We start from the raw sequence: 115,343 nt of genomic DNA, 5'->3' as shown, positions 1-115,343 counted from the left end.
AAATTCTTGAAGCGATTTTAAAAGCACAGAGAAAAGTGGAAAAAGAACATGACAAGAAATGTTCTCCATGCGATGAATCGTTTGAAGAACGTTTGGAAGAGAAAGAGCCTAAGAAATTCAGTAAAAATACGATCCCGTTTATTCTGTATTGTGGGTGTGAACCATTTAAAGGTGAAGGCGTCACTGTTTGTCCGGCGGGATTCAAAGATAAAAAATTTATCTGCATTACCAGCTATATTTTTAAAATAAAAGATTTAAAAGGGGATTGTGCTGAATTAGAACTTTTAACATTTAAACCAAAAAGGGATAAATGCGATAAGTTCAGAAGCCCTTGTGAACAAATCAACCATCAATATGTTGGTGATTTAATGAAAACGGGAATTTGCATAACAGTTGATTTATCCTGTTTCTGTGGTGTTTCTACTTTGCCGGCAGTACGGCTATAGAGCTCATAACAATTTAATAGGTGAACTTTCTCCCACAAGTTCACCTATATACTTTATCCTCCGAAAACATCCAGAATATCATCGACTTCTTTTAGGTCTACATCAGTTGATTTCAGCTGGACTTTTTTCTTGGGAATGCTTACATATGTGCTGTTTATTTGATGTCCCTGCAACATCTGTTTGATTTCGCTTAATTCTATTAAAATATCGTCATTTAGCTGCCTTTTTTTCACTGGATGGAAATATTCGGTAAGTGCTGATAACAGCAAATGGTTGAGTGTCTGGTTTTCGGCATGGTATTCAATTTGTTTAAAGATTTCTGCTGAAACTCCCACTGACTCCCCACTTTTAACATCGATAAAATGTGACGGGACTGTTAATGCTGTCTGATTCGAGTAATCTGTATATAATTTAGACATATCCATCACCCTTTAATTTCTCGAGGAGATGAGATTTTCATTTTCTTGTTCTGTTTTGAGTTGTTTCATTTTCGCAAGAATCATCAGGCCGTGTACATTTAACTTCTCCATATGTTCGGGGAATGTCAATTGAATTGGCCGTCCTCTATCAGCCCATCGAACCGCTACCTCCTGTATTTGCTTCTGTGCTAGTTTGGCAGCTCCTCCAACTGCGATGTATCGTGTTGCTCCCTTAATTTCATTAGAACTGCTTCTCACTCGGTCAAAATATTCCAAGTACTTGATGGCCAGTGACTTTAATTGTGGAATAATGTATTTACTTATATCTTTTTTGACACCTGCAAAAGGCTCCACATACCATTCTGATTGTCCGGCAGCAAGTTTTTCTTCCAATTCCGCACGAGAATCAAATTTATATAATTCATTTTTACTAACCTTTTGAATAATATTGTCGAGGAATTGATTGATGCCAAATGTTTCGCCTTCTACTGAAGCAACTGGTTTATTATTTTTGATTCCGACAAAATCAACGGAATCTCCTCCTAAATCACCGATAATAATCCCTTTCTGCGAATCCTTTACCAGCTCATCATCTTTGATTCCCAGTGTCTCCTGATCTCTTGTTAATCCAAGGTAGGCACAAGCACCTTCCGCTCCGATAATGACATCTTCTACATATAATTTAACTGTTATTTCTTTCGGTTCTGCAACACCAGGTACCTTATGAAAAATCACGGTATGTGTGCCTGACAACCGTTGTCTGAACTTATCTTTCATTTCTTTATATTGAGTAGTTGGCAGTGATACCGCTAATTGATCAATATGATAATGAATTTCGGTGTCTTCAGGATTTTTGCAAATGGCATGAAAAGCCGCTAAACCAAATAAAAGAATATAAGTGCGATCTTCGTCAGCCTTTTGATTATTGAATCCGGTTAAACTTACATCACGTTTTTTTGTGGCTGCCTTCCCGATATAGAATATTTCTCTTTTATCTAATATAGCGTGACTTTTGAGTTCAACAATCAGATTTTCTTCAAATTTGATATCTCCCTCATCATAAGGCTTTTCATGGAACTCCTCATCATATAAAGAGATTGCATTTGGAATTTGATAATCCTGATAATAGCCATCATCAGATGATAAAGCTTTATACCAGCTATTCCCGCAATCTACCGCAAGAAGGTTTTTCCCTTCCATAGCTCACTCACCTCTCATTTTTAATTGTATGCAGAACAATAGCCCACACGTGCCTGTACTTATTAATTTCATGCTTAATTTAACTTTAGGTATTCGCCCAGAGGGTGGGCATTTAGCCCGCATATGATGCACTAATTGATATTTAGGAGGGGCAAGATGTACGAAGATAAAAAAAACGATGTATGTAAATTCCCGTCAAATTTTAATGAATGTGACAATACACCTCATAAACCTCATGTAAGTATTGGAAAAATATATACAAAAGTTCCGGTAGTTTTAGCTGAATTGACAGTACAAGTAAATTTAGATGCCTGTATTAAATTTCCTAAGCCAGTCTTGGAAATTAAAGATGTTAAGAAACAGATTAAGTTAGTTCAATGCAGATTGCTTCTGCCAACGAATAAATTATTCATAAAGGGTTTCGTGCGAAAAAACATTCAATATGCGAGTCCTATAACAGAACCGGAATGTGATATTAAAACGATCTCTTCCAGTATAAATTCCTTAACAGTAGATGTTCCTTTCAGCTGCGTAACGGAAATTAAACATTACTTGAGAAAACCTGTCCAGCCTGCCATTAACAAGCGAAGTGAGTTTGACTTCTTGATCTCGGAGTCATTACCGAGCGGATTTCCGGAAAAGGATGAATTTCTATCGAATGACCTTTCTCAATTCCATCAAAATTCCACTCAGTATTACAATGAATTACCATTTTGCGAGCTGATTTCAAGTCATATTATCGAATGGGATGAGGCGATTGATCGATCTCATCTGTCAAAAGATGCTCCAATTGGTGAAGGGGTTTTTACTCAAATCGAAGAAAAAATGGTTGTTGATATTACGTTAAAAGTACTTCAAAATCAGCAAATTCGTGTATCATCAACGACAAATGATGATTGTGACGACTTTTGTTAAGGATTAAATATTTAGAGTGAATAGGAATCTTTAGCTTTTCGTAAGGAGGGGAAAGGAGGGGATGTTTGTAGGCATTCCCTCCGAGAAACGATGAATAATTTCCGGAATCCATATGTAGACCCCGACTCATTTCAAGGTAAAGTTTATGATTATTATAGAAATCCAGTAAACCCGATTCACTTTTCTATAGATAATCAGATAGGATTCGAACAGAATGAAAATCCACAAAGCAGAAAAAACAGTGAATATGACAATGCGAAAAAACAATCCCTCTATATAAATAATCAATCTGGAAAAATGAAAAATTCAAAACCAGTTATGTTTTCACCACCAAAGGTTGATTCGATAGAAAAGCCACTGAATGAAGATAAATCAGAAGAGTTGCCATTAAATACGGCTTCAGAAAAACACATACCTATAGAGAAAAAGGGCAGGGAAGAAGTGGTTACAAATTTAGTGAAGGAATTCTCGCTAATGCTTGAGGATACTGCGCCTTCTATAAAGGAAGAAGTTACGACACTTCCAGAAAACCAATTTGATAGCGAATTCTTATTAAATTCGAGTGAAAGCACATCCGCAACTGAAAATAACCTGGATGAAGAATACATCAATGATCTGAATGATAAAGGTATTTCCCCAACATACGTTCACGAAAAATATAAAAACCTCACTGATGAAGAAAGTAGTAAATTTGCAAACAAAACTACCGGTACTTTGGAAGATAAATTCCTGGATCTGTTTTTAGCAAGTGATGAATCGCAAAACATGAATACAGAAGATGAGGAATTCTTTGCCTTGTTTTCAGAAAGCAGTGAGTTGCAGGAGGAAAAGCAAGACAGTGACAAGGCAGAAAGTGAACTTGATACATTAAATGAAAATATCGACACTATGGAAGACAAATTTACGACTATATCCTTAGAAAACGACGATTTACAAGAAGTTAACCAAGATAAGAATACGAACAATGAAGAAAAGGATACGTTTGATGATCCTGTCGACACAATGGTGGATAAATTTTTGACGGTGCTTTCGGAAGATGATGATTCGGATGAAGAAAAGCAAGACGGAAACTTGGACAGAGAAAATGATGATGCTTTTGAGGAAAGTACTGATTTAATGGTAGAAAAATTCATTAGGCTGCTTTCGGAAACCGATGAATCGGAGGCAGGGAAGCCATACAGTAATACAAATGATGCGGAAACAGCCGGTAATAAGGAAGTTGAAGACGAGCAGCATTTCCGGAAGAACATTTGTTTTACCGATATTACCGAAAAGGAAAAAACAGTAACTGTCAAAATGCCAGTACTCTTGACTGAACTGGAAACAGAGGTTGATATTATTGAAACAATTGATCTGTTGAAGCCGCTTAATAATATATTAAAAATAGAATGGTCTATCCAATCGCTTGATTGTCAAGTTGTATTACCTTCGAAAACTGCTTTTCTAAAAGGAGAATTTATCGCAACATGTGAGTTTAATAACAAAGAATCGGTGAATAAAATTCAAGCATTAAAATTCTTCATTCCATGGTCTAAAACGGTAAATATTAATTGGGTAACAGCACCTGATTTTCCTTTTAGCAATGAAAAAGAATTTACATTCCAAGCCCAACATCAACATAATGCCAATAACCACTACGAATTTCACCAAAAATTTTCAGAACCCATTCAAAGTCAATTGAAAAAAGTCCACTTTGTATGGCATCAAGAATTAAATTCAACAGAAAAACAATTGCAAGTCAATGGTGTCGCGCAATTGTCTATTCATTTTATGCAGGACCAATATATTGAACTGGATTGCTACTCGAAATAATCAGAGAGTAGCATTTTTTTAAGGAAATAAGAGGACAAGCTTTTTAGAAAAGTTTTCTTATTCTAAGATTTGGAGACTGGAAATTGCAATTTGATGTAACAAAAAAATGTTTTTTAAAATTGAATCATATGACTATTTTGCTAGCCTATGGCATAAAAACATCAGTTCATATGTTAGGAGTGTAGAGTGCAACTTTGCCTCTAACAAAAAAGAAAGAGGGTATTAAATAATGGATCAAAATTATTCAAAGAATGATGGCCATTCAATGAACGATGGCTATTCAAAGCAAGCAAAAAATTGTAAACCGGGGGAGGACACAGGGGTCAAATCAAATCAGCAGATTCCGGTAACGGATTCTGATGTTACTTTAGTTCCGTCTCCACTTACTACTCCTACATTTAAGATTCCGGTAGTACTTGCAGAAAGAACGCTGCAAATCGTAGTAGAATCAGATATTTCCCTATATCCGCCAGCTACTGAGATTAAGCGGGTTAAAAAACATGTATTTTTAGATCAAGTAAAATTAGTTCCGGTAGCATTTGCACCAATTACTGACGCTACTACTGGTCTTCCTACAGGCTATTTCACAGTAACAAGAGCGAAATTATTTGTAGGAGGACATATCCGCAAAAATATTGAATATGCTTCTGCAGATTACAATGCACCACTTCAAGATCGTATCGCAAATGTTCGATTCACAGGTTTTGCAGAATTAACAGCAGATGATTTCTTCAATCTACCAATTTTCGGCTTCTCAGCAAATAGCGAAGCTAACTTCCTAAATGAAAAGACTGAAATGGATGCTCGTTTGGACAAATACTTCTTCCAAAATCTTGTAAGATATAATGAGCAGCCATACGGTGAGTTAGTTGCTGCTAACTTCTATGAACTTGATTTTTCACCAAACGGCACATACCATGACGGATCTTTCCACATGTTACGTGAAAAAATCGTGCTTGACCTTACTTTAAAAGTATTACAAATTCAACAAGTCAATGTAGGTGCTGGCGGTGCGTTAACATCAGTTGTACCTAACAACCTTGGTATTACTCCTGAAGGATAAAAGCAAGCTGTTAGTACATTTGAAATTAGAGGCATCCAAAGTCGTCCATACGATTTTGGATGCCTCTTTGTATTAAGGTTAAATTTATACTTTCAACAAATTTTGCATTTTACTGTTTCAAGAAACTTCATAAATAAAGATTATTAAAAATTTAGTACATAGTATAATAAACTGTATAAATAACATAAGAGTAGGAGCATGATACGATGAAAGATTACGGAACACTACATGAATTGAACGGCCGCCATATTTTAAAATTTGAACGATTTTTTCCCGTAAGTCAGGAAGAGGTTTTCTCTATTTTGACAAGTCCCGAACACTTTATGCAGTGGTATCCTTTCGCAACAGGGGAAATGGATATCAAAATTGATGGCCAGATTGTTTTTGATGATGGTGAAGGGACAACGTACACAGCAACAATCACAGAATTAAAAAAGCCATATTTGTTTAGTTTCCGTGAAGTTGATGATTTGATAAATATTTCATTGGAAGAAGAGAACAGCGGATGCAAAATGAATTTTACCCATACTTTTGATGATGCTTCATGGGCGGTGAATACAGCGGCAGGATGGCATCGCTGTCTTGATGTATTTAGCCAAATCATTAAAGGGGAAGCGACAAATTGGCAAGATAACTCAGCCGAATTGCGTGAAATTTACAGCAAAGCTTTTAGTTGAACAATGGGATAGAAAATTACTTTCCACACACACTGTTAGTGGAGGTGAGTTGGAATGGGTAACAATAAACATAAAAACAATAAAACGCAGGATAACAAAAAACAGCAAAACCAAAATCAGAATGCTAACAGACCAAGAGCAAACCGTGAAGAATTTGCTCAGGAAGTAAACTTTAACCAAAATCAAAATCGTAATCAAAACCAAAAGCAGAATAAGCAGGATTGTTAAGTTTCAATAAGGAAAACCCCAATACACGTTAAATTGTGTATTGGGGTTCTCTAATTTCTTATAGTTTAAATTTCGAAACAGACTCAGTTAATTTTTCAACTTGTTTATTTAAGTGAGTAGCATGCATCGTTACTTCAGAAGTAGCGGATGTCTGCTCTTCGATCGAACTCGCAATTTCCTGCGTCTCTGCTGTAACCTCTGTTGTCATTTCATTAACAACTGCTATTGAAGATACAACGACATTTTTTTGCTGCTGCATTGTTGATACATTTTCCATTGTGTTCGAAATCGACACTTTCATATTTTCCAATGTATCGGAAAGCTGTTTAATTGCATTATCTACAGTATTAACCGCCAACTTCTGATCTTCGCTAATCTCATTTGTGTGCTTCATCACTTGGACGAGTTGCTGAGTATCTTCTAAAATACTTAGAATAATCTGCTGAATATTAGTTGTTGCCGCTTTTGAACTTTCTGCCAAGCTCCTTACTTCATCTGCTACAACCGCAAACCCTTTCCCGTGTTCACCTGCTCGAGCAGCTTCAATGGAAGCATTAAGTGCAAGTAAATTTGTTTGTTCAGTAATTTGGGCAATTACATCTGTTACTTTCGAAATCGATTTCGTTTTCCCGTCCAGCTGTCCGGTTACGGCTGTAACTTCATTGAATGCCCGTTCTAAATTCGCATAGGATGTTTCCAATTGCTGAACTTTATCGATACTTGTGTGCACTTCTGCCAATGCTTCGTCAGCCTCATTTACCATTTGCTGAGTTTTCAGTTCGATAGATTCTATACCATCGGCCAATACATGAATAGCTGTAGAACCATCATGCATTTTTTCTGCCTGTGTGCTCGTATTCATAGCAATTTCTTCGATGCTGTTTGAGACATTGTTTAACGCTTGCTCGTTTTCCTTGGCGATAATAGATAAACTGTTGGAAGAATGCTTGATCTCCATTGAGTTTTCATTTACTTGGTTAATTAAATTGCGAACTTCATCGAGCATATAATTGTATTCATTTGCCAAGTCTGCAATTTCATCATTTGACTTTGTTTCGAAACGTGAAATAAAGTCACCGCTTGCTGTTTTTTCAAATACATCTTTAAAGCTATTTAAAATATCCACTAATTTTCGTGCCATGAAATAGGCGAATAAACAACCTATTATTAGGCCGATTGCTATTGAAATCCAGCCTGCAACCGTTAGTCTTTCTAACTGTTGAGCATAACTATCCTCATCTACCAAAGAAACAATTTGCCAGTTATTTTTCTCGATTACTTGAATTTCACCGGTGTAATTCACGTCATTCCATTCAAACTGTTTAATTTGGCTGTTGCTACCTTTAGCATCTGCCAGCCAGTTAAATTTTTTCTCTAATTCGGAAGTATCCAATAGATCGGTAACGCCAGCAATCTTGCCGGAATTATCGGCAATGATATTCTTTCCGTCTCCATCTCCGATAAATGAAGATACAATCAATCCATTAGGATCGACAATCATTAATTTTGAAGACGATTTTGCTTCGATACCTTCGCGAATCTCACCAATTGTAGAGAAATCAATATCATAGCCGACCGCACCGACAAGTTCGTCATCTTTAAATACCGGGGCAATAACAGAGGTCATCAGCTTGTTTATACCAGTATCCAAATAGACATCCATCCATTGTATGTTAGGGTTTGCATTCAATTTTGCAAATGTTTGAGAATCACGTACATCCCACTCATAATCGATTCCAGGCGTGGCATGGAGTTTGCCGGATTTAAAATCCATGAAGTAGACGGATAAGTAGTTTTCATTGTTGTCTTTTAAAGTGCTTGTAATTTCATCGATATGTAAATAATCCACTTGGTCTTTTTGTAAAATCGTTTCGATAACCTGACCGAATTGCAGAAGATTTGTTTCGTACGTTTCCAAACCTAAGGACACCTGATCAACAGCATTTTTGGCATTGTTGGAAGAAGTCTGTTCGTTTTCTTCTGTTAAAATATTTCGGACAGTCCACTGGCTAAATAATACCGTGATTACGACCGCTGCAATGACCGCGAGTGAAATTAACACCATCCACTTATTTTTTATCTTTAAATTTTTAAGTATCTTCATTTTCATCTACCTTTTACCTATGTATTGACTTTCATTCCCAAAACGAGGGTTTGATAGACGAATAATAGAATATATTATTGTAGGACTTTTGTCTATCTAAATTTTGGTAAATTACTATTTATAATAAGAAGTTATAATTTTTTGACTTATTTTATTATTTGATTTGTTTTTAAGGAAAGTTTTTATATGAAAATTGGTGGCTAAAGGATACTTCTGGATTTTTGGTTCAAAATATCCAAGATAGGGCATAAAGAATTATTGATGTTTTTTCTATATAGATACTGGGAATTTATGAAAACAGAAACAAATGAGTGGGTGATAAAAATGGATGTACTCGATTGCATTGTAATCGGCGGAGGCCCTGCTGGATTAAGTGCCAGTTTAGTTTTAGGGAGGGCTAGAAGAAAGATTGTATTAATCGATGATAAAACGAATCGAAATCGCGTGACGGAAGAGGCGCGCGGATTTATTACACGGGATCGGACCAACCCTCAGGAGTTCAGAGAAATAGGATTGAAAGAATTGGAGAACTATCCATCAGTATCCTATGCCAACGCAACAGTTACGGAGATAACCAAGGATAATGAAAAGTATATTGTCAAGGCTTCTAATGACAAGGAGTATATGACGGAAAAGATAATATTGGCTACAGGTATTCAGGAGGTTTTTTTCATACCGAGCATAAGAAACTATTACGGAAAAAGTTTATTCAGCTGTCCATACTGCGATGGTTGGGAGCAGCGGGATAAGCCCTTAGTGGTTATCGCGGAAAAAGAAGAGCATGTGTTGCATTTGACTAAATTAATATATAACTGGTCAGAGGATTTAGTTGTTCTGACAAATGGCCTTGAACTTTCGAAAGAGGCGTCGGCGCAGCTGGAAAAACGAAATATCGAAATAATTGAGGATCGGATAAAAACCTTAATAGGTAATGACGGGTTTTTAGAAAAAGTAGAATTTGAATCAGGAGAAACACTTCAACGATCTTTTGGTTTTGTAGCGCCAACATATTACCGTCCGAATAAGCTTGTGGAAATGTTAGGTTGTGAAGTACATGAAAATGGAAAAGTCATAACGGATGGTGTCGGCAGAACATCTGAAAAAAATGTCTATATAGCAGGAGAAACCGAAACAGCCCGACCTTCATCGTTAATGATATCGGCTGCCAGAGGGAATAAAGCGGCAGTTTCAGTAAATGTGGACCTTACCGAGGAACGTTTTTAAATAGGAAGAAAAAGATGTAGATCGATAAATATAAAAAACGAATTTTTGAAAAAGAATTCGTTTTTTTCTATTGAACATATCTAAACAGGTTATGCCAAACTAACTCTTACATATAAATATAGTAGTAGTTCAATTAAAATATAAGTAAGTTTCTATTACAGGAAAATATAAGTACGCAGAAATGGCTGCGTTAATTGGAAGGTGTATTCGATGAGAAAGATTATTTTATCAACTGACAGTGGGGCTGATTTACCGAAAGAACTGGTTGAGAAATATCAAATTCAAGTAGCTCCAATGCATATCATTATGGGTGGGAAAGATTATTTGGACGGGGAACTCTCTGTAGAAGAAGTTTTTGATTATTACAGTCGGACTAAGAAAATCCCATCTACTGCAGCTACTAATGTACAGGAGTATCATAATTTATTTTCTAAAATCAGAACTGATTTTCCGGATAGTATTATTATTCACATTGGTTGTACATCAAAAGCATCCGTTACTTTTCAAAGCGCGGTCATTGCAGCAAAAGAATTTGATGATCTTTATCTGATAGATTCTTTAAATATAACGGGGGGATTAGCTGCAATCGTCATGTATGCAGCCGTACTGCTTGAAAATGAACCTTCCATCGACCATATCCGTTTAATAAAGGAAATAGAATCCTTTGTTCCGAAAACAAGGCTTGCAATTCTTCCCGGCAGTCTCGATTTTTTGAAAGCTGGAGGAAGAGTAAGCAACCTTGTGTATATTGGCGGAGCATTGTTGAAAATAAAACCTTGCATTGAATTAAAAGAAGGAAAACTTGTTTCAACAAGAAACTATCGCGGGAAAATGAGTATTGTAGCAGAAAAGTTTATGCGTGATTATTTAAATGAATTTAATATTGATAGAAAACTGCTATTTTTAATTTATTCGATCGGACTTGATGAAAGTATTAAAACACGGATGGTTGAAATTGCCAGGGGAAAAGGATTCGAAAATGTGAAATGGATGCAGGCGGGAGCTGGAATATCGACGCATGCTGGTCCGGGAGGCGTTGGTATTGCCGGACTGGAATGTTAGCTGTTTATCGGGTGTAACGTTTCGTTAACTGAGGGGTAGGTACAGTATGGATAAAATTGTATGGATATCGGCACTGACTTATGTTGTATTAATTGCATTATTAATTGTCATCTTTTATGTTAGTAAAGGACTATCCAGAATGATCATGAGCCTCATCGGTATTACAGCGCTCGCTTTATTGACATGGGTATTGATCGATAATAAAATAATGGATTATCAGGACGCGAATATCGGATTAGGATTAGTATTCTATTTAGTGTGGATTATTAGTATTTTCCTATTTTTATTTGCGCTTATTCAATCGTTTCGTTTGAAAAGAAAGCGTTAGCCTGGAAATAATGAAAAAGAACGAATCTCATAGTGGATTCGTTCTTTTGTTTAACAGAAATATAAACTCATAGCAATGATTTATGCTGGAAAGGGCATTTTCCTTGAATCGGGACAATATCGTCGCCGATAAAAGATTGTTTCCATTCGTTATGTGTCGGGTCTCCAAAGTGACCGATATCAGGATGCTTCGGAAGCTGATCCCAAACCTCTACACGTTTGCGCACTTTTTCTCTGGACATAATACCGCCTTTTTCGGTACCCTCTAAACCTTGGAATATTTTACGCGGCTGAAAACCGAGCACCATCGCATTTCCTAAATGGCGGGTTTTGCGCCTCTTATAGGCAGGAGCATTTCCGAATACAAAGATTGGTTCTCCAGCAAAATGAAAATCCCACAAATAATGATCCGGATCACGAGGGCTGTTTTCCGGCCATTCTACTTTATCGGCTGTATGTAGATACTGGAGGATATCCCAAAATTGCTGACGGTAGTCATCAAGCGCACCCTCTTGTTCAAAAGGTTCAACAAATACAAATAGACCGTGCCTTTTATAATTGGGCTGGTTAAATAAATCTAAAAAACCTTCAACAGCATGGGGTAAATTACTCCAGTCGTCCTGTGTAATATATGCATAGCGAAGTTCGCCTTTTAGTTCGCCGCTCATCCCAAAAAAGCAAGGGAATGTTTTATCTGTTACAGTGTTATGAAAAGTTTCGTATTCTTTATAGAGCCAATTCGGCAAGTCTGTTCGATTGCGGAAATCTTCTTTAGTTAATAGTGCCTGCCCTTTCGTAATCATAAAATCTCCTCCGTTACTGTTCTTCTTCATAGTCTTATTGCAGTTCCATACCCTTTTGAAAATTTCTTAAAACAACCGTATTCATCCCTCTTAATAATCACAAATGGTTTATGAAATCGGAAAAATAGGGAAAGGTATAAAGGTGAATCAAGAACCTGGAGGATGACTTATGGTAAAAATATTTTCAAAACAATCCCAAATAGTATGTAAAAGTGAATATGGAACTTTAAAAAAGGTTGTTTTATGTGAACCTGAATATATGGAAATTAAAGAAGTGATTAATGATGTTCAAAAAAAATATAAGCATGATAATATCGATCAGGATCTTGCGTTAGCCCAGCATCAAAACTTTGAACAAACGCTAATTAATGCTGGTGTGGAAGTAATTAAGCTACCACCAAGTAAAGACCATCCGGAACAAGTATTTACAAGAGATATTGGTTTTACGATCGGAAATCAGTTATTTGTTTCAGAGATGGCCAATCCTATCCGACAAGGTGAAGAGAAAATACTGGCACAATGGTTGAATGACAATGAAATTTCCTACAATAATCTTTCTGTACACTCTATTGAAGGGGGCGATGTGATTATTGACGGCAATCGGGTCTTTGTCGGAATCAGTGATCGCACATGCAAAAAGGCCATTCAAAATTTACAAAAAGAACTGCCTGATTATGAAATTTTCCCAATACGGTTTAACCCGAAATATTTACATTTAGACTGTGTATTCAATATTCTATCATCCAAAGATGGACTTATTTTTCCGGAAGCCTTCGAACCGGAAACAGTCAAACTTTTATCGAGTATGTATCACTTAATCGAAGTAGGTGAAAGAGAGCAATTTTCAATGGGGACAAATGTACTTTCCATTGGACAAAATCGCGTGCTGAGCTTGCCGGTTAACCGGGATGTGAATTATCAAATGAGACAGCACGGCTATGAAGTGCTGGAAGTCGACTTTTCAGAAATCATTAAATCGGGCGGCTCGTTCAGATGCTGTTCAATGCCAATTGTACGGCAGTAAAATTTAATGTCGTTATTAACGGTGTGACTTTTTAATTAGCATTCGATTTTACTATATGTATTTTATACAACGCTCATTCTAAAAGATGTGCTTCCCGCCTTTCCTTTTTAGTGTATATTTAAGGTGAATACGCAAAAATAGATTGCAGCAGTGACTGCATTTTTGAAAGGAAGGTACAATGAAAAGAATTATTTTATCGACTGAGAGTGGTGCGGATTTACCGATTGACCTGGTTGAAAAACATCAAATTCAAGTAGTACCGATGCACGTTATTATGGATGGAAAAGATTATTTGGATGGTGAGTTGTCTGTAGAAGAAGTTTTTGATTTTTATGATCGAATGAAAACAATACCGTCTACAGCTGCGACGAATGTCCATGAATATGAAGAGTTGTTCACAAATATTCGATTGAAGTTTCCTGAGAGCATCATTATTCACATTGGCTATACATCTAAAGCATCTGCTTCCTTTCAAAGTGCGGTAATTGCAGCAGAAGGTTTTGACGATCTTTTTCTTATTGATGCATTAAATGTAACGGGTGGATTAGGTGCAGTGGTGATGTATGCAGCTCAATTACTTGAAGAAGAGCCTGAGATTAGCCACGAGCACTTAATTGAAAAAATAGAATCGATCGTACCTAAAACAAGACTGGCTTTCCTGCCCGGAAGTTTAGACTTTTTAAAGGCAGGGGGACGGGTGAGTAATATTGCATATATCGGTGGTGCATTGCTTAAAATAAAGCCCTGCATTGAGTTAAAAGAAGGAAAGCTTGTTTCAACTAGAAAATACCGTGGCAAGATGGAAGTTGTTGCAGAGAAGCTTATGAAGGATTATTTAAATGAATACAATATTGATCGAAAACAATTGTATTTAATCTACTCGATCGGACTGGATGAAAAAATTAAAAAACGTCTGGAAGAAATCGCGAACGAAACCGGCTTCAAAAATGTAAGATGGATGCAGGCAGGCGCGATGATTTCAACTCATGCAGGTCCTGGTGGATTTGGGATTGCCGGGATAGAAGCATATAAAATCCAATAAAAAAGAGAAAGAACCTGGAGTTTTAATTCCAGGTTCTTATTTGATTATCACTTTTGCTCCTCCATGACACACTGCCTCGCTTTCAGATTAAATTTTAGATTACTCCAAAAATATTCTGTTTAAGCTCATTCAGTTTTTGTTGGTCCTTTTGAGATTGATCTTTCGCACTCATCGGGTTAACCCTCCAGTCACTTTGATTTGAAGTGAAATCTTTAATAGTATAGGCTGTATTTAATTTTTTAAACATTAATTAAAAAATTTTTTTAAAAATATTTTAAATTGTACCAGTTAATAATTCCAACATTAAAAAGAACCTGGATTTTTTAATTCCAGGTTCTTTTTTTGATTATCACTTATGATCCTCCATGACACACTGCCTCGCTTTCAGATTAATTTTAGATTGCTCCAAAAATACTCTGTGTAAGCTTATTCAGTTTTTGGTGGTCCTTTTGAGATTGATCATTCGCACTCATCGGGTTAACCCTCCAGTCAATTAGATTTGAAGTGAAATCTTTAATAGTATAGGTCGTAAATTATTTTTTATACAAAAAGTTTAAAAATTTCTACGGAAAATTAAAACGTTAAAAAATGTCTTCAGATAAATAAATTGGTGACCAGTTGATGACAGCATACAATCTTCATTTTTACGCAAAATAAATATGAATCGAATTCAGTTTCGGAGGTGAAATAAGTTGGCGAAAAAAAGTAAAACAAGCTTTACTAAGAACAAAAAGGAAAAAAAGGATACGAATCGCCGTGAAGAGTATTCAAAAGAGTTTAATCAGGTAATTCATAATAACCCGCCGCAAGAAGTTACAAAGCATAGAGGAACATAAGGATGCCATGCACCGGGATGTCTTTTGATACCCGGTGCATGTGATTTTGCGCAACTTATTGTTATAATATGTGTAAGAAATATGAATACATAAAGGAAGATGAATATGACATTTGAAGAAATTTTGCCTCGTTTAAAAAAGGGAGAAAAAATAATCCGTAAAGGCTGGGGCGGTGCTGAACTATATGTAAAATATGTGCCGGCGACTACATTGGATGGATTGGACATGAACCCGTACTTTGTTATCAATGTAACAGGTGAAGGGTATACGATGTTTACACCGACAGTTTGTGATATTTTAGCGGATGACTGGGAAATCGTACTATAAGTAATTTAGGCTGGCTTGTTTTTATGCAAGTCAGTTATTTTTTTTGGAGGGAATACAATGGGAAAACAATTTGAAAATAAAGTCGTTGTCATAACGGGTGCCGCATCCGGAATCGGACGAGCGCAGGCTGTTGCCTTTTTGAATGAAGGGGCCACTGTTATTGGAATCGATGTTCAAAAAACAGGTATATCAGACGACAAGTATCATCACTATGCAGGAAGTGTAACAGACCAGCAGTTTATTGAAGAAACGATTGGACAATTAGAATCAATCGATATTTTATGCAATACTGCCGGTATTCTTGATGGATATGTCCCATCACTTGAAACAGAAGAAGCGCTATGGGATAAAATTTTTAATGTGAATGTAAAAGGGATGTTCTTAGTAACGAATGCAGTATTAAAGAAAATGCTGAACGAAAAGCGCGGTGTTATCGTGAACATGGCATCGATTGCCGGAATGATTGCAGGTGGCGGGGGTGCGGCATATACTGCTTCCAAACATGCTGTAATCGGTTATACAAAGCAGCTTTCCTATGATTATTGTAAGAAAGGTATACGTGTTAATGGAATTGCACCGGGTGCGATTGAAACACCGATGAACGCGGCCGATTTTGAAGGGGCAGGCGAAATGGCGAAGTTAGTGGCTGAGCAGACACCTGCTGGCAGATGGGCGAAGCCGGAAGAGGTTGCAAATGTGACGCTATTTTTAGCGAGTGAAGCGAGCGATTATATGCATGCGACAATTTTACCGGTCGATGGTGGATGGATGAATAAATAAAGTATTGCCATTATTTAATATTTACTCCATAATGAATTGGTGCAAAATCACACTATGGCACTTTGGCAGGGTACTAGCACCCATGCTCCTTTGGTCATAGTTATCAGTAAAATAGCAACTACAAGCTATTTTATAAAGGAGGAAATTAAATAATGGAAAATTCTGTTTCATCATCACGTGTCAACGTGCATGAAACAGCTAAAGTTGCGATCGTTGCTTCTCTTTATGTAGCAGTGACGCTTGTTTTGGCTGTCATTAGTTTCGGAGCCGTACAATTAAGGCTGTCGGAAATGTTTAACTATTTAGTGCTGTTCCATAAACGTTACATAGTAGGAGTAACATTAGGTGTAGTCATTGCAAACCTCTTTTCACCGATGTGGTGGATTGATGTACCAGTAGGCGGGATCGCTACACTGATTGTATTGGTTATTTGCCGAATCGTTACAAAAAAAATGAAAAACTTATTGTTAAAAATTGTTGTAACCGGTATTATTTTTACGGCATCCATGTTTACAGTTGCAGCCCAGCTGATGATCGTTTTTGATCTGCCATTTTGGCCAACGTACGGAATGGTAGCAGTGGGAGAAGCCTTTTCAATGCTAGTAGGCGGCGTCACTATTTATCTATTGCAAAAGAAAATTGATTTTACAAAATAAAAATTAATTCATTAAATATAAAAAGCAGACAGTTCAAAGTTGAACGTGTCTGCTTTTGCTTTTCTTCGTATTATTTACGTGAAATACTCAACTTTCGCATTTGGAAAGAACTTTTCCATATAGCTGTAGAGCTTTTCTTTCATTTCATCCTCTTCGTTCTTTTGATAAATATATTTACTAATCCCGTATTTTCCCCACTTCACGCGTCTTACAGATTCGTCCAATTTCAGCTTCGTCTTCGGATAGTTTTTATTAATCACATTTTTAGCAGCCTTTGTAAAACGGTGCTGAATAAATTCGAATGTAATATCTTCCCTAACGTCTTGCGGGAGTTCGGCGTCAAGTCGTTCAAACATATGGTAGTAGCCATCCTGCCATCCATCATGAAGGTAAATCGGTGCTACGATAAACCCAAGAGGATAACCCGCTCTTGCTACTTTGCCGGCTGCTTCGATACGCTGGGCGAGCGAAGAAGTTCCGGGTTCGAAGTTTTTTATGACATAATCCGCATTTATACTAAAACGGAATCTTGTATGACCATTATGTTTTGCATCGAGTAAATGATCAACATGATGAAATTTTGTAACAAACCTTAACCTGCCCAATTTGGTTTGACCGAAATGTTCTATCGCTTTCTTTAATGAATGCGTTAAATGGTCCAATCCTACAATATCCGAAGTACATGCCGCTTCAAACCGTGTAATTTCAGGGGCGCGTTCTTCGATGTATTGATCCGCAGCTTCAAATATTTCCTCGACATTCACATATGTGCGAATGTACGGTTTGCTTCCCATTGTTGTTTGTAAATAGCAATAATGACAGTGACCCATACATCCTGTAGCAAGCGGGATAGCATATTCAGCAGATGGCTTGGAAGTGTCGAATTTCAATGTTTTGCGAATACCCACAACAAGGGTAGATTTTGCAATTCGATACTTTTGCAGATCAGTGTCTCCGGGGAGATTTCTTATTTGGTTATGTGAGGTTGTATATCGTATCTCGATGTCTAACGCTTCAAATTTTTGTTTTAGCTCTTTGCCGAGCGGATAGTCCAATGCTTTCGGTTCAAAATAAACAAGCTGAGGCATGAAAGGTTTATTCATAAAATTTTCACAACACCTTCTTTTGTATTTGACATTAGTTTGCCTATATACAGAGGCATTTATGAAGTGGTAATTATTGTACAGGCCATATTGAGGTCGTTTTTTTAGGGACCGAAAATTAAAAACACCGCTTATTTCGTTGGAAATAAAACAGTGATTTTATCTTATTTTATATTTGAATTTCTAATTACGAATTAGAATCACATGATGAATCAAGGGGTCTGCCACCCTCGTTTTCCCAACGGATCAAATCGCCGCTTTCTTCATCAAACGGATGGGGATTTGTACATGTCACAATTGAACCCACTATTTTCAGCGATACCATTTCAATATCATCCTTTTTGATTATTGTTCTATTCTAGTATATGCGTGAGTGAGAGATTTAGTTCGATTCCCGGCAAGGGGAAAGACGTCAAGGGACTTACTTTTTCCGGTTGATGAAATTATGGACTTTCTCTACATATTCTTTTTTAGGATAAGTAAAATATAATTCGCTTGCTAACCGAACTGTATCACCGAAGAAGAAACGCTCATATTGTGTTTGCCTAGTTCCGAATGAACTCATCGTTAAATCCCAGGCTAACCGGAATATTTCAACTCTTTCTTCAGCAGGTTTAGTTGCCGCTTGAAGATATTGATCCAAATCGCTTCTTATTGGGGAGTGAAATGCTTGTTCTGTTGGTAATGTAATCATTCCGCTTGCACCGATAAGCTGAATAATTTCAGTGAGTCGTGGATAAATCTTCGAAAACGTATAACCGGCAACTTTCAATGGGAAAATTGCAGGTCGTAAATAGCCAAATTCATCAAGTGCTGCATCATTCTCCGATTTTTCCAACAGTGCTTTCATCGTTTCCAGTCCCACAATAATTTCCGACATCTTTTCGTGGATGTGCTGATATTCATAAACTTTGATCGTTTGGATAAGGAGTTCGGCAATACCTAAAATAAATTCTGTTTTTACAATTTGTCTAATTAACACTTGCGACTTGGCAAAATTATGGAAAGCACTTTGGATAAGAAATTTTTCAGCAACCTCAACATTGTTGTAAAAAAAGACACGTTCCCAAGGTACTAATACATTGTCAAATACGACGATGGAATCCATTTCTTCATACTTTGAACTTAAAGGATGATCAAATGCAGATTCTCCGCCTATAAAGGAATCTCTGCAAATAAATTTTAATCCCTTCGTATTTGATGGGACGGCAAAAGAAAAAGTTTCATCCTCTCCGAATACAAGTTTACCTACATTAAACACAAACACTTCATCGGTTAAACCGCCTTGAGTCGCTAATAGACGTGCGCCTTTTATAATGAGACCATCCTCAGTCTCCGCGATTACCTTTGCAGAAATGGGTTCATTCGCATTTTCAATATAACTTTGAGAACGGTTAACTTGTGGAGTAATAAATGTATGTGTAAGAGATAAATCATTTTCTCTCACCAATTCAAAAAATGCCCGGAGATTCTCCGGATAACAGTTTTCCTGGCCTTCAAGCAGTGCTGCAGATGAGGTGAAGCCCATTAAAACAGAATTCAGATAGTCGGGACTTCTTCCTAAAATCCCATGCGTATGTTTGGCCCAATGTTCCATCATTTTTCGCCTTTTTATTAAATCCTCTTTCGTTTTGGGCATCAAATAAGAAAGACCGACACGTTTTCCTGAAAGGGGGGATGTGAAAGTCATTTCATCTATTATTTTAGGGTCATGCTGTAAATCATAGAGGGAAGCTTTCGTCTGAATAAGCCCTTTGAAAACGGGGTGTTCAGATAAAGGGCCTTCCACTTTTTCCCCGTCCAGCCAAATTTCATTATTTAACGCATTCAACCGGTTAATATAACTTTCCCCAGTAATTGCTGCCATTCATCCACTCCTTAAATTTCATATTCATCGTCCAGCCATTTACTTACTTATATGCAAATATAGGCTTGAACTAAAACAAGGCATGTTTATATACGCAACATATGTAAATACCGCCAGTAAAGTGATTCGTTTTTATGAAGAAACATAAAAACATCCAGATCGAACGTGTATTTACACATTCAAAATGGATGTCTACTATAATTTTAAAGGATAAATGTTTTAGTTGACTTAGAGCAAAATTTCATTTTAACCTAACGTAAAATAAAATGTCAATAAAATTTTTGTATTTTTTTATAAAAAATGTTATAATAGTCTTACAAGCATTTTCGGTGCGTATTATGTATTCTTTGTACTTTTTTTATTCACTAAAAAGGATACGTTTATATGTACTTTTTTTATTCACGAAAGCAAAAATATTAACAGTTGTCTAAGCTCTAAACGGTGTTAATTTTGACCGGCGATCGAACGTAACTGTGTTTTTATTTTACAAGGAGGATTTAAATTATGAATCTAATCAATAAAAAAGTTACACATAAGCATTTTGGAACGGGTAGTATCGTTAAACAGAATGAATCAAGTATTGAAATACATTTCGCATCAGAAAGTAAAAAATTCGTTTTCCCGGATGTTTTTGGAAAGCACTTAGTACTTCACGACAAAGATGATGTGCAGACATTGGAAAAAATCATTCAGAAAAAAGAACTTGAGCGAAGAGAAGAAGAATGGCAAAAAGAAGAGAATTTAAAACTCCAGCGTAAAAATCAGGAAACTCGTTTAATTCATGAAAAACATATGAAAAACTTCAAACTTCATCCTGAATCACAATTAGTTTTTTGGTGTGATACTGAAGAACAGAAAACGGCTTTTTCAGATTGGAAAGTTTTCTCGGGATTAACGAAAAGCGGTGCCAATAAAGGGAAACCTGTAAAACCGATTCGTCTGCACCTTAACAGTGCTGTTTTGTTAACAGCAGTAGATGAAAACTCGTCCGAAAAAGACCGTCGAATTCTAGGTGTGTATATGGTGGAGGAGAATTTCATCGGGAAACTGAGTGAAGATGGATATATTCCGGCGCATTCAAAATACCGAATTGAACTGACAGAAGAGGAAGCAGAGCAGATGCTGTTCTGGAACTATTATGTAAACGAGAAGTTCACTCACAAAATGACATGGAATACTGGGAAACATCGTTATTTCAACAATTTATGGATGGCTCAAATTTTACGTGATATCGTTTCCTTGAAAACAGATCCTCAGGAAAAAGAGCTTGCTCAGCAATTCTTTACACATTTCTGTAAAATGAATGAAATAACAGCGCAGGAATTGCCACAGCCTAATGGTGCTTTGAAGCGTATTTAATTAAATAGTTTAAAAAAAAGAACGAATTCCAAGGAGTTCGTTCTTTTTGCCGTATTTCAACTGCTGTACTAAGTATTTTAATCAAATATATAACGGATTACTTCAACTGCCTGATCTACAGTTTCCACTGTTACATTTGCTTTATTTGAAAGCTCTTTTAAAGGGTGAATTAATGATTCTGGACGGATGATGATTGTCGGTTTATTCATTGCAATCGCTGTACTTACATCCATTGCGGTATTCCATTGTTTATACTTTTCACCGAATAGGGCAATGACAATATCCGCTTTCTGCATTAATACCTGTGTACGGAAGTTGTTAATATCAGAAGCCGCATTGTCCTTGTAATATGGTGATGGCTGAATGCCTAAAATTTCTTCGCCGATATTATCCGACCGGTCATGGTCTGTCTGTGGTGCCACAAAGTGAAGCGGAAGATTTTTTTCCTTCGCCTTTTCTGCAACTTCTTCCCGCCAATTATCATGAATCTGTCCTGCCAAATAAACTGTCAGTTCCATATGAATGCCTCCTTTTAATTCTAGCTCCATATTCATACTAACGAATTTATTTGTATATTTGAAGTAAACCCTCCGTTAAAGGATAGAAGTAGGCATTGCTGAAATTATGATATGGTTGTAGAAGGGTAAGGATACAAATGAAAATAAAGAACGGTTTAAAGGAGGTACACAATGAAAATCGGTTTAATTGGTGCGGGTGCAATTGCTCATTTTCTGCTGGAAGAAATTAATGGGAAGCAGCAAGAAAACTTGCGTATTACAAGTGTGTTTGTGAGGGATAGGGAAAAATATCAATTGCTCGAATCCACTTATGGTGTAAAGCTATACACGGAAATAGATGCATTTTTAGATTCAGAAATTGATATCGTTGTGGAGGCCGCAAATATTGAAGCGGTTCATACATTGCTTCCGGCAGCAATCAGGAAGAAAGATGTTGTCGTGATTAGTATTGGAGCACTAGTGAATGAGGAGTTGCTGACAGAGCTGAACAACTTGGCGGATGAATACAACCGGAGACTTTACTTGCCATCAGGTGCAGTCGGCGGATTGGATTTACTGCAAAATGCACATGCGCTTGGTACAGTTAAAACTGTTGAGCTCACAACACGCAAGCCGGCAAGCTCGTTAGTTGAGGAAACGCTCGATGAAGCGAAAGTAATATTTGAAGGGAATGCGACAGAAGCGATTAGACGTTACCCGAAAAATATGAATGTCTCGGTTGTATTGGCGTTGGCAAGTATCGGGTTTTCCAAAACGAAAGTAACATTAGTAGCAGACCCGAATATCGATAAAAATATTCATCAGGTCGAAGTAACCGGGGACTTTGGAGAAGCAACATTTACTATTATGAATAATCCGCTTCCCGCAAATCCGAAAACAAGTTATTTAGCAGCGATGAGTATTTTAGGGACACTGAAAAGGATTAACCGAAAGCTGCTTATTGGTTAATGACAAAAAATTGTTCTTTTATTAAAAGACTGCTTTTTAAATCATCTGCTTTTACTTTTCTGCACTATTTACGCTAATATTGTTAGAGGAAATTTAAAAGTAATAGATGATTGTTTGTAATGAGAGGAATTGAACTTAACATATGAAAGAGAATTTTTGGCAGGAGCTACCAAAACCATTTTTTGTACTTGCGCCGATGGAAGATGTAACGGATTTAGTATTTCGGCATGTAGTGGCTGAAGCAGGAAGACCGGATGTATTTTTTACGGAATTTACTAACTCGGAAAGTTACTGTCATCCTGATGGGATCAAAAGTGTCCGAGGTCGCTTAACATTTACAGAAGATGAACAGCCGATTGTTGCACATATTTGGGGAGACAACCCCGAGAATTTCCGCAAGATGAGTATTGGCATGGCGGAATTGGGCTTTAAGGGAATAGATATTAATATGGGTTGCCCGGTACCGAATGTTGCAGGCAGAGGGAAAGGCAGTGGTCTGATTTTACGTCCGGATGTAGCAGCAGAGTTAATCGAAGCTGCTAAAGCAGGAGGTTTGCCAGTCAGCGTGAAAACACGACTTGGTTATAAAGAAATTGATGAGTGGGAAGAGTGGCTTACACATATTTTAAAACAGGATATTGCTAACCTGTCCATTCATTTACGTACAAGAAAAGAAATGAGCGCTGTTGATGCACATTGGGAGCTTATCCCGGAAATTAAAGCGTTGCGTGATGAGATCGCCCCAAATACAATGTTAACAATTAATGGTGATATTCCGGACCGTCAAGTAGGTTTAGAGCTCGCAGAAAAGTATGGAATTGACGGAGTAATGATTGGGCGCGGTATTTTCAAAAATCCGTTCGCTTTTGAAAAGGAACCACGGGAGCATAGTCCTGAGGAGTATCTTGACCTTCTGAAACTACAGCTTGATCTGCAGGACAAGTATGCCGAAGAACTTCCCCGTTCTATGTCAGGGCTTCACCGCTTTTTCAAAATTTATGTAAAAGGGTTCCGAGGTGCCGGCGAACTGAGAAACCAGCTGATGAATACAAAATCTACCGACGAAGTCCGTGCATTGTTGAATGGCTTCGGATTAAATAAAGAAGAATAAAAAAAGGCATGATTCCGATAAATGGAATCATGCCTTTTTAAGTGCAGGTTTTCTAATTTTGACAAAAATAAATATTTTTTAAATAAAATTATTTATCTGATTTACTGACGTATTTTATTTTTTTAGAATAATAATAAAGTGTTATATAACAACCTTTCTTATAAAAAAATACTATTTATATGCAAAAATTATGGGATTTATTGTATGTTTTTCTTGCTATCTTTTCTTCTGTATTAGAATCGGAATATTTTAAATACTATTGCATTTTTTCTTAACCTAAGTAAAAATGTAAAAGGAATAGCAATTTAGCTTCATAAAAAGTTAGCTTAAACCTATTTAAAATCGAAGTTTAAGGGGGTAAAGTATTGATTTCAGCAACATGGAATCGGTTATGGGAAATGCATGATCAAGTAAAGGACATGTTTACTTTTTTCATAAAACCAAATTCTTCAAAAGTCGTATCAAAAGGAGTTACCGGTGATCACGGAAAAAGTGAAAAATCGGGTAATGGTGGTGGGTATACACCACGCAGTTATACAACAGCTCAGGTGATTGGCCTGTTTTTAGGTCCGCTACTCTTTATTTTAACTTTAATATTCTTTCAGCCAGAAGGTCTCTCGACAGAGGCAAGGGGAGTATTGGCGAGTACAATTTGGATTGCAACATGGTGGATTACCGAAGCGATACCGATTCCGGCAACCTCGTTATTGCCGCTCGTCTTGTTCCCGTTAACAAATGGCCTGGACATGAAAGCAACAGCATCTTCATACGGGGATGAAACGATTTTCCTGTTCATGGGTGGATTTATCATTGCTCTTGCAATGGAAAAATGGAACTTACATAGACGTATTGCTATTTCGATTATTTCAATGGTCGGTACAAATATGGACCGAATTGTTCTCGGTTTTATGATTGCAACAGGATTTTTATCGATGTGGATTTCCAATACAGCAACTGCGATGATGATGATCCCTATTGGACTAGCCATCATCAATCAGGTGGCGGATGGATTAAAAAATGACCCGTCGATCGATACATCTCCGCAGCGTTTTGCGTTTGGTAAAGCGTTGATGCTCGGGATTGCATATTCTGCCTCACTTGGAGGAATCGCTACATTAATCGGTACACCACCTAATACACTGCTTGCTGGTGCGATTAATAAAATGTACGGCATTGAACTGTCATTTGCAGGATGGATGCTGTTTGGAGTTCCATTTGCATGGATTTTTATTTTTGTAACATGGATTTACCTTGTAAAAATTGCGTTCCCGTCGAAATTAAAAACAATGCCTGGTGGACGTGCTGTAATTGATAAACAGAAAAAGGATCTAGGTGCAGCCTCAATTGAAGAGAAACTTGTATTCGTTGTCTTTGCATTAGCAGCATTTTCTTGGATTACCCGCACATTTTTACTTAGTAAATTTGTCGATGGATTAACAGATGGCATGATTGCCGTTATTTTTGCGATTGTGCTATTTGCGATTCCTTCTGTAAACCGTAAAGGCGATCGATTGATGGACTGGCAAACAGCGGTGAAATTACCATGGGGCATTCTGCTTCTGTTCGGTGGAGGTCTTGCCATTGCTTCCGGTTTCGTAAACACAGGCTTGTCCGAGTGGATTGGTACGCAACTTATGGGGCTTGAAGGAGTAAGTGTAATCGTATTAATCTTCCTGGTAGCAGCTCTTGTTCTTGCTTTAACGGAGATTACTTCGAATACTGCAACAGCTTCTATGATGTATCCGATTATGGCATCTCTTGCTGTAGCGTTAGGGGTACATCCATATGCATTGATGATTGCTGCCGGAGTAGCTGCATCTTGTGCGTTCATGCTTCCGGTAGCCACACCGCCAAACGCGGCAGTTTTCGGATCCGGTTATATTAGAATTACGGATATGATGAGAGCTGGATTTGCGCTGAATGTTTTCGGTGTTATTTTCATAACGCTGTCTATTTATTTCCTGCTTCCAATTATGTGGGATATCGATTTAAACTCAGTACCGGAAATGTTTAAAGTAATGAATAAGTAGGATGAAAAGGGTGGAATCGTAATATACGATTTCATCTTTTTTTAGTGCAAGAATGATCTACATATATTATTCCAATTCAAACCATACTGATGTTAAATAATTTGGTTGCAGGTGACACGATGAAAAGAAAAGTAGTAGTAGCAGCGATTTTAATTGTTGTTATCTGTGCAAGTTTTTTATTAGCACTTTCAATTTCCCCATTAAAAAAACTGGAAGGTCGAATAATGAATAACATGAAGAAGCCTGTAGTACTCATTGTCGTAGATTCGTTAATGAATGAACCAATGCAGAAAGTGATAAAAGAAGGTAATGCCCCAGCTTTAGCATATTTAATGAAAAACGGACAGCTTCATCAGGAAATGATTAGCTCTTATCCGACGATGTCTGTCACAATTGATAGTACATTACTAACCGGTACATATCCAGATCAGCATAAAGTACCGGGATTGATTTGGTTTAAAGAAGAGGAGAATCGCATAATTAGTTATGGAAGCGGAATCAGCGAAATATGGAATAACGGAATTAAAAATGTTGCTCTTGATAGTATTGTCCATCTAAATGACAGCCATTTAAGTAAAGATGTGCAAACACTGCACGAAGAACTCGCGAATCGGAATCTTTCTTCAGCTTCGATAAATGGTCTGCTATATCGTGGAAGTTTTCAGCATCGTCTTAATGTCCCGCGACTAATTACTATGGCTGATCTTTTACCGAAAGATATTCCGATTAATGGACCTGCATACTTTTCTCTTGGCACATTAGCACAATATAGTAAAGAAAATAATCACCATAATTTTGTATGGCAACGTTTAGGAGTCAATAATCAGTTTACTGCAAATGAGTTGAAATATTTAATAAAACAAAAGCAGCTGCCTTCTTTTACGCTTGCTTATTTACCGGATGCGGATGCTTCCATACACAAATACGGGCCCGAACATATAAAGGGCATAAAAAAAGTGGATCAGGCTGTTCGGAGCATTTTAGATGGCTTTCCATCATGGGAAGAAGCGATTGAGGAAGTCACATGGATCATATTGGGCGATAGTGGCCAATCATACGTACTTGATGATAAAAAGACGTCGCTAATTGATTTGAATCAAGTACTGAAAAATTATACTTTTTGGGAGAGGAAAAATCCGATTGCCCAACTCGCAGTTGCTGTTAATGAGCGAATGGCCTACATTTATGTAATTGATCAGCAAATTGAGCTATCCGAAATCGTAAATGTTTTAAAAGAGGATGAGCGAATTGGCTTTATCGCATGGAAGAGTGGACAAACAAACTATGTTGTTAGCCCACAAAGTGAAGGGAGTTTAGAATTTTCACCAAAAGGTAATTATGTCGATGACTATAATCAGTCATGGCGAGTTGCAGGAGATGCTTCAATTCTGGATTTAAATATATCCAAAGAACAGCATATTGATTATCAGGATTATCCGGATGCACTTGCAAGGCTGCACGGAGCGCTTCATTCACAGGAAGGGCGTGTTATTATCGTGGATGCTAAACCATCCTATGAGTTTATTGAAAAGCACAGCCATGACCATGCGGGTGGTGGAGCACATGGCTCTCTTCATAAAGTAGATTCGGTTGTTCCGATTATCGTGACAGGAACAAGTGAATTACCTGAATCTAATCGTCTAGTTGATTTGAAAAAATGGATACTTCAATTACTGGGTGGTTCGTAACAGAAAGCACCCAGTTTTTTTATTGCAGATTTTCACCAAACTGGAGACCACGTTTTTAAAAATTGAGCTGTTCGTTCTTTTCCGATGCCCATCAACTTATTTTTAGTCGCCTCATCTAAATCGAATTGAGTTGCACTATATTCTTCAACCGGTATAAAGATAATATCTTTCTCATGTCTACGGGAAATATAACGATTATCATGTGCATTTTGCATTGTAGAGAATAATGCCTCAAAAAGTTGAATCCCATTATTAATATCATGGGGTTTCATATCTTCGCTGGAACTGCTAAGTTTCATGCCGAGAACTGGCCGCTCTTTATTTCCGTTATCGTAAATCCACATTGGAAAGTTACTCAAAACACCGCCATCCACAATAACAGACTCGCTTTTCCCGTTTTTTAAATATACTGGTTCAAAGAAGAAAGGAAGACCACAGCTCATCCGTAATGCGCGTGACACCGGGAAATTATTCGGATCGATATTATATTGGTGCAAATCATCGGGGAGTACTAAAATCTTGCCGTTCGTTAAATCGGAAGCAACCAGTTTTAAAATCCCTTTTGGTAAATCCCCGAATGTGCAGATCCCTTTTGAAGCCAGCTTTTCGAGAAACCAGTTTTCCAAGGATTTACCGCGATACAATCCCAACCTTTTATATAAATTAAGCCATTTTAAAAATGGAAGCTCGATTATGAATTTCGGAGGATCGAGTAAAACCTTTAAATTCAGTTCATCAAAAATCTCCTCAAGTTCTTTCGTGTTAAATCCTGCAGCGATAAAAGTGGCTAATATGGCACCGGCACTTGTACCGGCTACACGTTCGAATTTGACGCCTTTTTCTTCAAGCGCCTGAATGGCACCGACATATGCAAAACCTTTAATACCGCCGCCTGAAAAAACCCCGTCTACAATCATTCGTTCTCTCCTTTCTTATTTTATAAGTCCATTAAATGGAACAGACAGGTAGGATTTGGAATTTCATCATACTGAAACGATATTTAAATTTGTCGTCAAAACAGTATATGTTGGTAAAAGTAAAATGGGTTTATTAATGATGAATAAAGTAAGGATATTTTAAGTTGCTATCTACATAATTCTTTTTTTGAAAAAGAAAATTACACTCTGAAAAAGCGTATTAATACCTTATATGACAGCATTTAGTACTGACGAAAAACATTTTACTTTTAAAATATTCTAAAATTTACTATTGAATTGAAAGCACTTTCAATGTAAAATTTGAATAATTCAATTTACTAAACCGGTTTAGTAAAAAATAATAGAAATATTTAGCTTAAGTTTTCTCAAGGAGGAATAATTTTGACTACAAATCCAACTGTTTTTACATTAGGAGATGCATTAGTTACGTTTAACCCAACCGAAACGGGACCGCTTCGTTATGTGCAAGGCTTTGCTAAGAAAGCGGGAGGGGCAGAGTTAAACTTTGCTATTGGTTGTGCCCGACTTGGATTGCAGTCGAAATGGATGAGTCGCCTAGGTAATGATGAATTCGGTAAGGGGATATACAAATTTGCTCGCGGAGAAGGCATTGACGTATCGGAAGTTCAGTTTGTAGATGGATATCCGACCTCACTGAATTTTAAAGAAATACGTGAAGACGGATCGGGAAAAACCTTTTACTACCGTCACCAGTCTCCTGTATTAACAATCGAACCGGAACATATTACGGACGAATTATTGGATGGTGTGGCGATCGTCCATTTAACAGGTGTATTTTTGGCAATCGCTCCAAAAAATCTCCAAATTGTACTAGCTGTATTGGAAAAAGCGAAAGAAAAAAATATAAAGGTTTCATTCGATCCGAATATTCGACTAAAACTATGGACGATTGAAGAAGCTCGTAAGGCGTATGAGCAAATTTTCCCTTATGTAGATATTTTACTGGCGGGGATGGAGGAGATGGAGCTTATTCAACATGATGTAAGCAAACCTGCACTCGAAGCTTTCGCCAAGCAATATGGGATCAAACAGCTTGTTATTAAAGACGGTGCAAACGGTGCAAAGCTTTATGCAGAAAATGTCTGGCATGAAAAGGAAGCTTTCAAGATTACACCGGTTGATACGGTAGGTGCCGGAGATGGGTTTGATGCAGGATATATATATGCGACACTTCATAACTATTCACCGGTAGAGAGTCTTACTTTTTCGAATGCGGTAGGCGCGCTGGTAACGACTGTAAAAGGTGATAATGAGGGGTTGCCGGAACTACACGAAGTACTCGACTTTATGAACAATGTAAAAACAATTGAACGCTAGTCAAATTAAAGGGAGATGAACATATGGTAAAGGCAGAAACATTAGCAGCGATTAAAAGTTCGAAAGTAGTAGCAGTCATTCGGGGGAATTCAGCAGAAGAAGCAATTGCTCTATCGAATGCAGCGATTGAAGGAGGAATCCATCTAATCGAGCTTACTTACACAACACCAAATACACAGCAAGTATTGGAAGCGTTCCGAAACTCTGATGCAGTAGTAGGTGCCGGTACTGTACTTGATGCAGAAACAGCACGTCATGCAATTTTGAATGGTGCAAAATTTGTTGTTGGCCCACAGTTCAGCAAAGAAGTCGCAAAAGTATGCAATCGTTATGCTATTCCATATTTCCCGGGTTGTATGACGATTCAGGAAATGGTATCGGCCCTTGAATATGGCTGTGATGTGGTTAAATTATTCCCGGCTAATAACTTTAAACCTTCGTTCATCAAATCGGTTAAAGGTCCATTACCGCACATCCAGATTATGCCGACTGGTGGTATAAATACTGACAATATTGGTGAATGGCTTGATGCGGGAGCAGTCGCAGTAGGAATCGGCAGTGATTTGAATAAAGCGTATGAAACAGGCGGACATGCAGCAGTAGTAGAAGCGAGCAGAAAATATGTAGAAGCAGCAAAAAAAGGAGAGGTGTAAAAGATGAATATTACATTTCGCTGGTACGGAAGAGATAACGATACAGTAACACTCGACCATATACGCCAGATCCCGAATGTTAAAGGAATTGTTTGGGCATTACATCAAAAAGCGGCAGGCGAGCTTTGGACAAAAGAAGAGATTAAAGAAGAAGCGGATTATATCCAATCAAAAGGTTTCCATATCGATGTAGTTGAAAGTGTCAATGTTCATGAAGATATTAAGCTTGGAGTTGGTAACCGCGATTTATATATCGACAATTATAAACAAACAATACGTAACTTAGCCGAAATTGGTGTAAAAGTAATCTGCTATAATTTCATGCCGATTTTCGACTGGACGCGTACAGATATGTTCCATCCGCTTGAAGATGGATCAACTGCACTATATTTCGATAAAGAAAAAGTACAAAATCTTGATCCGCAGCAGCTTGTAAAAACGGTTAGTGAAGCTTCTGATTTAACATTGCCGGGGTGGGAGCCTGAACGTATGGCCCGTATCGCGGAACTTTTCGAAGCGTATAAAGAAGTGGATGAACAAAAACTATGGGACAACTTACGCTACTTTTTAGATGCTATTATCCCGGTTGCTGAAGAGGCAGGGATCCGCATGGCGATTCATCCGGATGATCCACCGTACTCGATTTTTGGCTTACCGCGTATCATTACAGGAGCCGAAAGCTATGAAAAATTAATCGAGATCAATGATTCTTTAGCGAACAGTTTTACATTCTGCTCTGGATCGATGGGTGCATCACCGGAAAATGATATGGTTGCGATTGCTGAAAAATATGCATACCGTTCACCGTTTGCCCATATTCGTAACGTTAAAATCGATGAAAACGGCAGCTTTGCAGAAACATCTCATTTTACATCAGATGGTTCAATAAATATTAAAGGTATTGTAAAAGCTTTGCATGATCAGGAATATACAGGCTATGTACGACCAGACCATGGCCGTCACTTATGGGGAGAAGTTTGTCGCCCTGGCTACGGTTTATATGATCGTGCACTCGGGATTATGTATTTAAATGGTTTATGGGATGCTTACAGCGAACAAACAGGAGGCAAATAATGATTCCAATACACGAAAATTTAGCGAATAAAGTAGCGGTAATTACAGGCGGCAGCGGTGTTCTATGTTCAAAAATGGCACAAGAAATTGCACGCCATCATGTAAAGGTAGCAATTGTCGGCCGTACTGAGTCAAAGGTTGAAGCAGTTAAAGAAGAGATCGTTGCAGCAGGTGGTATTGCTGTGGCAATTACTGCTGATGTACTTAACAAAGATTCTTTGCTTGCAGCAAAAGAGCAAATTCTCGAGCAGTTTGGACGTATTGATTTTTTAATTAATGGTGCAGGCGGAAACCATCCGGATGCGATTACAGAAAAAGAGTATTATGAGGCAAACTCTCCAGGTCTTTCGTTTTTTGACCTTCAGGAAAATGGATTTTCAGATGTATTCTCATTAAATTTCACTGGGACATTCTTGGCGTGCCAAGTGTTTGGAGATGCTCTTTTACAAGCTGAAAATCCAGCCATCATCAATATTTCATCGATGAGCGCATACACACCGTTAACGAAAATTCCTGCGTACAGTGCAGCAAAAGCGGCGATTAACAACTTTACGAGCTGGATGGCGGTTCACTTTGCTGAAACAGGCTTACGTGTAAATGCAATTGCACCAGGATTTTTCATTACACAGCAAAATAAAGATCTGCTCGTTGACGCAGAAGGAGAGTATACAGCACGTTCAAAAAAAATAATTGAAGCAACCCCGATGAAAAAATTTGGTGAGCCGGATCAGTTATTAGGGACACTCCTATTTTTAATGGACTCTTCTTATTCATCATTTATTACAGGAACAACAATTGCAGTAGATGGTGGATTTAACGCATATTCGGGGGTGTGATATTTGAAAAATATCACCATTTCCGATGTCGCAAAGCATGCAGGGGTTTCCAAAAGTACAGTTTCGCAATACTTGAATGGCCGCTATGAATATATGAGCGAGCATACCCGAAAAAAAGTGGAATATTCCATTCGCGAGCTTAATTACCGACCAAATATTATTGCTCGTAGTTTGTCGCAAAAGTCTACATTTACTGTAGGAATTATCGTGGCAAATATTCTACATTCATTCTCTACTCATATTATTCGGGCAGTTGAACTGAACTTTAATAAACATGGCTTTCATACAATTGTATGCAATGCGGATGATGAACCTGAGAAAGAACGGCAGTACATCGAGATGCTCATGGCAAAGCAGGTTGATGGGATGATTATTTTCCCGACTGGCGATAATCTGGATTTGTATGAGCAAATGAAAAAGAAAAAATATCCGATTGTTTTCATAGACCGTAAGATAGAGGGTTTGGGAATTCCTTCTGTTTTACTGGAAAATGAACAAGCGGCAGAAATGGCAGTAAAGGCTTTGACCGATAACGGGCACAGCAGGATTGCCATGCTGACCGCACCGGTAACACGTAACATTACACCACGGCTGGAGCGAATAGAAGGTTATAAAAAAGCTTTAGTGAGTAGAGGCATACAAGTAATAGATGAATATATACATAGTGTCGAAGTCGAAGAAATGAAAGTATCTCTTCGTAATATGTTTAAACAGGATCAACGACCCGAAGCGATCATCGCAGGCAGTGACCGTGTATTAGTCGAAATCTTAAATTTTGCAAAAGAGAATCAACTTGTCATTCCGAAAGATTTGGCGGTTGTTGGAATTGATGATGTTTCTTTTGCGAACTTGTTTACACCCCAACTTACAACCATTTCACAGCCGACAACACAAATGGCAAATAAAGCCGTGGAGTTGTTATTGCAGCAAATCAAAGGGGATCAAAAGCTGTCTGACTACAAAACTATCCGCTTTGGTGGCCAACTTAATATGCGTGAAAGTCATTAATACTAAAGCTGTGCCGATTATTGCACGGATGTACAGCTATTAACCTAGGGGGAAAACATGGATTTCATAGTAGACTATTTACCGATCATCTGGGTCGCGCTTGGTGTCGGTTTATTATTATATTTAAACATCGTTGTAAAATTAAATAGTGTATTAGCTTTACTTATTGTTGCAATTCTTGTTGGGGTTCTAAATGGTTTATCGTTAACGGATGTTGTAACATCTGTTAAAACAGGCTTTGGAAGCACACTTGGAAGCTTAGCGATTATTATCGGTATGGGTGCAGTTCTCGGGAAGTTAATGGTTGACTCAGGGGCTGCCCAACGAGTTGCCTCGACATTACTCAAAAAATTCGGACCAAAAAATGTAGAATGGGCGATTTTGATTGTCGGTGCAATTTTCGGTATTTCAGTATTCTATGAAGTGGCGTTTATTATTTTGGCACCATTAGTAATTTCGATTGCAATCGAAGCGAAAATGCCTTACTTGCGTTTAGGGATTACAATGGTTGCAGCTGCTACAATGGCACATAGTATATTTCCGCCACAACCTGGTCCGACTGCACTTGTAGAAGCATATGGTGCAGATATGGGTATGGTCTATCTGCTGGGTATTGTTGTAGCGGTACCGGCAATTATTGCTGCGGGAATTATTCTTCCGCGCGTTTTAAAAAATTTGGATTTGCCAATACCTCCATTATTGAAAAAGTCTGAAGAAGTAAGTCTGGATAATGCACCGGGGTTTGGAATTAGTTTACTAATTCCGTTATTGCCGGCGCTTATTATTACAGGTGCTACGATTTACAATATGATTTTCGATAAAGACTCGGCTGTCGGCCAATTTATTAACTTTTTAGGTAGTGCTGAAATTAGTATGATTCTGGCGGTACTAATTGCGATTTATGTATTCGGTATCCGTCTTGGCCGTACGATGAAGGAAGTAATGAATTCGTTCTCGGGTGCGATAGAAGGTATTGCAATGATTATCTTTATCGTCGGTTCCGGTGGTGCATTTAAACAGATTATTTTAGATACAGGCATCGGTGATCTGATTGCGGGTGTGATGCAAAATACATCCATTAACCCGTTGATTATGGCATGGCTGATTACAGCGGTTATCCGTATTGCTACGGGTACAGGCGTTGTGTCGGCGATTACGGCTGCAGGTATTGTAGGACCGTTAATCCATACATTTGATGTCAATCCGGTATTGATGGTTTTAGCAACAGCGGCGGGCAGTAATACAATTACACATGTTAATGATGCATCGTTCTGGCTGTTTAAAGAGTACTTTAACTTATCAATCAAAGATACATTTAAAACATGGGGACTTCTACTATTCACAACATCGATTGTCGGTCTTGGCGTAGTATTAATTCTGGATATATTTATTTGATAATTTTGATTATGGCATGTCCGAAACTTTATTTCGGACATGCTTTTTATTGTTCCTGTATAAACAGGACCTTCTCAAAGCTGCAATCTTTGCAAACGAATAAATGCGGGCAAATCTCGTCTTTAGCGGTATTTGGATAGCCGTCAAAAAGTTTAACAGTATTTTCATCATTATAATGACCGTATGGATCTGAGTAATCGGCCATCTTTCCTCCATCCTGCATCGGACTGTTACATGTCGGACAATCCATACTGACTTTTTCTAATGCATTGCATAACGGGCAAATCGCCATAAGTACACCTCTATTTTTTATCGTTTATATGTAATATGTCTCTTTACCGCCAATAAATAAACACAAATCATCAATGAAGTTATTTTAGGAATGGCCTTACTAACATTGGGCTATGATTTATAGAATCTAGGCGAATAACATAAAAACTAAAAAAATATATATTGTTACTAGGCGCTCACAACCTTTCTTTTCTCTCCATATGCTAAGGAAAAAGGAAAAGAGGTAGAGTATGGGGATTGAAATAACAGCTCTCCACTGGATCTATGTTGTTTTCATCATGCTGATCATTATCTTTATGGTAAGGCGCCTGGATACAACATTGATAAGTATTGTGGGGATTTTCGTTATTGCTTTCGTCGCGACAGGGGATTTTGTTTCGTCAGTTGGCGGGGTTTTTAATAGCTTTATTTATGCAATAACCGAACTTTTATCTACTATATTGATTATTTCAATTATCGTTGCGATGAGCCGGGTGCTAACTAAAACGGGGATTAATGAAGTAATGATTGCCCCTTTTACAAAGATTATTAAAAACCCGACATTAGGGTTTTGGACAATCGGGATATTAATGATGATCATTTCCTGGTTTTTCTGGCCATCACCTGCAGTAGCGCTGCTCGGAGCTGTTTTATTACCTGTAGCTATAAGGGCAGGGCTGCCGGCATTAGGTGTGGCTATGGCAATGAACTTATTCGGTCACGGGATTGCGTTATCCAGTGATTTTATTATTCAAGGTGCACCGAAGTTAACGGCTGATGCGGCAGGCCTTCCTGTGGGAGATGTCATATCGGCAAGTATTCCTCTTGTCATAACGATGGGGGTTGTGACGACAGCTGTAGCCTTTTACTTTTTGAAACGCGATATGAAGCGCGGCACTATTCCTTTAGTCGGTACGTATGATAATAGTACAGAACAAGAGCTGGAACAATCGGAAGATCTTTTATCGATGACCCAGAAAAAATTCTTCGCTCTTTTAATTCCAGTTGCTTTTGTACTGGATGTTGTTGCAATGGCTATTTTCGATCTTCAAGGGGGAGACGCCACAGCACTGGTGGGAGGCACTTCCGTATTTATCCTGCTGATTCTTTGCGTGATTGCTTATAAAAAGAAAGGGCTTGATGAAACGACAAGCTATTTTATTAAAGGGTTCCAGTTTGGTTTTAAAGTATTTGGACCGGTTATCCCGATTGCGGCATTTTTCTATTTAGGGGATGCGGGTTTCCTAACAATACTCGGTAATCACCTGCCTGAAACGTCACATGGTATTGTGAATGATCTTGGCATGGGACTGGCGGCGCTTGTACCGTTAACAACGGAAATTGCAGTCGTGACATTGACAGGTGTTGGGGCAATTACAGGACTGGACGGATCCGGATTTTCCGGGATTTCTTTAGTCGGGTCACTGGGTAATTTATTTGGTACTGCAATCGGAGAAGGTACGGCTACATTGACTGCTCTTGGTCAAATTGCAGCCATTTGGGTAGGTGGCGGGACACTTGTTCCATGGGCGCTTATTCCTGCAGCAGCCATTTGTAATGTCAGCCCGTTTGAGCTTGCACGAAGAAATCTTGTGCCGGTAATCATCGGTTTAATCGTTACGACGATTGTAGCGCTTTTCATTATTTAACATTTGAAAGGGTCGTATAAATCTTTTACTTGGCATCTTGTTATAAATCTGAAAAGGAATGTACTATATTTTGAATTCAAAAATATAGTACATTTTCACTTATCATTAACCGTTAGTCGCCAATCTTCCAAGCGGACCGGATTCGTCGATAATATCTGCCAAATCAAAAACAGAAATCGGAAACATCGGCAGACCTACAACATATGGAGTAATCTCATATAACTGAAAATAAATAACGAGTGTCTTATCTGCAATATAGAAATCCTGATCCGGACTTATACCCGGAAAATCACCTAATGTAGGAAGATCCCGCTCCTGTATTTGAATATCGACAAGAGCAGAAAGTCTTCTGACATAATTGCTGCCCGGTTTAAATAAATCCTTGAGTGTACATAGCTTCTTTTTTTCTATATCAAATGTCAGTGATTCAATTGTCGTCATTCCGTGAGCGGCCTTTTGATGATACGTATAATTGGAAAGGCTCAAACTAAGCACTTGCCGCTGATTGTTTTTTACTTCGTATAATCCCAGCATTTCTTCTACTGTTGTCGGCATTTCGCCAACTTGCTGTTCAATCTGTTTTTTTACTTGCTCCTTAATCGTCTCATTCATTTCATTTTCCCATGAATGATCCCACTTGTAAGTAACATGTGGATAATATACCAATTGATTCGGTCCATAATCTAATCGAACAGTACTAACAGGCATTGGACCAATTTGAAGAATGGTTTCACTTCCTTCATCATTTTTTCTTAAATAAAAATATGCAACTAACCCTGCATACTGTTATTTATATGTGGGGTAGATAACTTTATGAAAGTGTTGGCATGAAAAGATAACAGGCAAAATAATTTTAAAGGGATAATTAAAAAAATCAAATGGTTATAGAAAACTTTTATGGGAGTAGTGATGATTGGATAAACAAAATAGTAAGTACAGATGGATAGTATTTGTTTCGGTATTGCTTACGTATTTATTGATGGCCAGTCAGCGTACAGCCCCTGGATTAATTACGGATCAGCTGATGCATGACTTTAATATTACGGCTACAACAATCGGGTTAATAACAGGAGTTCAATTTTTTGTCTATACAAGTTTGCAAATACCGATGGGGATTCTGGCGGATCGCTTTGGTCCAAATTTTTTTCTGATTTTTGGTGCAGTCCTTGCAGGTGTGGGAACAGTTCTTTACAGTGTCGGAACACATGAATCGGTATTATTTATTTCAAGGATTTTTACCGGAATAGGGGATGCGACGATTTGGGTTAATATGATGCTCATATTAGGCCAATGGTTTTATAAGAAGGAATTTGTCCGTTTAGTCGGTTTTGCCGGAATGACAGGCAGCTTAGGGTTTTTGTTGGCAACGGTTCCATTTTCGGCCTGGATTGGACTCCTTGGATGGAGAGGAGCATTTTTCTCGTTAGGCCTTCTTGTAAGCTTATGCGGCATCATGCTATATATGGTTTTAATAAAACATGCAAAAAAGGCTTTTCCGGAAAATTTACCTGTAGTAACAGAGCCTGTTCAACGTGAAAAAACAGCTGGCATTGTGAAAAGAGTTTTTTCCAGCAGGCAAGCATGGGCTTTATTTTTATGCCACTTTGGGGTAGTTGGCGGATATGTCGGGTTTATCAGCTCCTGGGCAGTACCGTACGGAATGGATCTTTATGAAATGAGCCGCTCCCAAGCAAGTCAGTTGATTATGGTTGGTCTAGTTGGAGCAATTATTGGTGCACCATTTATGAGCTGGGTTGCGAGTATGTATGAATCGATTAAAAAACCTTATATTGCTGTGCAATCGACAGTTTTTACAAGCTGGTTTATGTTTCTTTTATTTCAAGGGTATCCATCTTTATTCGGGGTCATAGTACTTTTCTTCCTTATCGGTTTCGGTTACGGAGCAAGTGCATTGACATTTGCTGCAGTACGTCAGTCGTTCCCCATGACAGAGTCCGGCATTGTGTCGGGATTTGCGAACACAGGAGGCTTTTTAAGTGCCGTTTTATTGCCCATTTTTTTAGGTGCTATTTTGGATTATGTCCAGGCAAGCTCATTAAATTTACAATCCGGTTATTTTTACGGCTTCATTATTCCAGCTCTATTTTCTTTAGTCGGCTTAATTGGAATAATGTTATACAAAGAAGTGCATGTGACGGAAACATTATAGATTTGATCAACCAATAGTTACATAAACAATTGTTCTCCGCACATCCTAGTAGTTGAGGAGGTGTATGAATGAACGAAAAAAATTTCACAGAAGCAGGAACAAATGTTGATGAAGTAAAGCGTCTGAATGCAGCTTCAGGTCTTTCGTATAATGAAACGCTCGCTATGCTTGCCAAGGAACAGGAAGTGAAGACGACTGATGAAATGCCGCTTCGCCCTTTAACGGAAAATCTGGAAGTCGACAGCCGTACTTACAAGGTAAACGAAGTGCCTGGCAGTGGGCAGACAGGTGGCAACGGTCCGCATTAAAACGTAAATAAAAAGGAAGCTGTCTAAATACTTTTAGACAGCTTCTTTAAAATTACTTAGAGACGCTTTTCTGCATCTTTTTTACAAATAAATGTTTTGCAGCAAGTGTCGCTGGAAGACTTGGCTTCTTTTTGTTTAGGGGCTTGCAAATCAAAATCAGAAGCAAATTCCGACCGCTCTTTTTTATTGGTTATACTTTCCATATCGATTTCAATTTTTTCGGCCCCACAAAAATTCCCCTTTGCATGGAAAAAACAATCTGATACAGTACATTTCACCTCTAAAGCTGGCATAGTTTTCCTCCTCTTTGATTTAGCAATTGTGAAGTAAAAGGCGTGTATTGGCCTAATTCAAACTTCATCATTAATTTGTCCACTCTGAATGTTTTTATGTTCAAATAAAATGGATCAATTAGCTTTATTTGACAACTAGCTTATCCAAAATAAACCCATACCATTCGCGGATACTAAAATTTTCATGAGTTGCTAAAAAAATAACCGACAGAAAATATTGCATTAAGCAGATAAAAATTGTTAAAATTTAGAATATTAAGATATTTTTATATTAAGGGGGATTTTAAATGACAGTTTTACAGGCATTAGTTGACCAAGCACTGGAGACACCGAATGCAACGGCTATTCAATTTGAAAATGAAGTATGGTCATACGAAGAACTTCTGGATAACTCTCGGAAAATTGCCGGCTATCTGATTGAAAAAGGTTTTCAAAAAGATGATATTGTAGCCGAATTTGCACTCAACTCCCATTTGTTCATGGCTGTTTATTATGGTGTACAGCTCGCAGGCTTGACTGTAATGCCTGTGAATACAAAGCTGGCTCCTCCTGAAGTGGATTTTATATTTAAGCATTCAGAGGCGAAAATCTTAGTATATGATGAAAAACTGCAGGCGACGATTGATCTGACAACACATGGTTTTCAGGAAATCCTTTCACTTTCGCAAATCAGAGAAATTATTAATGGAAACAGCGCTTCTCCAGTATTGCCGCAGTTAGATCCAGAAGACACGTCCGTTGTTATGTATACATCCGGAACGACCGGAAAACCAAAAGGGGTTATGCTCAGTCACCGGAATATTTTGGAGACAGCGCAAATCTGGTCCGATTCAATGAATATGACAAATGAGGACCGCATGTTTATTTGTACACCATTGTTCCACTGTGCAGGCAGCCATGTATTTGCGGTGCCGACAATTTATAAAGGGGGAGCAGTTCTTATAGAAGAAGCGTTTTCACCGGATCAGACATTGAGAAATCTGGTTGAAACAAAGGCAACCATTTTCTTTGGTGTACCGGCAATGTATACGATTTTACTGAACAAACCGGAGCTGCAGTCCTATGATTTCAGTCAACTGCGCCTGTTCTGCTATGGGGCTGCACCGATGCCGTATGAGCTTGTTAAGCGTCTGAAGGATACATTCCCGAAGGTAAAAGTTCAGAATTTGTATGGGCAAACAGAAAATTCACCTGCTGCGAGTTCGTTGCTGGATGATGCAGCACTATTTAAAATCGGTTCAGTAGGCAAACCGTTAGCGCGGACGGAAATTCAGCTGCGTGATGCAAATGGTGAAATTGTGGCATTAGGGGAAGTCGGTGAAATTTGCGTGAAAGGTCCTCAAGTAATGAAGGGATATTTGCGCGCACCCGAAGAAACAGCAAAGTCGATTCAGGATGGGTGGCTGTATACCGGAGATTTGGGCCGTTTTGACGAAGAAGGCTATTTATATATTGTAGACCGCAAAAAGGATATGATTATTCGCGGCGGCGAAAATATTTATCCGATTGAAGTGGAGGAAGTACTTTACCAAATGCCTCAGATTTTAGAGGCTGCGGTCGTAGGGGTCCCTCATGAAGTGTACGGAGAAGTTCCAAAGGCTTTTGTTGTATTAAAAGAAGGCCAACAACTAATGGAGCAGGATGTGCTGGACTATTGCACGACACAGCTTGCAAAATATAAAGTTCCGTTTGAAGTCGACTTTATCGATCAACTGCCACGTAATGCTTCGGGCAAAGTATTGAAGCATACGTTAAGACCAAAACAGACGATTTAAAATATAGTAGCCTCGATTTTTGTCGGGGCTTTTTTTCATGAATAAAATATGGACCATTTTCCAACCATTTATAAAAACGGGACCTCTAAAGAGTCCAGCTAACAAACCTGCCCTGTCGTCTGGTATAATAGGCGTTAGCAAAACATGATGGAGGCAATTATGGATAATAATGATATTTTAATCCGTGTACGTTATGCATTGGATTTAAAAAATAGAGAAATGATCGAAATTTTCAAATTAGGCGGTATTACGGTTTCACCGGAGGATATGCCGAAAATTTTAACGAAGTCTTTGGAAAAAGATGAGGAAGCACCTGCAGATTATGATCAGATGAAAGTGAATCATAAAAACTTGGAAGCATTTTTCAATGGGTTGATTACGTATAAGCGTGGACCGATGCCGAAAAAAGAAGGGCAGCCAGCGCCAGTGCAGGAAAAGCAGGACCATGTGAACAACATGATGCTGAAAAAACTGAAAGTGGCGTGCCAGCTCACGACTGAAGAGATGCTGGATGTGCTTGATGACGGGGGAATCGCCGTATCAAAAGGCGAGCTTGGTGCCATTATGCGTAAACCGGGTCACCGTAACTACAAAGAATGCGGCGACAACTTTGCCCGTAAGTTCCTAAAAGGCCTATCTGTAAGGTACCGCGGATAAAAATACAAACTGCCTAGAATTTTCATGTTCTAGGCGGTTTTTATTTTCATTGTATATTAAGCCAAACAGACAGCTTCCTTTTTACATAAGAAATTTGTTACAATGAGAAGTATTGTTTAGGATCAAAAAAAGGAATGGTGAACGAGCGTTGAAAACTTTTAAGAAAGTGTATATCGAAATTACAAGTGTATGTAATTTAGCATGCAGCTTTTGTCCACCTACAGAGCGAGCAAAAGGATTAATAAAGGTAGAGCAATTTGCTCATATTTTAGATGAAATTAGCGGCTATACAAAATATATATACCTACATGTAAAAGGGGAGCCTTTATTGCACCCGCGCATCGGGCAGCTACTCGATGTAGCACATGAAAAAGGCTTTAAAGTCAATATTACGACAAACGGGACATTAATTAAAAAGAACCGTGAAAAGCTGCTGGGCAAGCCTGCACTTAGACAGATAAATTTTTCGCTTCACAGTTTTGATGGACATGAAGGTTCTGAAAACCGCGAAAAGTACTTAGGTGATATTTTGGAATTTGTACGGGATGTACGAAAACATAATGTCATTATTTCTTACCGGCTATGGAATTTGCAGCGCAATAATGTTTCGGAGCTGGCAAACCGCAGAAACCGCGAAACACTAGAGATTCTGGAAAAAGAGTATGAGCTGGACTATGAAATTCAAGAACGGGTGGAAATGGGTTCAGGAGTAAAGATTGCCAAAAATATTTATTTAAACCAGGACCATGAATTCCGCTGGCCGAGCCTGCTTGAAAAAGCGGATGAAGGCAAAGGTTTCTGCCATGCATTGCGTACACATGCAGCGATTTTAGTTGATGGTTCTGTTGTTCCTTGCTGTTTGGATGGCGAGGGTGTCATTAATTTAGGAAATGTCCACGATCAGAAATTCGGCGATATTATTACTACAGATCGTGCACAAAACTTAGTTGATGGTTTTTCTCGTCGTGAAGCGATTGAAGAGCTGTGTAAAAAATGCGGCTTCCGCCAAAAATTCGGCATGGATTCCGAGCTGCCGGATGTTTTATAGTACGTTATATTGAAAGATTAAAAAAAGGCTGTCCTGATTTTAAAATGTACCCTATAAGATAGACACTTGAAAAAAGGTCATCTTATAGGGTGCTTTTTGTTTATAATGAAAAAAAACGATTCGGAGCTATAATTATGACTAAAAAATTTTTAACCTCTCACCAACAAACAGAATTAAAAATGAACCCTTATGTAAAAGCAGTGAGCGATAAAGCGATTACGTACACAGATGAATTTAAACGATTATTTATTGCACAATCTGAAACAGGAAAACTGCCACGAGAAATTTTTGAGGAAGCAGGATTTGACGTTGAAGTAATCGGAATAACACGTGTTCATAAGGCAGCTACTCGCTGGAGAACGGCTTATAAAAAACATGGCGCCAGCGGTTTGGAAGATACGCGAAAACATAGTTCAGGACGTCCTCTTGAACGAGAATTAAGTATAGAAGAAAAATACACTCGACTTGAAGCAAAAATGCGTTTACTAGAAGCGGAAAATGAACTGCTAAAAAAGCTCGATCTACTCGAAAGGCAGATGTTGAAAAAGAAATAAAACTCGCACCAGAATTAAAATTCGAATTAATTCATGAAACCATTAAAAAATATAACTTAAAGCGAATGGTGAGCTATCTTTGCGAAGTGTTGGAGGTATCACGTTCAGGTTATTATAACTACTATAAAGAGCAATCAATTCAAAAAAGAACGATGAAACACCAAGCAGATGAAATCGTAAAAGAAGAAATTTTAAAAGCTTATCGATTTCGAAGACGTCATAAAGGAGCGCGTCAAATTAAAATGACACTTCAAAACCACTATGGCATCAATTATAACTTAAAGCGTATTCGCCGCATTATGAAAAAATTTGGCATCATCTGTCCAATTCGGAAGGCAAATCCTTATCGTCGTATGGCGAAAGCAACGAAAGAACACCGCACTTGCGCGAATGAATTACAACGAAATTTCAAACAAGGTGTCGCTGGGAAAGTGTTATTAACAGACATCACGTATTTGACGTATCGAAATGGCAAACGTGCTTATTTATCTACGGTTAAAGACGCAGAAACAAATGAAATTCTCGCTTATGAAGTGTCGTCTTCTTTACACTTGGACATCGCTCTGAACACATTGAAGAAATTAAGAAAACACACGCATTTAGCAGAAGATGCCTTTATCCATTCGGATCAAGGATTTCATTATACAAATCCACAATTCCAGGCTTTCGTAAAGAAAATGGGCTTAGGTCAATCGATGTCACGTCGAGGCAACTGTTGGGACAACGCGCCCCAGGAATCATTCTTTGGTCATTTTAAAGATGAGGCATACATCAAAGAGTGTGAAACATTAGAAGACGTAAAGCAAGAAATCAAAAGTTATATGACGTACTACAATCATTATCGGGGTCAGTGGAATTTAAAAAAGCTGCCGCCTGTAAAGTACAGACAGCAGCTTCAACAAGTTGCCTAACCTTTTTCAAAATGTCCTTTACAAAGGGTACACTTTATTTTCCTCAGGGCAGCCTTTTTCTATTGAGCTTGCATAAATGTAACCGTCATTTCTTCGCTGTCGTATAAACACCATTCTTTATTATCTACGACAGGACCGACATTAATCTGGTATTGTTTTTTTCCGACAGCCAGCGGGATATCGTATGGAACAGAATGTCGCAGCCCGTCTTTATAGATCGCAGCTTCATGACTATGCCCAAAAAAAAGCAATGGCGTTTCGATATTTGGGAAAGTAGGATTGAAAGCTTTATCCCACTCGATTTGGTGCCCATGAATTAAAGTGGCATGTTCAATTACAAGCGCATTATCATACTTTAGAAAGCGCTCATCGCCAGTTACAAGGGCAATACGTTCCTCCTGATTCCCGATAATTGACGGGAATGTTAAAAGGCTCATAAACCTTTCATCGACTATCGCTGCATCCTTTAGCTTTGCATGACGAATCATCTTTGCCTTTTTCTTGCCGATTTTACACTCAAACAAATCTCCTAAGCCAATAATCTCTGCATTGGGTGCTACTTGCTGAATATGGCTTAACACCTTTTTCGTATTTTTATAATGCGAATGTAAGTCGCTTAAAATTGCGTACTTCATCAAGATTCACCACCGTATAATTGAATTTCTACAATATTATAGCAATAGTCAATTTATCGATAAAATAAAACATTTTCTTCCTTTTATTTTCAGAAAATTCAAATAAAATCTTGACGACTAGCAAATTAGGTTTTATCATGTAGTTAAATTTCATATATATTACATTAAAAAGGAAGTTTTACAACATTTTGCTTGAGAGTAGGTAATAAACTTGGAAAATAGTATTGAAAGAATACGTTCGGGAATGGAATTGCTTAAACCTGCCGAAAGAAATGTGGCTTTATATATATTAAGTCATTTAGATGATGTCATTCGCATGCCGATTGCTGTACTGGCTGAAAAAGCTAAAACAAGCGAAGCAACAATTGTGAGGATGTGCAGGGCATTAAACTTTTCCGGTTTCAAAGATTTAAAACTAAGTATTGCTTCAGCACCTACTCTGGAAATTCCACATAACCACAACTTTGAATTAGAAAAAGATTCAACGATACTCCAAATGATACAGACGATTCAAATGCATAATATCGATGCGATCCAAAGAACACTTATGATTAATGGCGAAAGAGAATTGAAAAAGATTATCCACAAAATTAATGATGCGAGAAAGATCATCTTGATTGGCATCGGAGCTTCAGCAATCGTGGCACAGGATTTCGAACATAAGTTGAAGCGGATCAATAAAAACTGCGAGACGATTTTCGATAGTCATGGGCAGCTTATTGCCGCAACACATGCTACGAACGAGGATGTTGTATTTGCTATCTCCTATTCAGGTGAAACGAAGGAAATTATTAATGCGCTTACAGTTGCAAAAGAGAATCAGGCAACGATTATTACAATGACACAAAATAAGCGAAACACAATACAAAGCTTTGCAGACCATGCTCTATACGTCGTTTCAAATGAAGCGGATATTCGGAGCTCTGCAACCGCATCACGCATCGCCCAACTGACATTAATTGATATTTTATATACAGGAATTGCCACATTAAACTATGATAATTCGATTATTGCGCTGAATCGCACACTCGAGGTAATTAAGGGTTTCTCCCGCTAATATTGGTGCTGACTATATTCATATAGTTAACATAATGAAAAAGAAGGGGTGTAATGTATGTTTGTTATCAAAAAGAGAAAGCAGACCTGGTTTTTAGTAGCATTAATGAGTTTAATGTTATTGCTCGTTGCGTGTTCAAATGACGAGGAATCAAGCAGCGACACTGAAGGAAACAGCAATACGGAACAATCAACGACATCTTCGGATAATACTTCTGCAGAAAGTACAGGAGATGGTTTGTCAGGCACACTGGAAATTCAATATTTTGTCGGAGGATATGGTGATGGATGGTGGAAGCAAGTTATAGGGGACTTCCAAAAACAGCACCCGGATTTAGAAATTGTGGAACATGCTGGTCCGAATATTAATACTGAGATGAATACACGCTGGATTTCGGAAACACCACCGGATGTCGTATATATCGATGGTGCAGGAGCTAGTGAAACACAAATGATCGCTGAAGGTCAGTTAATGGATATTAGTGAATTTGCAAAAGGGATTAAACTTGAAAATGGTACAGCACTATTAGACAGCTTTATCTCTCCTGCAGAAGAAGTGGATGGCGGGAAAATCTATAGTTTACCATTAGTATTCGATACTTGGGGAACTTGGTATGACACGAAGTGGTTTGAAGAAAACGGATGGGAAGTACCAACAGACTTTGACAGCTGGATCAGCTCTATGGAAAAAATTAAAGCCGATACAAAAATTGCTCCATTTGTAACGACAGGTCAACATACACAATACTTCCACCGCGGCGTATTGAATCCGGCCTTTGCAGCAGCTGGTGGCGAAGAGTTATTAAATGACTTAAACGATGGTGTAGTAGAAGCTTGGAAAAAGCCTGAAACGCTTGAAGTATTGAAGAAGGTAGAAAAAATTGCGAAAGCAGGCGTAATCGACAGCGGTTTTGCGGCTTACAATCATACGCAATCTCAAATGAACTTCTTAATGCATAAAAATGCTTATATTCCAGTAGGATTCTGGTTACCGAATGAAATGAAAAATGATACGCCGGACAGTTTTGAATTTGGATTCACACCAACACCGATGAATGATCCTGGTCAGCCATTAGCGCTTGTGCCGGACATTCGTACAATTGCAATTGCAGAAAAAGCAAAAAATCCGGAAGCTGCAAAAGCATTTTTAGAATTCATCTTTACGGAAGAATATGCGCAGGCATTTGCTGAATCAACTGGTGCGATTATGAACATGAAAGACGTTGACTTGTCAGCGAATACAAATGTTCAGGATTTCCTGAAAAATATTAATGAAATGATTAATAATCCAGGTGCTGTTCATACGTATAAACGTTATACACCAGATGCTGAAGTGCAAAAAATTTCAGTGGAAATTACAAACGAAATCAAATTATTAATCATTGATATCCTACTTGGTGAAATCACTGCTGAAGAGTTCGTCGATAAGATGGTGAAAAAAGCAGAGGAACTAAGAAAATAAGGTGAGGGAATTGAGGTTGCTAAAAGCTTTTTAGCAACCTTATTTAATCAATAGAGAAAGGAGTAACGACAATGACCTTTTCTTCCAAAAGCAAATATTTGTTTTTAGCATTTTGTTTACTGCCGACTTTTCTGCTCTTTTTAATTTTTACTGTTTATCCTATGTTAGGCGGTTTGTATTACTCATTTTTTGATTGGTCCGGAACAAGTGCAAATAAAACATTTATCGGCTTGGATAATTATATTCGTCTATGGAACGATTCCATTATTAAAAAGGCGATCATAAATGACTTTTTCTTCGTATTTGTAAAAATCATTGGGATCATGACACTTGCTCTATTTTTTGCGGTGGCATTAACCCAGCTTAAGATTAAAGAAGCGCCCTTTTACCGGATTGTATTTTTCTTCCCGAATATTATGTCCGTAGTAGTTATCGGGATTTTATGGCAGTTTATTTATGATCCGAACATGGGGATTGTAAACAGCTTATTAAATCAGGTCGGATTGACAGAGTGGGCCCGCCCTTGGTTAGGTGATAAAACATGGGTACTCCCTAGTATAGCGATTCCCGCAATTTGGGCAGGGATTGGGTTGTTTATGCTTCTCATTATGGGCGGTATTTCCAATGTACCGAAAAGCTTATATGAAGCTGCAGATATTGATGGTGCATCCGAATGGCAGCAGTTTTGGCATATTACGGTTCCGCTCGTTTGGCCGCAAATTAAAACATCCATCCTTTATATCATTATTACGTCTCTTAACGGTTCGTTTGTACTTGTGCAAGTAATGACAGGTGGTGGACCGGGAAGTGCTTCAGAAGTAATGGGCTCGTATTTATACCAGCGCGCATTTGAAGACTTCCAATTTGGCTATGGTGCAGCGATTGGAGTTCTGATTTTGGTCGTATCGCTCATTACTGTTCTCATTTCACAATTTATATTGAAAAAAGAAAAAGTCGAGTATTAACGGGGGGGAATTTAGATGAAAGTCGTTTCACAAATTTTAGTACGTATCCCGTTAATCCTATGGGCGTTTATCGTAATTTTCCCATTGATATGGATGTTTATGGGTGCGTTTAAATCGAATGCAGAAATCTTCACATCACCTTGGTCCTTGCCGACTGATTTCAGTTTTACAAATTTTGAACGTGCATGGAATGACTACAATATCGGGCGCGCATTTTTAAACAGTTTCTTTGTAACGGTACTTGGCTCGTTTTTAACACTCCTGTTATCAATTCCAACAGCGTATGCACTGGAGCGTGTCCGTTCGAAATTTGGTGAGGTGCTAGTGAATGTTTATCTGGCGTCAATGATGATTCCATCCGTTTTAGGTTGGATTCCTCTATTTTTCTTATTAATGAAGTTTAATTTACTGGATAACTTGTGGGCATTATCTCTTGTTTATGCCATTTCACATGTACCGTTTACAATCTTCATTCTAGTAGGTTTCATAGGGAATATTCCTAAAGAGCTGGAGGAAGCAGCGGTCGTTGATGGTATGAGTCCATATGGAATTCTGTTTAAAATTGTGACACCACTCATCAAGTCAGGGATTATGACAGTTACAATCTTGAATGCCATTTCCTATTGGAATGAATTTTTCATGGCGCTAATTTTACTGCAAACAGAAAGTAAAAATACGTTAGGTGTTGCGATGAATTTACTGAAAATAGACGCGCAATACGATAGTGCATGGGGTGTACTATTTGCGGGATTATGTATTGCAGTTATTCCGGTAATTATTTTCTATTCGATTTTCCAACGCCATATCGTAAAAGGTATGACAGAAGGTGCAATCAAATAGGAGGGGAATCATGTCTTTTTCACGAGTCGAAGAATTTATTGAAACAGCGATCCATAACAAAGAACTGCCTGGTGCGGTATTGGCTGTGGCAAATGCAAAAGATGTCCTTTACTGTAAAGCATTTGGCATGGCACATACGGAAGCGCAAATTCCAATGACGGAACAGACGATTTTTGATTGTGCTTCATTAACGAAAGTGACAGCAACGGCAAGCTCGATTTTATTATTGCTTGAGCGTGGTTTTATTGATTTGGATGATTCCATTAGCTCCTACTTTCCGGAACTTAAACAGATACATGAAGACGTTAAGATACGTCATTTATTAACACATACGAGCGGTTTTCAGGCTGAAATCAAGTTTTATAAAGAAGAGGTCGCATACGCTGATGTCATTGGACGGATAGCGCAGGAAACAGGACGTAAAAATGTAGAGCAACAGGTGATCTACAGTGATGTAAACTATATTTTATTAGGGGAATTAATAGAAAAGGTGACCGGGATTTCATTAGCGGATTATGCCGATAAAAATATTTTTCAGCCGCTTCGTATGCACAATACTGGATTTAATCCGTCTGCCCAGTTACAGGAGAAAATTGCTGCAACTGAGTACCGAACCTATTTGAACAAACATCAATGGGGGGAAGTGCATGATGAAAATGCACTGCATTTTGGCGGAGTAAGCGGTCACGCCGGGTTGTTTTCGACCGCAGAAGACTTGGCAAAGTTTGCTCAATCCTTTATGAAAAATAACGATTCTATTTTTCACGAGCAAACTAAACAATTGGCTAAGCAAAGTTTTACTGAAGAGCATGAAGAACAGCGTGGATTAGGATGGCAATTGTATTCTTCACCTTCATTTTCCGGCCAATATTTAAAAGAAGGCTTTGGGCATACCGGTTTCACGGGTACTTCAATATGGATATCGGATGAGAGGCAATTAGCAATTATTTTGTTAACAAATCGCGTTCATTTTGGACGCAGCTGTGAAATTCAACGATTTCGACGAATCGTGCATAACTTAATTGCACTTGAAAATGAATAGATAAGGTGAGCATATGTCAGGAAAACTATGGATTGGTATAGATGGCGGCGGTACGAAAACAACCGCTGTAATTGGTGATGAAAGTGGACATTTACTGGCAGTTGCAAAGGGCAGTTCAGGCAATTTAACAGCGATTTCAACAGAGCAGTTGTACACACTTCTAAATGAATTAATCAATCAGTTGTTAAAAAAGACAGGATCAGTATTAACAGATGTGAAGTTGGTATTTGCTGCGATGGCAGGGGCAGATCGACAAGCAGAACAACAGAAAATATATGATGCGTTTAAGCAGTCACCTGTACTGGAAAAACTTAAGATCCAGAGTGATATTCATGCCGCATTGGCAGCGGGAACCTGGGGCAGAGAAGGTACTTTACTTGTTGCCGGAACCGGGGCGATTATATTCGGTTATGAGCAGCGAAATACATTTCGTGTTGGCGGCTGGGGCTATTTACTGGGTGACGAGGGAAGCGGCTATCATTTAGGGAAGCTTGCCATTCGTTCCGTACTGGAAGCGCATGATGGTAAAGCATCTCTTAAACCTTTTCAGGAAAAGATATTGACCCACTTTAATGTACTGTCACCTGACCAGCTCATTACAAAAATTTATGGCAGCCCGAATCCTGTAACAGCTATTTCTTCCGTAAGCAGAATCGTGCTGGATGCCATTGAAGAAAATCAATTGGCAAAAGCCATCGTTAGTGCCGCGCAAGAAGCTTTGATTGAACTTATTGAAAATGCCTATTCACGAATTGATCGGACGAAACCGGTCGTATTGCACGGCGGATTATTTTCGAACAATATATTTTATGAAGAGTTTACCGTACGACTTTCAGCGCGGTTTCCTGATTTGACTGCTTTAAAGCCAACAATTTCCGGGACAGTTGGAGCTTACTTATTAGCGTTGCATGAAAGTGATATTGAAGTAAGTGATCTAGTTAAACAAACGATTCAACAAACATGGCGTCTATTGGAAGGTGAGATAACATGAATTACGATCAATTAACAACTGAAAAACGAAATAATGAGACAATAAATTTGGATGTAATGCCTATCTCGGACATACTTCAAATCATGAATAAAGAAGATATGCAGGTTGTGAAAAGTGTTGAACAAGTTTTACCTGTCATTGAGAGAGTAATTAAAAAAGTGGTTGAAAATATGAATAACGGCGGCCGCCTCTTTTACATCGGAGCGGGAACTAGTGGTCGATTAGGAATGCTTGATGCATCTGAATGTCCGCCTACTTTTATGACCGATCCGGAGCTGGTACAAACGATCATGGCAGGCGGAAAAGAAGCATTTTTCCAGGCAGTTGAAAATGCGGAAGATCGTTTGGAAGACGGAATAAACAAATTAAAGGAAAAAAACATAACGCGGTACGATTCCGTTATCGGTATTACGGCAAGCGGTACGACACCATTTGTAAGCGGTGCTATACAGTACGCGCAATCTGTCGGTGCCTACACGGTAAGTTTGACGAGCAATATTAATTCTGAAGTAAGCCGCTTTGCAGAAGAAGCGATTGAAGTAGTCGTAGGACCCGAAATATTGACAGGATCAACACGATTAAAAGCAGCTACATCACATAAAATGATTTTAAATATGATCAGTACAGCGTCGATGGTGCAATTAGGCAAAGTGTACGAAAACTTGATGGTCGATGTACATGCCAGCAATAATAAATTAATAGAACGGGCTAAAAGAATTGTCATCGCTGCAACGGACTGCAAATATGAGGAAGCAGAAGCAGTACTGGAAAAAACAAAGTTTGCTGTTAAGCCGGCAATTGTCATGTTAAAAACAAATGAAAATTATGAACGAGTAAAGCTTGCGTTAGATCAAGTAAATGGCCATACAAGGAAAGCTATTTTACTTTTGAACAATAGTTAATATCGGGAGTTGTCATGAATAATTCTGGCAACTCTTTTTTTATTTTTCACCAGAATTTCTGTATAGTGCAATAATATTTCTTATAAAACCATTGTTTCCATATTTTGTGCCTGTTAAAATTGAAATGTACTAATATTCAGAAAAAAACAAAAGGGGGCGGGGAAGTGGACATTTATACAGAAGAGCATGAAATGTTCAGAAAAGCTTTACGTAAAATGCTGGATAAAGAGGCCTATCCATATTTTGAACAATGGGAAAAGGACCGCGATATTCCACGTGAGTTTTGGCTGAAGCTTGGGGAAAATGGCTTTTTATGTCCAATGGTGAGTGAAGAATATGGGGGACTTGCGCTGGATTTTGGTTATTCTGCTATATTAACGGAGGAACTTGAGCGTGTTGGCGCAGGGTTGGCAAGCGGAATTTCACTTCATTCCGATATTGTGACACCTTACATTGAAGCATACGGGACAACTGCACAAAAGGAAAAATGGCTACCTAAGAGCGTTACAGGCGAATATATTTCGGCAATTGCTATGACGGAACCGGGTGCAGGCTCTGATCTGGCAGGCATTCAGACGACAGCGAAAAAAGATGGAGATTATTATATTTTAAACGGCGAAAAAACGTTTATTACAAATGGCATTCATGCAGATTATGTTGTTGTCGTTTGTAAAACAGATCCGCAGGCAAGTCCGGCATATAAAGGGGTGAGTCTGCTTATTGTCGAAAGGGGTACTCCTGGTTTCAAGCGCGGAAAAAAACTCGATAAAATCGGGATGCACAGTGCAGATACAGGAGAGCTTATATTTGAAGATGTACGTGTACCGGCAGAAAACTTATTAGGGGAAGAAAACCGGGGCTTCTATTATTTGATGGAAAAACTGCAGCAGGAACGCCTTATTGTTGCTATCGAAACACAAATCGAAGCAGAATGCTGTTTGAAACTGACAGTAGACTATGTAAAAGATCGAAAAGCATTCGGCAGCCGCATCGCCGATTTCCAAAATACTCAATTCAAGTTGGCGGAAATGGCAACTGAAATTGACCTTGGCCGTACATATGTGGATAGTTTAATTGCCAAACATATTGCAGGACAAGATATCGTGAAGGAAGTATCGATGGCCAAGTGGTGGATCAGTGAAATGGCCAAGCGAGTCGTATCCGAATGTCTGCAGCTGCACGGCGGTTACGGTTATATGGAGGAATACGAAATCGCAAGACGATACCGCGATATTCCGGTAGCAGCCATTTATGCGGGCACGACCGAAATCATGAAGGGGATTATCGCCAAACAAATTATAAAATAGTACTGACAAAGGGGATGGAATAATGAAGAACGTATATATCGTAGACGGGGCACGTACAGCATTTACAGCTTTTGGAGGTTCTTTTGCAACAACAGATGCAGTACAGCTTGGTACAAAAACAGCAGTGGAAGCGTTAAAGCGCGCTAATGTACAGCCAGAGCAAGTCGACCATGTCATTTACGGAGGTGTCATTACAACTGGCACGAACTCGGCATATTTAGCCCGTCATATCGGCCTTTATGCAGGGGTGCCAAAGGAAGTGCCGGCATTGACATTAAACCGTCTTTGCGGATCGGGTATGCAATCGGTCGTATCGGCGGCTCAGATGATCCAGCTAGGTGAAGGGGATGTTGTACTTGCTGGAGGAGCGGAAAACATGTCCCAATCGCCATATTCGAATTTCGAACAACGTTTCAGCGGATCGAAACTAGGCAATCTGGAGTTTACAGATATGCTTCAAGCAACATTAACTGACAAGTATACAGGTTCTGGGATGGGCTTGACGGCAGAAAAGCTTGCTGACCAGTATACGATTTCCCGTGAGGAGCAAGATGCCTTTGCACTTTTATCAAACGAACGTGCCGCAAAATCGCGTCAGGATGGCACTTTTGCGAAAGAGATCGTGCCGGTTGCTGTAGCTACGAGAAAAGGCGAAATTTTAATAGATCAGGATGAACATATTAAAGAAGGCGGTACAATGGACAGCTTGGCGAAATTACGCCCTGCCTTTAAAAAGGACGGCTCCGTTACTGCTGCGAACGCTTCCGGCATTAACGACGGTGCAGCATCGGTCGTTGTCGCTAGTGAAGATTTTGTAAATGAACAAGGGTTAAAGCCGTTAGCTCGCATTGTCTCATGGGGAATAGCGGGTGTAGATCCGACAATTATGGGAATCGGCCCTGCTCCGGCAATTCGTCAAGCATTGGAGCGTGCGAATTTAGCAATTGAAGACATGGATTTAGTTGAGATTAATGAAGCATTTGCAGCCCAATATATCGCGGTGGAAAAGGAACTTGGCCTGGACCGTGAGAAAACGAATGTAAATGGTGGTGCAATTGCACTCGGTCATCCGGTAGGTGCAAGCGGAACTAGAATCATCTTATCCGCTGCATATGAACTGCAAAGACGCAACGGGAAGTATGCGGTTGCTAGCCTTTGTATCGGTGGCGGACAAGGAATTGCCTTAATTATCGAAAGAGTATAGAAGCTGGGCGTGCTGGAAGTTGGTTTCCGGCATGCTTTTTTGTTGTGGGCGAGGGATGGGGATTTTTATTAGAAGAAGGGGAAGGGTTATTAGAAGAAATAAGGGCGATATTAGAAGAAATGACGAGGTTATTAGAACTTCGGGAAATTTTGAAGTTCAAGTGCATGCATTTTACTTCACGATGTGTGAAAAGGCGCCCGGTTTGAAATTTATTAGAACAATTATGCGGGATATTAGAAAATGTCCGGGCTTTATTAGAAAAAGGTTAGGTGATATTAGAACAAACCGAACCGATATTAGCACAACCGCCGGATATATTAGAAGATCGGCATTTTATTAGAACAAATTAAAATATATTAGATGATTTCCGGATTTATTAGAAAATCTCCCCCCAGCTTCACCCGCCACTTTTCAATTGACACATTGCATCCTTTTTCCGCTGTAAAACAAGAACTGATCTCCCGTCAAATTTCCGCATTAATAATGGAATATGGTACACTAAAGCCAACGAATAAAAGGTGGTAAAACAATATGTCAGCAATTAGCTTATTAAACGAAACACTTCAAAATAAATGGTCATTTGAAACGACAATGAAAATACAAGAGGAAATGATTCCTGCGATGGTTGAAGGAAAAGATATCGTAGCGGAATCACCGACAGGTTCAGGAAAAACACTGGCCTACACATTACCGATTTTAAATAAAGTAGACGGTAAAAAGAAACAGACTCAGGCATTGATTGTCGCACCTTCACAAGAGCTTGCGATGCAGATCGTTGAAGTGATCCGTGACTGGACAGCAGGAACAGACATCACTGTGCAGCAACTAATCGGCGGTGCGAACTCGGCACGCCAAATTGAAAAATTAAAGAAAAAGCCAACAATTGTTGTCGGGACACCAGGCCGTCTGAATGAATTGGCACGCCAAGGCAAATTAAAGCTTAAAGAAATCGAAACAATCGTTTTGGATGAATGTGATCAGCTTCTTAGCCGCGAGTACCGTGTTGTCGTAAAATCGTTTATCGAAAATGCTGCATTCGGCCGTCAAGTCGTTGTCGTTTCGGCTACGATTACTGAAGAGATCAAGCTTGTAGCAGAGCGCTTAATGTTCGAGCCGATCAGCATCGAGATCAAACCGGAAGATATGGTGAAGTTCGGTAAAGTTGTCCACTCATTTGTAAAAGTAGATGAGCGGGACAAAACCGATATGCTTCGTCGATTAGCCAATATTGAAGGATTGCGCGGATTGGCATTTGTTAATAACATCGACCAAGTACTAATGAAACAGAACAAGCTGGAATACCGTGATGCGCCAATTGTAGCACTTCATTCGGATATGAAAAAAGATGAGCGTAAAAAAGCGCTGGATGCATTCCGAAAAGGGGAAGCACGAATTTTAATCGCGACGGATATTGCAGCACGAGGTTTAGATATTTCAGGTTTAACACATGTTATTCATGTTGATGTACCAAGAACAATCGAGCAATATACTCACCGTTCAGGACGTACAGGGCGTGCCGGTGCAGACGGGGAAGTACTGACTTTACTATCGTACAAAGACGAAAAGACATTCAAAAAATGGTTGCGCGATCTTTCCTTAAAAGGTGTTCAAAAAGTATGGACTCAAGGACAGCTTGTCGAGGGAAATGCCAAGACAGTTACATCAAAAGCAGCACCTGCAGCAAACAAAGCAACTGAGAAAAAGTCGTATCAAGCAAAGTCCAATAAAAAGGGCATGACTTTCAGTAAGAAAAAGGAGAAATAATTCATGACATTCCAAGAGAAGTTAGAGCAATTTGCAGATTTAGCCGTTCGAATCGGAGTAAATATTCAAAAAGGACAATATTTATTAATTAATACATCTACGGATACGCTGGACTTTACACGTATTGTCGTTAAAAAAGCATATGAAGCAGGCGCAAGCCGTGTTCATGTAAACTTGACGGATGCCAGCTTTGAACGTGCCTATTATGAGAATGTTACAGTAGAAGAAACAGCCAATTTTCCGAAATGGGTTGTTGCACAACGTGAAGAATTAATAGAACGTAAAGGTGCGCTTCTCTGGATCGATGCGGAAAATCCGGATTTACTGGCAGGTATCGATTCAGAAAAAATCGGAGCACAGCAAAAAGCAGCCGGTGCAGCATTAGTGAATTACCGTAAAGCTGTTATGAATGATGATATTGCATGGTCAATTATTGCTGTACCTTCGCCGAAATGGGCGGCAAAAGTATTCCCTGATTTACCGGAACAGGAGCAGGTTCCCGCATTATGGGATGCTATTTTCAAAACGGTGCGCATTGGTGAAGGGGATGCCGTAGCGAACTGGCAAACTCATATTGGAAACTTACATGCACGTGCAGAGATGCTGAATAACAAAAAGTATGCGAAGCTTCATTACACGGCACCTGGTACAGACTTGACGATTGAACTTCCGGACAAACATTTATGGAAAAGCGGAAGCAGCGAGGCACCTGATGGTACGACATTCATCGCGAATATGCCGACAGAAGAAGTCTTTACGCTGCCTGCAAAATACGGTGTAAACGGCTATGTATCAAATACGAAGCCACTCGTTTATAAAGGCAATATTATAGATGATTTCAAGCTGACTTTTGAAAAAGGTAAAATTGTTAACGTTGAGGCAAAAGTTGGTCAGGACTTATTAAAGCAGCTAGTTGCTTCTGATGAAGGGTCATCATATTTGGGAGAAGTGGCATTAGTACCGCATGAATCACCGATTTCTTCATCAAATATTTTATATTACAACACATTATTCGATGAAAATGCCTCTAACCATTTCGCAATCGGAGAAGCTTATCCGACATGTTATGAAGGTGGCAAGGAACTTGAAAAGGGCCAACTGGAAGCACTGGGCATTAATACATCGATCACACATGAAGATTTCATGATCGGCAGTGCGGAAATGGATATTGACGGAATTCTGGCAGACGGCACAACAGAACCGATTTTCAGAAAAGGTAATTGGGCATTTTAAAAATTGAAGTGGGGTGAATAAATGCGAAAAATAATTTTCAGTCTTATTTTTTGTATTGTTCTGTTTCCAACGGCAGCATTAGCCAATGAACGGGAAGTTTATATTGCACTTGGCGACTCTTTGGCAGCAGGGCAAACACCTTACAGTCAGATTGATGCAGGTTATACGGATTACATTGCTTTGCAGCTGAAACGCCATGGTAAGCTCGCTCATTTCTCTAAAGAGCTTACTTTCCCGGGCTACCGTGTAGGAAATGTAATCGAAACGGTTCAGTCTGAACAAGCTGCACCATTACTGAATGAAGCAACACTGATTACTCTATCAGCCGGAGCGAATAATCTGTTGCCGCTTATTACACATAGCCCGCAACAGGGAACACTTTCTTTTAGCCAGCTTAGTGCGAATTTCGCATTAAATGAGGTGCGTACCCAAATGGGGGAGCTGCTTTCATTGATCAATGAAAAGGCGCCGAAAGCGACAGTTTATGTACTTGGCTATTATTTCCCTTATGTGAGTGTTCATAAAGAGCAGGCAGATGGAACGGTAGAGGCGGTCCAGCTTTTAAATACGATACTGAAGCAGGAAACTGAAGCAGCAGGGTATATATTTGTGGATGTTTTTGAAGCATTTGAACAGCAGCGCACAGCCTATTTGCCGAATGTGGGGGATGTGCATCCAAACCAGCTTGGATACCGTATCATGGCTAATGAAATGCTGAAAAGTTATAGCGGCAATGAGGCACTCAGTTTGCCAATCGATGCAATGCCGGCCCCAAACCCGAAAACGTTTGAAGAAATACTGCAGCTGCAAAGAGAGTCAGCTGTAGAAGAAGTGCCGTATATCTCACTGCATACGCTGAATCAACCGCTACCGATATTTGTATAAAAAGAAAAAGCATTCCATCAAGAATTTCTTGAAGGAATGCTTTTTTATGTTCAATTACTCGCTAATTTTAACGTCACGTAATTGATAAATGCTGTCAGTACCAACGTTGAAGCCGGAAACTTTATCAGATACACCAGTTAAAGTGTAAGGGTGTAATACGAATGCCATTGGCGACTCGTCTGAGATCAGTTGTAAAGCTTCTTTGTAGATAGCTTCACGTGCAGTTGGATCTGCTTCACGACGACCGTTTTCTAATAATTCATCTACTTTTTCGCTTGTGTAGAATGAACGGTTACCTGGGTCACCATGTTGTGAAGAGTGGAATAATGCATATAGACCGTAGTCCGCATCACCAGTCGGGTTAGACCAGCCTAAGATGAACATATCGTGCTCACCGGCAGCTGTTTTTTCCAAGTATGAACCGAATTCCATTACTTCGATTTCAGCTTGAATGTTTAATTTTTTCAAGTTTTCCTGTAAAACAATTGCAACTTGTTGACGAGCTGGATTGTCATTCGTCCAAATTGTAGTTTTAAAGCCGTCCGCATAGCCTGCTTCTTCAAGTAATGCTTTCGCTTCATCCATGTTGTAAGCCATTGAAGTCACATCTTCTGTGTATCCGAAAATACCAGGAGCTAATGGTGAAATCGCAGGAATACCAAAGCCTTCATAAATACCTTCGATTAAAGTTGGGCGGTCGATTGCTTTAGAGATTGCTTGACGTACTTTTGGATCGTTGAAAGGCTCTTTTTCAGTATTGAAGCCAAGGTATGTTAAAGAAGAAGAAGCCGTTTCTAATACAGAAGCTTCATCAAAACTATTAACATTTGCTACTTGAGCAGGCTCTACTGCACCGATGATGTGTGCATAACCTGATTCTAATTCCGCAACACGAGTAGCTCCTTCAGGTACTACTTTGAATGTTACAGAATCAATGTGTGCCGGAGTGCCAGCGTATTCTGCGTATTTAACTAACTTAATTTCAGTACCCGGAGTCCAGCTTTCAAATTTGAATGGACCAGTACCAACAGGGTTTGTTCCGATTACAGAACCCGCATTGACTGATGAATCAGCTTCCATTGCAGCGTAATCTTCTTCAATTGATTTTGGTGAAATGATGCTGCCACCATTATGCGTTAAATGAGCAAGTAATGGTGAGAACGGGTATTCAGTTACAAATTGAACAGTAGATTCATCTACTACTTTAACTTCTGTTACCATCTCAAATAAGAAAGCACGTGGAGATGCAACTTCCGGATCTAATAAACGGTCGAATGAAGCCTTTACAGCCTCAGCGTTAAATTCTTCACCGTCATGGAAAGTAACACCTTGTTTAAGCTTGAATTCCCAAGTTACATCGTCTACTTGAGTCCAAGATTCTGCAAGACCAGGTACTAATTCCCCGTCTGCATCACGGTTTACTAAAGTTTCATAAAGGTTTGATTGAATGTTAGATGATGGTACGTCATTTGAACCATGTGGATCCAATGAACTTGCATCAGATAACTCGGCGATAATTAAGTCGCCGCCACCCGCAGCCTCCTCTGTAGTACCAGAGTCAGTATTTGTTTCAGTTCCAGTGTCTCCGCTATCTTTTGATGTGTCTTCTGAATCATCTCCGCCGGCACATGCTGCTAGCACAAGTGCAAGTGTAAATGTAAGAAGTAGCATCCATAGCGACTTTTTAGAAAATGACATGTTGGAAGTCCCCCCATTTAGTTGATTTTAGAATATTACAAAAATGTAATTTCTGTTAATAGAATAGCACATGATCCCATAGCATCAAATACAAAAAAGAAAAAAACTTTTTTAAGTAGAAAAATTATGTATTTTATAGTATCTTATTATAATATTGTTAAATTCAGAAAAATGATAAAAATATAACAGAACCAAGTTTTTGGTTATATTTCCAGATAAAAGTATATTATATAGGTATAACTTTTGAACTAAAAAACATAAAAATATTAAAATATTCTGAATTTTAGTAAAAAAATATTATGTTGAAATGTTCAGATTTCACTCTATATACTAATGCTTATACAAATTTAATATTGTTGTAAGAAGGAAAATAAAATTTGAAAGGGTGAATTATATGAGTACAACACAAACAGAACAAAATCCTTCTACTGTGAGAAAAAGCAATCCCCGAGCTGAAGCATTTAAAACGTTTATGAAGCGTCTATTAAAAAATAAAGCGGCAGTAGTTGGTGGAATCATTATTCTTTTTATCATTTTAGTAGGGATATTTGGACCATTTTTAGTAAAGACAGATCCGAATGCTCAAAATATTTTAAACAAACTGCAACCACCTTCAAAAGAGCATTGGTTTGGTACTGATAACTTCGGGCGGGACATTTTCTCCAGGATTGTTAACGGTACGAAGCTGACGCTGACGGTTGGATTTTTATCCGTATTTATTGGCGGAGTTATCGGAGTCGTCATAGGAATTATAGCGGGATACTATGGAGGGGCAGTAGATACAATTACGATGCGTCTTATGGATATTTTGCTGGCATTCCCTGGTATTTTACTGGCACTTGCGATTGTATCAGTATTAGGCGGCAGTTTAATAAACGTAATTATTGCGGTTGGAATATTCTCGATACCGGCATTCGCCCGTATTGTCCGAGGTTCGACCTTACAAGTGAAAAAACTCGAGTACATTGATGCAGTCAAAGCACTCGGTGCATCAGATATCCGCATCATCTTTAAGCATATTTTACCGAATATTATGTCACCTATTATCGTACAGGCAACGATGCGTATTGCAACGGCGATTCTGACAGCTTCCGGTTTGGCATTCCTAGGTTTAGGCGCACAGCCGCCAGCAGCGGAATGGGGAGCTATGTTAAGTGATGGTCGTGCGTTTATGCATAATGCGGGACATATGGTATTAATTCCTGGAATGATGATTGTTATCGTAGTATTGGCATTTAATATTTTTGGTGACGGGTTACGTGATGCACTTGATCCGAAGATGAAACAATAGGAGGTGGAACAGTAAATGACTAAATATATTATTCGTCGTTTATTACAAACGATTCCCGTACTGTTTGGGGTTTCAATTTTAGTATTTTCATTGATGTTCCTAATTCCTGGAGATCCTGCCCAAGTAATGGCAGGGGAAGGTGCATCTGAACAAACGGTAGAAAATCTACGTGAAAAACTGGGTCTGAATGATCCGCCATATGTGCAATACGGCCGGTTTTTAGGAAATGCCCTGCAAGGTGATTTAGGAAATTCCATTCGCAGCGGACGCCCGGTAATGGATGAAATTCAGGCACGTTTTTGGATTACAGTTGAGGTATCTGTATATGCCACAATTTTAGCTGTATTTATCGGTTTAATTGCCGGAATCATTTCGGCAGTTCGCCATTATACACTTACCGATGTATCGATCATGATTGTCGCACTTTTCGGTCTTTCAATGCCGAACTTCTGGTTAGGTTTACTCTTGATCCAATGGTTTGCATTAGGGAACCTGCCATTCGATATGGACCTGCCCGAATTTCTGAAAATGCGTCCTTCCGGATGGGGAGATTCATGGCGCCAAATTATTTTACCTGTCGTAACACTGGGGACAGGGGGAGCAGCAATCATTGCTCGTATGACACGTTCGTCAATGCTTGAAGTAATCGGTCAGGATTATATCCGTACTGCTCGTGCAAAAGGTGTATCAGAACGTATCGTTATTTACCGCCATGCACTGAAAAATGCGCTGATTCCTGTTGTAACAGTTATTGGTCTGGAATTTGGCGGTTTCTTGGGCGGTGCTGTATTAACTGAGACGATTTTTGCTATCAACGGCATGGGACGTCTCACAATTGATGCAATCAGGCAACGGGATTTCCCGATTGTTCAAGGTACTGTACTTGTAATTTCACTATTATTCGTAATTGTAAACCTGCTTGTTGATATTTCTTACAAGTTCTTAAATAAACGAATTGACTTGAACTAATGAAAAGAGGTGTGGCAAATGAATGAAATGGAAAACATTTTAGTCGTAAACAATTTACAAACTTCTTTCGGCACGGATGCGGGAGAAGTACGTGCTGTTGATGGTGTAAGCTTTACTGTTCCAAAGGGTAAAACAATCGGGATTGTAGGAGAGTCCGGTTCCGGAAAAAGTATCACATCACTTTCAATACTGCGCTTACTTGCATCAAACGGTAAAACGAAAGGCGGCGAAGTTCTTTTTAAAGGGAAGGACTTGCTGAAGCTTTCTGAAAAAGCGATGCGTGATATTCGGGGAAACCAGATTTCTATGATTTTCCAAGAGCCGATGACATCGTTAAACCCGGTTTATACAGTTGGCCAGCAGATTAGTGAAACAATCCGGATCCATAAAAAACTGGACAAAAAAGCAGCGATGCAGCAATCCGTAGAGATGCTGAAGCTTGTAGGTATTCCATCACCCGAAAAGCGTGTTAAGCAATACCCGCACGAACTTTCAGGGGGGATGCGTCAACGTGTAATGATCGCGATGGCACTGGCATGCGACCCGGAAATTTTAATTGCGGATGAGCCTACAACAGCGCTGGACGTAACGATACAAGCGCAAATTCTGGAACTGATAAAAGACCTGCAAAACCGTTTAGGCATGTCTGTTATTATGATTACCCATGATTTAGGTGTAGTAGCGGAAACATGTGATTATGTGGCAGTAATGTATGCAGGACAAGTTGTAGAATACTCAGATGTCCGATCATTATTCAAAAATCCGAAGCATCCATATACGTTAGGCTTACTTAATTCATTGCCACGTCACGATGTGGAACAGGAAAAACTGATTCCGATTAAAGGAATGGTGCCAAGCCCGCATGAAATGCCGGTAGGATGCCGCTTTGCTCCACGTTGCCCTGTTGCAATCGAGCTTTGCCATAAAAAACAGCCGGATTTACTGAATACAGATGACAACAGTTCAGAGCAGATCCGCTGTTGGATGTATTCGGATGAATGGGATGGAGAATCGGAGGTGACGCTATATGGCGAAAAAAGAACTGTTAAAGGTTGAAGGACTAAAACAGTATTTCCCGATTAAGGGAGGATTTCTGGGCCGTACAGTCAACCACGTAAAAGCGGTAGATGATATTTCCTTTACGATTTATGAAGGAGAGACTGTCAGCATTGTAGGAGAATCGGGCTGTGGTAAATCTACGACAGGCCGTGCGATTTTACGTTTGGAAGAGCCGACAGATGGTTCCGTAGTATTTCAGGGGACGGATATTACGAAAATTCCGAAAGGCGAAATGCGTAAATTCCGCAAAGATCTGCAAATCATTTTCCAGGATCCGTATGCTTCGATCAATCCGCGTCAGACAGTTGCAAGTGTGCTGAACGAAGCGATGCATATTCAAAATGTACTGCCGCCAAATCAGCGACGTGCCCGTATTGAACAACTGCTTGAAACGGTTGGATTACGACCATATCAGGCAGACCGCTACCCGCATGAATTCTCGGGTGGTCAACGTCAGCGTATCGGTATTGCCCGTGCGCTCTCGGTTGATCCAAAACTGATTATTTGTGATGAAGCGGTATCTGCGCTGGACGTATCGATTCAGGCGCAAGTGCTGAATTTACTGGAAGAGCTGCAAAATGAATACGGTTTAACTTATTTATTCATCTCGCATGACCTAGGGGTGGTACGTCATATTTCGGATCGTATTATCGTAATGTATTTAGGGAAAATTGTAGAGATTGCCGATAAAACAAGCCTGTTCGAAAACCCGCAGCATCCTTATACGAAAGCATTATTATCAGCGATTCCCGTGCCGGACCCGGATGCTGTAAAAAGCCGTATTGTTTTAAAAGGTGATGTGCCGTCACCTATCGATCCGCCACAAGGCTGCCGATTCCATACACGCTGTCCATTTGCGACAGATAAGTGCAGAACGGAAGAACCTGTTTTGCGTACATCTTCCATTATGAAGAATACGCATGAAGCGGCATGCCACTACATGGAAGAAATTTCAGCCGGCAAAATGGCTGTAAAGCAGTAATTATCGAAACCACATCGTACGAACGAATATTCGTACGATATGGTTTTTTTATTTTCGCTCATGTACACTTATAGTTATAAGATAGGAGGCGGTATTCATGAAAATTTTCCATACAGCAGATTGGCATTTAGGAAAAATAGTACAAGGTGTATCGATGACGAAAGACCAGCAATTTGTGCTTGAACAGTTTATCGAAGAAATCAGAAAAGAAAAGCCGGATGTCATTATTATAGCCGGAGATTTGTATGATCGGTCAGTACCACCGACAGATGCGATCCAACTTTTAAATAAAACATTGAAAGAAATTTTAGTCGATGAAAAAACGCCGATTTTAGCAATCGCTGGAAATCATGATAGCGCTACACGTTTAAATTTTGGCAGTGAATTTATGAAGGCGAGCGGTTTACATATCGTCGGTCATTTAGAAAAGAATATCGATCCGGTCATCATGCATGATGAATACGGGGAAGTTCATTTTTATTTAGTTCCTTTTGCAGAGCCGTCAATTGTACGGGCATTATTTGACGATCAGTCCATTACGTCGCATGAAGCGGCGATGGCGAAAATCATTGAACAGATTAAGCGGACAATGGATAATACGAAACGCAATATTATCGTCGGGCATGCGTTCATTACAAAAGACGGGATGCCGGAGCCGAATACAAGTGACTCCGAACGTAAATTGACGATTGGCGGGACGGAATGTATCAGCTCAGTATTATTCGAACCGTTCTGTTATACAGCGTTAGGACATTTACATCAGGCGCACTTTGTCGCAAACGAGAAAATTCAATATTCCGGATCGCCGCTTAAGTATTCAGAATCTGAAGTGACACATAAAAAGGGTTTTTTGATTGTCGATTTAAAAGAAGACGGAACAGTGGCGATTGAAAAAAGAATGCTTACCCCAGTGCGGGACATGCGCATTGTGACAGGAATGCTTGAAGATATATTGCAGCATAAAGTAAATGACGATTATGTATTTGTTAAATTACAGGATGAACATTATGTGAAAGGTGCTGCCGAACTTGTCCGCACTGTTTATCCGAATGCTTTGCATATTGAACGAACAGTTGTGTATGAACAGCTTGAACAGCATGCGACGACAATGAACCGTGTTCAAATGGATGATTCGGAACTGTTTGAGCTATTTTATACGGAAATGACAGGCAAGCCTTTAAGTGATGAAATTAAAGAGATTTATACTGAGGTTTTAGAGCAGCTGATCGAAAATGAACGTGAAAAACAGGAGGTGCTGTAACGATGAAACCAATCAGATTATCGATGACAGCATTTGGACCGTATCATCAAAGGGAAGTCATAGATTTTACAAAACTCCATGAACATGGAATTTTTGTCGTTTCCGGTGCAACCGGCGCGGGGAAAACGACTATTTTCGATGCGATTACATTTGCACTTTATGATTCCGGAAGTGGAGAGGATCGGGAAAAGTCGCTGTTTTTGCGCAGTGATTTTGCGGATGAATCAGTTGATACGGAAGTCGAACTTGAATTTGAAGTACGCGGTCGCCTTTACCGTATTTGGCGGAAGTTTGGTCATGACGGTGCAAGTGCAAAGCGCGAGTTTTTTGAGATTACCGATGGGGTCATTGTACCCGCTGTTGAAAAGTTTCAAGTGAAGCTCATTCAGTCGAAAGTCGAAGAACTGATCGGCTTAACGCAGTCCCAATTTAATCAGATCGTTATGCTGCCGCAAGGGGAATTTCAAAAGCTCCTCACATCGGAATCAAAGCATAAAGAGGAGATTTTCCGGAAAATATTCAAAACGGAACGCTTTACGAAAATGGTGGAACTGCTGAAAGAGAAAAAGAATAGTGCTGAAAAACATTATGAACAAGCAAAGATGCAACAGGACAACACAATTCATGAAATCCGGTCCCGACTCCCACATAGAGAGTCTGAACTGTTTTCATCGCTGAACAATGATGTTATTAATCTGTACCAAGTAAAGAGTGCCTTACTGACAGAACAGCAACATTACGAAAATCAATGTACAGCATTAAAAGAGGAATATGATTCTTCAAAAAAGGAGTTAAAAAAGTTAGTTAAAACATTGAATGATCAAAGGCTGTTAAATGAGCGGATTGAAAAGTTTCTAATGCGGAAAGCGCGGCTCGAAGAATTACTCGAACAAAAGGATAAAATACAAGCAGAACAGCAGAAACTTGTACTGGCCAAAAAGGCTAATCAGATAGAGCCGTTAGAACGTGAATACGTGAAGGTGAAACGGCAGCTTGAACAAGCGGAAGTCTCCTTGCAAAAAGCAAAGGCTGACTATGAACGTGCACAGTCACAACTTCAGCAGGCGACAGATCACTATCAGGAGCAAAAGCAGCAAGAACCGTTGTTGGATAACTATACGAAATCAATTTCGCAGCTTGAACAGCTTGTACCGATCTATCAATCAATTAATACACAACGGGAAAATGTGTCAATGCTTGCTGAAAACCAAAAAAACGCAAAGCAATTATTTGATAAGCTGCAAAACGAAGCATCCTCTTTAAAAGAAAAATATCAACAGCAGCAAGCCATCATCAATGAACTGGAAGATGCGACAGTAACGTACCATGAAACATACGAAGCACATGCTGCATTAACACGGAAAATTGAAATGGTAAAAGAAGTGGATGCAATTCAGATGAATGTCGATGCTTTAGTGAAACAGCTTGCCGGTAAAAAACAAATTGCTGATGAAGCCCAACAGAAGCTGCAAAATATGGAGCAGCAATTACGCAGCAATCAGGCATCCTTTTTAGCAGCATCATTACAGCATGGTGAAGCATGTCCTGTATGTGGAAGCACAGAGCACCCAGCTGTTCATAACAGCGAAGCAGTTGTCATTGACGACAATGTATTGGCACAGCTCCGTCAGGAAGGCGATCGGGCGATGCAAAGTTTTTACCAGGTCAATTCGAAAGTAGATGTGGAAAAGGCAACATTGGAGCAGAAAAGAAGTGCGCTTCATTCACTTGGCGCAGAGCCTTCACAACTACATGAATATGAACAGCGATTAACCGAGCTGACTGCGCAATTGACGAAGCAGAAACAGCAGCAGGCACAGCTTATCACTGAAAAGAAAGCGATGGCACAGCTTTCAGAAAATAGAGAAGTGCTGCAAGGTCGCATTGAAAAAGGGCAGCAATATGTAATCGATATCGATAAACAATATGCACAGGAAAAAGGGAAGCTTGAGCAAAGCGAGCAGTCATTATTGCCTCAGTTTTCTACATTGGATGAAGTAACAATTGAATTGGCAAGCCAGCAGCAAAAACATGGCCAGTTAAAAATTGCGATTCAAAATGCACTTGAAGCGATGCAAAAAATGCAATTGGATGAAAAATCCTGTGAAGTGAATCATCTGCATGCGAAAAATCTTGTAGGAGAGAAACAGCAGGAATCTACTTCAGCACAAAAAGCATTTGAGTCAGCATTGCAGCAGGAAGGTTTCGATTTAGAAACGTATAAGAGTGCGTTATTACCTTTAAATGTACAGCAGCAAATTCAGGATGCGGTTGAAGCGTATAAGCAAAATGTGCATACATTATCTGTTCAAATTGCCGAGGAAGAACCTTTACTTGAAGGAAAAGAACAAGCCGATTTAACGGCGTGTGAGCAACAGATTCATGAGCTGAATGAGCAGATCGAGGCACAGTATTCCAAAATAACACTGATCCAGTCCTATGTGGAGCAATGTAAGGAGACAAGCGATAAACTTGACCAATCAGCACAGCAGATTGAAAGTTATAAAGCGAAACTGATGCAAGTCGAACATGTTTATAATTTAATTCGTGGTCAAAATGATGCGAAAATTTCATTTGAACGGTTTGTACAAATGGGCTATTTGGAAAAAGTGACACATGCGGCAAATGAACGTTTGCGTGTCCTATCTAATGGCCAGTACTTCCTGAAATCTACAGGAAGGAAAGAAGGAAATGCCCAAAGCGGACTCAGCATTGATGTATATGACAGTCATACAGGGCAAACGCGGGATGTAAAAACACTGTCCGGCGGTGAAAAATTCAACGCCTCACTCTCATTGGCGTTAGGTATGGCCGATGTTATTCAAAGTGTTCAGGGAAGTGTGCATATCGATACAATGTTTATAGATGAAGGCTTCGGTACTTTGGATGAGGAAGCGTTAAGAAGGGCAATCGATATATTGATCGACCTTCAGCAAACAGGCCGCTTAATCGGCGTCATTTCCCATGTGGCAGAACTGAAAGCAGCAATGCCCGCCATTTTACAAGTGCAAAAGCTAAAAGAAGGTTACAGTAAAACAGAGATTATCATTAAATAAGAAAGACACATTTCCCTCCAGAAAGCGGGAAATGTGTTTTTTGCATTAACGTTTTGGAGTTCGTCGTGTAGTTGCTGGTTGGGGAGTTGATTTTTTGCTGTCCATCATTTTTTTTATGATCGGATACACGATTGGTCCATATTTAATTGCTGTCTTAATGAGTTTATTTAATTTCATTAGTAAACACTCCTTAACGAAAACATTTCGTATAAAAAATATACCCAAATCAGGAGCTGTTATAAACATTACCGTAAAACTTTAATCGCTTGAATGAGATTCCATATTGCCAGGATGAACGTAAACACAACTAATAGAATAAATCCGATAAAATGCGAACTGATGAAAAAATCCTGTATACTCAGGGTCAAAGTATCATTCCAGGAAAGAACAGAGGTTAAAAAGTAAATCGTATACAAAATCCCTAACACTATCGGAATAAGTTGGGAAATAAAAGCTTTTTTAGAATGGTCTTTAACGGCATTATCTTTTGTAACAATAAATATAATCAACGGTAAAATAAACGGTGCAAAATAAAAGCTCAAATAGCTCAGTGCACTTAACCCTTTCGATTCCATTATTTATCACTCCTTCGCCTCTAGTATATGTAATTCTAGTACATTTAAAAATAATAGCTGTTGAAAGTTGTAAAAATATTCGTTACAATGAGCATGTTCAAACAATAAAAATTAGATGTACCACAAGGGGTGCCGAGAAAGTCGGCTGAGATTGTGCACGGGATTGCACTGACTCTTTGAACCTGTAAGTTAGCACTTGCGTAGGGATGTGGATAGAATCCGACTGTTCAAACGATAGTCAGGCTTTTGTCCTGATTATCGTTTTTTGCTTTTTCTAGATACCTGGAAGAAGTAAAAGTTCCATTCTATCCCTCTTCACTTTTGTTACATCGGATAAAAGAAAGGGGCATTGTTATGGACAGAAAGAAATTATTGATGATGGTGGAAATAGCGATATTTGCTGCCATCGGACTTGTATTGGATCAAGTATCTTTTAAAATGTGGGCACAAGGCGGGTCCATCAGCTTTGTAATGGTACCGATTATGTTAATGGCCATCCGTTGGGGATTAACGGCAGGACTTGCAACAGGCTTGCTGATCGGCATTATGCAAATGATGTTCGGGGCTTATATTGTACACTGGCTTCAGGCAATTTTGGATTATGGTCTTGCCTTTACAGTAGTAGGATTAGCAGCAATTGTAAGAAAGCCGTTATTACAGGCAACACAATCGCTTAATAAAGTGAAAATGGCACTTTATATCGTCATTGGAGCACTTATAGGTGGTGCTTTAAGATTTGTTTCGCACTTGCTTGCAGGTGTCGTGTTCTTTAAAGAATATGCAGGCGATGATAATGTATGGGCCTATTCAATTATTTACAACAGTACTTATATGGTACCTGCTACAATACTGACGGCAATTATCGCAGTTATTTTATTCACATCTGCACCCCGCTTACTGCAAAAAGTAAAAACAACATAACGATTAAAAAGCTTAAGGCTTGCAGCGAGGAATAATTCTCCAGCTGCAAGTTTTTTCCTCATTATATAGTAGAAAGTCGTACTAAATTAGTAATAAAACGCCAAATTTTAAAATCCTTGAACAATTACAACCGATTTTAAGTATGCTATAGTTAAGGGTAGACATTGTTTAAGAGGAAGGAAGTTACACATGATTGTTACTACTCAAGAAGAAATACAGGCGTTTAAAAAAATTGGACGCATTTGTGCTGAAATTCGTGAGGCGATGAAAGCTGCGACAGTACCTGGCGTGACAACGAAAGAATTGGATGAAATTGCTGGCCGTATGTTTGCGGAAGCAGGCGCGGTTTCCGGTCCTAAAGGCGAGTATGATTTTCCGGGATATACATGCATTTCAGTAAATCACGAAGTTGCACATGGTATTCCAGGTAACAAGGTTATTAAGGAAGGCGATATCGTAAACATTGATGTTTCGGGCTCTTTAAACGGGTATTTTGCAGACACAGGTATTTCTTTTGTCGTTGGTGAAGGTTATGAAGATAAAGAAAAACTTTGCTCTGTAGCAAAATCAGCATTTGATCGTGCAATGACAAAGGTTAAAGCAGGTTCAAAATTAAATCAGATCGGTAAAGCGGTAGAGCGTGAAGCACGTGATCACGGTTTGACAGTAATTATGAACTTAACTGGCCATGGTTTAGGTAAATCATTACACGAAGAGCCAAACCATGTATTGAACTATTACGATGCTTGGGATACAACGATCATGAAAGAAGGTATGGTGTTAGCAGTTGAGCCGTTCATTTCGGCGAAGGCTGAACATATCGTGGAGTCAGGTGACGGCTGGACATTCATTACACCGGACAAATCATTAGTTGCCCAAATCGAACACTCGATTATCGTAACAAAAGATAAACCGATCATTTTAACAACATTGGAAGACTAAGCTATAAACGCGGGGCATACATAAGTGCACCCGCGTTTTTTGTTCTATAAAAACTAGGTGAAAACATAAAATAATCAAATGATTCAAATAAATGACTGCAACAATTACCAATTCCATACACTTTCAAGTAAAATATACATAAATATATGGAGTAGGGGAGGCAGCACTATTTGAAAAAGCTAAAAGATGTGGATTTATCGCAAAAACTGGAGAAGGAAATCTATAAGAAGCAATTGAAAGCTTTACAATACGAAATGCTAAATGCCCAGCAGTTTTTATTCAACAATAAAATCGGACTTATTATTGCATTTGAAGGAATGGATGCAGCGGGTAAAGGGGGAGCGATCAAGCGATTAACAGAACGCATTGATCCGCGCGGGTTAATGGTCTGGCCGATCTCCGCCCCTCAGCCCCATGAAATGCGGTATCATTATATGCAACGTTTCTGGAGAAAGTTGCCGCAGCATGGTCAGATCGCCATTTTCGACCGCTCCTGGTATGGGCGGGTACTTGTGGAGCGCATAGAAGGATTTGCTGAAGAAGCGGAATGGAAACGTGCTTATGACGAAATTAACAGCTTTGAGAAGCAACTGACAGATGAAGATTATATAATGATAAAATTTTGGATTCATATCGACTCGGATGAACAGCTTCAGCGTTTTAATGAAAGAGCTGCAGATCCGTACAAGTCATGGAAACTAACAGCCGAAGATTGGCGGAACCGTGATAAATTTGATTTATACTGCGAGGCAGCAGATGAAATGTTCGAAAAAACCGATTCTGAAAACGCCCCTTGGCACTTAATACCAGGGAACGACAAAAACTATGCACGTGTTCAAGTACTAAAAGAAACAATAGCCCATATAGAAAAAGAAATTACTAAACGGGGTATGAAGCTGACGAACATTTTCGGGAAAGATACTGAAACAGCTGCAGATAAAGAAAAAACGGAATCTATAGATATAAAGCCAAAGCCTGTAAAATTAAAAAAGAAAAAGTTGAAAAAACAGTAGGCAAGCTTTGAAATGAAATGAAGGTGGTTCAATGAAAAGCTTATTCAAGCTATTTCACAAGAAGGAGGGTCCAATGGTTCGACTTATTGGGCAACAATGTTCGCTTCGCACATTCACGCCGTCCGATGCGAAAGGGTTGGCAAAATTATTAAGAGACAATAAAATGTATTGGTCCGAATTTGAGCCATTACATCGTGATGAATTTTATACCGAACAAGTACAGTATAATAAAATTTTGGAAAGCATACATTTGCTGCAGTCAAACCGGGAGTTTTCTTTCGGGATTTTTTACAATGCGACAGGCCAGTTGATCGGGCATATTTCACTTTATTCCATTAAACGTTTACCCTATTCAAGCGGTTTTATCGGATATTCGATGGATGAGAATTTCACAGGCAGAGGTATTGTGACTGAAGCGGTACGTCTAGTTATGGAATTTGCTTTTAATACATTGAATCTTCATAGAATAGAGGCATATGTGGCACCACCGAATTCGGCTTCAATTCGTGTATTGGAAAAGGCGGGATTTACAAGGGAAGGGCTATTGCGGGAGCTGTTATATATAAACGGAAAATGGGTCGACCATTATATGTACGCCATTTTGCAGCGGGAATACAAAGAAGCTGCATTATAAAAAAGCGGGAGTGCTCATTCATTGAATTTGATGAGCACTCCCGCTTATTACTTAATATTTATTTTTGATCGACTGAACCGTCCGTTACTAAATCCAGCTTTCCTGTTGCAGGGTCGATAATAAGACCATGTACCGGAACACCTTTTGGCATTAATGGATGGGTTCTGACTAAGTCAACACTTTTTAATACACTTGTTTCAACATCCCCAAAACCGCATAACCATTCTTTTAAATCAAATCGAGCATAATTGATGACATCGATCGTTTCCTGTTTAACTCCGCGTTCTAGCATATGACCGATCATGACGTTCGGATCAACTGCACTCATCCCGCAGTCGTAGTGGCCGATAATATATACTTCATCCGCCTGTAATTCATAAACCGCTACAAGTAAACTACGCATAATCCCGCCGAATGGGTGATTTACGATTGCTCCTGCACTTTTTACAACTTTGACATCCCCGTTGCGCAAGTTCATTGCTTTAGGTAGTAATTCAACTAAACGCGTATCCATACAAGTTAAAACAACAATTTTTTTGTCAGGATATTTTGTTGTAGCATACTGTTCATACTGTTTTTCATCTACGAATTTTCCGTTATACTCTAAAATTGTTTGTAATGCAGACATTTGTTCTTCATACCCCTTTCGATTCTTTATTAATTTTAAAATATTTTTTAGATAATTCAAACAAATGCGCATTAATAAAGTTAAAATTCTACTAAATAGAGAGAAGTATAGTAATAAATCGCCATCAAAAAACAACCACTCGATAGAGTGGTTGTAAAAATGTTAATGATGATGGTGGCCATCCAATGATTTTTCGTTTGGTGCAAATGTGTTTGCCTTTGAATCTACTATAACAGAGTCGTGTGATTGTAAACCGATACGTAAGTACATAATAAACATAAATAAGAATACAAGAAGTATTACCGTAAATCCTAACACTACCGTATAGTAATCGGATAAGAACGGATAATGGTGATCAAACATTATAAAAACTCCTCTCTATTTTAGTGATAACAATCATTAACCAATTATAACCTAATAAATTGGAACATTGTAGGGTAATTTAGTTAGTTAATGTAGAAAAAATTGTAAATATGGCGACATCTTGAAATTTAAATGATCTTTGAAAGAAGGATTTGATAAAGCTGTTAAAATGCCCAGTTCCCATTACGGAAAACAGGTTCAGCCTGTCCGTCTGCTGTAATTCCATCAATATTCATCTGTTCAGAGCCGATCATGAAGTCGACATGTGTAATACTTTCGTTTAAACCGTTAGCTTTTAGCTCATCACGTGACATCGACTTTCCGCCCTCGATACAAAATGCATAGGCGCTGCCGATTGCCAAATGGTTTGATGCATTTTCATCGAATAATGTATTGTAGAATAAAATATTCGATTGTGAAATTGGAGAATGGAATGGAACAAGTGCTACTTCTCCTAAATAATGTGAACCTTCATCTGTAGCAACAAGATTTTTTAACACTTCTTCACCTTGCTCGGCTTCTACTTTAACAATGCGCCCGTTTTCAAATGTAAGTTTGAAGTTGTCGATAATATTGCCGCCATAGCTTAATGGTTTAGTACTAGATACATACCCGTTTACACCATCTTTATGCGGTACTGTAAAAACTTCTTCAGTTGGCATATTAGCCATGAACTCTTCGCCTTTTTCGTTGACACTGCCTGCCCCGCACCATAAATGTCCTTTAGGAAGCTCGATTGTCAAATCTGTTCCCGGAGCTGTATAATGCAATTTCGCATAGTTTTTATTGTTTAAGTAATCAACTTTTTCATGCAAGTTGTCATTATGCTGCGCCCAAGCTGCTACCGGGTTATCCAGATCCGCACGTGTCGCTTTAAAGATGGCATCCCATAATGCATCTACTTGCTTTTCTTCCGGTAAATCCGGGAATACTTTACGAGCCCATTGTTTTGATGGAGCTGCAATAACTGTCCAGCTGATTTTATCTGACTGAACATATTGGCGGTACTTGTTTAACGCAGTACCAGAGGCTTTTTGGAATGCTGCAATACGTTTTGAATCAATTCCCGACAGTAAATCCGGACTTTGAGATACGATGCTCATAAATGCCGCACCCTCTTCAGCAAGCCATTCACGCTCCTGCACTTTCCAAGGCGGGAAGAAATCGAAAGAATCATCCGGTGCCAACTCATATCGAGTACGTGTAATTTGATCATCTGTATAATCTACAAATACTTGTTTAGCGCCACTTTCATAAGCGATTTTTGTCACTGCTTGTACAAACGGTGCTGATTCGATAGAAGCCGCAATATACAAGTATTGATTCGGATGAATATTAACACCGATTTTTACTGCGAGTTCTGCGTATTTCGTTAAATTTGCTTCGAACATAGAATTCATTGATCCATTCCTCCAATAATTATCTTAAAAATTAGTTAATTCCCGACACATTAATCGTCACATTCCAGCTTAGAAAAGAACAATAATGTGTCAAAAACAAAAAAATCTTCTTATATCTAGTGTAAAGGAAGTTAATAAAAATTTAAATATACCGAAATAAAGAAAAGACATCGTAATTTGGAGGTAATACATATGGATATATCATCAGTCGTTGGGGTTATCATCGCCTTTATCGCCCTGTTAGTCGGGATGTTCTTAAAAGGCGTTACACCGGAAGTGTTAATAAACCCTGCTGCGATTTTAATAATTATTTTCGGTACGATTGCTGCAGTGACAATCGCTTTCCCGATGAAGGAATTAAAAAGAATTCCAAAGCTTTTTAAAATTTTATTTTCAGAAACAAAACTCGCAAGTGATATCGACTTGATCAGAATGTTTTCGCAATGGGCTGACCTGGCTCGCCGTGAGGGATTATTGGCATTAGAAAGCAAAGCCGTTGAAGTTGAAGATCCTTTTTTAAAAAATGGTCTAACATTAGCGATCGATGGTCAAAACGCTGACTATATTCGCGATGTGTTAACAGAGGAAGTTGAAGCGCTGGAAGACCGCCATGCAAGTGGAGCAGGTATTTTCTCGCAAGCAGGTACATATGCACCGACACTTGGGGTACTGGGTGCTGTAATCGGTCTTATTGCTGCATTAAAAGATATGTCTGATATTGATAAATTGGGTACAGCTATATCCGCTGCCTTTGTTGCAACATTATTGGGTATTTTCACTGGTTATGTTTTATGGCATCCGTTTGCCAACAAGTTAAAACGTAAATCTGCTGTAGAAGTTAAGCAAAAGCTGATGATGATTGAAGGAATTTTATCTGTACTTGAAGGTGAAGCACCTCGTGTAATCGAGCAGAAGCTGGCTTCATATTTAACGATGGAAGAACGTAAGCAAATTACCGAAAGCGGGGCGGGTGGCCTTGGCAAAGAAGCGTAAAAGACATAAAAAGCATGAGGAGCATATTGACGAGTCCTGGTTAGTACCTTATGCAGATATATTAACGTTATTACTGGCATTATTTATTGTACTTTTTGCATCAAGCTCAGTGGATGAGAGAAAACTGGAGCAAATGTCGGCAGTATTTAATAATATTTTTACCGGTGGCACAGGTGTAATGGACAACTCATCAGTCGTACAAACACCTGATAATTCCACAACGGGAATATCCAATTATATGGAGGATCAGGAACGTCTCCATGAAACGCAAGATCGTGTAGACGAGTTTATTGCGATTAATGAACTGGAAGAACAGTTTGAAACGAAAATGACAGAAGAAGGATTACTGATCACCATCCGGGACAGTATTTTATTCGATATGGGGCGAGCGGATGTAAAGGCGGAGTACGATACAATTGCTGATGAGCTTGCTCAATTATTAATGTTTGATCCACCACGTAATATTGTCATTACAGGTCATACAGACAATGTACCGATCAATACCGCTGAATTTGATTCTAACTGGGATCTGTCAGTTATGCGTGCAGTCAATTTCATGAAGGAAATCGTTATGGGGAATGAAGGCCTTGATTCCAAGTACTTCAGTGTAAAAGGTTTTGGAGAGTTCCAGCCGATTGCTACGAATGATACAGAAGAAGGCAGAGCTAAAAACCGTCGTGTTGAAGTGCTCGTACAGCCACGAATCGCAGAAAATGGCGATGTGATTGTAGAATAGTGAGAAAGCTGTTTGGAAAGGGAAACCTTCCAGACAGCTTTTTTTATGAAAATTTATGACTCATAAAAGAAGAAAGTACTTCCATACTACTCGAAATGAAAAGACTTCGTATTAAATTGACATTGTATAAACAAAAGTTTATAATAATAAACAAATGTTTGATTCGAGGTGATAAAGTTGAATGAAAAGGAAAAATTAATTTTTCAATTAATAAAAAGAAATCCCTACTTATCACAACAGGAAATGGCAGAACAACTTGGAATGTCCAGGCCGGCGCTTGCCAATATGATCTCATCGCTTATAAAACGAGGGGAAATTTTAGGACGTGCTTATGTTTTGCCTGAAAAAAATCAAATCATTGCAATTGGTGGTGCCAATATCGATCGTAAATTCACTATTGAGCAAAATGTTCAACTGGGGACTTCCAACCCTGCTGCTGTTACAGAATCTGTAGGCGGTGTAGCCCGTAATATCGCAGAAAACTTAGGACGATTAGGCAACCGTGTTTCACTAATTACTGTAATGGGTGAAGATCATGATAGTGCATTTATTGAACAAAATTGTAAGAGTATGATGAATGTGGATTTAGTAGAGAAATTAAGCGAATATAATACAGGCTCTTATACAGCAGTACTTGATAATATGGGGGAACTGGTAATATCGATGGCCAATATGGCGATTTATGATCAGTTGTTGCCGAGTGTTTTAAAAAAGCATGAAGCAATATTACAAAATGCCAGCTGTATTGTCATTGACTTAAACAGTCCGCTGGAGACAGTAGAATATATCAGGACATTCGCAATAGAACGCAATATCGCATTGGCGGTTATCCCTGTTTCTGCACCTAAGATGAAAAATATGCCGCAAGATCTGCATGGTATCCGTTACTTTATTTGTAATCGTGATGAAGCGGAAAGCTATTTAAATGTGAAGCTGAATACATTTAGCCATTATGAAAAGGCTGTCAGCATGTTATTGCAAAAAGGAGCAGAGCATGTTGTGCTCACTTTAGGGGAACATGGTGTAATGGTAGGCAACGAAGACAAGATAGTACATTACAAAGCCATTGCAACAAGGAATATTGTAGACGTAACAGGTGCAGGAGACGCATTTGTGAGTGCATTTTTACATGGTGTCTTAAACGATGAGGAGCTACAGGAATCGATCCAGCTCGGATTGGTGAATGCATCGAAAACATTACAGTCGGATAAAACAGTTCGTGAAGATTTAACAAAAGACAACTTACTTGAATGGAGGAATTTATAATGGAACAATATTTATCATATTCACAAGAGGTATTAGAAGCTAAAGAGAAAGGTTTACCAATTGTCGCGTTGGAATCAACAATTATTTCACACGGTATGCCATACCCACAAAATGTGCAAACAGCTCGTGAAGTGGAACAGATTATTCGTGATGGCGGTGCTGTACCGGCAACAATCGCATTAATCGACGGAAAAATTAAAATCGGCTTATCTGATGAAGAATTAGAAATGTTCGGTAATGCCCAAGGTGTAGCTAAAACAAGCCGTCGTGATATCGGTTATTTACTTGCAACAAAAAAAATCGGTGCAACGACTGTAGCAGCAACTATGATCTGTGCGGAGCTTGCAGGTATTGAATTATTCGTTACAGGCGGTATTGGCGGAGTTCACCGCGGTGCTGAAACAACAATGGATATTTCAGCAGACTTGGAAGAGCTGGCAATGACGAATGTAGCTGTAGTATGTGCGGGTGCAAAATCAATTTTAGATATCGGTTTAACACTGGAATACCTTGAAACAAAAGGTGTACCGGTAATCGGTTACGGAACAGATAAATTGCCTGCATTCTATGCACGTGAAAGTGAATTCGATGTAAATATCCGTGTTGATTCTGCAGAAGAAACAGCTGCAATTTTACGCGCGAAATGGGACTTAGGTTTACGCGGTGGTGCATTGATCGCCAACCCGATTCCAGTAGAAGATGCTATGGAATCAAGCGTTATCGACGGAATTATTGAAAATGCATTAAATGAAGCGAAACAACAAGGTATTGCAGGCAAAAATGTAACGCCATTCCTATTAGGCAAAGTGAAAGAGCTGACAGAAGGTAAATCATTGGATGCAAATATTGCCCTTGTTAAACATAATGCCCGTGTAGGTGCAAAAATCGCTGTCGAATTAAATAAATAATTAATATTTCCTGGGGAATAGGAAATGAAAAAAAGAAGCTTGTCGAATTAATCGATAGGCTTCTTTTTCATATTACATATTTGATGTTATTTACGAAGGGCGCCGAGTTCTGCTACGATGGCATTCATTTCACTTGGGCTGAAAGAATCGCGTTTCATAACCATTTCATATAAATATTGCAGATCTTCGTATTTTTCTTCATCAAATGCAGTAGACTGCATAGCATCAACATTAACCATACGAAGTTTTTCTTTAATTTGCTCGATCATATAGATAACATTTTGCTGCGACGGATTTGATAAGTCCATAATTTGTGTGCCCTACCTTTCAATGTTTACAAAAATATCATTTCATGCAACCATCATCTTGTCAACAGGTTAAAGTTTACCGAATACTTTTAATAATATCGAACATTCGATAAAATACAAATAGATAAGTTTTATGAAAAATTATTAAGGGAATACGAAAGCATACACAGGAGGAGAATAAATGATGAAAAGTAAACTATTGCCTTTTATAGCGATTGGAGCCGTAACTGGTGCGGCAATCAGTATGTTGGACAAACAAACACGTGAGCATACTGTAGAAACAGCAAAGAAAGCGAAGGATACCGTAGTGTACTATTCCGAAAACCGGGATGAATTAATGGCATTGGTGGAAACAAAAATGGAACAGGCACAATCATTGTATGGAACAGTAAACAATGGTGTCCAATCAATTATGCAAAATCAAAATGATATTAAAGAGTTACCAGCTACAATTCAAAGTATGGTTTCAGAAACGATTCAGGCTTTCTCGAAAAAGGATGAACAAATCGGGTAAACGGGATGTCCATGATATCCACTGAATCAACATAATGTGAACAGGTGGTGGCAGCATGGAAGAAAAGGAAGAACTGAAAGAAAAAATTTCGCTTGTTAAATCATATGTTTCACCGGAGCGCAGCCAAATTAATATATTGACGACAAAGGGATTCATTCAAGATTTAATTTATCGGATTAAAAATGTGGACATGTCGGGCATGGGAGCACAGTTGGCCTATTTTTTCCTTTTATCATTTTTCCCTATGCTTATTTTTATGGTAACGCTTTTACCTTACTTAAATTTGGAACAAGGACAAATATTTGATTTTTTAAGTGATGTTATGCCTGAAGAAGTATATGGTCTGATTGAAACAACGTTAGCAGATGTTTTGAATAATCAAAACGGCGGTCTGCTTTCAATCGGTATCATCGGTACGATCTGGTCCGCTTCAAGAGGTGTAGATGCACTGATGAAAGCATTGAACCGTGCCTATGATGTTGAAGGCAGAGCAGGGTTTATAAACCGTTTATGGTCACTTATTTTTACGATTGCATTAGTAGCAGTTATTTTAATTGCTCTGTTATTCCCGGTTTTTGGTCAGCAGATCGGTAATATCGTATTCGGCTATCTAGGTGTAGAGGAGTCATTTGAGAGCATTTGGACCTTTGTGCGCTGGATTACGCCGCCAACACTTATTTTCATCGTACTTTCGATTATGTATTGGATCGTTCCGAATACAGACCCGCGATTAACGATGTTTAGTGTTATTCCGGGAGCTGTGTTTGCGACATTGGGCTGGCTTGTATTAACTTACGGATTCTCATTCTATATTAACAATTTCGGAAATTACAGTTCAACATACGGAAGTATCGGCGGGGTCATTATTTTAATGCTTTGGCTATATTTCACAGGAATGATTCTTATTTTGGGCGGACTGCTAAACGCGTCATTCCAAAAAAGACAGCTTGCCAAGGAAAGCAAAAAGCAAGCCAAATCACCAGTTTTTTAGGTGAAAATTATATACGGAAAAATGCCATTTCGATAAAAGAAATGGCATTTTTTATAGGTTAAGTCCATCACGATGCCATAGTGCGATTTGCAGTTTTAGCGCATCGTGAAATTCAGCTGGGTTTAAATGAGTTTGCTCTTTAATTTGTGAAAGCCGGTAAGCTAATGTATGCCGGTGGATTTGCAATTCATCGGCGGTCGCTGAAGCGGACTTGTTATTATTGAAAAAGCTTTGCAATGTAACCAGTAATTTATCATCAAGCCCGTTCAGTGTTTTTATACTATAGTGTTGGGCCGCCTCCGGATTAAATAGCGTAAAAACTTCAACTTCCTTATAGTAGATTACTCTCGAGACACTTCGGTGATGCTTTAAAGCCAACTGCGCTGTTTTATAGGAATGCGGTAATCGTTCGAGATTTTCTGCTTGTTCACCGACAGCAATTTTTATACTGAATTTGCTTTTTATATATGTATTAAAAGCTTCCACTAATTTAGTCAGAGCAGGCTGATCCATTTCTGTCGTTAAAATAAAATATTCGTCCAATTGAAAATGCCCAAATATGACGGGTTTGTTATAAAAGAAGTCCTCGATATATTGAATAAGTGTCCGGTGGGAACCAGTCTTTTGTTCGGCTTTCAATAATATAATGCAATATGGAGCGAGAAAAGGAATGGCCAGTTTATTTATCCGTTCTTTTATAACCCGATTTATAGATGTTCCACTAATCAGTTCTTCAAAAATGTGTACACTCATTTTCCGCTGCCATTCACTTTTTGATTCAATAAGTGCCTGATGTACTAATACTTCCGCTGTTAACTGAACTAAAGAAGAAATATTTAGCAGCTCCTCATCAACCACACCGGTAATCCCGATAATACAAACAATTTCCTCCTGAAAAAAAATCGGCAAATTAATCCCTTGCTTTGTTTGGGGAAATTCATGGATATTGCGATCTGATATTATGAGTGTTTTCTTTGTTTCCGCCACATACTTTGCACCTTCATGAAACTTTTCCACACGCTCCTTCTCACCGGAAGCTAGTATAACACCGTCAATGTTCATGACATTTACATTACGCTTTAACCGTAACATTGTTTGTTCTACAATTTCATTTGCCAGCCGTATTGTTAACAATTTATACACCTCGTATAAAAATTTATGATTATTCATTAAAAAATTATACTACAGGTATAAAGTAAATTCAGAATTATAACACTATAATATTTGTAAGCGCTTTATTCATGTTAGGGAGGAATCAAATGAAGATTATTATAAGCCCGGATTCCTTTAAAGGGACATTGACTTCCGGAGAGGTTACATCTGTTATAAAAGAAGCGATAAAAAAGATGGACAGTAACATCGAAACAATTTGTTTACCGATTGCAGATGGCGGTGAAGGAACACTTGATGCATTGGTCAAAGCAACAAAAGGCAAGTATTTGACGGCAACTGTTCAAAATCCGTTAGGGAAACTTATTGAAGCTAGATATGGAGTACTCGGTGACGGAAAAACATGTGTAATAGAGATGGCCCAAGCTTCAGGGTTAACGCTTATTGATGAAGAAGAAAAGAACCCTCGTTTTGCGACAACATATGGAACGGGTCAATTAATACAGCATGCATTGGATTCAGGTTATCGTCACTTTATTATCGGCATCGGGGGAAGTGCTACAAACGATGGTGGCCAGGGGATGCTAAGGGCACTAGGAATGAAGTTCATTGCGAAGGATGGCAAGGAAATCGTAAACGATGTATTTCAATTCAATGAACTCGAGAAAATCGATTTAACTAACTTCGATTCACGTATCTCTGACAGTACATTCATGATTGCATGTGACGTAGATAATCCGTTAATCGGTTCAAATGGCGCTACTTCAGTATTTGGTCCACAAAAAGGAGTAGATCCGCATGATATTAATATATTTGATCAAAATTTAAAACACTATATTACTATAATCGAGTCACAGCAAAACGTAAAAGTTCGCCATTGTGCAGGAGCTGGTGCGGCAGGCGGGATTGGGTCTGCGTTTATGGCATTTTTTCCGCACCAGTTTAAGCCTGGTGTCGATATTGTGCTGGAAGCAGTGCAATTTTCAAATCATCTGAAAAATGCGGACTTTGTCATAACAGGTGAAGGGAAATCCGATGAACAAACTCTTTCCGGAAAAGCTCCAATAGGGGTTGCTAAGCTGGCTAAAGAAAAAGGTGTACCTGCCATTTTACTTTCAGGAATGGTCGAAAATTCCCATATGCTTGAAACTTACTTTCATCAGGTTGTAAGTATTGTAGGTGATGAAATTTCAGCGGAGCAATCATTGAATAATCCAGGCTTTTATTTGGATCAAAAGGTTACGGGTTTAATAAAAAGATTACTATAAAGGAGTGGAGAAGTAATGTTGTTTTTAATCATTCTGATTGGTGTGTTGTTCATTGTCTTTGCAACGGCAAAACTAAAGCTGCATCCTTTTCTTGCATTATTAATCAGTTCATTCTTTGTTGGTATTGCAGCGGGCATGCCTTTATTAACAGTTGTAGAGAGTATTAACACAGGTTTTGGAGGGCTGATGACGAGTATCGGTATCGTCATCGTAGCAGGTACGATTATCGGAATTATATTAGAGAAGTCCGGGGCTGCATATCGTATGGCTGAAGTCGTATTGCGGGTAATCGGACCAAAACGACCTCAATTAGCAATGTCGATTATTGGCTACATTGTATCCATCCCGGTGTTTTGCGATTCAGGCTATATTATTTTAACGAGTTTAAAGAAAGCATTGGCTAAACGTGCAGGCGTAACAATTGCATCAATGGCAGTTGCTTTAGCTACTGGTCTATATGCAACACACGTACTTGTGCCGCCTACTCCTGGACCAATTGCGGCTGCAGGGAATATTGGTGCGACAGATTATTTAGGCACGATCATTTTAATGGGATTAATCGTTGCTATTCCAGCAACAATTGTTGGCTATATTTGGGCGACAAAAGTGGCATCGAAAATTCGGGTTGAGGCAGACGATGAACCGGCATTGGATTACGATGAAATTATCAAATCGTTTGGTAAAATGCCTTCTACGTTCAAATCATTCTTACCGATTGTGTTACCGATTGTGTTGATCGGGGCAGGTTCGGTTGCTGCATTAGTAGGTGACCCGGAAGCGGGAATTAATACGCTCTTCAGATTCCTGGGTTCACCGACAGTCGCACTTATACTAGGGGTATTCGCTGCATTTTTGCTATTGCCTGAACTGAGTGAAGAAACATTATCAGACTGGATTGGTGAAGCATTAAAAGAGGCAGCGCCAATTTTATTGATCACAGGTGCTGGTGGTGCATTTGGTACTGTAATTAAAAATACAGGCGTCGGTGATAAACTGCAGGAAATGGATTTAGGTGTTTTAGCTACAGGCGCACTATTTTTATTAATCCCGTTTTTAATTGCCGCAGCTTTAAAAACAGCGCAAGGTTCTTCAACTGCAGCAATAGTTATTACATCCTCTTTAATCGCACCGATGCTGCCGACTTTGGGAATTGAAGGGGCAGTACCGTTAGCTTTGGTCGTTATGGCAATTGGTGCAGGTTCTATGACAGTGAGCCATGTAAATGATAGTTTCTTCTGGGTAATTACACAATACAGCGGTATGAAAGTAACAGATGCATATAAAGCGCAAACGATGGCAACATTGCTGATGGGATTAACTACAATTATCGTAACAATGGCTTTATGGTTTGTACTAGTATAATAGAGATAGTAAAAAGGTGCATCCTGTTAATAAAATGTACCCTATAAGATAGACACTTGAAAAAAGGTCATCTTATAGGGTGCTTTTTGTTTATAATGAAAAAAAACGATTCGGAGCTATAATTATGACTAAAAAATTTTTAACCTCTCACCAACAAACAGAATTAAAAATGAACCCTTATGTAAAAGCAGTGAGCGATAAAGCGATTACGTACACAGATGAATTTAAACGATTATTTATTGCACAATCTGAAACAGGAAAACTGCCACGAGAAATTTTTGAGGAAGCAGGATTTGACGTTGAAGTAATCGGAATAACACGTGTTCATAAGGCAGCTACTCGCTGGAGAACGGCTTATAAAAAACATGGCGCCAGCGGTTTGGAAGATACGCGAAAACATAGTTCAGGACGTCCTCTTGAACGAGAATTAAGTATAGAAGAAAAATACACTCGACTTGAAGCAAAAATGCGTTTACTAGAAGCGGAAAATGAACTGCTAAAAAAGCTCGATCTACTCGAAAGGCAGATGTTGAAAAAGAAATAAAACTCGCACCAGAATTAAAATTCGAATTAATTCATGAAACCATTAAAAAATATAACTTAAAGCGAATGGTGAGCTATCTTTGCGAAGTGTTGGAGGTATCACGTTCAGGTTATTATAACTACTATAAAGAGCAATCAATTCAAAAAAGAACGATGAAACACCAAGCAGATGAAATCGTAAAAGAAGAAATTTTAAAAGCTTATCGATTTCGAAGACGTCATAAAGGAGCGCGTCAAATTAAAATGACACTTCAAAACCACTATGGCATCAATTATAACTTAAAGCGTATTCGCCGCATTATGAAAAAATTTGGCATCATCTGTCCAATTCGGAAGGCAAATCCTTATCGTCGTATGGCGAAAGCAACGAAAGAACACCGCACTTGCGCGAATGAATTACAACGAAATTTCAAACAAGGTGTCGCTGGGAAAGTGTTATTAACAGACATCACGTATTTGACGTATCGAAATGGCAAACGTGCTTATTTATCTACGGTTAAAGACGCAGAAACAAATGAAATTCTCGCTTATGAAGTGTCGTCTTCTTTACACTTGGACATCGCTCTGAACACATTGAAGAAATTAAGAAAACACACGCATTTAGCAGAAGATGCCTTTATCCATTCGGATCAAGGATTTCATTATACAAATCCACAATTCCAGGCTTTCGTAAAGAAAATGGGCTTAGGTCAATCGATGTCACGTCGAGGCAACTGTTGGGACAACGCGCCCCAGGAATCATTCTTTGGTCATTTTAAAGATGAGGCATACATCAAAGAGTGTGAAACATTAGAAGACGTAAAGCAAGAAATCAAAAGTTATATGACGTACTACAATCATTATCGGGGTCAGTGGAATTTAAAAAAGCTGCCGCCTGTAAAGTACAGACAGCAGCTTCAACAAGTTGCCTAACCTTTTTCAAAATGTCCTTTACAAAGGGTACACTTTATAATGGGATGCACCTTTTTATTGTTGGATTAAACATTTTTACTCAGCATGCGTAATCCATTCAAAATAACTAAAATCGTACTGCCTTCATGACCGATAACGCCTAAAGGAAGACTGATTGCCTGGAAAAAGTTCGAAATAATCAGCAGTGCAATAACCGTTAATGAAAATATAATATTTTGTTTCACTATACGCTGCATTTTTCGCGAAAGCTTAACGGCATGAGCAATTTTAGATAAGTCGTTTTTCATTAATATGACATCCGCTGTTTCTAGTGCCACATCCGTACCGCCGCCCATTGCAATACCGACGGAGGCAGTAGCCAGGGCAGGTGCATCATTAATGCCATCGCCAACCATTCCGACATGGCCGGATGTTTTTTGATATTGCTTAATATGCTCGACTTTCGTTTCCGGCAAGCACTCCGCTACGTAAGTTGAAACACCGGCTTCTTTTGCAATTGCTTTTGCGGTTGTTTCATTGTCGCCAGTCAGCATGGCTACATTAATACCAAGTTCTTGCAGTGCAGCTACCGCTTTTTTCGCTTCCTCGCGAACGACATCTTTAAGAGCGATCAGTGCTGCAATGCCTTGAGAATCTTTTAGGAAGACAACTGTTTTACCTTCATTCGCTAACTTTTGGAGTGCTCCATCAGCAAATTGAGCTGCCAAATTTGCTCCTACAAAGTCAGGTTTTCCAATTAAATAGGACTGTTCATTAAACTGCGCTTTCATCCCGTAACCAGGAATATCTTCAATAGTAATACTGTGAGGAGTGATAACATTCTCCTTTTTAGCAAATGCGTTAATTGCCTGTGCAAGTGGGTGGTTTGACTGTCCCTCAATCCCTGCTATCAAAGCTAACGTCTGCTGTTCGTCTAAATCATCCCGTACAATAAAATCTGTTACAACAGGTGTTCCCTGTGTTAATGTCCCTGTCTTATCGACAGCCAATACGCGAATCGCACTTAAATGCTCTAAATGTACACCGCCTTTAACAAGTATCCCGTTTCTTGCCCCGTTGGAAATGGCTGAAAGGGTAGCCGGCATAATAGAAGCGACTAATGCACAAGGGGAAGCAACAACTAGTAACACCATTGCGCGGTACAGTGTTGTCGTCCAGTCCCAACCTAATAAATAGTGCGGTAAAAACATCATAACTGCTACGGCCAATAATACAGCTTTTACATAAACACTTTCAAAACGTTCAATAAACTGTTGTGAAGGTGATTTTTCACTTTGCGCAGATTGAACAAGCATAATGATTTTTTGAAATAACGTTTCGGAACTAGGCTTCGTTACTTTTACAGTTAATACACTGTTTAAATTTACTGTCCCTGCAAAAACTTCATTCCCTATCTTTTTAGTAATCGGCATGGATTCTCCGGTAATCGCTGCCTCATCGACTGTTGAGACACCTTTATAAATTTCGCCATCAGCTGGAATACGTTCGCCTGGTTTTACTAGAATATGGTCGTTTACCTTCAAGTCTTTTACAGAAACCTTAATCGGTTCAAACCCGCCACGTACAAGCCATGCTTCTTCTGGCTGTAATTCCATTAATGAAGAGATTTCACGATTATTTTTATTCATTGCGTATGTTTCAAGTGCGCCACTTAAGGCAAATATAAAGATTAGTACAGCGCCTTCCATCCAGTAACCGATTAGGGCAGAACCAATGGCGGCGATAATCATTAGAATCTCTACATTTAAAGACTTACTATCAATTGTATCTTCAATACCTTCTTTTGCTTTTGCGTAGCCACCGATAAAAAAGGCTGTTAAATAGGCTATTACAGCAGCTGTTGTTTGTTCTGTTGATTCCATTCGCCACGCGAGTAAAATGATAAAACCGGATACCAGAGCAGCAATTAATTCTTTATGTTCTAGGATTTTCTCATTTAATGATAGAATTTCTCGATTAGAATTATTCATAAATACCTCCTTGATAATGATTATTAATATTAATAAGGACTGATAATGGATTTCAATTAGATTAGAATGATTTCTTGTTTAGAATAATTATAATATAGGCAACTTATTTTGTAAATAACATACAATAGAGAATTAAAAAAAATAATGCCAACTTGACTTATAAGGATTATAGAGTAATATAGTGGAGTACATTTATTAAATTGGAGGAGTTTACTTTGAATTTCTATGTATTGCTTAATATTGCTTTGCTGTTAATCGTCATTGTGTTTTTATATTTCCTTAAAAAGAAGCATGTTAAGTTTTCAAACCGTGTCTTTATTGCCTTAGGATTAGGTATTATACTTGGGGCAGTTTTACAATTTGCCTATGGGGCAGGAGCAGATGCAATTAATGAAACTGTTCCGTGGTATAACATCGTCGGAACCGGCTATGTAAAATTACTGCAGATGATTGCAATGCCTTTAGTATTCATCTCGATATTAGCTGCTTTTACAAAAGTTACATTTGGTAAAAACTTAGGTAAGTCAGCAGCAGTTATTTTATCTGTATTAATCGGTACAACTGCTGTTGCAGCTGGATTAGGTATTGCATCAACAGTTTTATTCGATTTAGATGCATCTCAAATTATGCAAGGTGAGGCCGAAATAGCTCGCGGAGAGTCATTGGTTGAGCGTTCGACAGAAGTAACACCTTTACCGGAACAGATCTTATCGATGTTTCCTGCAAATCCATTTGCGGATTTAACAGGATCACGTGCAACATCAACAATCGGGGTTGTAATTTTTGCGGCATTTTTAGGATTTAGTTATTTGACACTTCGTCGAAAAGAAGAAGAAACGGCGGCAAATGTTAAAAAGGGTGTCGATGCACTCTATGGTTTAATCATGGGTGTTGTCCGTATTATTTTACGTTTGACTCCATATGGTGTAGCTGCCATTATGGCACGTACAGTAGCGACGAGTGATTTTGGGGCGATAATGGATTTAGGTAAATTCATCCTTGCTTCTTATGTAGCATTAATCGCTATGTTCATCCTGCATTTAATCATTGTTTCATTAACTGGTTTAAGTCCATTAACTTATGTGAAGAAAACAGCGGAAGTATTACTGTTTGCCTTTACTTCACGTTCAAGTGCAGGGGCATTACCGTTAAATATTCAAACACAGACTAAGCGTCTTGGTGTTCCGGACGGTATTGCCAACTTTGCTGCTTCGTTTGGTCTTTCAATCGGGCAAAACGGTTGTGCGGGTGTATATCCGGCAATGTTGGCCGTAATGATTGCACCGACAGTCGGTATTGATCCTTTAACGCCTGGCTTTATCGCAACATTGATTTTAATTGTGGCGATTAGTTCATTCGGTGTAGCAGGTGTAGGTGGTGGTGCGACATTCGCAGCCATTATCGTATTATCTGCAATGGATTTACCAATCGCATTAGCAGGTGTTTTAATTTCGGTAGAACCTTTAATCGACATGGGTCGTACAGCACTTAATGTAAGCGGATCAATGGTTTCAGGTGTCGTATCAAGCCGTGCTACAAAAGAGCTCGATACAACAATCTATAATGAATCAGCCGATTCACAATTAGTTCAATAACAGTAAAAAGCCGCACAGAATATAATTTCTGCGCGGCTTTTTATTAACTAAACAATCGATGCCGCATAAAAAAGCTTGCGCTGAAGAATAGCCAAAGCATCATGCAAAGATATAGATAGATATATTCATAAATTACATAAGGAAAAATAATGATTACATAAATTGTATACAAAAGTGCAACAAGGAAACTATGTTTATACTTTAACTTTGTACTCACATGTATTTGAGCAACTATAAATAATGCGTTGATCAATATCATAATATAGAACATAAAACACCTCTTATATCTTATATAATAAGCTAGTATATCATACCAATAAAAGGGGGAGTTAGGATTATATGTAATTTGAAATACGGAAATAAAAAACGACTTCAACCAATATTGGAAGAAGTCGTTTTTCTTATCTAATTAGAATACACGCTCTGCATGCAATGCTAGTTTATCCAGAGAAGATTTCTCTACATCAGCATGTAATGAGTTACCATGAGAGTCCATCGTTACAACTGCAGTAAAGTCTTTTACTGTTAAATGCCACATAGCTTCCGGAATACCGAATTCCATTAAGTCAACACCGTCAACCGATTTAATGCAGTCTGCATAGTACTGAGCAGCACCGCCGATTGCGTTCAGGTAAACGCCACCATGTTCAGATAAAGCTTTAAGTGTTTTAGGACCCATACCGCCTTTACCCATAACAGCACGGATACCGAATTTTTTCATGATATCGCCTTGGTATGGCTCCTCACGAATTGAAGTTGTTGGACCAGCAGCTTTAACTACCCAGTTGCCTGCTTCGTCTTTAGCCATTACCGGACCACAGTGGTAAATAATTTGACCATCTAAGTCTACTGGCGCTTCTACACCTTCACCGATTAAGTGGTGGTGGATTGCGTCACGACCTGTGTACATACGGCCTGAAATTTTTACTACGTCGCCAACTTTAAGTGAACGAATTTTTTCTTCAGTAATCGGTGCAACTAGTTCAACTACTTTGTTGTCTGAGTTGTCTTGTTTTTCTTCATCACGGAAAGTGATTTTTTTACCTTCTTGGTAGTGCCAGTCAGTAATTTCGCCAGTCGCCGGATCGATATCGATTGCCATACGACGGTAAGCCCAACAGTTATACGCTACAGATACGAAGAATGAAGCTGGTAAACGGTCCATTACACCGATTTTACATCCTAATAATGTCGCTTCACCGCCGAAGCCCATTGTACCAACACCGAATGTATTTGATTTTTCTACAATATAATTTTCTAGTTTTGCTAAGTCTTCGATTGGATTCACATCATCAACGTGGCGGAATAACTGCTCTTTTGCAAGATCATAACCTGAAGAACGGTCCCCACCGATACCAACACCGATGAAACCAGCAGAACAGCCTTGTCCTTGTGCTTGCCATACAGAGTGTAAAATACATTTACGGATACCGTCTAAGTCACGACCAGCGCGTCCTAAACCTTCCAATTCTGTAGGTAAAGAATATTGGATATTTTTGTTTTCACAGCCGCCGCCTTTTAAAATAAGCTTCACTGTAATATAGTCATTTTCCCACTGTTCAAACTTTACTACTGGCAGGCCAGCACCGATGTTTGTTCCAGAGTTCTTACCAGTTAATGAATCAACTGAGTTTGGACGTAATTTTGCATCACCTGTAGCTGCAGCAATTGCAGTTTGGATTGCTTTTTTAATTTCGATTTGGTTTACGCCAACCGGAGTATATACTTTAAATGTTGGTAGACCTGTATCTTGACAAATTGGAGATACATTATCTTCTGCCATTACGATATTTGTAGTGATTGTGTCTAAAGACATCGCTGCACGAGTACCAGCGTTTTCTGCTTCTTTTGCAGCTTTAATAGCACGACGAACGTCTTTTGGTAAGTTAGTAGATGTTTCAGTTACTAAAGAATAAAGACTTTTTTCTAAAGTTTCTAAGTATGCCATCTTATTTTTCCCCCCAGAAAAATATGTGTATTTTGATCAATGAAAAGCTTGATATAAGGTAGAACAAAACTTTCACGAAGATATAAATGTGATGTTCTTCTTAATAATCCATCTTACATTATAACTCTTTTAAAGTTGAAAAAAAAGAGCGCTTACATGAATGTTTGTCAGATTAAATGAAAAAACGGCGAATAGTAGCAGAACTAGTCAAAAGAATGAAAAAAGCAATACCTATTGTACAGGCATTGCGGAATTTTCTATTTTTCTTCGCGGGATTGGAACTGGTCCATTTTTTCTTCTAAATCATCCATCATTTGAATTAAGCGATCAATATCTTCAAGTTCCGTCGTTGCAGGATCGATTGCATCAAGCACTTCAAGGAAAATTTCCAGGCGTTCTTTTAAATATGTTACTTGTTGTTCTTTGTTTGTAATTGGCTTCATAATGTATGATGCTCCTTTTTATTGACTTATTAATATTATACTACGCTCTTTTCTAAAAGTTAAACAACAACTTATAGGATATATCGGACCTATCTATTAAATTAACTTTAAAAAATAGGAAATTATATAGTACTTGTTAATTATTTTAACATTCTGTTAATTTTGAATATTTACATTATTGAAGTGTTATGATAAAGTAAATTCATACCTAAATACGAAGGAGATGGTCGAAAAAAACTTGTATAGACAAACTCAGGAAAAGGAGGACGTTTAAACATTTACGGCAGATTGCCGATACGACTGTTTACGCAACGCAGAAATGGAATATAGTGATATTTAAAACCCTAGTTAACTTTTAGAGATAAAGTTAGCTAGGGTTTTTGAGTTTACTTTTATTTCTCCCAAAAGCTGTGATACGATAAATTGTATGAACTAAGGGAGAAAAATTGAATGAGTTATGAACAACGCAGATTTGTTATTTTAGTTATTATTGTTTCGATTTCTGGATTTTCGCAAGGAATGCTTTTACCTCTGATTTCAATAATCTTTGAAGGGGATGGTGTATCCTCTACACTCAATGGACTGAATGCAACAGGTTTATACATAGGAACATTATTGATCTCGCCATTTATCGAGCAGCCCCTACGTAAATATGGCTATAAACCAATTATCATATTAGGCGGGGCACTCGTTTTTGTGTCACTGTTTTTGTTTCCGTTGTGGAAAAGTGTCATGTTCTGGTTTATTCTCCGTCTGTTAATTGGAATCGGGGATCATGCACTGCATTTTTCAACGCAAACTTGGATTACTTCAACTACAGCTGCACATAAACTTGGGAAAAGCATGTCTATTTACGGCATATCCTTTGGTATAGGCTTTGCTGTCGGCCCATTATTTGTTCCGCTGATTAAAATTTCGGAAAGCTTTCCGTTTATTATTTCATCGGCATTATGTTTACTTGCCTGGTCTTTAGTCTTTTTCGTGAAAAACGAAAAACCGGAAGCGTTGGCAGGAGATGCGAACAAATCGGGTTTCAAGCGTTACGGTCTCGCTGTAAAATACGGCTGGATTGCCTTTTTACCGCCTTTTGTATATGGCTTTTTGGAATCGTCTTTAAACGCTTTATTCCCGGTATATGCGTTACGGAAAAATTTCGACGTAGCTCATGTATCAATTATTTTGGCCGGCTTTTCGATCGGTGCGATTATTTTACAGTTTCCGTTAGGTGCATTAGGCGATAAAATTGGTCGCCATAAAGTCGTTGTTTCAGGGCTCTTTGCCGGAAGTCTATTTTTCTTAATAGGGAGCTTCTTCGAGAACTCCGAACTGTTTGTAGCGGCTGTCTTCTTTTTTGCAGGTATGTGTGTAGGTTCGATGTATTCGCTCGGTATCACATATATGACCGATTTGACTCCGAAAGAGCTGTTGCCGACAGGGAACTTGCTATGTGGCATTTTTTTCAGTTTAGGCAGTTTGACAGGCCCGCTTTTAGGCGGAGTATATTTGGAAATTTCCCCGAGCAACGGATTTTTATTTGTGATTTCGCTCATGCTTCTGACGGTGGCAGTCGTCATTCTTTTTTTCGGCAAAACGAAAAAAATTACTGTATAAAAAGCAGACGTTCTCTTAATTGGAACGTCTGCTTTTTACTGAAAAGAAGACTATTGCTGTAAAAATCATCGATAAAATTATGTAGATGAACACATTTAGATAGTTTACACCACCAAATGTCACAGCAGCTTGAAGTGAGCTTGCTGAAATTGCTGAGCTTTCATCATTGCTTGGGAAGATGAAGCCTGCAAAAGATGAGATTGCCCAATAAGAAACTATAAAAGTGATTACTGTAAATAGAAAGTTTTTCATATTAATACCTCCTGGCGATTTCTATTTTACATGAAAAATATAGAAGTGGGGGAGGTTCTGCTAAAATGATTGTCTTAAAAAAGCGGCGCAACCGTATAAAATAAGGTTGCGCCGCTTACATGTCATTTTGCTTCCGGATCTGGCTGATGAATACCCAGAATATTATTTTCCGTATCGATGAAATAACCTTGCCAAGCCATACCTGGCAGCGCGTATTTAGGCAATGCTACTTTGCCGCCATTAGCTAAAATTTTTGCTTCGGTTTCATCGTAATCACTTACGCCTAAAGTACAGACCGCAGAATTGACACTTTGTCCTTCTGAAGGGGAGGGGCCCTGACGCTGCATTAAAGCACCATTTATGCCTGGGTATTGGTCGTCGCCGGTAATCGCTCCAAAATACGGCATGCCTGCATATTCACTATAATCTTCAAAATTCCATCCAAAAACAGTCTGATAGAAGTTTTTTGCACGTTCCATATCGTCTACATGAATTTCAAAATGAATAATTCTTCCCAATTTGATCCCTCCAAAATATATTTAATTCAATATTGCGTCAATTGAAGTTTATTTGCAAGTTTTTACCAAAATAGAATTGAACTTGGATAAATTTTATAAAGAAATATTAAATTGATTGGAATGGAGGGGCGACTCCTAGGGGGATTAGCGTGAGCCTGAGACTACTGGGTCAGGCCACGTCCCTGGAAAGCGTCCCCGAAGTGGAAATCAGTTTATGTATAAAAAAACAGCATTTATCTTTGTGGGATAAATGCTGTTTCATTCTTTAAGTGTATAGTTTTACTATTTTTTTAAAGTCAGTTTCACAACACATTCTACCTGTGCCGTTTGCGGGAACATGTCGACCGGTTGAATATATTCAACGTTGTAAGCCTTTGATAATTCCTTTAAATCACGCGCCAGTGTTGACGGGTTACAAGATGTGTAGACGAAGCGCTTTGGTTTGATTTTTAATACTGTTCTAATAAAGCCTGGCTCTAAACCTGTACGAGGCGGATCCACACAAATGACATCTGGACGGTAATCTTCTTTTGACCAGCGGAACAGCCATTTATCTGCAGAGCCCGGGAAGAAGCGTACATGCTGCAGGTTAGGGTTTGTACGTGCATTGTACTTTGCATCTGCAATTGCTTCATCGACATTATCCATACCGCGCACTTCACGGGCACCTTCTGCCAGCCACATACCGATAGTACCAACACCGCAGTATGCATCGACAACATTTTCTTTTCCTGTCAGTGCCGCGGCTTTTTTAATTTCATTGTATAAATGTACTGTTTGTTCAGGGTTAAGCTGGAAAAATGCACGTGTTGATAAATCAAATGCAAATTCGCCCAACTTTTCATGGATTGCGTCTTTCCCATCTAAAATATAAGTGTCTGGACCGAATATTAACGATGTTTTCTCACGGTTGACGTTTTGTGTAATAGATACGATTGAAGGGTCAATCTTTTTAATACGTTCAATCAATTCCTCTTTATGCGGAAGTTCACGTCGCGTTGTGACAAGACATACTTGTGTTTCGCCAGAGCGCATACCAGTACGGACAACAATTGTACGTACTAAGCCGTTTAACGTTTTCCCATCATAAATAGGGATATTCAGCTTTTGTAAAATTTTACGGGTAGCAACTGTAATTTTTGAAGTTACAGGATGCTGTACAAGACAGTCATTAATATTTAAAAGCTGGTTTGTTCCTTCTGCAAACAGACCTGCATATACACGTTTGCCTTCTTTACGAACTTGGAACTGTGATTTGTTCCGGTAATGCCAAGGATTATCCATTCCGATTGTTGGACGGATTTCAGCTGTTTGTCCGATTTCCTTTGCATATTTTTCGAATGCTTGTACGACGATATCTCGCTTATTCATTAACTGCGCGTCATATGTCATATGCTGTAATTGACAACCGCCACATTCAGAATACACAGGGCAAGGTGCTTCCTGACGGAATTCGCTTGCTTTACGTATTGTCAAAATTTCCGCTTCAGCAAATTTCGGTGATATTTTTGTTAATTTTACTGTTACTTCTTCTCCTGGGATCGCACCTTTTACGAATACGACATTGCGTTTATAAAAACCGACACCTTCACCATTAATCCCAAGGCGTTTTATCGTTAACGGGAACTTTTGCCCGACTTCCATTTTTAGTTCACTCAAGTTTACACGTCCTTTAAATAGAGTAACTCGCACCAAAATTTAGTGCGAGTCACTTCCTTTTCTTCATCATTACAGTATAACGGAAAGTACAATGAAAAGAAAGGAACGCTACTTTTCTAATACGGGGAAATTTTTTCGTATTCAAGCACCAGGTCATCCAAAGAGCCGAATGTGTAACCTTGTGCTTTTGCATCTTTTATAAATTGCGGTAAAGCTTCTGCATTATCCTGTGCTACTGTATGCATTAAAATAATGGCACCTGGATGAAGCTGGTTCATCAATGCATCATAAGCATATTTTGCGCCGCGTCGTTCATCTTTCAGCCAGTCTTTAAAAGCGATCGACCAGAACATATGGCGATAACCTGCTTCATTGCCGACTTTCAGAACTTCTTCATTAAAGGTCCCTTCAGGCGGTCGGGCGTAATAAGTCCGTTTGACACCAGTCAGTTCATTCAATTTATCATCAAACTGTTTCCATTCCTTCTTCATTTCCTCAGGGGTCAGACGCGCCATATTAGGGTGTCCGTAAGAGTGATTTCCGATAATATGACCATCCTTAACCATCGTTTTCACTAAATCGGTCGCGCTCGTTAAATAATGACCGGTCAAGAAAAAAGTGGCGGGGGCTTTTTCTTCCCGCAAAGTATTTAAAATACTTTCTGTATAGCCGTTTTCGTAGCCGTTATCGAATGTTAAGTAAACAATTTTCTTTTCTTCATTACCTTTATAAATAGCTCCGTATTTACTTAACATAGACTCAAGCGGTTCTCCTATTTCTACAGGTGCACCATTACGGCTTGGCTTGAAGCCCCAATGAAATTCCTCTGCTTTTGCATCAGATACAGATATAAAGGAAATAAATGTGGCGATTAACACGAAGGTAATCCCTAAAATATGTTTTTTCAATGAAAAAGCAACCTCCTTTTACAAGGTAGGTTGCGTGAAAAGCATTGTTTTATTCATATAGATCACGAATTGCATCTTCTACAGAAACAAACTTAAATTCGAAATTTGCATTTAATAATTTTTCGGGTACGACATGCTGACCTTCCAGTACGAGCATACTCTTCTCGCCAAGAGCAAGCTTTAAAGCAATGCTTGGTACCGGGAACCAATGCGGACGCTTTATTGCTTTACTAATCGAATGCCCGAACTGCTTCATTCGTTTTACATTTGGTGATGTAAAATTAATCGGTCCTGATAATTTATCGTTTTCTATTGCAAAAAGAATAGCACGTGCCACATCTTCTACATGAATCCAGCTAAGCCACTGTCTGCCCGATCCGATCGTTCCGCCAACACCAAGTTTATAAGGAAGTACCATCATCGGCAATGCACCTTCGCCCTTTTCCAAAATAACGCCAAAACGGGTTAAACAAGTGCGAATGCCCAGTTGTTGAGCCTGCATTGCTTTTTCTTCCCACTGGGCAACAACGTTTCCTAAAAAATCAGTAGCTGTTTTTGTAGCTGTTTCCGTATAAACAGCTGTTTCGGAAACAGGATAAATACCAACAGCGCTCGCATTAATGAGGACTTTCGGTTTGTGCTTCACGTTTTTTATAATTCGGATGATTTCGCCGGTAGATTCCAAACGACTTGAGAGGATTTTTTGTTTTTGCTCATCTGTCCATCTTCCTTCATTAAGAGACACCCCAGCTAAATTTACGAATGCATCCGTATTTTCAACATGGTGCTCCGGTGTTGCACCATCATTTAGCCACTGCACATATTGGATATTATTTTCTGTATTCTGCTTTCCCCGTGTCAAAACTATGACTTCGTGACCTTGTTCAAGTAATAGCTTGCTCAATCTCCTGCCGACCATTCCTGTACCGCCTGCAATTGCAACTTTTATAGCAAACACCGCCCTTAATTCTTTTTGTTCCTATTAGTATACCGTTCCATGAAACTATAAGTAAAAAGATGTATACTAGAATGTACATTGTTATTGTGAGGTGTATATGGTGCAAGTCCAAATCATTACAAAAATTGGTCGTCAAAAAAACAATCAAGAGCGCTACAATATATACTTGAATGAAAAATATGCTTTTGCCGTTGATGAAGGCACACTTATTAAGTTCGGTTTGCAAAAAGGCAAAGTACTTGAGCAGATGGAAATAGATGAAATACAATATGAAGATGAAATTGCAAAAGCGTTTAACAAGGCGCTTAACTTTTTAAGTTTCCAAATGCGCAGTGAACATGAAGTGAAAACCAAACTTCTGAAAGCAGGGCATGGGGAGGCAGTTGTACAGGAAGCTATTCATAAATTAACGGACTTAGGCTTTTTAAATGATGAAAGTTATTCAAAAGCACTGCTTGAAACGCGAAAGCGTACGACAAAAAAAGGACCGGCTGCAATCCGCCAAGACTTGACGCAAAAAGGAATTGATAAAAGTTTGCAGCAAAAAGTATTGGCGACATTTGAACAGGATGAACAGTTAAAGCTTGCAATGGAATTGGCGGAAAAAGCCATGCGTTCCAATACAAACAAAACGCCGACACAAGTGAAGCAGAAAATTCAGGATGTGCTGTTGCGTAAAGGTTATTCCTATGAGATTGTTAAAGAAATACTCGGCCGGATTACATTAGAGCGTGATGAAGATGAATGGTCCGAGTTAATAGAAGCTCAAGGTGATAAAATTTGGCGCAAATATGCATCCAAATTAACAGGGTCCGAGCTTCGGCAAAAAGTTAAACAGGCACTTTATCAAAAGGGCTTTCCCATAGAGAAAATAAATGAATATATTGAACAGAAGGAGCAACAACATAATGAATGAATTAACATATAGTTCAATGTCTGAACAGGAATTACGTCAGGAAATTGCAAATTTACGTGAACGTGCAAGAAAAGCGGAGCAATTGGGGATTGTAAATGAGTATGCCGTATATGAGCGTAAAGCATTGATGGCAGAGGCGTATTTAGTGGACCTTTCAACAATTATTCCGGGTGAAATCTATCGTCTGAATGGATCGCCAGGTGAGTTTTTCCAAGTAGATTATTTAAAAGGCCGCTTTGCATGGGGACACCGATTGGGGTCGGAACGTTTTGAAGAAGCATTACCGGTTTCTATATTACGTCCAATGAAAGAAGGGAAGTAGCATGGAAGAATTATATCAAAGATTAACGGAACAATTATTAGCTAAAAATCCTAAATTACCAACAGGTCGTGCCCGTACATGGGTGGAATTATTATGCAGTGATTTCGAGTCGACATCTGCCAAAGCGGGTGCGGATTACCGCGGCGCGGAATATACAGCTAAATTAGTGAGCCAGTTAATTGAAAGTTATGGGGATAAGCTTCATTTATTTGCGGCACAAAACCCGAAATATGCACAACTTTTAAATGACAGTGATGATACGTTTAATTAAGACCAATTCAGCAATTGTCTAGCTTCTATGCTGAATTGCAACATAAAACCACCAGTTGTGGCTGGTGGTTTTCCGTCTTTTTATTCAGTCATTGCCGGCTCCTATTTGCAGTCGTTTCTGCAGTTTTTCTTCTGTAAAAATCCAGCCGGTATAAGAATTGACAATGTTAAGCTCTTCATCTAAATGGGCGACTGCAACAAAAGGATAGCGATCGTTACTGCGGTAGCGTAAATCGATCAAACGCAGTTCTGTTATGCCGCTTTCAAGTTCTGAAAGTTCCCACCGGTAAAGTGGTGAAAATGATAAAAAGGCATCTAAATTTGGATCTTTTATCGCCTTTTCAACGAGCTCCGTTTTTGGGATAGGCTCAATTTCGAACTTATCGTAAATATTGACGGATCTGCGATAGGCACGGCCAACATAAAAGTGCGTTTTAGATTTTGCAGCGACTTTCCAATGGAAAAAGCGCATTGTTGGAGCGACAATTACAAATTCTTCATCCTGCAGTTCATGATGGACAGCGGTTTTAACCGCCTTTTGAAGAGCAAAACGTATAATATAATAGAAGAAAATAATGATGTACATGACCGTAAATGTAAGAACGGGTTCTGTCCCTAATAACCAGAGCAGAATTCCGATACAGTGCATCGTAAATATAAATGGATCAAATGTGTTAATAACACCAAGTGCAACCCACTTTTTTGAAAACGGCCGCAATGCCTGTGTACCGTATGCATTGAAAATATCTACAAACACATGTAAAAATACGGCGATCTGTGTCCATAGCCAGACATTAAATAGATGGACATCAGGTAAAATAAGAGCGAGTACACCTGTTATTAAGAGAGGCCATAGCAAAACGGCAGGTATTGAATGTGTAATCCCCCGGTGATGGCGTATATAAACTGCATTATTACGAAGTTTTAAAACCGTATCAATATCCGGTGCCTGTTGTCCGATAATCGTTCCAGCCATTACAGCCGTAAAGGTCATGGAATGACTTGCGACAGTCGGGTCTACAAGTGCTAGGCCTCCGATAGCAATCCCCATGACGAAATGTGTGCCTGAATCCAAGTGTATCAACCCCTCGATCTTGAAACCGTTCGAGAACGGAAAAATTTAGCAATAGTATCCACATTATAATATACCCTTTTTTAAGGAAATAAAATCGAATTTTTGGAGGACAATGTGAACTATCCATATACAAAACAATTTCGCCAGGCATTAGTGCAATGGTTTTCGGAAGAACAGCGAGATTTGCCTTGGCGTCGTACGAAAGAACCGTATCAAATATGGGTGTCTGAAGTAATGCTGCAGCAAACAAGAGTGGATACAGTCATTCCATATTACAACCGTTTTATAGAAAAATACCCGACAGCGGAAAGCTTAGCCTATTCACCGGAAGAAGAACTGCTTAAAATGTGGGAAGGTCTAGGATATTATTCCCGTGTCCGTAACTTACAGGCGGGTGTCCGGGAGGTCGTCGAAGTATATGGCGGAAAAGTACCGGATAACCGCGTCGACATTTCAAAGTTAAAAGGTGTTGGACCTTATACAGCGGGAGCGATATTAAGTATTGCATACGGAAAGCCGGAACATGCTGTAGACGGAAATGTTATGCGTGTACTAAGCCGTGTATTAAATATAGATGCAGATATCGCATTGCCGAAAACAAAGAAAATTTTTGAACAAGCGGTAACGGAGCTGATTGATCCTGAAAATGCATCTGCATTTAATCAAGGACTGATGGAGCTTGGGGCATTGATTTGTACACCGACTTCACCAAAATGCCTATTATGTCCGGTGCGTGATTATTGCACAGCATTCCATGAAGGTGACCCGTCCAGCTTACCGGTTAAATCCAAAAAGCTGAAAACAAAAAATATTGAATATGATGTTTATATTATTCGTGACAAAGAAGGACGCTTTTTAATGGAGAAACGTCCGGAAAATGGCCTGCTCGCAAATATGTGGCAGTTTATCATGATTGAGCGCCAGGCAGATGAAAACAGTTTAACCAAAGTGGAAAAACAATATAACGTAACTTTCGAGCGCAATTTTAAAGAACCGATTTTAAGTTTCAAACATGTATTTTCCCATTTGAAATGGCATATTGACAGCTATTTAGTGGATGCAGTTGAAATGAACGGCAACGCGGAAAATACGGCTTTCTTTACAAAAGAGCAAATTGCCCATTTACCAATGCCTGTGCCGATGTTAAATATCTGGCGAAAAATAAATGCATAATTCTTTTATCACCGGACCACAATAATGGTCATGGAGGTGACAAAAGATGAGTCGCAATGAACAAAACCGTAATAAACAGCAAAATCAGAACCAACGTAATAATAACCAGCAAAATAACCGTGAAGAGTTTGGTCAAGAACTAAACTTCAACGAATTCAACCAGCAAAACCAAAACCAAAACCAAAATCAAAATCAAAAACAAAATCAAAAACAAAATAACCGACAAAACAACAACGAAGAGTTCGGTCAAGACATAAACTTCAATGAAGTTCAACAACAAAACCAAAAACAGCAACGCGAACAAGAACAGCGTAACGCACAATTCGCAAAGCGTAACAACAACAACTTCTAATGAAGTGCAGAAAGATGTTCTGAAAGTGCAAACTTTCAGAGCATCTTTTTTGTTTTAAAAAGAAAGAGCGGGGAAATGTAAAAGAAGCCAAAATTTTAATATGTGCACCTGTTAAGGATTCGCAATAATTTTCACGCAAAATTGAAAATAATTGCATTCGAACTACAAGTTTTGCCAAAGCATTGTTATAATACAATAAAGACTGCTAGAATTTTTAGCTAAGACGAAAAGGTGGGCTTTATGATGGCATTACCGGTTGAAGGAGAAAAAATCCAAATACATAGTTATAAGCACAATGGTAACATCCACCGTGTCTGGCAAGAAACGATGGTATTAAAAGCAACTAAAAATATTATTATCGGTGCAAATGAAAAAACACTTGTTACTGAATCAGATGGTCGCACATGGCTGACACGTGAGCCCTCGATTTGTTACTTTCATGCAGAGCATTGGTTCAATATTATTTGTATGTTGCGGGATGATGGTGTGTATTACTATTGCAACATCAGTTCACCGTTTGTGTTTGATAACAACTGCTTAAAATATATTGACTATGATTTGGATGTAAAAGTGTTTCCTGATATGAGTCATGCATTATTGGATGAAGATGAATATGAACAGCACAGATTGGAAATGAACTACCCCGAAGTCATAGATAAAATTTTACAGCGTAACGTTAAAACATTGGTAAGTTGGATTGAACAACGCCGTGGACCATTCGCTCCGGACTTTATAGAATCCTGGACAAACCGGTATATCTTATTGAGTGAAATTCAGGCAAATAAAGAGTAGGTGAGACACAAGCAATTTTTTTATGTTGCTTGTGTTTTTCTTTTGGGTAAAGTACATGTGTAAATGTTTAATGGGGAATTATGTTATGATAATTGCTGTTGCAAAATTTCTGAGGGGAAGTGTTTTTTGCATTGGATAGTATTAAACGTTATATGCGGTTCGTCAAGCCGTATAAACTGCTTTTATTCTTAACAATCGTAATCGGCATACTTAAATTTGCGATTCCGCTGTTTTTGCCGTGGCTCCTGCAAATAATTATCGACGATATATTATTGAAGGATGGTATGTCTACAGAAGAAAAAACAAGCCAATTATTTACATGGATTGGAATTGCACTTGTATTATTTTTTGTTGTTCGACCACCAATCGAATATTACCGCCAATACTTTGCGCAAAACTTGAGTAACAATATTTTATTTGATATACGTAAAGAATTGTATGGGCATTTACAAAAATTAAGCTTAAAGTATTATGCGAATACGAGGGCCGGTGAGGTAATTTCGCGAGTTATCAATGATGTTGAGCAGACGAAAAACTTTGTTATGACCGGATTGATGAACTTATGGCTCGATTTGGCGACCATTTTAATCGTAATCGCTGTTATGTTTGCAATGGATGTTAAGTTGACACTCGTATCGCTTATAGCACTGCCGTTTTACGCATTTAGTGTAAAGTATTTCTTCGGAAGACTTCGCAGTTTGACGAAGGAACGCTCGCAGGCTTTGGCAGGTGTTCAAAGTTATTTACATGAACGTGTTGCCGGTATGAGCATCATTAAAAGTTTTACATTGGAAAAGCACGAGCAGAAAATCTTCGATGAAACGAATGGAGAGTTTCTTGATAAGGCGCTGGACCATTCACGCTGGAACGCCAAATCTTTTGCTGTCGTTAATACTATTACGGATATGGCGCCGCTGATCGTAATTGGTTATGCAGGTTATCAGTTTTTACAAGGTGACCTATCCATCGGTGTGCTTGTTGCATTTTATGCCTACATTGAACGCCTGTATGGACCGCTTCGCCGATTGGTGAGTTCATCGACAACATTGACTCAGTCAATTGCCTCGATGGACCGAATGTTTGAACTTATGGATGAGAAATATGAAGTTCAAAACAAGCCTAACGCAATGGTGTTACCCGCAGCAAAAGGGAAGCTTCAATTTGATCATGTTACATTCAAGTATGATAAAGATGGAAACACAATCTTAAATGAAGTTGATTTCACGATTGAACCTGGACAAACTGTTGCCTTTGTAGGTATGAGCGGCGGAGGGAAATCGACAATCGTCAGCTTAATCCCGCGCTTCTACGATGTGACAGAAGGAGCGGTGAAAATTGATGATCAAAACGTTAAAGATGTAACGATTGAATCATTACGCTCGCAAATCGGGATAGTATTACAGGATAATATTTTATTTAGTGATTCAGTGAAGCAGAATATTTTGATGGGAAATCCGCATGCGACAGACGAGGAAATCATTGCTGCTGCAAAAGCGGCAAATGCCCATGACTTTATTATGGGTTTACCGGAAGGCTATGACACGAAAGTAGGAGAACGCGGTGTCAAACTTTCAGGAGGGCAGAAACAGCGTGTTGCAATTGCACGAGTATTCCTGAAAAATCCGCCAATTCTAGTATTGGATGAGGCAACTTCTGCACTCGATCTGGAAAGTGAAGCGCTGATTCAAGACTCGCTTGACCGTTTAGCACATGAGCGGACGACGATTATTATCGCTCACCGACTGTCTACAATTACCCATGCCGACAACATTATCGTTATCGATCACGGAGAAGTAATAGAATCCGGTACACATCAAAGACTAATGGAGCAGCAAGGAGCATATTATAACTTATTCCAAGTACAAAAATTAGATTAAAACAGAGTGACTATGTTGAGATAAATCAGCATGGTCACTTTTTTTATATATTAATATTACATTTTTTTACGATAATGTTGTAAATTAGTAGATGTTATAATATCATATTTTCAAATACTTTTTAATCTTCAGAAAATTTGGGGTGGTTAAATGAGTCGAAAAGCTGTGCTTGAAGTGAGAGAGTTAGAAACGACATTTTTTTCAGACAGTGGGAAGGTTGCAGCTGTCGATCGAATAAGCTTTTCAATTCATGAAGGGGAAATTCTCGCCATCGTAGGGGAGTCTGGTTGTGGTAAAAGTGTAACTTCCCTCTCTATTATGGGGCTTGTACCGAGTCCTCCAGGAAAAATTACAAATGGAGAAATTTTGTTGAAAGGGCAAGATATTACGAAATTTTCCGATAAGCAAATGCGCAAAATCAGAGGCAATGAAATCGCAATGATTTTCCAGGAGCCGATGACTTCGCTGAATCCATTGTTTACAATCGGCAATCAGTTGATCGAAGCAATCCGGATCCACCATCCGAAATGGTCGAAAAAAGAAGCGAGTGCCCGAGCGGTGGAAATCATGAAGCTGGTCGGTTTGCCGCGCGCGGAACAGTTGCTTAAAGACTATCCACATCAGCTGTCGGGAGGAATGCGGCAACGTGTAATGATTGCGATGGCTCTTGTATGTAATCCGAAAGTGCTTATTGCCGATGAACCGACAACAGCCCTTGATGTAACAATCCAAGCCCAAATTTTAAAGTTAATGAGGGATTTAAATGAACGGTTGAACACAGCTGTTTTACTCATTACACATGATTTAGGTGTAGTTGCGGAAACTTGTGAGCGCGTCATTGTTATGTATGCGGGGCAAATCGTAGAAGAAGCTCCGGTTAATGAAATATTTAGAAACCCCCAGCATCCTTATACGAAAGGGCTTATCCAGTCAGTACCGGATATGCGTTACAAAAAGGATACGCTTTATTCGATTCCCGGGAATGTTCCAAAACCAGGCTCGATTTTGGAAGGATGCCGATTTGCAGCACGTTGCGAATATGCATTCGATCGTTGCTTAACAAATAATCCTCCACTATACGAATCATCAGGTACACATAGAGCAAGATGCTTCTTATTGGATATGGAAGAAGGGGGAGTTCCACATGTCGAAAGTGCTGCTGAAAGTTGACAATCTGAAAAAGTATTTTCCGATCCGGCATGGGATGTTCGCACGCCATATCGGTGATGTGAAGGCTGTCGATGACGTATCGTTTGAGCTTTATGAAGGGGAAACATTGGGCATTGTAGGGGAATCCGGTTGCGGGAAATCTACTACAGGCAGGGCGATTATGCGATTGCATGAACCGACAGACGGCCAGGTGACATTTGATGGGGTAGAGCTTACAAAATTAAACAGCGAACAAATGCGTAAAGTACGACGTGAGATTCAAATGGTGTTCCAGGATCCGTATGCTTCATTAAATCCAAGGCATACAGTTGAAAAAATTTTAGAGGAACCTTTAATTGTCCACGGGATCGGGAATGCGAAGGAGCGTAAAAAGAAAGTCCATGAATATTTGGAAATTGTCGGTTTAAGCTCCTATCATGCGAAGCGCTATCCTCACCAGTTTAGCGGCGGACAAAGACAGCGGATCGGTATCGCCAGAGCCCTAATGACAAATCCGAAACTGATTATTGCAGATGAACCGGTATCTGCACTGGACGTATCGATTCAAGCGCAAGTTTTAAATTTAATGCAGCGGTTGCAGGAAGATTTGAAACTGACATATATATTTATTGCCCATGATCTAGGGGTTGTGCGACATATTAGTGACCGGGTAGGCGTGATGTACCTAGGCAGGCTTGTCGAAATCGCGGAAAGCGAATCGTTATATCATGAGCCATTACATCCTTATACACAAGCGCTATTATCGGCTGTACCAATTCCGGATCCGCAGTTTGAGCGGGAACAGCTATTGCTGAAAGGTGATATACCGAGCCCGTCAAACCCGCCGACAGGATGCACATTCCATACACGCTGTCCTTTTGCGATGGATAAGTGCAAACAAGTAATTCCGGTGCTCCAGCAAGTTAAACCAGGTCATTCTGTAGCGTGTCATTTATATGAAACGCCACAATGATAATAGATTAAAAAAGTCTAGGGGGTTTTTTTATTGAGGAAAGGTAAATTGTATTTAGTAAGTCTTATGATGCTATTAGTAATGTCATTATTTTTAGCAGCTTGTGGTGCTGACGATGAAGAAACGTCATCATCAGAAACAAGCAATGATTCAAGTACAAATACAGACAGCAGTACGACAGACAATTCAAGTTCTACAACACCTCAAGTATTAGTATTTGGCCGTGGAGCAGATTCTGTTTCACTTGACCCAGGTATCGTAACAGATGGCGAATCATTCAAAGTAACACAAAATCTATTTGAAACATTACTGAACTTCGGGGAGCAAGATACAACGATCAACCCTGGACTAGCAAAAGAATGGGAAGTAAGTGAAGATGGTTTAACTTACACATTCCAGCTTCAGGAAGGTGTAAAATTCCATGATGGCACAGACTTCAATGCAGAAGCAGTCATTAAAAATATCAATCGCTGGAAAGGTGGAAAAGAGGAAGATTTCTACTACTTCAACTCTATGTTTAAAGCAGAGGGCGAAGATATTATTAAAGATGTAACGGCAGAAGGGGATTACACAGTTGTATTCACACTTTCTCGTCCGCAGGCACCATTCCTTAAAAACTTGGCGATGAGCCCGTTCGGAATTGGTTCACCAACTGCATTTGAAGCAGCAGGCGATAAATTCGGCGATAATCCAGTAGGTACAGGTCCATTTAAATTTACTGAATGGAAACGTAATGACTCAATCACGATTGAGAAGTTTGAAGACTACTGGCAAGAAGGTTTACCGAAATTAGATAAAGTTATCTTCCGTTCAATTCCTGATAACTCTGCTCGTTTAAATGAATTAATGGCAGGCAATATCGATTTAGCTGATGGTATTAACCCTTCAGACGGTAAAACAGTTGAGGGCGATTCTGCGTTACAACTAATTGAACGTCCATCAATGAACATTGGCTATTTAGGTTTAACGAATACACGTGCACCGTTTGATAACAAACTGGTACGTCAAGCAGTGAACTATGCAATCGATAAACAGGCGATTGTGGATGCGTTCTTTGAAGGACGTGCAGAAGTGGCGGCAAACCCGATGCCACCATCAATCAGCGGTTACAATGATGCAATTTCTCCATATCCGTATGATCCTGAAAAAGCGAAATCTTTATTAGCTGAAGCTGGCTATGACGGAAAAGAAATTGAATTATGGGCAATGCCGGTACCTCGTCCATATATGCCGGACGGAGCGAAAGTGGCGGAAGTTATTCAAAAGAACTTAGAAGATGTTGGTATCCCATCGAAAATCGTAACATTTGAGTGGGCAACATATTTAGAAAAAGCGAACAACGGTGAAGCCGATGCATTCATGCTTGGCTGGACTGGTGATAATGGAGATGCAGACAACTTCATCTACACATTATTAGACAAAGACAATATCGGTTCAAACAACTATGCGTACTATACTAATGAAGAAGTTCATAGTCTATTAATTCAGGCGCAGTCTGAAACAGATGAAAATGTGCGTAACGATTTATACAAAAAAGCACAGGAAATCATTCATGACGATGCTCCATGGGTACCGCTTGCACACTCTACACCATTACTTGCAGCTAAAGCTGGTGTGAAAGGGTTCCTGCCACACCCGACAGGCTCTGATAAATTAGATAACGTTTCAATGGAGTAATAGAAATTTAAGTGAAAGGGGAGGAATATTCCTCTCCTTTTTTTTCAACTAGTAGAAACATACATTCATAAAAGGGGTGAAGAGCATGCTTCACTACATTGGCAAACGTCTACTGCATTTAATACCTGTATTACTTGGGATGACCTTTTTAGTATTTCTGATCATTCGTGCCATTCCCGGTGATCCGGCACAAGTCATTTTAGGACAGCAGGCTACTGCAGATGCAATCGCGGCACTTCGCCTGAAATTGGGTCTGGATAATCCGTGGTATGTACAATATTTCGATTACTTAAAAGGAATTGTAACAGGAGATTTGGGGGAGTCATTAAGAACGAGGCAGCCGATCTCTTCTGAAATGTGGCCTTATTTAGCAGCTACTTTTGAACTGGCATTTTTCGCGATGATTATTGCAATTATCGTCGGGGTAAATGCAGGGATTGTTTCTGCATGGTTTCAAAATTCATGGTTTGATTACTTAGCAATGGTGATTGCTTTAATCGGTGTTTCAATGCCGATTTTCTGGTTAGGTTTAATGGAGCAATGGGCATTCGGTATTCAGCTCGGCTGGTTGCCAACATCGGGACGGGAAGAAGTTCGGGATCCGGTTACGGCAATTACGCACTTTTACTTAATTGATACATTATTGCAAGGCCGGTTCGATCAATTTATTGTTGTGTTAAAGCACTTATTATTACCTGGCATTGCACTTGCAACGATTCCAACGGCGATCATTGCACGTATGACAAGAGCCTCGATGTTGGAAGTAATGCGTTCGGATTTTGTTCGTACAGCTCGGGCAAAAGGTCAAAAAATGTTCGTTGTTGTTTATAAGCATGCATTGAAAAATGCGTTGATTCCTGTTTTGACAGTAGTCGGTTTACAAACGGGTATGCTTTTAGGCGGCGCCATCTTAACGGAAACAATATTTAGTTGGCCGGGAATTGGGCGCTATATATACGAAGCGATAGGATTCCGCGATTATCCTGTTATCCAGTCAGGTATTTTGATCGTTGCCTTTTTATTCGTAATGATTAACCTGATTGTCGACCTTTTATATACAGTGATTGATTCGCGCATTAAATACAACTAGAGAGGAGGCGCATAGCATGGCTGAAATTATACAAAATCAAGTTCAGAGAATTGAAGAAGAACGAGTAAAGGGACCGTGGCAAGAGGCGTGGACGAATTTCAAGAAAAGTAAGTCTGCGCTGTTCGGCAGTGCAATTGTGTTATTCTTTGTGCTTCTGGCAATATTCGGCCCTCTATTTGCACCACAAGGTATAAATGAGCAGAATTTAAGTGTGCGTCTGCAGCCTCCATCTGCTGATTTCTGGTTTGGAACAGATGATCTAGGTCGTGATATATTTTCGCGAATTTTACATGGAGCCCGCATCTCATTGACGGTTGGTTTATCGGCTGTATTAATATCTGCAGTTGCCGGCAGTTTTTTAGGGATTATTGCAGGTTACTATGGTCGTTGGGTTGATACAATTATTTCACGAATCTTTGATATTATGCTTGCGTTTCCAAGTATTTTATTGGCGATCGCAATTGTATCGATTTTAGGACCATCACTGCAAAATGCATTAATTGCCATAGCGGTTATTAATATACCGAACTTCGGCCGACTGATCCGGTCGCGGGTGCTGAGCATTAAAGAAGAAGAGTATATTCATGCTGCAAAAGCAATCGGTATGAAAAACTCCAGGATACTATGGAAGCATATTTTGCCGAACTCGATGACTCCGGTTATCGTACAGGGGACACTGGCGATTGCGACAGCGATTATCGAAGCGGCGGCACTAGGATTTTTAGGACTTGGTGCAGAAGCGCCCCAGCCGGAGTGGGGGAAAATGCTTGCGGATGCGCGGATGTTTTTACTGAACGCACCATGGGCAATGATTTTCCCGGGACTTGCGATTATGCTGACAGTAATCGGCTTTAACCTTATGGGTGACGGACTGCGCGATGCACTTGATCCGAAGATGAAAAGTTAAAAAGAAGGTGTGCAAAACTGCACACCTTCTTTTTAGTTAATAAAACTCTGATTCCAAGTCGAGGTTTTTTTCTTCACTGTGGAAGCTGCGATAGGAAACGATCAATGTATCAAGATGTTCCAGGTTTTCCTCGTAGTCTAATATACGCGATAATATATAAAGCAGATGGTAGCTTGAAAACTGTTCATCTTCTTCCGCCTCTTCCTGAGCAAGGGCAATCTGTTTGATAAACTGCTCCATTAGCTCGCTGCCTTGCAGATATTCTTCATGCCGTGTCCATTTTGAATGTTCAGGCCTAAGCTTTCCGGTATATTTCAACAACAGTTGTTCATGGTACGTCAACAAGAAGTCTAAACGTTCTTGTATGATTACTTGAAATTTACTTGGCAACTTCCCGAGCTCATTTTCATGTTTGTGTAAACGGACGAGCAATTCATAGCTTTTTTTCGATGTTAATAACATTTGACGGTAAATAACAAGCTTTCGGGCTTTTACATACTTCCGGTTTCTGAAATAGCTGCGTTCTTCTTTGAAAAAACCGTACATTGTATCAATTTCATTGAGGCGTGACTGCAGTTTATTTACGGCCATTTTTGTAGATGTATGTTCACTCGCTTGGCGGACAGCTAAACGTGTCCAGCGAATGATATCATCCTGAACAGAGTTGATCTTTTTAAATAACTTTATTTCGTATTTAGGCGGTAAAAACAATAAGTTCACAACAAAAGCGGCAAATACACCCAGCATTACAGTACTAAATCGGATTAAACCAAACATTAGAAAATCATCGCCCGGTACTTCCATAATGGCGATCATCGTTACAAGTGCAAGGGATACAGACTTTTCGAGCTTTAGTTTCATCATAATACCAAGTACGATAATAGCGGCAATACCGACAGACACAATATGATGTCCAAAGACAAGACCAAATAGGACAGCAACGGTAGCGCCGATTATATTACCCTGTATTTGCTCTAAAATAGTAAGATAAGAGCGGTAAATAGATGGCTGGATTGCGAAAACAGCAGCAATTGCAGCAAACACAGGTGAGGGGACATTCAGTATTTGAGCTAAAAATAAGGCGAAAACGATTGCAACACCCGTTTTTAAAACGCGTGCACCTAATTTCATGTTCTTTCCTCCTTTCTGAGGGAGTCAATGAAGAGAAGCCGCTATAAAATGTATAGCGGCAGTTGTTATTATAGTTGAGAAAAGGCGTAATCCACTGCTTTTAACGTTTCTTCCATGTCTGCTTCTGTATGTTCTGTCGTCAGGAACCATGCTTCATATTTTGAAGGGGCTAAGTTGATGCCTTGGGATAACATTAATTTAAAGAAGCGGCCGAACTTTTCACCGTCCGTATTTTCCGCCTGCTCATAGTTTTCCACTTTTACATCCGTAAAATAAATAGCAAATGCGCCTTTTAAACGGTTTAATGTAATCGTCACATTATGTTTTTTGGCAGCAGCTAAAATCCCTTCTTCAAGAAGAGCACCTAAGCGATCCATTTCTTCATAAATCCCTGGTTGCTGCAATACTTCAAGACATGCAATACCTGCTTGCATACTAGCAGGGTTACCGGCCATAGTACCAGCCTGATATGCAGGGCCAAGTGGAGCGACTGTTTCCATAACTTCTTTACGACCACCGTATGCACCGATTGGCAAACCGCCGCCGATTACTTTCCCCATTGCGACTAAGTCCGGAGTTAAACCAAGCATTGTATGTGCTGCACCGTAGTGGAAACGGAAAGCTGTAATGACTTCATCGTGAATTGTTAATGCGCCATATTCTTTTGCCAATGCATGTACATGTTCCAAAAATCCTTTATGCGGTTCTACAATTCCGAAGTTGCCGACGATTGGCTCGATTAAGATTCCTGCAACATCATTGCCCCATTTTTCCATTGCCAGTGTAAATTCTTCCTTATTGTTAAATGGAACGGTAATTACTTCTGTTGCGACAGCATGAGGAACACCGGCTGAGTCAGGTGAACCTAATGTTGCCGGACCAGATCCCGCAGCAACAAGTACTTGGTCGAAGTGACCGTGGTAGCAGCCGGCGAATTTAATGATCTTTGTACGGCCTGTAAATGCGCGTGCTACACGTACACATGTCATCACGGCTTCTGTACCGGAGTTGTTAAAACGTACTTTATCCAATGTAGGGATAGCTTCTTTCAGCATTTTTGCGAATTTAATTTCATGCTCTGTCGGTGTACCGAATAATACACCGGTTTCCGCTGCGTGTGCGATGGCTTTTGCAATATGCGGATGACCATGCCCTGTAACGATCGGTCCATAGGCTGCTAAATAATCGATGTAACGATTACCGTCCACATCCCAAAAGTATGCTCCTTTACCGCGGACCATGACAACCGGTGCGCCACCGCCTACTGCTTTATAAGAACGGGATGGACTGTTTACCCCGCCAACAATATGTTCGAGTGCTTCTGTATGAAGCTGTTCAGATTTAGTATGATTCATAATTTATTCCTCCAAAATAGGTTACATGAAATGATTTCATATCTATTGTAGTATGTAATGAAAGGGAACGCCAAAGAAATTGAAGCATCGGGCATTGTTTTGTATCATAGAAGAAAATTTTGGAGGAATAGACATGACATTAGAAAATTTACAAGCACCGGCATTTGAATTGCAAAACGAGGAAGGGGAAATGGTTACGCTGGAACAGTATAAAGGCAGAAACGTTATTCTTTATTTTTACCCGAAAGATTTAACACCGGGCTGTACAACACAGGCTTGCGACTTCCGCGACAAATATAAGGACTTTTCAGATTTGAATGCTGTAATTTTAGGGGTAAGTTTGGATGATGCAGCGAAACATACAAAATTTATTGAAAAGCACGGACTGCCGTTTTCATTATTAGTGGATGAAAATCATGAAGTTGCGGAGAAGTATGGTGTATGGACATTGAAGAAAAACTTCGGGAAAGAATATATGGGTATTGAACGTACAACGTTTTTAATTAATGAAGAGGGAATCGTTGAAAAAGAGTGGCGTAAAGTACGGGTGAAAAATCATATAGAAGATGTGTTAAACTATTTAAAAAATCGCACGAATTAATAGGTGCACAAAGGGGAATGACAATGGTAACGATTTATTTTACATTTGAGCTGCGCGAAGACTTAAAACAGCCGCTTTTGGCACAGTTTCCTCAAGTGGATTTTTTATTTGATAAGAAACTGGATGTGGAGAAACTTGCTCAAACAGATGTTTTAGTAACATATGGGGAAGATTTAATAGAAGAGCATATACAGCATGCAGATAAATTGCGATGGATTTTCGTTGCATCTGCAGGAATTGAAAAAATGCCGGCAGAAGCGATTGCGAAACGTAACATACTCGTTTCAAATGTACGCGGGATTCATAAGAAGCCGATGACTGAATCGATTTTAGCTCACATTTTATCACTGAAACGTGTATTGCCGTTTATTTATGAGCAGCAGCAGAAGAAAGAATGGAATAAAAAGGCGCGACCGACAGAGTTGAATGGAAGTACAGCTTTGATTATCGGTCCGGGTGCAATAGGCGGAGAAGTAGGACGCATTCTGCAGGCATTTGACGTACATACAATTGGCTGCAATCGCTCAGGTAACGATGCGCCTTATATGAACGAGACATATAAGCTGGAGGATTTAAAAGAGCAGTTACCGAAAGCGGATATTGTTCTTTCCATGCTGCCATCTACTAAGGAAACGAAGCATATGCTGACTCGAGAGCATTTTGAACTGATGAAAAGTTCTGCCATCTTTATGAATTTCGGGCGGGGAGATTTGGTCGAAACGGATACCCTTGTTGGCGTTTTACAAGACGAGTTAATAGAACATGCTGTATTGGACGTCTATGAAATCGAGCCATTACCGGCAGACAGCCCGTTATGGGGTTTGAACAATGTTACACTTTCACCACATTTTTCAAGTCATTCCTCACGTTATTTGGAGCGCAGTCTGGATATTTTCAAGCCGAGTCTGGAAAAATGGCTCAATGGGGAACATGATTTAGAAAATAAACTGGATATTTTACGAGGCTACTAATTGAGAATGCTAGACGATAGAATAAGCCTTTGATCGTTTTCATTTTCAATTAGCTTTTTTACCAAATACTTTTAATTTAATTGGAATAAGCAATTGTTGACAACGCATGGACAAATTCGCTACACTAATTATAACGATTACAAATTAATAATATGTATGAAAAGGGGTGCATGACGATGTCTGAATTGCATTTGAAGGATGCGCTGGACACGTTAAAGACTACTGGTGTACGAATTACTCCTCAGCGTCATGCGATTTTGGAATATTTAATTCAAAGTATGATTCACCCAACAGCTGATGATATATACAAGGCGCTTTGCGATAAGTTTCCTAATATGAGTGTAGCAACAGTTTATAATAATTTACGTGTCTTTCGTGAAGTAGGTTTAGTAAAAGAGCTTACTTATGGGGATGC

At 39.1% G+C, this 115,343-nt stretch carries 111 protein-coding genes and 1 riboswitch (2 of these 112 only partly in view); of the genes, 81 read left to right on the top strand and 30 right to left on the bottom strand.

Translation table 11 applies throughout. The features are described from left to right. Positions 1-446: the 3' portion of a CotY/CotZ family spore coat protein gene (locus tag MKX73_RS04735; protein WP_340716511.1), read on the top strand. It extends 124 nt beyond the left edge of the window; the window shows 446 of its 570 coding nt (coding positions 125-570); its start codon lies beyond the left edge, outside the window; it ends in the stop codon at positions 444-446. 53 nt (positions 447-499) lie between these two features. Here MKX73_RS04735 and MKX73_RS04730 read toward each other — a convergent pair whose 3' ends face one another. Together MKX73_RS04730 and MKX73_RS04725 are read right to left on the bottom strand one after the other, a co-directional pair. Beyond that, positions 500-865 carry a dehydrogenase gene (locus MKX73_RS04730; protein ID WP_340716510.1) on the bottom strand — a complete coding sequence of 122 codons (366 nt, stop codon included), beginning with the start codon at positions 863-865 and terminating at the stop codon, positions 500-502. A 12-nt stretch (positions 866-877) separates the two neighbouring features. Further along, entirely contained in the window at positions 878-2,065 is a 1,188-nt protein-coding gene (locus tag MKX73_RS04725; protein WP_340716509.1) for a ParM/StbA family protein, read from the bottom strand. 156 nt (positions 2,066-2,221) lie between these two features. On the opposite strand from MKX73_RS04725, the gene MKX73_RS04720 reads away from it, so the two are divergent. The 5 genes from MKX73_RS04720 to MKX73_RS04700 all read left to right on the top strand — a co-directional run bounded on the left by MKX73_RS04720 (position 2,222) and on the right by MKX73_RS04700 (position 6,760). After that, the gene (locus MKX73_RS04720; RefSeq protein WP_340716508.1) at positions 2,222-2,980 is read left to right on the top strand and encodes a CsxC family protein; all 759 of its coding nucleotides are present in this window, start codon (positions 2,222-2,224) and stop codon (positions 2,978-2,980) included. Between the two features lie 90 nt (positions 2,981-3,070). Then, positions 3,071-4,792 (top strand): hypothetical protein, encoded by a 1,722-nt coding sequence (locus tag MKX73_RS04715; protein WP_340716507.1) that lies wholly within the window; start codon positions 3,071-3,073, stop codon positions 4,790-4,792. Between the two features lie 265 nt (positions 4,793-5,057). Beyond that, positions 5,058-5,855, top strand: a complete 798-nt coding sequence (locus tag MKX73_RS04710) for a CsxC family protein (RefSeq protein ID WP_340718846.1) — start codon at positions 5,058-5,060, stop codon at positions 5,853-5,855. Positions 5,856-6,061: 206 nt separating this feature from the next. Continuing rightward, complete coding sequence (locus tag MKX73_RS04705) at positions 6,062-6,532, top strand: SRPBCC domain-containing protein (RefSeq protein ID WP_340716506.1); 471 nt, start codon at positions 6,062-6,064, stop codon at positions 6,530-6,532. A gap of 54 nt (positions 6,533-6,586) precedes the next feature. Beyond that, a complete protein-coding gene (locus MKX73_RS04700; protein WP_340716505.1) occupies positions 6,587-6,760 on the top strand; it encodes a hypothetical protein in 174 nt (57 codons plus the stop codon). A gap of 58 nt (positions 6,761-6,818) precedes the next feature. Here the strand turns inward: MKX73_RS04700 and MKX73_RS04695 are convergent, their stop codons facing one another. Further along, positions 6,819-8,864 (bottom strand): methyl-accepting chemotaxis protein, encoded by a 2,046-nt coding sequence (locus MKX73_RS04695; RefSeq protein WP_340716504.1) that lies wholly within the window; start codon positions 8,862-8,864, stop codon positions 6,819-6,821. A 324-nt stretch (positions 8,865-9,188) separates the two neighbouring features. On the opposite strand from MKX73_RS04695, the gene MKX73_RS04690 reads away from it, so the two are divergent. The 3 genes from MKX73_RS04690 (at position 9,189) to MKX73_RS04680 (ending at position 11,478) form a co-directional block, all read left to right on the top strand. Further along, a complete protein-coding gene (locus MKX73_RS04690) occupies positions 9,189-10,088 on the top strand; it encodes an NAD(P)/FAD-dependent oxidoreductase (RefSeq protein ID WP_340716503.1) in 900 nt (299 codons plus the stop codon). Positions 10,089-10,298: 210 nt separating this feature from the next. Further along, on the top strand, positions 10,299-11,150 hold the full coding sequence (locus MKX73_RS04685; RefSeq protein WP_340716502.1) for a DegV family protein: 852 nt from the start codon (positions 10,299-10,301) through the stop codon (positions 11,148-11,150). Positions 11,151-11,196: 46 nt separating this feature from the next. Continuing rightward, positions 11,197-11,478, top strand: coding sequence for a potassium transporter Kef (locus MKX73_RS04680; RefSeq protein WP_340716501.1), 282 nt, complete (start codon positions 11,197-11,199; stop codon positions 11,476-11,478). A gap of 67 nt (positions 11,479-11,545) precedes the next feature. On the opposite strand, the gene MKX73_RS04675 is transcribed toward MKX73_RS04680, so the two are convergent. Then, a complete protein-coding gene (locus MKX73_RS04675) occupies positions 11,546-12,280 on the bottom strand; it encodes a YqcI/YcgG family protein (RefSeq protein WP_340716500.1) in 735 nt (244 codons plus the stop codon). A 169-nt stretch (positions 12,281-12,449) separates the two neighbouring features. Here MKX73_RS04675 and MKX73_RS04670 point away from each other — a divergent pair, with 169 nt between their 5' ends. The 6 genes from MKX73_RS04670 to MKX73_RS04645 all read left to right on the top strand — a co-directional run bounded on the left by MKX73_RS04670 (position 12,450) and on the right by MKX73_RS04645 (position 16,945). Beyond that, positions 12,450-13,304 (top strand): dimethylarginine dimethylaminohydrolase family protein, encoded by an 855-nt coding sequence (locus tag MKX73_RS04670; RefSeq protein ID WP_340716499.1) that lies wholly within the window; start codon positions 12,450-12,452, stop codon positions 13,302-13,304. 178 nt (positions 13,305-13,482) lie between these two features. Then, complete coding sequence (locus MKX73_RS04665) at positions 13,483-14,346, top strand: DegV family protein (protein WP_340716498.1); 864 nt, start codon at positions 13,483-13,485, stop codon at positions 14,344-14,346. A gap of 692 nt (positions 14,347-15,038) precedes the next feature. Continuing rightward, positions 15,039-15,182: a hypothetical protein gene (locus MKX73_RS04660; protein WP_014822645.1), complete on the top strand. Its 144-nt coding sequence runs from the start codon at positions 15,039-15,041 to the stop codon at positions 15,180-15,182. A 105-nt stretch (positions 15,183-15,287) separates the two neighbouring features. Further along, positions 15,288-15,509: a DUF2829 domain-containing protein gene (locus MKX73_RS04655; protein WP_340716497.1), complete on the top strand. Its 222-nt coding sequence runs from the start codon at positions 15,288-15,290 to the stop codon at positions 15,507-15,509. A gap of 57 nt (positions 15,510-15,566) precedes the next feature. After that, positions 15,567-16,289, top strand: a complete 723-nt coding sequence (locus tag MKX73_RS04650) for a 3-oxoacyl-ACP reductase (protein WP_340716496.1) — start codon at positions 15,567-15,569, stop codon at positions 16,287-16,289. 152 nt (positions 16,290-16,441) lie between these two features. After that, positions 16,442-16,945, top strand: a complete 504-nt coding sequence (locus tag MKX73_RS04645) for a QueT transporter family protein (protein ID WP_340716495.1) — start codon at positions 16,442-16,444, stop codon at positions 16,943-16,945. A 74-nt stretch (positions 16,946-17,019) separates the two neighbouring features. Here the strand turns inward: MKX73_RS04645 and splB are convergent, their stop codons facing one another. Continuing rightward, on the bottom strand, positions 17,020-18,048 hold the full coding sequence (gene splB, locus MKX73_RS04640; RefSeq protein ID WP_340716494.1) for a spore photoproduct lyase: 1,029 nt from the start codon (positions 18,046-18,048) through the stop codon (positions 17,020-17,022). Between the two features lie 421 nt (positions 18,049-18,469). Continuing rightward, on the bottom strand, positions 18,470-19,915 hold the full coding sequence (gene hpaB, locus MKX73_RS04635) for a 4-hydroxyphenylacetate 3-monooxygenase, oxygenase component (protein ID WP_340716493.1): 1,446 nt from the start codon (positions 19,913-19,915) through the stop codon (positions 18,470-18,472). Between the two features lie 504 nt (positions 19,916-20,419). Between hpaB and MKX73_RS04630 the strand changes: the two genes are divergently transcribed. Then, positions 20,420-21,274, top strand: a complete 855-nt coding sequence (locus MKX73_RS04630; protein WP_340716492.1) for a malate synthase — start codon at positions 20,420-20,422, stop codon at positions 21,272-21,274. A gap of 77 nt (positions 21,275-21,351) precedes the next feature. Here the strand turns inward: MKX73_RS04630 and MKX73_RS04625 are convergent, their stop codons facing one another. Next, positions 21,352-21,792 (bottom strand): YtoQ family protein, encoded by a 441-nt coding sequence (locus MKX73_RS04625; protein WP_340716491.1) that lies wholly within the window; start codon positions 21,790-21,792, stop codon positions 21,352-21,354. Positions 21,793-21,963: 171 nt separating this feature from the next. On the opposite strand from MKX73_RS04625, the gene nadX reads away from it, so the two are divergent. From nadX to MKX73_RS04605, 4 genes are all read left to right on the top strand, one after another. Further along, the gene (gene nadX, locus MKX73_RS04620; RefSeq protein ID WP_340716490.1) at positions 21,964-22,740 is read left to right on the top strand and encodes an aspartate dehydrogenase; all 777 of its coding nucleotides are present in this window, start codon (positions 21,964-21,966) and stop codon (positions 22,738-22,740) included. 142 nt (positions 22,741-22,882) lie between these two features. Further along, complete coding sequence (locus tag MKX73_RS04615; RefSeq protein WP_340716489.1) at positions 22,883-23,851, top strand: tRNA dihydrouridine synthase; 969 nt, start codon at positions 22,883-22,885, stop codon at positions 23,849-23,851. Positions 23,852-24,216: 365 nt separating this feature from the next. Then, on the top strand, positions 24,217-25,881 hold the full coding sequence (locus MKX73_RS04610) for a DASS family sodium-coupled anion symporter (protein WP_340716488.1): 1,665 nt from the start codon (positions 24,217-24,219) through the stop codon (positions 25,879-25,881). Between the two features lie 119 nt (positions 25,882-26,000). Next, positions 26,001-27,569 (top strand): alkaline phosphatase family protein, encoded by a 1,569-nt coding sequence (locus MKX73_RS04605; RefSeq protein WP_340716487.1) that lies wholly within the window; start codon positions 26,001-26,003, stop codon positions 27,567-27,569. A 32-nt stretch (positions 27,570-27,601) separates the two neighbouring features. Here the strand turns inward: MKX73_RS04605 and MKX73_RS04600 are convergent, their stop codons facing one another. Continuing rightward, positions 27,602-28,486 (bottom strand): patatin-like phospholipase family protein, encoded by an 885-nt coding sequence (locus MKX73_RS04600; RefSeq protein ID WP_340716486.1) that lies wholly within the window; start codon positions 28,484-28,486, stop codon positions 27,602-27,604. A gap of 402 nt (positions 28,487-28,888) precedes the next feature. Here MKX73_RS04600 and MKX73_RS04595 point away from each other — a divergent pair, with 402 nt between their 5' ends. The 6 genes from MKX73_RS04595 to MKX73_RS04570 are packed head-to-tail and all read left to right on the top strand — an operon-like array spanning position 28,889 to position 34,811. Next, positions 28,889-29,845: a sugar kinase gene (locus MKX73_RS04595; protein WP_340716485.1), complete on the top strand. Its 957-nt coding sequence runs from the start codon at positions 28,889-28,891 to the stop codon at positions 29,843-29,845. 23 nt (positions 29,846-29,868) lie between these two features. Next, the gene (locus MKX73_RS04590; protein WP_340716484.1) at positions 29,869-30,498 is read left to right on the top strand and encodes a bifunctional 2-keto-4-hydroxyglutarate aldolase/2-keto-3-deoxy-6-phosphogluconate aldolase; all 630 of its coding nucleotides are present in this window, start codon (positions 29,869-29,871) and stop codon (positions 30,496-30,498) included. A gap of 3 nt (positions 30,499-30,501) precedes the next feature. Continuing rightward, complete coding sequence (gene uxuA, locus MKX73_RS04585) at positions 30,502-31,572, top strand: mannonate dehydratase (RefSeq protein ID WP_340716483.1); 1,071 nt, start codon at positions 30,502-30,504, stop codon at positions 31,570-31,572. Continuing rightward, positions 31,572-32,408: an SDR family oxidoreductase gene (locus MKX73_RS04580; protein ID WP_340716482.1), complete on the top strand. Its 837-nt coding sequence runs from the start codon at positions 31,572-31,574 to the stop codon at positions 32,406-32,408. Before uxuA ends, MKX73_RS04580 begins: the two co-directional genes overlap by 1 nt. A 3-nt stretch (positions 32,409-32,411) precedes the next feature. Next, complete coding sequence (locus tag MKX73_RS04575) at positions 32,412-33,416, top strand: LacI family DNA-binding transcriptional regulator (RefSeq protein ID WP_340716481.1); 1,005 nt, start codon at positions 32,412-32,414, stop codon at positions 33,414-33,416. A 57-nt stretch (positions 33,417-33,473) separates the two neighbouring features. Further along, entirely contained in the window at positions 33,474-34,811 is a 1,338-nt protein-coding gene (locus MKX73_RS04570; RefSeq protein WP_340716480.1) for a gluconate:H+ symporter, read from the top strand. Positions 34,812-34,857: 46 nt separating this feature from the next. Here the strand turns inward: MKX73_RS04570 and MKX73_RS04565 are convergent, their stop codons facing one another. Beyond that, positions 34,858-35,103, bottom strand: coding sequence for a hypothetical protein (locus MKX73_RS04565; protein WP_340716479.1), 246 nt, complete (start codon positions 35,101-35,103; stop codon positions 34,858-34,860). A 229-nt stretch (positions 35,104-35,332) separates the two neighbouring features. On the opposite strand from MKX73_RS04565, the gene MKX73_RS04560 reads away from it, so the two are divergent. After that, positions 35,333-36,730 carry a hypothetical protein gene (locus MKX73_RS04560; protein ID WP_340716478.1) on the top strand — a complete coding sequence of 466 codons (1,398 nt, stop codon included), beginning with the start codon at positions 35,333-35,335 and terminating at the stop codon, positions 36,728-36,730. Between the two features lie 105 nt (positions 36,731-36,835). On the opposite strand, the gene MKX73_RS04555 is transcribed toward MKX73_RS04560, so the two are convergent. Beyond that, positions 36,836-37,342, bottom strand: coding sequence for a DUF3298 domain-containing protein (locus MKX73_RS04555; protein WP_445783304.1), 507 nt, complete (start codon positions 37,340-37,342; stop codon positions 36,836-36,838). Positions 37,343-37,643: 301 nt separating this feature from the next. On the opposite strand from MKX73_RS04555, the gene MKX73_RS04550 reads away from it, so the two are divergent. Together MKX73_RS04550 and MKX73_RS04545 are read left to right on the top strand one after the other, a co-directional pair. Beyond that, complete coding sequence (locus tag MKX73_RS04550) at positions 37,644-38,900, top strand: MFS transporter (protein WP_340716476.1); 1,257 nt, start codon at positions 37,644-37,646, stop codon at positions 38,898-38,900. 68 nt (positions 38,901-38,968) lie between these two features. Continuing rightward, positions 38,969-39,208 (top strand): hypothetical protein, encoded by a 240-nt coding sequence (locus MKX73_RS04545; protein WP_340718946.1) that lies wholly within the window; start codon positions 38,969-38,971, stop codon positions 39,206-39,208. Between the two features lie 56 nt (positions 39,209-39,264). Here MKX73_RS04545 and MKX73_RS04540 read toward each other — a convergent pair whose 3' ends face one another. Then, positions 39,265-39,501 carry a DUF1540 domain-containing protein gene (locus tag MKX73_RS04540; RefSeq protein WP_340716475.1) on the bottom strand — a complete coding sequence of 79 codons (237 nt, stop codon included), beginning with the start codon at positions 39,499-39,501 and terminating at the stop codon, positions 39,265-39,267. A 287-nt stretch (positions 39,502-39,788) separates the two neighbouring features. Here MKX73_RS04540 and MKX73_RS04535 point away from each other — a divergent pair, with 287 nt between their 5' ends. The 4 genes from MKX73_RS04535 to MKX73_RS04520 all read left to right on the top strand — a co-directional run bounded on the left by MKX73_RS04535 (position 39,789) and on the right by MKX73_RS04520 (position 44,446). Further along, on the top strand, positions 39,789-41,276 hold the full coding sequence (locus tag MKX73_RS04535) for a class I adenylate-forming enzyme family protein (protein WP_340716474.1): 1,488 nt from the start codon (positions 39,789-39,791) through the stop codon (positions 41,274-41,276). A 159-nt stretch (positions 41,277-41,435) separates the two neighbouring features. Further along, on the top strand, positions 41,436-41,933 hold the full coding sequence (locus MKX73_RS04530) for a YehS family protein (RefSeq protein ID WP_340716473.1): 498 nt from the start codon (positions 41,436-41,438) through the stop codon (positions 41,931-41,933). Positions 41,934-42,081: 148 nt separating this feature from the next. Beyond that, positions 42,082-42,981 carry a radical SAM/SPASM domain-containing protein gene (locus MKX73_RS04525; RefSeq protein WP_340716472.1) on the top strand — a complete coding sequence of 300 codons (900 nt, stop codon included), beginning with the start codon at positions 42,082-42,084 and terminating at the stop codon, positions 42,979-42,981. Positions 42,982-43,115: 134 nt separating this feature from the next. Beyond that, positions 43,116-44,446 (top strand): IS3 family transposase gene (locus tag MKX73_RS04520; protein ID WP_340716208.1). Its coding sequence is split into 2 segments (ribosomal slippage): positions 43,116-43,500 and positions 43,500-44,446, totalling 1,332 coding nucleotides; the frame shifts between segments, so codons are not numbered across the junction. A gap of 59 nt (positions 44,447-44,505) precedes the next feature. On the opposite strand, the gene MKX73_RS04515 is transcribed toward MKX73_RS04520, so the two are convergent. Then, positions 44,506-45,081 (bottom strand): metallophosphoesterase family protein, encoded by a 576-nt coding sequence (locus tag MKX73_RS04515; protein ID WP_340716471.1) that lies wholly within the window; start codon positions 45,079-45,081, stop codon positions 44,506-44,508. A gap of 211 nt (positions 45,082-45,292) precedes the next feature. Here MKX73_RS04515 and MKX73_RS04510 point away from each other — a divergent pair, with 211 nt between their 5' ends. The 12 genes from MKX73_RS04510 to MKX73_RS04455 all read left to right on the top strand — a co-directional run bounded on the left by MKX73_RS04510 (position 45,293) and on the right by MKX73_RS04455 (position 58,732). After that, the gene (locus MKX73_RS04510; protein ID WP_340716470.1) at positions 45,293-46,138 is read left to right on the top strand and encodes a MurR/RpiR family transcriptional regulator; all 846 of its coding nucleotides are present in this window, start codon (positions 45,293-45,295) and stop codon (positions 46,136-46,138) included. 57 nt (positions 46,139-46,195) lie between these two features. Beyond that, the gene (locus MKX73_RS04505; protein WP_340716469.1) at positions 46,196-47,599 is read left to right on the top strand and encodes an extracellular solute-binding protein; all 1,404 of its coding nucleotides are present in this window, start codon (positions 46,196-46,198) and stop codon (positions 47,597-47,599) included. 71 nt (positions 47,600-47,670) lie between these two features. Continuing rightward, on the top strand, positions 47,671-48,564 hold the full coding sequence (locus tag MKX73_RS04500) for a carbohydrate ABC transporter permease (protein WP_340716468.1): 894 nt from the start codon (positions 47,671-47,673) through the stop codon (positions 48,562-48,564). 15 nt (positions 48,565-48,579) lie between these two features. Then, entirely contained in the window at positions 48,580-49,404 is an 825-nt protein-coding gene (locus MKX73_RS04495; protein WP_340716467.1) for a carbohydrate ABC transporter permease, read from the top strand. A gap of 10 nt (positions 49,405-49,414) precedes the next feature. After that, complete coding sequence (locus tag MKX73_RS04490) at positions 49,415-50,446, top strand: serine hydrolase domain-containing protein (protein WP_340716466.1); 1,032 nt, start codon at positions 49,415-49,417, stop codon at positions 50,444-50,446. A gap of 13 nt (positions 50,447-50,459) precedes the next feature. After that, positions 50,460-51,437, top strand: coding sequence for an N-acetylglucosamine kinase (locus MKX73_RS04485; protein ID WP_340716465.1), 978 nt, complete (start codon positions 50,460-50,462; stop codon positions 51,435-51,437). After that, positions 51,434-52,339: an N-acetylmuramic acid 6-phosphate etherase gene (gene murQ / locus MKX73_RS04480; protein ID WP_340716464.1), complete on the top strand. Its 906-nt coding sequence runs from the start codon at positions 51,434-51,436 to the stop codon at positions 52,337-52,339. Before MKX73_RS04485 ends, murQ begins: the two co-directional genes overlap by 4 nt. Positions 52,340-52,503: 164 nt before the next feature. Then, positions 52,504-53,646, top strand: coding sequence for an acyl-CoA dehydrogenase family protein (locus MKX73_RS04475; protein ID WP_445783303.1), 1,143 nt, complete (start codon positions 52,504-52,506; stop codon positions 53,644-53,646). Positions 53,647-53,668: 22 nt separating this feature from the next. After that, positions 53,669-54,850, top strand: coding sequence for an acetyl-CoA C-acetyltransferase (locus MKX73_RS04470; protein WP_340716463.1), 1,182 nt, complete (start codon positions 53,669-53,671; stop codon positions 54,848-54,850). A gap of 531 nt (positions 54,851-55,381) precedes the next feature. After that, positions 55,382-56,614, top strand: coding sequence for a DEAD/DEAH box helicase (locus MKX73_RS04465; protein WP_340716462.1), 1,233 nt, complete (start codon positions 55,382-55,384; stop codon positions 56,612-56,614). A gap of 3 nt (positions 56,615-56,617) precedes the next feature. After that, positions 56,618-57,847, top strand: coding sequence for an aminopeptidase (locus MKX73_RS04460; RefSeq protein ID WP_340716461.1), 1,230 nt, complete (start codon positions 56,618-56,620; stop codon positions 57,845-57,847). Between the two features lie 21 nt (positions 57,848-57,868). Continuing rightward, the gene (locus tag MKX73_RS04455) at positions 57,869-58,732 is read left to right on the top strand and encodes an SGNH/GDSL hydrolase family protein (RefSeq protein WP_340716460.1); all 864 of its coding nucleotides are present in this window, start codon (positions 57,869-57,871) and stop codon (positions 58,730-58,732) included. 54 nt (positions 58,733-58,786) lie between these two features. On the opposite strand, the gene MKX73_RS04450 is transcribed toward MKX73_RS04455, so the two are convergent. Next, the gene (locus MKX73_RS04450; protein WP_340716459.1) at positions 58,787-60,430 is read right to left on the bottom strand and encodes a glutathione ABC transporter substrate-binding protein; all 1,644 of its coding nucleotides are present in this window, start codon (positions 60,428-60,430) and stop codon (positions 58,787-58,789) included. Between the two features lie 394 nt (positions 60,431-60,824). On the opposite strand from MKX73_RS04450, the gene nikC (MKX73_RS04445) reads away from it, so the two are divergent. The 6 genes from nikC (MKX73_RS04445) to MKX73_RS04420 all read left to right on the top strand — a co-directional run bounded on the left by nikC (MKX73_RS04445) (position 60,825) and on the right by MKX73_RS04420 (position 69,048). Next, positions 60,825-61,721 (top strand): nickel transporter permease, encoded by an 897-nt coding sequence (gene nikC, locus MKX73_RS04445; protein WP_340716458.1) that lies wholly within the window; start codon positions 60,825-60,827, stop codon positions 61,719-61,721. Between the two features lie 15 nt (positions 61,722-61,736). Next, on the top strand, positions 61,737-62,690 hold the full coding sequence (locus tag MKX73_RS04440; RefSeq protein ID WP_340716457.1) for an ABC transporter permease: 954 nt from the start codon (positions 61,737-61,739) through the stop codon (positions 62,688-62,690). 18 nt (positions 62,691-62,708) lie between these two features. After that, positions 62,709-63,746 (top strand): ABC transporter ATP-binding protein, encoded by a 1,038-nt coding sequence (locus MKX73_RS04435; RefSeq protein ID WP_340716456.1) that lies wholly within the window; start codon positions 62,709-62,711, stop codon positions 63,744-63,746. Further along, complete coding sequence (locus MKX73_RS04430; RefSeq protein WP_340716455.1) at positions 63,718-64,731, top strand: ABC transporter ATP-binding protein; 1,014 nt, start codon at positions 63,718-63,720, stop codon at positions 64,729-64,731. The genes MKX73_RS04435 and MKX73_RS04430 overlap by 29 nt, the downstream gene beginning before the upstream one ends. Positions 64,732-64,828: 97 nt before the next feature. After that, positions 64,829-65,992 carry an exonuclease SbcCD subunit D gene (locus MKX73_RS04425; protein WP_340716454.1) on the top strand — a complete coding sequence of 388 codons (1,164 nt, stop codon included), beginning with the start codon at positions 64,829-64,831 and terminating at the stop codon, positions 65,990-65,992. A 2-nt stretch (positions 65,993-65,994) separates the two neighbouring features. Further along, on the top strand, positions 65,995-69,048 hold the full coding sequence (locus MKX73_RS04420; protein ID WP_340716453.1) for an SMC family ATPase: 3,054 nt from the start codon (positions 65,995-65,997) through the stop codon (positions 69,046-69,048). Between the two features lie 245 nt (positions 69,049-69,293). Here the strand turns inward: MKX73_RS04420 and MKX73_RS04415 are convergent, their stop codons facing one another. Then, complete coding sequence (locus MKX73_RS04415) at positions 69,294-69,623, bottom strand: DUF4870 domain-containing protein (RefSeq protein WP_340716452.1); 330 nt, start codon at positions 69,621-69,623, stop codon at positions 69,294-69,296. A 115-nt stretch (positions 69,624-69,738) separates the two neighbouring features. Further along, positions 69,739-69,847, top strand: a riboswitch (TPP riboswitch). A 130-nt stretch (positions 69,848-69,977) separates the two neighbouring features. Here MKX73_RS04415 and thiT point away from each other — a divergent pair. From thiT to MKX73_RS04395, 4 genes are all read left to right on the top strand, one after another. Next, positions 69,978-70,544 carry an energy-coupled thiamine transporter ThiT gene (gene thiT, locus MKX73_RS04410; RefSeq protein ID WP_340716451.1) on the top strand — a complete coding sequence of 189 codons (567 nt, stop codon included), beginning with the start codon at positions 69,978-69,980 and terminating at the stop codon, positions 70,542-70,544. A gap of 189 nt (positions 70,545-70,733) precedes the next feature. Then, on the top strand, positions 70,734-71,486 hold the full coding sequence (map, locus tag MKX73_RS04405; protein WP_340716450.1) for a type I methionyl aminopeptidase: 753 nt from the start codon (positions 70,734-70,736) through the stop codon (positions 71,484-71,486). A gap of 170 nt (positions 71,487-71,656) precedes the next feature. Continuing rightward, positions 71,657-72,499: a polyphosphate kinase 2 family protein gene (locus MKX73_RS04400; RefSeq protein WP_340716449.1), complete on the top strand. Its 843-nt coding sequence runs from the start codon at positions 71,657-71,659 to the stop codon at positions 72,497-72,499. Positions 72,500-72,572: 73 nt separating this feature from the next. After that, the gene (locus tag MKX73_RS04395; RefSeq protein WP_340716448.1) at positions 72,573-73,133 is read left to right on the top strand and encodes a GNAT family N-acetyltransferase; all 561 of its coding nucleotides are present in this window, start codon (positions 72,573-72,575) and stop codon (positions 73,131-73,133) included. Positions 73,134-73,191: 58 nt separating this feature from the next. Here MKX73_RS04395 and MKX73_RS04390 read toward each other — a convergent pair whose 3' ends face one another. The 3 genes from MKX73_RS04390 to MKX73_RS04380 form a co-directional block, all read right to left on the bottom strand. Next, positions 73,192-73,761, bottom strand: a complete 570-nt coding sequence (locus tag MKX73_RS04390) for a beta-class carbonic anhydrase (RefSeq protein ID WP_340716447.1) — start codon at positions 73,759-73,761, stop codon at positions 73,192-73,194. Positions 73,762-73,923: 162 nt separating this feature from the next. Next, on the bottom strand, positions 73,924-74,124 hold the full coding sequence (locus MKX73_RS04385; protein WP_340716446.1) for a hypothetical protein: 201 nt from the start codon (positions 74,122-74,124) through the stop codon (positions 73,924-73,926). 164 nt (positions 74,125-74,288) lie between these two features. Continuing rightward, on the bottom strand, positions 74,289-75,524 hold the full coding sequence (locus MKX73_RS04380) for an aminopeptidase (RefSeq protein WP_340716445.1): 1,236 nt from the start codon (positions 75,522-75,524) through the stop codon (positions 74,289-74,291). Positions 75,525-75,716: 192 nt separating this feature from the next. Here MKX73_RS04380 and motA point away from each other — a divergent pair, with 192 nt between their 5' ends. The 4 genes from motA to MKX73_RS04360 all read left to right on the top strand — a co-directional run bounded on the left by motA (position 75,717) and on the right by MKX73_RS04360 (position 79,427). After that, on the top strand, positions 75,717-76,517 hold the full coding sequence (motA, locus tag MKX73_RS04375; RefSeq protein WP_340716444.1) for a flagellar motor stator protein MotA: 801 nt from the start codon (positions 75,717-75,719) through the stop codon (positions 76,515-76,517). Further along, positions 76,501-77,253 carry a flagellar motor protein MotB gene (gene motB / locus MKX73_RS04370; RefSeq protein WP_340716443.1) on the top strand — a complete coding sequence of 251 codons (753 nt, stop codon included), beginning with the start codon at positions 76,501-76,503 and terminating at the stop codon, positions 77,251-77,253. The genes motA and motB overlap by 17 nt, the downstream gene beginning before the upstream one ends. A gap of 177 nt (positions 77,254-77,430) precedes the next feature. Further along, on the top strand, positions 77,431-78,519 hold the full coding sequence (locus MKX73_RS04365) for a carbohydrate kinase (protein ID WP_340716442.1): 1,089 nt from the start codon (positions 77,431-77,433) through the stop codon (positions 78,517-78,519). Beyond that, complete coding sequence (locus MKX73_RS04360; RefSeq protein ID WP_340716441.1) at positions 78,519-79,427, top strand: pseudouridine-5'-phosphate glycosidase; 909 nt, start codon at positions 78,519-78,521, stop codon at positions 79,425-79,427. Before MKX73_RS04365 ends, MKX73_RS04360 begins: the two co-directional genes overlap by 1 nt. An 86-nt stretch (positions 79,428-79,513) precedes the next feature. On the opposite strand, the gene MKX73_RS04355 is transcribed toward MKX73_RS04360, so the two are convergent. Further along, complete coding sequence (locus tag MKX73_RS04355) at positions 79,514-79,735, bottom strand: DUF1128 domain-containing protein (protein ID WP_079523640.1); 222 nt, start codon at positions 79,733-79,735, stop codon at positions 79,514-79,516. 181 nt (positions 79,736-79,916) lie between these two features. Here MKX73_RS04355 and MKX73_RS04350 point away from each other — a divergent pair, with 181 nt between their 5' ends. Both MKX73_RS04350 and MKX73_RS04345 read left to right on the top strand, forming a co-directional pair. Next, a complete protein-coding gene (locus tag MKX73_RS04350; protein WP_340716440.1) occupies positions 79,917-80,249 on the top strand; it encodes a YtxH domain-containing protein in 333 nt (110 codons plus the stop codon). Between the two features lie 55 nt (positions 80,250-80,304). Continuing rightward, positions 80,305-81,240, top strand: a complete 936-nt coding sequence (locus MKX73_RS04345) for a YihY/virulence factor BrkB family protein (RefSeq protein WP_340716439.1) — start codon at positions 80,305-80,307, stop codon at positions 81,238-81,240. 51 nt (positions 81,241-81,291) lie between these two features. On the opposite strand, the gene MKX73_RS04340 is transcribed toward MKX73_RS04345, so the two are convergent. Continuing rightward, positions 81,292-82,374 (bottom strand): CdaR family transcriptional regulator, encoded by a 1,083-nt coding sequence (locus MKX73_RS04340; RefSeq protein WP_340716438.1) that lies wholly within the window; start codon positions 82,372-82,374, stop codon positions 81,292-81,294. 125 nt (positions 82,375-82,499) lie between these two features. On the opposite strand from MKX73_RS04340, the gene MKX73_RS04335 reads away from it, so the two are divergent. The 3 genes from MKX73_RS04335 to MKX73_RS04325 all read left to right on the top strand — a co-directional run bounded on the left by MKX73_RS04335 (position 82,500) and on the right by MKX73_RS04325 (position 86,435). Then, complete coding sequence (locus tag MKX73_RS04335) at positions 82,500-83,618, top strand: glycerate kinase (RefSeq protein WP_340716437.1); 1,119 nt, start codon at positions 82,500-82,502, stop codon at positions 83,616-83,618. A gap of 15 nt (positions 83,619-83,633) precedes the next feature. Next, a complete protein-coding gene (locus MKX73_RS04330) occupies positions 83,634-84,980 on the top strand; it encodes a GntP family permease (RefSeq protein ID WP_340716436.1) in 1,347 nt (448 codons plus the stop codon). A gap of 124 nt (positions 84,981-85,104) precedes the next feature. Then, a protein-coding gene (locus tag MKX73_RS04325) for an IS3 family transposase (RefSeq protein WP_340716208.1) occupies positions 85,105-86,435 on the top strand; the annotation gives its coding sequence in 2 pieces (ribosomal slippage) (positions 85,105-85,489 and positions 85,489-86,435; 1,332 coding nt in all). A gap of 65 nt (positions 86,436-86,500) precedes the next feature. Here MKX73_RS04325 and MKX73_RS04320 read toward each other — a convergent pair. After that, positions 86,501-88,405, bottom strand: coding sequence for a heavy metal translocating P-type ATPase (locus MKX73_RS04320; protein ID WP_340716435.1), 1,905 nt, complete (start codon positions 88,403-88,405; stop codon positions 86,501-86,503). Between the two features lie 215 nt (positions 88,406-88,620). Between MKX73_RS04320 and MKX73_RS04315 the strand changes: the two genes are divergently transcribed. Then, positions 88,621-90,000 carry an L-cystine transporter gene (locus MKX73_RS04315; protein ID WP_340716434.1) on the top strand — a complete coding sequence of 460 codons (1,380 nt, stop codon included), beginning with the start codon at positions 88,621-88,623 and terminating at the stop codon, positions 89,998-90,000. 409 nt (positions 90,001-90,409) lie between these two features. Here MKX73_RS04315 and MKX73_RS04310 read toward each other — a convergent pair whose 3' ends face one another. Continuing rightward, positions 90,410-91,948, bottom strand: a complete 1,539-nt coding sequence (locus MKX73_RS04310; RefSeq protein WP_340716433.1) for a fumarate hydratase — start codon at positions 91,946-91,948, stop codon at positions 90,410-90,412. A gap of 257 nt (positions 91,949-92,205) precedes the next feature. Further along, positions 92,206-92,391, bottom strand: a complete 186-nt coding sequence (locus MKX73_RS04305; protein ID WP_445783302.1) for an SE1561 family protein — start codon at positions 92,389-92,391, stop codon at positions 92,206-92,208. 450 nt (positions 92,392-92,841) lie between these two features. Here MKX73_RS04305 and MKX73_RS04300 point away from each other — a divergent pair, with 450 nt between their 5' ends. Next, positions 92,842-94,002 (top strand): MFS transporter, encoded by a 1,161-nt coding sequence (locus MKX73_RS04300; RefSeq protein ID WP_340716432.1) that lies wholly within the window; start codon positions 92,842-92,844, stop codon positions 94,000-94,002. Positions 94,003-94,017: 15 nt separating this feature from the next. Here the strand turns inward: MKX73_RS04300 and MKX73_RS04295 are convergent, their stop codons facing one another. The 5 genes from MKX73_RS04295 to MKX73_RS04275 all read right to left on the bottom strand — a co-directional run bounded on the left by MKX73_RS04295 (position 94,018) and on the right by MKX73_RS04275 (position 98,288). Then, positions 94,018-94,254: a carboxypeptidase gene (locus MKX73_RS04295; protein ID WP_340716431.1), complete on the bottom strand. Its 237-nt coding sequence runs from the start codon at positions 94,252-94,254 to the stop codon at positions 94,018-94,020. Positions 94,255-94,376: 122 nt separating this feature from the next. Continuing rightward, positions 94,377-94,772, bottom strand: a complete 396-nt coding sequence (locus MKX73_RS04290; protein ID WP_340716430.1) for a VOC family protein — start codon at positions 94,770-94,772, stop codon at positions 94,377-94,379. Positions 94,773-95,054: 282 nt separating this feature from the next. After that, on the bottom strand, positions 95,055-96,416 hold the full coding sequence (gene rlmD / locus MKX73_RS04285; protein WP_340718843.1) for a 23S rRNA (uracil(1939)-C(5))-methyltransferase RlmD: 1,362 nt from the start codon (positions 96,414-96,416) through the stop codon (positions 95,055-95,057). 131 nt (positions 96,417-96,547) lie between these two features. Continuing rightward, a complete protein-coding gene (locus MKX73_RS04280) occupies positions 96,548-97,339 on the bottom strand; it encodes a polysaccharide deacetylase family protein (protein ID WP_340716429.1) in 792 nt (263 codons plus the stop codon). A gap of 49 nt (positions 97,340-97,388) precedes the next feature. Further along, a complete protein-coding gene (locus tag MKX73_RS04275; RefSeq protein WP_340718842.1) occupies positions 97,389-98,288 on the bottom strand; it encodes a TIGR01777 family oxidoreductase in 900 nt (299 codons plus the stop codon). 106 nt (positions 98,289-98,394) lie between these two features. On the opposite strand from MKX73_RS04275, the gene recX reads away from it, so the two are divergent. The 3 genes from recX to MKX73_RS04260 are packed head-to-tail and all read left to right on the top strand — an operon-like array spanning position 98,395 to position 99,806. Beyond that, positions 98,395-99,213, top strand: a complete 819-nt coding sequence (recX, locus tag MKX73_RS04270) for a recombination regulator RecX (protein ID WP_340716428.1) — start codon at positions 98,395-98,397, stop codon at positions 99,211-99,213. Continuing rightward, positions 99,206-99,535 carry a YfhH family protein gene (locus MKX73_RS04265; RefSeq protein ID WP_079523624.1) on the top strand — a complete coding sequence of 110 codons (330 nt, stop codon included), beginning with the start codon at positions 99,206-99,208 and terminating at the stop codon, positions 99,533-99,535. The genes recX and MKX73_RS04265 overlap by 8 nt, the downstream gene beginning before the upstream one ends. Position 99,536: 1 nt before the next feature. Beyond that, positions 99,537-99,806 carry a YfhJ family protein gene (locus tag MKX73_RS04260; protein ID WP_340716427.1) on the top strand — a complete coding sequence of 90 codons (270 nt, stop codon included), beginning with the start codon at positions 99,537-99,539 and terminating at the stop codon, positions 99,804-99,806. 84 nt (positions 99,807-99,890) lie between these two features. On the opposite strand, the gene MKX73_RS04255 is transcribed toward MKX73_RS04260, so the two are convergent. Continuing rightward, complete coding sequence (locus MKX73_RS04255) at positions 99,891-100,880, bottom strand: metal-dependent hydrolase (RefSeq protein ID WP_340716426.1); 990 nt, start codon at positions 100,878-100,880, stop codon at positions 99,891-99,893. Between the two features lie 114 nt (positions 100,881-100,994). Between MKX73_RS04255 and mutY the strand changes: the two genes are divergently transcribed. The 9 genes from mutY (at position 100,995) to nikC (MKX73_RS04210) (ending at position 110,870) form a co-directional block, all read left to right on the top strand. Continuing rightward, positions 100,995-102,053 (top strand): A/G-specific adenine glycosylase, encoded by a 1,059-nt coding sequence (mutY, locus tag MKX73_RS04250; RefSeq protein WP_340716425.1) that lies wholly within the window; start codon positions 100,995-100,997, stop codon positions 102,051-102,053. A 46-nt stretch (positions 102,054-102,099) separates the two neighbouring features. Beyond that, on the top strand, positions 102,100-102,405 hold the full coding sequence (locus tag MKX73_RS04245) for a hypothetical protein (protein ID WP_340716424.1): 306 nt from the start codon (positions 102,100-102,102) through the stop codon (positions 102,403-102,405). 243 nt (positions 102,406-102,648) lie between these two features. Continuing rightward, complete coding sequence (gene ntdP, locus MKX73_RS04240) at positions 102,649-103,197, top strand: nucleoside tri-diphosphate phosphatase (RefSeq protein ID WP_251690674.1); 549 nt, start codon at positions 102,649-102,651, stop codon at positions 103,195-103,197. A gap of 152 nt (positions 103,198-103,349) precedes the next feature. Next, the gene (locus tag MKX73_RS04235) at positions 103,350-105,074 is read left to right on the top strand and encodes an ABC transporter ATP-binding protein (protein ID WP_340718841.1); all 1,725 of its coding nucleotides are present in this window, start codon (positions 103,350-103,352) and stop codon (positions 105,072-105,074) included. Between the two features lie 150 nt (positions 105,075-105,224). Next, entirely contained in the window at positions 105,225-106,244 is a 1,020-nt protein-coding gene (locus tag MKX73_RS04230; RefSeq protein ID WP_340716423.1) for an ABC transporter ATP-binding protein, read from the top strand. After that, complete coding sequence (locus MKX73_RS04225) at positions 106,219-107,196, top strand: ABC transporter ATP-binding protein (protein WP_340716422.1); 978 nt, start codon at positions 106,219-106,221, stop codon at positions 107,194-107,196. The genes MKX73_RS04230 and MKX73_RS04225 overlap by 26 nt, the downstream gene beginning before the upstream one ends. Before the next feature lie 33 nt (positions 107,197-107,229). Continuing rightward, positions 107,230-108,873: an ABC transporter substrate-binding protein gene (locus MKX73_RS04220; RefSeq protein ID WP_340716421.1), complete on the top strand. Its 1,644-nt coding sequence runs from the start codon at positions 107,230-107,232 to the stop codon at positions 108,871-108,873. A gap of 85 nt (positions 108,874-108,958) precedes the next feature. Then, the gene (locus MKX73_RS04215; RefSeq protein WP_340716420.1) at positions 108,959-109,963 is read left to right on the top strand and encodes an ABC transporter permease; all 1,005 of its coding nucleotides are present in this window, start codon (positions 108,959-108,961) and stop codon (positions 109,961-109,963) included. 16 nt (positions 109,964-109,979) lie between these two features. Further along, positions 109,980-110,870, top strand: coding sequence for a nickel transporter permease (gene nikC, locus MKX73_RS04210; protein WP_340716419.1), 891 nt, complete (start codon positions 109,980-109,982; stop codon positions 110,868-110,870). A 36-nt stretch (positions 110,871-110,906) separates the two neighbouring features. Here the strand turns inward: nikC (MKX73_RS04210) and MKX73_RS04205 are convergent, their stop codons facing one another. Together MKX73_RS04205 and MKX73_RS04200 are read right to left on the bottom strand one after the other, a co-directional pair. After that, positions 110,907-112,001, bottom strand: a complete 1,095-nt coding sequence (locus MKX73_RS04205; RefSeq protein WP_340716418.1) for an FUSC family protein — start codon at positions 111,999-112,001, stop codon at positions 110,907-110,909. Positions 112,002-112,069: 68 nt separating this feature from the next. Continuing rightward, the gene (locus MKX73_RS04200; protein ID WP_340716417.1) at positions 112,070-113,356 is read right to left on the bottom strand and encodes a glutamate-1-semialdehyde 2,1-aminomutase; all 1,287 of its coding nucleotides are present in this window, start codon (positions 113,354-113,356) and stop codon (positions 112,070-112,072) included. A gap of 133 nt (positions 113,357-113,489) precedes the next feature. On the opposite strand from MKX73_RS04200, the gene bcp reads away from it, so the two are divergent. The 3 genes from bcp to perR form a co-directional block, all read left to right on the top strand. Continuing rightward, the gene (gene bcp / locus MKX73_RS04195; protein WP_340716416.1) at positions 113,490-113,957 is read left to right on the top strand and encodes a thioredoxin-dependent thiol peroxidase; all 468 of its coding nucleotides are present in this window, start codon (positions 113,490-113,492) and stop codon (positions 113,955-113,957) included. Between the two features lie 23 nt (positions 113,958-113,980). Further along, positions 113,981-114,928 carry a D-2-hydroxyacid dehydrogenase gene (locus MKX73_RS04190; protein WP_340716415.1) on the top strand — a complete coding sequence of 316 codons (948 nt, stop codon included), beginning with the start codon at positions 113,981-113,983 and terminating at the stop codon, positions 114,926-114,928. A 176-nt stretch (positions 114,929-115,104) separates the two neighbouring features. Beyond that, positions 115,105-115,343, top strand: partial view of a peroxide-responsive transcriptional repressor PerR gene (gene perR / locus MKX73_RS04185; protein ID WP_340716414.1) — the 5' portion only. The gene runs 208 nt beyond the window's last position; the window shows 239 of its 447 coding nt (coding positions 1-239); it begins with the start codon at positions 115,105-115,107; the stop codon falls past the right edge of the window.

It is taken from the genome of Solibacillus sp. FSL W7-1436 (genome assembly GCF_038007305.1).
GTDB lineage: Bacteria > Bacillota > Bacilli > Bacillales_A > Planococcaceae > Solibacillus.
This window is presented reverse-complemented; position numbering and strand designations above follow the sequence as displayed.

Bases quoted from the DNA above. Each gene is read 5' to 3' on its own strand.
- MKX73_RS04730 (WP_340716510.1), bottom strand. From the start codon at position 865: ATGTCTAAATTATATACAGATTACTCGAATCAGACAGCATTAACAGTC.
- MKX73_RS04725 (WP_340716509.1), bottom strand. From the start codon at position 2,065: ATGGAAGGGAAAAACCTTCTTGCGGTAGATTGCGGGAATAGCTGGTAT.
- MKX73_RS04720 (WP_340716508.1), top strand. From the start codon at position 2,222: ATGTACGAAGATAAAAAAAACGATGTATGTAAATTCCCGTCAAATTTT.
- MKX73_RS04715 (WP_340716507.1), top strand. From the start codon at position 3,071: ATGAATAATTTCCGGAATCCATATGTAGACCCCGACTCATTTCAAGGT.
- MKX73_RS04710 (WP_340718846.1), top strand. From the start codon at position 5,058: ATGAACGATGGCTATTCAAAGCAAGCAAAAAATTGTAAACCGGGGGAG.
- MKX73_RS04705 (WP_340716506.1), top strand. From the start codon at position 6,062: ATGAAAGATTACGGAACACTACATGAATTGAACGGCCGCCATATTTTA.
- MKX73_RS04700 (WP_340716505.1), top strand. From the start codon at position 6,587: ATGGGTAACAATAAACATAAAAACAATAAAACGCAGGATAACAAAAAA.
- MKX73_RS04695 (WP_340716504.1), bottom strand. From the start codon at position 8,864: ATGAAGATACTTAAAAATTTAAAGATAAAAAATAAGTGGATGGTGTTA.
- MKX73_RS04690 (WP_340716503.1), top strand. From the start codon at position 9,189: ATGGATGTACTCGATTGCATTGTAATCGGCGGAGGCCCTGCTGGATTA.
- MKX73_RS04685 (WP_340716502.1), top strand. From the start codon at position 10,299: ATGAGAAAGATTATTTTATCAACTGACAGTGGGGCTGATTTACCGAAA.
- MKX73_RS04680 (WP_340716501.1), top strand. From the start codon at position 11,197: ATGGATAAAATTGTATGGATATCGGCACTGACTTATGTTGTATTAATT.
- MKX73_RS04675 (WP_340716500.1), bottom strand. From the start codon at position 12,280: ATGATTACGAAAGGGCAGGCACTATTAACTAAAGAAGATTTCCGCAAT.
- MKX73_RS04670 (WP_340716499.1), top strand. From the start codon at position 12,450: ATGGTAAAAATATTTTCAAAACAATCCCAAATAGTATGTAAAAGTGAA.
- MKX73_RS04665 (WP_340716498.1), top strand. From the start codon at position 13,483: ATGAAAAGAATTATTTTATCGACTGAGAGTGGTGCGGATTTACCGATT.
- MKX73_RS04655 (WP_340716497.1), top strand. From the start codon at position 15,288: ATGACATTTGAAGAAATTTTGCCTCGTTTAAAAAAGGGAGAAAAAATA.
- MKX73_RS04650 (WP_340716496.1), top strand. From the start codon at position 15,567: ATGGGAAAACAATTTGAAAATAAAGTCGTTGTCATAACGGGTGCCGCA.
- MKX73_RS04645 (WP_340716495.1), top strand. From the start codon at position 16,442: ATGGAAAATTCTGTTTCATCATCACGTGTCAACGTGCATGAAACAGCT.
- splB (WP_340716494.1), bottom strand. From the start codon at position 18,048: ATGAATAAACCTTTCATGCCTCAGCTTGTTTATTTTGAACCGAAAGCA.
- hpaB (WP_340716493.1), bottom strand. From the start codon at position 19,915: ATGGCAGCAATTACTGGGGAAAGTTATATTAACCGGTTGAATGCGTTA.
- MKX73_RS04630 (WP_340716492.1), top strand. From the start codon at position 20,420: ATGAATCTAATCAATAAAAAAGTTACACATAAGCATTTTGGAACGGGT.
- MKX73_RS04625 (WP_340716491.1), bottom strand. From the start codon at position 21,792: ATGGAACTGACAGTTTATTTGGCAGGACAGATTCATGATAATTGGCGG.
- nadX (WP_340716490.1), top strand. From the start codon at position 21,964: ATGAAAATCGGTTTAATTGGTGCGGGTGCAATTGCTCATTTTCTGCTG.
- MKX73_RS04615 (WP_340716489.1), top strand. From the start codon at position 22,883: ATGAAAGAGAATTTTTGGCAGGAGCTACCAAAACCATTTTTTGTACTT.
- MKX73_RS04605 (WP_340716487.1), top strand. From the start codon at position 26,001: ATGAAAAGAAAAGTAGTAGTAGCAGCGATTTTAATTGTTGTTATCTGT.
- MKX73_RS04600 (WP_340716486.1), bottom strand. From the start codon at position 28,486: ATGATTGTAGACGGGGTTTTTTCAGGCGGCGGTATTAAAGGTTTTGCA.
- MKX73_RS04590 (WP_340716484.1), top strand. From the start codon at position 29,869: ATGGTAAAGGCAGAAACATTAGCAGCGATTAAAAGTTCGAAAGTAGTA.
- uxuA (WP_340716483.1), top strand. From the start codon at position 30,502: ATGAATATTACATTTCGCTGGTACGGAAGAGATAACGATACAGTAACA.
- MKX73_RS04580 (WP_340716482.1), top strand. From the start codon at position 31,572: ATGATTCCAATACACGAAAATTTAGCGAATAAAGTAGCGGTAATTACA.
- MKX73_RS04570 (WP_340716480.1), top strand. From the start codon at position 33,474: ATGGATTTCATAGTAGACTATTTACCGATCATCTGGGTCGCGCTTGGT.
- MKX73_RS04565 (WP_340716479.1), bottom strand. From the start codon at position 35,103: ATGGCGATTTGCCCGTTATGCAATGCATTAGAAAAAGTCAGTATGGAT.
- MKX73_RS04560 (WP_340716478.1), top strand. From the start codon at position 35,333: ATGGGGATTGAAATAACAGCTCTCCACTGGATCTATGTTGTTTTCATC.
- MKX73_RS04555 (WP_445783304.1), bottom strand. From the start codon at position 37,342: ATGAATGAGACGATTAAGGAGCAAGTAAAAAAACAGATTGAACAGCAA.
- MKX73_RS04545 (WP_340718946.1), top strand. From the start codon at position 38,969: ATGAACGAAAAAAATTTCACAGAAGCAGGAACAAATGTTGATGAAGTA.
- MKX73_RS04540 (WP_340716475.1), bottom strand. From the start codon at position 39,501: ATGCCAGCTTTAGAGGTGAAATGTACTGTATCAGATTGTTTTTTCCAT.
- MKX73_RS04535 (WP_340716474.1), top strand. From the start codon at position 39,789: ATGACAGTTTTACAGGCATTAGTTGACCAAGCACTGGAGACACCGAAT.
- MKX73_RS04530 (WP_340716473.1), top strand. From the start codon at position 41,436: ATGGATAATAATGATATTTTAATCCGTGTACGTTATGCATTGGATTTA.
- MKX73_RS04515 (WP_340716471.1), bottom strand. From the start codon at position 45,081: ATGAAGTACGCAATTTTAAGCGACTTACATTCGCATTATAAAAATACG.
- MKX73_RS04505 (WP_340716469.1), top strand. From the start codon at position 46,196: ATGTTTGTTATCAAAAAGAGAAAGCAGACCTGGTTTTTAGTAGCATTA.
- MKX73_RS04500 (WP_340716468.1), top strand. From the start codon at position 47,671: ATGACCTTTTCTTCCAAAAGCAAATATTTGTTTTTAGCATTTTGTTTA.
- MKX73_RS04495 (WP_340716467.1), top strand. From the start codon at position 48,580: ATGAAAGTCGTTTCACAAATTTTAGTACGTATCCCGTTAATCCTATGG.
- MKX73_RS04490 (WP_340716466.1), top strand. From the start codon at position 49,415: ATGTCTTTTTCACGAGTCGAAGAATTTATTGAAACAGCGATCCATAAC.
- MKX73_RS04485 (WP_340716465.1), top strand. From the start codon at position 50,460: ATGTCAGGAAAACTATGGATTGGTATAGATGGCGGCGGTACGAAAACA.
- murQ (WP_340716464.1), top strand. From the start codon at position 51,434: ATGAATTACGATCAATTAACAACTGAAAAACGAAATAATGAGACAATA.
- MKX73_RS04470 (WP_340716463.1), top strand. From the start codon at position 53,669: ATGAAGAACGTATATATCGTAGACGGGGCACGTACAGCATTTACAGCT.
- MKX73_RS04465 (WP_340716462.1), top strand. From the start codon at position 55,382: ATGTCAGCAATTAGCTTATTAAACGAAACACTTCAAAATAAATGGTCA.
- MKX73_RS04460 (WP_340716461.1), top strand. From the start codon at position 56,618: ATGACATTCCAAGAGAAGTTAGAGCAATTTGCAGATTTAGCCGTTCGA.
- MKX73_RS04455 (WP_340716460.1), top strand. From the start codon at position 57,869: ATGCGAAAAATAATTTTCAGTCTTATTTTTTGTATTGTTCTGTTTCCA.
- MKX73_RS04450 (WP_340716459.1), bottom strand. From the start codon at position 60,430: ATGTCATTTTCTAAAAAGTCGCTATGGATGCTACTTCTTACATTTACA.
- nikC (WP_340716458.1), top strand. From the start codon at position 60,825: ATGAGTACAACACAAACAGAACAAAATCCTTCTACTGTGAGAAAAAGC.
- MKX73_RS04440 (WP_340716457.1), top strand. From the start codon at position 61,737: ATGACTAAATATATTATTCGTCGTTTATTACAAACGATTCCCGTACTG.
- MKX73_RS04435 (WP_340716456.1), top strand. From the start codon at position 62,709: ATGAATGAAATGGAAAACATTTTAGTCGTAAACAATTTACAAACTTCT.
- MKX73_RS04430 (WP_340716455.1), top strand. From the start codon at position 63,718: ATGGCGAAAAAAGAACTGTTAAAGGTTGAAGGACTAAAACAGTATTTC.
- MKX73_RS04425 (WP_340716454.1), top strand. From the start codon at position 64,829: ATGAAAATTTTCCATACAGCAGATTGGCATTTAGGAAAAATAGTACAA.
- MKX73_RS04420 (WP_340716453.1), top strand. From the start codon at position 65,995: ATGAAACCAATCAGATTATCGATGACAGCATTTGGACCGTATCATCAA.
- MKX73_RS04415 (WP_340716452.1), bottom strand. From the start codon at position 69,623: ATGGAATCGAAAGGGTTAAGTGCACTGAGCTATTTGAGCTTTTATTTT.
- thiT (WP_340716451.1), top strand. From the start codon at position 69,978: ATGGACAGAAAGAAATTATTGATGATGGTGGAAATAGCGATATTTGCT.
- map (WP_340716450.1), top strand. From the start codon at position 70,734: ATGATTGTTACTACTCAAGAAGAAATACAGGCGTTTAAAAAAATTGGA.
- MKX73_RS04395 (WP_340716448.1), top strand. From the start codon at position 72,573: ATGGTTCGACTTATTGGGCAACAATGTTCGCTTCGCACATTCACGCCG.
- MKX73_RS04390 (WP_340716447.1), bottom strand. From the start codon at position 73,761: ATGTCTGCATTACAAACAATTTTAGAGTATAACGGAAAATTCGTAGAT.
- MKX73_RS04385 (WP_340716446.1), bottom strand. From the start codon at position 74,124: ATGTTTGATCACCATTATCCGTTCTTATCCGATTACTATACGGTAGTG.
- MKX73_RS04380 (WP_340716445.1), bottom strand. From the start codon at position 75,524: ATGAATTCTATGTTCGAAGCAAATTTAACGAAATACGCAGAACTCGCA.
- motA (WP_340716444.1), top strand. From the start codon at position 75,717: ATGGATATATCATCAGTCGTTGGGGTTATCATCGCCTTTATCGCCCTG.
- MKX73_RS04360 (WP_340716441.1), top strand. From the start codon at position 78,519: ATGGAACAATATTTATCATATTCACAAGAGGTATTAGAAGCTAAAGAG.
- MKX73_RS04355 (WP_079523640.1), bottom strand. From the start codon at position 79,735: ATGGACTTATCAAATCCGTCGCAGCAAAATGTTATCTATATGATCGAG.
- MKX73_RS04350 (WP_340716440.1), top strand. From the start codon at position 79,917: ATGATGAAAAGTAAACTATTGCCTTTTATAGCGATTGGAGCCGTAACT.
- MKX73_RS04345 (WP_340716439.1), top strand. From the start codon at position 80,305: ATGGAAGAAAAGGAAGAACTGAAAGAAAAAATTTCGCTTGTTAAATCA.
- MKX73_RS04335 (WP_340716437.1), top strand. From the start codon at position 82,500: ATGAAGATTATTATAAGCCCGGATTCCTTTAAAGGGACATTGACTTCC.
- MKX73_RS04330 (WP_340716436.1), top strand. From the start codon at position 83,634: ATGTTGTTTTTAATCATTCTGATTGGTGTGTTGTTCATTGTCTTTGCA.
- MKX73_RS04320 (WP_340716435.1), bottom strand. From the start codon at position 88,405: ATGAATAATTCTAATCGAGAAATTCTATCATTAAATGAGAAAATCCTA.
- MKX73_RS04310 (WP_340716433.1), bottom strand. From the start codon at position 91,948: ATGGCATACTTAGAAACTTTAGAAAAAAGTCTTTATTCTTTAGTAACT.
- MKX73_RS04305 (WP_445783302.1), bottom strand. From the start codon at position 92,391: ATGAAGCCAATTACAAACAAAGAACAACAAGTAACATATTTAAAAGAA.
- MKX73_RS04300 (WP_340716432.1), top strand. From the start codon at position 92,842: ATGAGTTATGAACAACGCAGATTTGTTATTTTAGTTATTATTGTTTCG.
- MKX73_RS04295 (WP_340716431.1), bottom strand. From the start codon at position 94,254: ATGAAAAACTTTCTATTTACAGTAATCACTTTTATAGTTTCTTATTGG.
- rlmD (WP_340718843.1), bottom strand. From the start codon at position 96,416: ATGGAAGTCGGGCAAAAGTTCCCGTTAACGATAAAACGCCTTGGGATT.
- recX (WP_340716428.1), top strand. From the start codon at position 98,395: ATGGTGCAAGTCCAAATCATTACAAAAATTGGTCGTCAAAAAAACAAT.
- MKX73_RS04265 (WP_079523624.1), top strand. From the start codon at position 99,206: ATGAATGAATTAACATATAGTTCAATGTCTGAACAGGAATTACGTCAG.
- MKX73_RS04260 (WP_340716427.1), top strand. From the start codon at position 99,537: ATGGAAGAATTATATCAAAGATTAACGGAACAATTATTAGCTAAAAAT.
- MKX73_RS04245 (WP_340716424.1), top strand. From the start codon at position 102,100: ATGAGTCGCAATGAACAAAACCGTAATAAACAGCAAAATCAGAACCAA.
- ntdP (WP_251690674.1), top strand. From the start codon at position 102,649: ATGGCATTACCGGTTGAAGGAGAAAAAATCCAAATACATAGTTATAAG.
- MKX73_RS04235 (WP_340718841.1), top strand. From the start codon at position 103,350: ATGCGGTTCGTCAAGCCGTATAAACTGCTTTTATTCTTAACAATCGTA.
- MKX73_RS04230 (WP_340716423.1), top strand. From the start codon at position 105,225: ATGAGTCGAAAAGCTGTGCTTGAAGTGAGAGAGTTAGAAACGACATTT.
- MKX73_RS04225 (WP_340716422.1), top strand. From the start codon at position 106,219: ATGTCGAAAGTGCTGCTGAAAGTTGACAATCTGAAAAAGTATTTTCCG.
- MKX73_RS04215 (WP_340716420.1), top strand. From the start codon at position 108,959: ATGCTTCACTACATTGGCAAACGTCTACTGCATTTAATACCTGTATTA.
- nikC (WP_340716419.1), top strand. From the start codon at position 109,980: ATGGCTGAAATTATACAAAATCAAGTTCAGAGAATTGAAGAAGAACGA.
- MKX73_RS04205 (WP_340716418.1), bottom strand. From the start codon at position 112,001: ATGAAATTAGGTGCACGCGTTTTAAAAACGGGTGTTGCAATCGTTTTC.
- MKX73_RS04200 (WP_340716417.1), bottom strand. From the start codon at position 113,356: ATGAATCATACTAAATCTGAACAGCTTCATACAGAAGCACTCGAACAT.
- bcp (WP_340716416.1), top strand. From the start codon at position 113,490: ATGACATTAGAAAATTTACAAGCACCGGCATTTGAATTGCAAAACGAG.
- MKX73_RS04190 (WP_340716415.1), top strand. From the start codon at position 113,981: ATGGTAACGATTTATTTTACATTTGAGCTGCGCGAAGACTTAAAACAG.